Genomic DNA, 96074 nt, shown 5'->3' with positions numbered 1-96074 from the left:
GCAAGGGACGGGCCGTTCGCGTGTCCGGGGACGCCGTACCGGCCGAGTATCACCGGTGCGGCGGTTCGTGTCCTGGTGTCGCGGTGGCGTTGTCGTCGAGCAGGCGGCCGTCCGCGAGTCGCAGCCGGCGGCTCACCCGCACCTCGGCGAGGAACCGTTCGTCGTGACTGACGACCACGATCGCGCCCCGATAGGACTCCAGGGCGCCGACCAGCTGTCCCACGCTCACCAGATCGAGGTTGTTGGTGGGTTCGTCGAGCAGCAACAGCTGCGGCGCGGGCTCGGCGAACAGGACACAGGTCAGGGTGGCCCGCAGTCGCTCCCCGCCGGAGAGGACACCGACCGGCAGGTGGGCGCGGGAGCCGCGGAACAGGAAGCGCGCCAACAGGTTCATCCGCTGCGCGGCGGGCAGATGCGGCGCGGCGGCGGCCAGATTCTCCGCCACGGTCCGGTCGGGGTCGAGCATGTCCAGCCGCTGGGACAGATAGGCGATGCGACCGTCGGCGCGGGTGACGCTCCCGCTGTCGGGGGTGAGGTCGCCGTGCACGATGCGCAGCAGTGTGGATTTGCCCGCGCCGTTGGGACCGGTCAGGGCGATGCGCTCGGGTCCGCGGATGGCCAGATCGGCGCCTTCGCCGGCGAACAATTCGCGGTCGCCGAAACGGAACCGGATGTGCTCGGCGGCGAACAGGGTGCGCCCGGCCGGGACCTCGGTATCGGGCAGGTTCAGCACGATGCGCTGTTCCTCACGCAACGCCCGGCCGGCTTCGTCGAGGCGGTTCTTCGCGGCGTCGAGACGGGCGCCGTGGGTTTCGTTCGCGCGTCCCGCCGACTGCTGGGCGTTGCGTTTCATGGTGCCGGCGAAGATCTTCGGCAGTCCGGCGTTGCCGAGATTACGTTGCGCGTTGCTCGCCCGGCGCGCGGCGCGTTCGCGGGCCTGCTGCAATTCCCGCTTCTCGCGCTTGACCTCCTGTTCGGCGGTGCGGATGTTCTTTTCCGCCACCGCCTGCTCGGCCTGCACCGCCTGTTCGTAGTCGGTGAAACTGCCTCCGTAATAACGAATTTCGCCGTCGTGGAGTTCGGCGATGCGATCGGTGCGGTCGAGCAGGGCGCGGTCGTGGCTGACCAGCAGCAGGCAGCCGTTCCAGTCGGTGAGCACGTCGTAGAGCTGGTGACGGGCCTCCAGGTCGAGATTGTTGGTCGGTTCGTCGAGCAGCAGCACGTCCGGTCGCCGCAGCAGCTGGGCGGCCAGTCCGAGTGAGACGATCTGCCCGCCGCTGAGGGCGTGCAGCCGCCGGTCGAACGGCAACTCGCCCAGTCCGAGCCGGTCGAGTTGGGCGCGCGTGCGTTCCTCGATGTCCCAGTCGGCGCCGATGGTGGTGAAGTGCCGCTCGTCGGTGTCGCCGGATTCGACGGCGGCCAGCGCGGCCAGCACCGGTGCGATGCCGAGGACTTCGGCGACGGTCAGCTCTCCGGTCAGCGGCAGATTCTGCGGCAGGTATCCGAGGACGCCGTCGACGGTGATGCTGCCCGCCGAGGGGGTCAGCTCGCCGGCGATCAGCCGCAGCAGGGTGGTCTTTCCGGCGCCGTTGGGTGCGACCAGGCCGGTCCGCCCGCCCGGCACGCTGAAGGACAGATCCTGGAACACCGGAGTGTCGTCGGGCCAGGTGAACGACAGATTCGAACAGACGATGAAGGCATCGGACATGAGTGAGACCTCGAAAGTCGTTGTGGCACGGCGCGACCGCGCCACGAGGTGATCGGGTGAACGACGACATGGCCACGTCGGCGGCGCCGCGTGCGCCTACCGGTGGCCGTGACTTCCGGGTCTATCCGGAGATGTCGAGTTCACCAACCATGTCTGGTCTCCTTGATCTACCGACTCCGCCCCGACGATAACAGCCGGACGGTATCTCGCGGAAAAGGTGAGGTCGGATCGGTCCCTGGTCCGTTGACAGGTCGCCGCGACAGCTTTAATCTTGACAGTGTCAAGATGAACCGATCCGGAGGGTGTCCCATGGCCCCGCTCGTCGTACTCGCCGTCGTCACCGCGCTGGCCCGGCTCGCCGGTGCGATCGACCTCGCCGACTGGCTCGATTCGTGGCCGCACGCCCTGCGCGTCGGACTGGCCGCGATGTTCCTGCTGACCGCGTCGGCGCACTTCCAGCAGCCGCGGCGCGACGCGCTGATCGCGATGGTCCCGCCCGGGCTGCCGTCGGCCGCCGGGCTGGTGACGCTGACCGGTGTCCTGGAGGCGGCGGGCGCGGTCGGACTCCTGATACCGCCGGTCGCGCCCGTCGCGGCCGCGGGTCTGGTCGTGCTGCTGATCGCGATGTTCCCGGCGAATGTGCGGGCCGCCCGAGCCGATCTGGGGATCAAGACCATGCCGCTGCCGTTGCGCACGGCCGTGCAGGTGGTGTTCATCGCCGCTGCCATCGCGGCGGCGTTCTGATCTGTTTCCCGGCCGGTGCTCGCGCCCGGAGTCCGCTCGGCCATCCGGAGAACCGATAGTGTCGACAGTGTGCCGAGGTCACTCGGCGTGTTGCTATCGCCCCGCGGTGACCGGCGTCGCCGGGCGCCGGGACCGGACAGGAGTGTTCACGGATGTCGCTGGTCGGCCGGGAATCGGAACTCAAATATCTGGACGAAGCGATCGCCGGCATCGAGGAGCGTGGCGGCGTCGTCGTCATCGCGGGCGAAGCGGGGATCGGTAAAACCGCACTGCTGCAGGCAGTTACGACGATGGCCACGCTGGCCGGTGTCCGGACCGTGGCCGTGACCGCGACCGAGGCCGAACAGCAACTGCCGTATGCGGGATTGCACCAGATCGTCTTCCCGCTGCGGTCCGGTCTCGATGCGCTGCCACCCACCCACGCCGCGGCGCTGAACGCCGCGCTCGGATTCGTGGACGCGGCCGCGCCGAACGAATATCTGATCGGTTCGGCGCTGCTGACCCTGCTGAGCGATCGGGCGGCCGAACAACCCTTGCTGCTGGTGGTGGAGGACCTGCACTGGCTCGATGCCGCCACCGCCGGGGTGCTCGCCTTCCTCGCGCGCCGACTGGAATCCGAGCCGATTCTGCTGATCGCCTCCACCCGGGACGCGGATACGGCGCTGACGCCGGCCGGACATGCGACGCTGGCGCTGTCGCGGCTGGCCGAGGAGGAGGCGCGGCAGCTGCTCGACAGCGTCGCGCCCGGCCTCGACGATCAGCGGCGGGAACGGGTACTGGCGGCAGCGGCCGGAAACCCGTTGGCGCTGAGGGAATTACCGTCGGCCGCTGACCGGCCGGACGCGCCGCTGCCGCTCACCGAGCGACTGGAACGCGCCTTCGGTCTGCGGGCCGATCAGCTGCCCGAGACGACCCGCGCCGCCCTCCTGCTCGCCGCTCTCGACGAACTCTCGGTGGCCGAAACCCTGGCGGCCGCCGCAGTGCTGACCGACGGCCCGGTCGAGGACGCGGAGCTGACCCCCGCCGTCGCCGCCGGGCTGATCGAGATCGATTCCGGCGCAGTGCGATTCCGGCATCCGCTGATGCGTTCCGCGATCCCCGCCGCGGCGCAACCGGCCGCCCGGCGCGCCGCCCACCGAGCCCTGGCCTCGACCCTGCGCGAGCAGCCGGATCGCGCCGCGCGCCATCACGCGGCCGCCGTCGTCGGACCGGACGACACCGCCGCCGCGGAACTCGAGGCCGCAGCCGAGCGGGCGCTGCGCCGGGGCGGGGTCGCGGCGGCGATCACGACCCTGGAACACGCCGCGCGCCTGACCGAAACACCGGCGGTGCGGGTGGGGCGACTGTTGCGCGCGGCCGAACTGGCGGTGGAATCCGGTGGGCGCGAAACGGTCGATCGGCTGCTGCGAGAAGCGGGACGCCAGGATCTCGACTCGCGCGGGCGCGCCTTGGCGACATGGCTGGTGAGCGGATTCGACGACGGCGTCGGCGAGGATCCGGCCCGCACCACCGAACTCGCGACACTGGCCGAAACCGTTGCGGCGGAAGGTGATCGGGGCCTCGCGATGCGCATTCTGTGGGGAACCGCCATGCGCTGCTTCTGGTCCGAGCCCGGTCCGGACGCGCGCCGCGCGTTGCTGGCGGTCGCCGACGGCATGGGCCTGCCCGCCGGCGATCCACGGATCGTGGCGATCACCGCCTACGTGGCCCCTTTCGAGCGCGGGGCGACGGTCTTCGACGAACTGCGCGCACTGGCCGGGCGAACCGGCGCCGATCCGGAGGTCGACCGCTACCTCGGCAGCGCGGCGCTGCAGATCGGCGCCTTCGCGCTGGCGGGCCGCTTCTCCGCCACGGCGATCACCGGCCTGCGGGAACAGGGCAGGCTCGGCCTGCTGACCAGGGCGCTGGCGGTGCGGGCCTGGAGTTGTGCGCGCACCGGCGATCTGGCGGGCGGTGCGGCGGCCGCGGCCGAGGCCGGGCGCCTCGGACCGGAAACCGGACAGCACTTCATGTACGGCCTCGCCGTCGCCGTCGCGGCCGAAATCGCCGCGCTGCGAGGCGATTTCGACGAGGCGGTGCAACGCGCGGAGGAGGCCGAACGGATCGGCGCGGCCGCCGGCGCGCGACCGGTGCTGGCGACCGTACAACGGGCCCGCGCCCTCGTGGCGCTCGGACAGGGCCGCTACGACGACGCGCTCGCCGATCTGCGCCGGATTCTCGACCCCGCCGACCCGGCCTACCAGCTCGCCCTGCGCGCCTACATCGTCGGCGATCTGGTCGAAGCCGCGGTGCGCGCCGGGCGCGCCGAGGAGGCGGAGGAGATCGTGCGCGAATTCGAGCAACAGGCGCCGCGCACTCCGTCGCCGGCCCTGCACGTCGGCCTGCGCTATGCCCGCGCTCTGCTCGCCTCCGCCGAGTCCGCGGAGGGATTGTTCGCCGCCGCACTCGACGCCGATCCGGACGGGTGGCCGCTCGAACGCGCCCGCGCCCAGCTCGCGTTCGGGGAGTGGTTGCGCCGGCAGCGGCGCATCGTCGAGTCGCGCGCACATCTGCGCACGGCCCGCGACACCTTCGACGCCCTGGGCGCGCGGCCGTGGGGTGACCGGGCGCGCCGCGAACTGCGGGGTGCGGGGGAGACCAGCCCGCGCCGCGACCCCGACGCGCGCGACAGCCTGACCCCGCACGAACTGGGTATCGCGCAGTTGGCCGCCGAAGGGCTCACCAATCGCGAGATCGGGCAGCGACTGTATCTGTCGCATCGCACCGTCAGCACCCACCTGCACCGCATCTTCCCGAAACTCGGCGTCACCTCCCGCGCCGAACTGGCAGACGCGCTGCGCACCACGGCGGATCCGGTGACGTAGTCCGGGTGCGATGACGTACGCACATACCGTCATCCGACGGGCGCGACCGCACACCCGTGCCGCCTACCGTTCGTTTCATCGAAGCCGTGGCAGCGGGCGCGGCGGACGAGGACACGGGAGACGAGCAGATGTTCACCAAGAAGCGGTTCGCGCAGATCATCGCGGCGGCGGCGGTAGTTGCGTCACTGGCGGCGTGCTCGCCGGGGACGGATGCGCAGGCTCCCGACGCTCCGGCGAGCGCCGCGGGTGAACACACCGCCCTCGGCCCGATCAAGCACATCGACGCCGGTGTCCTCGACACCGCCTACGTCGAATACGGTCCGGAGAACGGGCCGGCGGTGGTGCTGATCCACGGCTGGCCCTACGATCCGGCGAGCTATATCGACGTCGGCCCGCGGCTGGCCGCCCAGGGTTACCGGGTGATCGTGCCGTATCTGCGCGGCTACGGTCCGACGCGATTCCTGTCCCCGGACACCGCACGCAACGGCGAGCAGGCGGCGGTGGCGCACGACGTCATCGCGCTCATGGACGCCCTGCACATCGACAAGGCGGTCTTCGGTGGATACGACTGGGGCGCAAGGACTGCCGACGTGATCGCGGCGCTGTGGCCGCAACGGGTGAAGGCGCTGGTGGCCGTGAGCGGATATCTGATCACCGATGTCGCGGCCAATCAGCAGCCGCTCGCGCCGGCCGCGGAGGCCGGCTGGTGGTACCAGTACTACTTCGCCACCGACCGCGGCGTGCTCGGCTACCGCCGCAACGTCCACGACTTCGACAAGTACATCTGGAAGACCGCCTCGCCGAAGTGGAACTTCGACGACGCCACCTACGACCGCAGCGCCGCCTCGTTCGACAATCCCGACCATGTCGGCGTCGTGATCTCCAACTACCGCTGGCGCCTGGGCCTGGTCCCGGGTGAACCGCAGTACGCCGCGGAGGAGACCACCCTCGCTCAGGGCCCGGCGATCACCGTCCCGACCGTCACGATCGGCAGCGATTTCGACGGCGCCAATGCCGACGGCAAGAGCTACCGCGCGAAGTTCACCGGCAAGTACGAGCACCGCATGCTGCCCGGGGTCGGCCATGACGTCCCGCAGGAAGCGCCCGCGGCCTTCGCGCAGGCCGTGATCGACGCCGATCATCTCTGAAATCCGCTCGCAGACAGCAGAACACCCGCGCCGCGATGATGCGGCGCGGGTGTTCGGGCGTGGTGTCAGGGCATTCGGCACATTCCGTTCGGGTGCGCACCGATCCTGTGCGGTGCGGATGTGTGCGCCCGCGGTCCGGCCTGTGCGGCGGCTATGACTGTGCCGCGATGGGCCGCAGACGGGTGAGCACCTCACGGTCGCCGCGTGTGGTGAGGCCGATCCGCTGTGCCACCTCGAGATCGATGACGCCGGTGAGCAGGCCGAGGACCGCATTGGCAGGTCCGTCGAGGACCAGATCGGCGGCGCCGGTGCTGCCGACGCGGGTCTCGACGCGGCCCGCGCCGATGTCGACGACGGCGTGTACGTCGTCGACGACCAGCTGAATCACCACCGGTGCGGCCGCGGGGTGGGCGTCGGCGGTGAACCAGGTGGGTACGTAGGCCAGCCACTGCGGGAGGAATGTGTCCGTCGGGGCGACCGTATCCATGTACCTCAGCCCCCAGCGCCCGAGTGCGCGCAGTGCGGTTTCCAGTTCCCGCCCGGTCTCGGTGAGCCGGTAGAGCGCCGTCGCGACGGGCGGCGGCGCATCCTCGCGGTCGATCAGCCCGGCGTCCTCCAGTTCGCGGAGGCGGGTGGACAGCAGATTCGCGGCGATGCCGGGCAGCCCGTTCTTCAGGTCGGTGAATCGGCACGGCCCCTGGATCAGCAGTTCGCGCACGATCAGCAGGGTCCAGCGATCGCCGACCACATCCAGGGCGCGAGCGATCGAACAGTACTGGCCGTAGCTTCGCATGCGTCCACTGTATCGGTTCAAGTAGAGTTTTTGAATTTGTTAGTTGAAAAATTCTACTTCGCGGTTCTAGCATGAAAAAGGCAAGGTCGGTCGCCGAGTGGCCGGGAAGTCCTCTGTATCGGAGTAAGCGCATGACTCGCACCCAGATCCCCGCCCAGTACGCCACCGGCGCGGCCCGAACCGATATCGAACGGGCGCTGCTCGCCGCCGGCAAGGATCTCGACCACCTGCGGCTCGGTGATCTGGCGATGCTCGAGGACTTTCACACCAGCGGCCGCATCGCCACCGGCGAGCTGGCCGACCTTGTCGAAATAACCTCTGCCACAGAGGTTCTCGACGCCGGGACGGGCATCGGCGGCACCGCCCGATATCTGGCGGACCGATTCGGATGCCGGGTCACCGGCGTCGACATGGTGGAGGAGTACTGCGAGATCGCCGGCTGGCTCGACCGGCTCGTCGGCCTGGACGATCACATCGCCGTGCGGTGCGCCGATGTCACCGCATTGCCGTTCCCGGACGGCGCCTTCCAGGTCGTCTTCAGCCAGCACGTTCAGATGAATATCGCCGACAAGGACGGCCTCTACCGCGAAATGCGCCGGGTGCTGGGGCGTGGGGGACAGCTCGCACTCTGGGATATCACCACCTCCGGCGCCGGTGAACCCGACTATCCGCTCCCGTGGGCCGACAGTCCCGGCTTCGGGCATCTCGTCACCCCCGCCGCCCTGCGCGCGACGATCGAGGCGACCGGATTCGCCGTCGAGCGGTGGGACGACCGCACCGGCGAGGCCGTGGCCGTGATGCGCATGGTGCGGGAGCTGCCGCCGAGCCCGCTCGGCCTGCATGCCTTCGTACCGGACTTCGCCACGCGCGCAGCGCATCTCACCGACGCGCTGGCCGACGGGCGACTGCGGGCCATACGGGCGGTGGCACGGTCGCGGTGACCGGTCAACGCGTCAGCGCTGCACTGCGGGCGGCCAGGTAGTCGCGTTCGCGCTGGTTGTCGGTGAGGCGGGCGGCGGTCCCGAAGCTGCGTCGCGCCTCGTTCGCCCGGCCCAGGCGGGCGAGCAGATCCGCGCGGACGGCATGGAACAGGTAGTGCTCGGTCAGGTTCAGGCCGTCGACGAGAGTCAGCGCCGCCCCCGGTCCGTCGACCTCGGCTACCGCCACCGCTCGATGAAGGGCCACAACCGGATTCGGGTCGAGGCGCGTCAACCGGTCGTAGAGCGCGAGGATCTGCGTCCAGTCGGTGACCGCATCGGTGTGCGCGGCATTGATCGCGGCGAGCAACTGGTAGCGGCCGGGCCGGTTGCGGCGCAGGCAGGCGCGGACGATGGCCCGGCCCTCCGCGACCAGAGCGGCATCCCAGCGGCCGCGGTCCTGGTCGCCGAGCCGGACGAAAGCGCCGGACGCATCGGTGCGCGCGTCGCGGCGAGCGTGGGTGAGCAGCATGAGGGCGAGCAGGCCCGCAGCCTCCGGTTCGTCGGGCATCGACGCGATCAACGCGCGGGTGAGCCGGACGGCCTCCTCACACAGGTCCGCGCGCAGCAGCTCCGCGCCCGACGAGGCGACATATCCCTCGTTGAAGATGAGAAACAGGGTGGCGAGAACGGAGTCGAGCCGTTCGGGCAGATCGGCCTCGCCGGGGACTCGGTAGGGGATCCGGGCGTCGCGAATCTTGGCCTTCGCGCGGGCCAGCCGCTGCGCCATCGTCGTCTCCCGGACCAGGAACGCGCGAGCGATTTCGGGGGTCGTCAGCCCGCCCAGCAGCCGCAAAGTGAGCGCGACCTGCGCGGGCCGGTTCAGCGCCGGATGGCAGCAGGTGAAGATCAGCCGGAGTCGCTCGTCGGGCACGGCGCTCTCCTCGATGTCGTCGGGCGGGGCGTGCACGATCGCCGCCTCGGCGTACTTGCCGGCCCTCGCCGATTCGCGGCGCAACTGGTCGATGGCTCGGCGCCGAGCGGTGGTGATGATCCAGCCGGCCGGACTCGGCGGCGGCCCGTCCTGTGGCCAGCGGTGCAGCGCGACGGCGAAGGCGTCGGCGACCGCGTCCTCGGCCAGGTCGATATCGCCGAGCACGCGAATCAGCACGGCGACGGCCCGGCCGTATTCGGCACGGAAGACGGCGGCGATCTGCTCCGGTGTCATCGCGTCAGAACGGCGGAACGTCCTGGAACGGGCGGATTTCGATCGGCAACGTGGTGGCCGCCGCGGCCTTGCGTCCCCATGCCAGCGCCGCATCCAGATCGGGCGCGGTGATCACCCAGATCCCGCCGATATGTTCCTTGCCCTCCAGATAGGGCCCGTCGGTGATCAACCCGTCGGCTCGCACCACGGTCGCGCTGCCGGGCCCGTGCAGGCCGCCGGTGAACACCCACGACCCGCTGTCGCGCAGTTCCTCGTTGAGCCGGTGCAGGTCGGCCATGATCCGGTCCATGGTCTCGGCATCGGGCGCACCGGTGTCGGGTTGGTAGATCGAGAGCAGATACTCGGGCACGGCCCTCTCCTCAGCGCCGGGCGTAGCGAGCGATGATCACGCCCGTGGTGGTCGCGACGCTACCGAGGAGGCGAAATTCGGTCAACGGCGCGGCACCCTCGAACAACCTGGTTCCCGCACCGAGGGTGAGCGGGTGGATCACCAGCGTGTACCGATCGATCAACCCGGCGGCGTGCAGGCTGCGCACCAGGGCCGCGCTGCCGATGATCGACAGATTCTTCCCGGGACGCGATTTCACGTCGCGCACGGTCCGAGTCGCGTCGCCGCGCAACAGGATCGAGTTCTGCCACGCGTCGACGTCCTGGAGGCCGGTCGATGCGACATACTTCGTCGCCGCGTTCATATGCGTGCTGTACGGATTGTCGTCGGCCCGCCCCCACACGGTGGCGAAATCCTCCCAGGTGCGACGCCCGAACAGCATGTCGCCGGGCTCGGCCATATCTTTGCTCATCTCCCGAGTGAGCACGTCGTCGTGAAATCGCTGCCCCCAGCCGCCGAACGGGAACCCGCCTCGGGTGTCCTCGTCCGCGCGGCCCAGCCCCTGGACGACACCGTCGAGCGTGACATTCATCGTCACCGTAATCGTTCGCATCGCGCTGCTCCTCTCGATTCCGGGGACGCGCACGATCGCGACCCTCACCTCCCATACGAACGGCCGTCGCCGAAATCGACATCGGGCGAAGAATTGTCGAACCGGTGGCGACCACACGATCTGAGCACCGTCGGCGCGGTCACGGTGCCGGATTCGATGCGGGCGTGGACTGTCGCGGTCGAGTGGCGAGCGCTGAGCGTTCCGCCGAGATCTGGACGTGCAGGGCGTGGCATCGGCGCAGGACGTCGGCGCGGTCGGGTTCCTCCGGTATGAGCGGGACCGCATGCTCGATCATCGTCGCCTGTTCGAGGATCACCCGGAGCCGATCGGGATCGGTGACCCGGTCGGCGATCTGTGCCAGCGCGTCGAGCTGGCGGATCATCACGGCCGGTTGCCCGGCGCCGGCCTGGCGGATCTTCTCGAAGGCGCGCTGGACCAGTCGCTCGTAGCTGACCTGTGCGGCGAGCACCCGAATGTGACCGTCCTTGTCGCGGCGCACCGGATTCGGTTCCCAGGTGACCGCGATCCGCGACAGGCAGTCGCCGAGCCAGTCGATACACGTCAGTACCGTGAACGTGTCGTTGGTCGCGGAGGCGAGCGCGCGCAGTGCGATCTCGACGATCTGATCGACACCGAAGGACACGTCCTGCACCAGGCTGCGCATCGAGCCGGTGACGTGGCCGCGGGAGAACTTCTTCTCGATCCCCTTCGCGGCCTGCGCCGGCCACACTCGCGCGATCACCTGCCCCTCGGTCACGAAATGGCCTGGGCGATAAGGCAAATGGATGACCGCATCCGCCTCGGCGGCCAGCCGGACCAGCCGCTCGTAGCGGATGTACTGGAGATATCCGCTGTTGGAGGTGCGCACCTCGCCGCCGGACCGGGCCAGCAGATCGCGAAGTTCACGCGCCGACGGACCGTGTTTCGTCCCGCTCGCGGTGGTGTCGGCGTTGGCGTCGACCGCGGTGCGCACTTCGCGTGCGATGTCGGCGACCACATTCGGCAATTGGATCTGCCCGCCGATGTGATTGATGAAGTAGATGAGCACCGCCAGATCGACCACCAGCGAACCGATCGACACCGTGGCGCTGATGTGCGGGACGAAATCCTCGCCGACCGACACCAGCGCCGCGATCGCGTAGACGAAGGTCGCGACGAAGGTGCCGAGGGTCAGCTGGGTGCCGCGGTCGCGGATGAAATTGCGCAGCATGCGCGGCCCGAACTGGGTGGAGGCCAGCGTCAGCGCCAGGATCGTGATCGAGAAGACGACACCGACCACGGTGATGATCGCGGCGGCGATGGAGGTCAGTACCTGGCGTGCCGCATCGGGCGTACCGCCCAGCACCCAGGTGGGCAGGTTCGTTCCGCTGTGGTAGGCCGCGCGGTCGAGGGTGAAGGTCAGTGCGAACAGCGCGACGGCGGCCAGAACTTCCAGCGTCGGGACGAACCAGAGATTGGTGCGTAGCCGTTCCCGCCACCGGTCCGCCTCGAGCGAGATCCCGTGCACGCTGGACCTCCTTGCGCTCTCGCCGATGGCGACTCTCCGGCCTGTCGTCCCGAACCTACCTCCAGTTCTCGGCGGAGATCGAATTGTGGCGCGGCGCCATCGAACGGGAGGAGACAATAGGTTCGCAATTGCGCACCTATTGTCCTAAACTGGCGGTGTTCGATGCGTACCGCGGATTCCGGAGGTCCCGAAGTGCTGGAGGTCTTGCGGCACGACCGTTTCCGGCGCTTGTTCACCGCGCAGGTGGTAGCGCTGGTCGGGACCGGTCTGCTGACGGTCGCGCTGGGTTTGGCGGCCTACGATCTGGCCGGAACCGATGCCGGTGCGGTGCTGGGCACGGCACTGGCGATCAAGATGGTCGCCTATGTCTTCGTGGCGCCGGTGATCTCGGCGCTGACCGACCGGGTGCCGCGGCGGGTGCTGCTGGTGTCGGCCGATGTGGTCCGGCTGGTCGTCGCATTGCTGTTGCCGCTGGTCACGCACGTCTGGCAGATCTATGTCCTGATCTTCGTGCTGCAGGCGGCCTCGGCCACGTTCACTCCGGCCTTCCAGGCGGTCATCCCGTCGATCCTGCCGGACGAGGAGGACTACACCCGCGGGCTGTCGCTCTCACGGCTGGCCTACGACCTGGAATCGCTGCTCAGTCCCGTCGTGGCGGCGGCACTGCTGACCGTGGTCGGCTACCACCTGCTGTTCGTCGGCACCGCAGCGGGTTTCGCGACCTCGGCGATCATGGTCGTGCGCACCACGCTGCCTCGATCGGTGCCGGCCGATCGGACCAGTTCGCTGCCCGCCCGGATCACCTCGGGCGCACGCCTGATGGCGGCGAGTCCGGTGCTGCGCGGGCTGCTGGCGATGAACGTCGCCGTCGCCGCGGCGACCGCGCTGGTCGTCGTCAACACTGTGGTCTACGTTCGCGGCCTGCTACACGGGCCAACGCCCGCGGTCGCGGTGGCGCTGGGCTGCTTCGGCGGTGGTTCGATGATCGTCGCGCTGGCGATTCCGCGGCTGCTCACCGGCATTCCCGATCGCCGCCTCATGCTGACCGGCTGCGCGATCCTGCCCGTGGGCCTGGCCGGCGCCGCGCTGCTTGCCGCGCTCGAGCCCGGACCGCGGGCGGGCTGGATGCTGCTGGTGGTGGCGTGGTCGATCATGGGCGCGGGCACCTCGCTGATCAACACGCCCTCGGCGCGGCTGTTGCGCGCCCAATCCGACAGCAGCAACCGCACGGCCGTGTTCACCGCGCAATTCTCGCTCTCGCACGCCTGTTTCCTGGTGACCTATCCGATCGCCGGCTGGCTGGGCGCCGCCGCCGGACAAGCCTGGGCGGCGGTGACTTCGACGGTCCTGACCGCGGTCGCCGCCGTGGTTGCCGCGCGGATGTGGCCGGTCCACGTATCGTCGGGTGCGCAGATGGCCCCAGCAGGAAGTCGGTGAACCAGCCCATGACCGGTGAGGAAACCCCCGCAGTCGACGCCCTGCCGCCCAGCCTGGTGCACCTCGTCGCACCCGACCCGGCCCGTCTCGAGGCCGCCACCTCGGTGTTCCGGATGCTCGCCGATCCGACTCGGCTGCACATCCTCTGGGTCCTCGCCGACGGCGAGGCCGATGTCACCGCCCTCACCGAGGCCTGCGGCGGCTCCCGCACCGCGGTCAGCCAGCACCTGGCGAAACTGCGCTTCACCGGCATGGTCGAGACCCGCCGCGAAGGACGCCGCATCATCTACCGCATCCGCGACGGCCACCTCGCCCGCCTCGCCCGCGAAGGTCTCAACCTCGCCGACCACATCGTCACCGGCGAACTGCCGCACGAATAGCAGCGCCCGGGCGTAGCGGACAACGATCGGTCACGGAGCGGGATCGATCCGGGGACGGCGGTGAATGCGTTGTCCTTTCGAGGGCAACGGCGCCGAATCAGTTCTGGGCCGTGCCGATCGGCCCGGAAGGGTATGAGCCGTCATGTCCGCCGATGATCCAGATGCCCGCCCACCGGAGTCGAACGCGGGACTGTCCTCCGACGATCGTGCCGAACTCGAGCGATTGCGCGCCTATGTCGCGGCGCATCCACCGCATCCGTCTCGCCGGCACGCGTGGCGCTGGACCGGAGTCGTGCTGCTGCTGATCCTGACCGCGGTGCTGATCATCGGGTCGGTGACGACGCGGTTCGTGCGCAGCCAGATCTTCGATACCGACCGCTACGTCACCACCGTCGCACCGCTGGCGACCGATCCGGCGATCCAGAACGAGTTGGCCGACAAGATCACCGATGCGATCGTCACTCGCGTCGACATCAAGGCGTACACGGCCGACGCGGTCGACGCGCTCACTCGCAACGCCGGGCAATTGTCGGATCGCCCCCGCGCGGTCGCGGCGCTCAACAGCCTGCCCGCGCTGGTTGCCGACCAGGCCGAGAACTACATCCACCAGGCCGCGACGGCCGTGGTGACCAGCGATCAATTCGTCGAGGCATGGGATACCGCCAACCGCCGCGCGCACGACGCGCTGGTTCACGTGCTCAAGGGGGAGACCCGGCCCGGGATCGAGGTCAGCGACGACGGCACCGTGAGCATCTCCCTGAAGCCGATCCTGGCGACGGTGCGCGAGCGCCTGGATGCCCGCGGAGTCAGCCTCGCCGACCGGATCCCGGACGTAGACGCGCAATTCGTCCTCTTCCACGCGACCGAGCTGCCCAAGTACCAGTCGTGGATGCGCACGCTCGATCGGTCGGCGAACATCCTGCCGTGGGTGGCATTGGCCACCGCGGCGGGCGCGGTGTGGCTGGCTCCCCGCGGGCGGCGGCTGCGGACGCTCGCGCTGGTCGGCGTCGCCGGCGCGGTCGCGATGGTGCTGCTGGCCATCGGGGTCGTGATCGCTCGCAGCATCTACCTCGATTCCGTTCCGCCCGATGCCTTGTCACCACCGGCCGCCAGCGCACTGTTCGACACCGTGATCCACCCGCTGCGGGTGTCGCTGCGCGCGGTCGCGGTCGTGAGCCTGGTCGTGGCCGCGGTGGGATATCTGGCCGGGTCGTCGCACTCGGCGCAGTCGGTGCGCTCCGGTTTCGGCCGGCTCATGGTCGCCGCCCGCGGCCGGCGTCGGCGCCCGCCCAACGTGGTCGAGACGTTCGTCGCGCACTATCGGACACCGCTGCGCCTCGCGGTACTGGCCGGCGCTGTGCTCGTCCTGGTGTTGTGGCCCTACGCCACCGGCCTGGTCGTGATCGGCATCGCGCTGGTCGCGGGCGCGCTGCTGCTGATCATCGAAATTCTCGCGCGACCCGCGGCACCGGAAACCACTGCCGGTCCGGAAACCACTGCCTCACCGGAAACCACTGCGGGTCCGGAGCACTCGTCGACTGCCGGGTGACGCCGGAACCGGCAATTCGGTTACGTTTCGGGGTCGATCGACCGGTCCACCGGTTCGCGATTATCCGCGACGTTTTCCGCGACGAATCGTTAGATGCCCGGTTGGCTCGCCGAATTCGTCCATCGAGGGATGTACCAGGTCGGTGAGCGAACCGGGGCCATCATCCGCCGCGGCGGCTGGTCAGGAGGCAGCGCAGGGCCGCATGTCACAACCCACCAGGCCCGACGCATGTCGGTGCACGCCGGCGGATGGCCCGCCGGCGAGGTTCACGAAAAGGGGTGAGCCGTCGTGACGGCTACGGAACACGGAACACGGAACGGGCGATCCGACACCCGGCACGCGGTAGCGGCCGGTACATCGCTGGCCGCGGCGGCCCTGTTGGCCGTCACCGGAGTGGTGTCCATCCTGCAAGGCATCTCGGCCATCGCGAAGGACGACGTCTACGTCTCCGGACCGGAATACATCTACAAGTTCGACATCAGCGGATGGGGCTGGATCCACCTCATCCTGGGCATCCTGATGGTGGCGGCGGCCGCCGGGCTGTTCACCCGTTCGACGTGGGGACAGATGCTGGCGATCGCGCTACTGGGTTTGTCCATCATCGCCAATTTCCTGTGGCTGCCGCACTATCCGTGGTGGTCGATACTGGTCATCGCCCTCGACATCGTGGTGATCTGGGCGATCGCCACGTGGGATCCGCACCGAATCTGACATCTCGCGCCGGCCGGACCGCGTCTCGGGGACGCGGTCCGGCCGCCGCGCCGTCATCTGCAGCCACCGCATCGGCGCGTCGAATTCGTCGCTTCCGTATCGGCCGCGTAGCGCCTCGGCCGCGATCGCGGTCGCTGTTCGAAGCCGGCTTCGACGAGCTCACCGCGAATCCGATCGGTGTCGAAGTATCCGTGGGGCGTGCGGCGGAAGAATTCGACGCGCGCCCGCCCCGCTGCCGGGCGAGATCACCGCAGCGCCGGTACCTTTCGGCTCGGCGATCACATGGCGCGGGCGTACGCGAGGGCGTCGGGCGTCTGCTCGAAGATCCGCGTCTCTCCGCCCGCGGGCAGGGCCCCGAGCATCGCGAGCCGGCGGCGGTGGTCGTCGCGCAGGCCCGACATCAGGACCGTGATGTGGCGGTGCTGCAGTTTCGTGACGGCGTCCTTGAGCACCAGTGCGCCGGTGGTGTCGAGTGCGGTGACATGCGACATGCGCAGCACCACCACGTGGACGTCGGCGACCTCGGACAACTCCAGCAGGAAGCGGTGCGCGGCCGCGAAGAACAACGGCCCGTCGATGCGGTAGGCGACGATGCGGTCGTGGAGGAGGCCGTGTTCCTCGGTGAGGTGATCGGTCTCGTCGAGCGGAACCTGGTGCAGCCGAGCCTCTTTCGCTACCGAACGCAGCGCGAGCACGACGGCGATCGCGACGCCGGCACCGACCGCGGTCACCAGGTCCAGGGCGACCGTCACCAGGAATGTCGCGGCCATGACGAGTGCGTCGCCGCGGGAGGCGCGTGCGATGGCGGTCAGGGACGCGGTTTCGACCATGCGAACCGTCGTGGCCAGCAGCACACCGGCCAGCGCGGCGACCGGAATATCGGCGACCAGTGGTGCGGCCGGATAGATGATCGCGGCCAGGACCACCGCATGCGTCAGCGCGGCCAGCCGGGTGCGGGCGCCGGAGCGGACATTGACGGCGGTGCGAGCGATCGCGCCGGTTGCGGGCACCCCGCCGAACAGCGGTGCGGCGATATTGGCCAAACCCTGTCCGAACAGTTCGCGGTCGGGATCGTGGCGCGTGCCGACGGCCATGGCGTCCGCGGCGGTCGCCGACAGCAGTGATTCGAGGGCACCCAGTGCGGCGACCGCCAGCGCCGGCGCCACCAGCGATCCGAGGCTGCCCCAATCGAGGAAGTCCAGGGTCGGTGCGCTCAGCCCCGCAGGCAGGGCGCCGATGGCCGCGGTGTGGATATCGAAGACCGCGACCACGACGGTCGCGCCGGCGACGGCCAGCAACGCGAAGGGCAGCTTCGGCAGGAACCGACCGCCCACCAGCATCACCGCGGCCACCGCCACGGCGATCGCGACCGGCGCGAGATGCGGATGCGAAATATATTGGCACACAGCATCATAGGCCGACTGCCACACCTTGTCCCCGTGCGCGTGCGCGATTCCCAGGGCGTTGGGGAACTGCTGCAACGCGATCACCACGGCGATGCCGGCGATGAAGCCCTCGATCACCGGGGCCGGCATGTATCGCACCGCACGCCCGGCCCCGGCGACCGCGAGCGCCACCAGCACGATGCCGGCCATCAGGCCCACGGCCAGCACCCCGCCCCCGCCGTGCTGGTGGACGATCGGAACCAGCACGACGGTCATCGCCCCGGTCGGTCCCGACACCTGGAAACGGGAGCCGCCGAATATCGCGGCCACGATGCCCGCGACGACCGCGGTGGTCAATCCGGCCGCGGCGCCGAGTCCCGAGCTGATGCCGAAGCCCAGTGCCAGCGGCAGCGCCACCAGAGCGACGATCAGCCCCGACAACAGATCCGCGCCCGGGGCGACCACCGCCGGCCGCCAATCGGACCAGCGGGGGCGCAGTGCGGCGATATTCACAACCGTGCCGCCAGACGCAGTTTCAGCGCGGCGAGCTGTTCCCGCAACGATTCGGGCAGTCGATTGCCGCCGATGGTGGCGTACCAGTGGTCGATGTCGGCCACCTCGGCCACCCACTCGTCGATGTCGACCGCGAGCGAGGCCGCAGCCCGGGCGCGCTGCCTGTCGTCGAGACCGGTGAGATCGAGCGCCGCGGCGTCCGGCACGTAGCCGATCGGCGTCTCGATGGCCTCGGCGGTGCCGTCGAGACGGTCCAGTGCCCACTTCAGCACGCGCGCGTTGTCGCCGAACCCGGGCCACAGGAATTCGCCTTCCGGACTGCGGCGAAACCAGTTGACCTGGAAGATCTTCGGCAATTTCGCCGGGTCGGCGGCGGCGCCGAGCCGGAGCCAGTGGGCGAAGTAGTCACCGACGTGATAGCCGAGGAACGGCAGCATCGCCATCGGATCGCGCCGCACGACACCGACCGTCCCGGCCGCGGCGGCGGTGGTCTCCGAGGACAGCACCGAGGCGGTGAATACGCCGTGCGCCCAGTCGAAGGTTTCGGTGACCAGGGGGACGGTGGTCGCGCGGCGGCCGCCGAAGAAGATCGCCGAAATGGGCACGCCGTTCGGATCGTCCCATTCCGGAGCCACCGACGGACACTGCCGAATAGGCGTGCAGTACCGCGAATTCGGATGCGCGGCGGGCGTTCCCGATGCTGGCGTCCAGTCCTTGCCGTGCCAGTCGACGAGATGGGCGGGCGCCTCGGCGGTCAATCCCTCCCACCACACGTCCCCGTCGTCGGTGCGGGCGGTGTTGGTGAAGATCGAATTGCCCTTCGCGATGGTGGCGATCGCGTTGGGGTTGGTCGTGGCGCCGGTGCCGGGGGCGACACCGAAGAATCCGGCCTCGGGATTGACCGCGTAGAGCCGGCCGTCGGCGCCGAAGCGCAGCCAGGCGATATCGTCGCCGACCGTCTCGGCGGTCCAGCCGTCGAGCGCGGGTTCGAGCATGGCCAGGTTCGTCTTGCCGCACGACGACGGGAACGCGGCGGCGACGTAGTGCGTCTTCCCTTGTGGGGAAGTCAGTTTCAGGATCAGCATGTGTTCGGCCAGCCAACCTTCGTCCCGGCCGAGCACCGAGGCGATGCGCAGTGCGAAACACTTCTTGCCCAGCAGAGCGTTGCCGCCGTAGCCGGATCCGTAGCTCCAGATCTCGCGCCGCTCGGGAAAGTGCGAGATGTATTTGGTGGTATCGCACGGCCACGCGGCATCCGGCTCGCCGGCGCCCAGCGGTGCCCCGACCGAATGCAGGCACTTGACGAAGTCCGGTGCGGCAGTGAGCTTTTCCCATACGGCGTCGCCGGACCGTGTCATGATCTGCATCGACACCGCCACGTATTCCGAATCGGTGATCTGCACACCGAATTTGGGATCATCCGCATCCAGCGGCCCCATGCAGAACGCGATGACATACATGGTTCGACCGGCCATCGCGCCGCGATAGTGCTCGGTCATCACCGTGCGCATATCCACCGGGTCGACCCAGTTGTTGGTCGGGCCGGCGTCGGTCTCGCGTTCGGAGCAGATGAACGTGCGATCCTCCACCCGTGCGACGTCCTCGGGATCGGAGACGCACCAGAACGAGTTCGGCTTCCCGGTCAGCGGAACGAAGGTGCCCTTCTCGACCAATCGTCCGGTCAGCCGATCCCACTCCGCGCGGGAGCCGTCGCACAGGACGATGTGCTCGGGGGCCGTCAGCTCGGCCACCTCGGCGATCCACGCCAGAACGCTCTCGTGAGCCACCGGAACTTCGTCGAGCCATGCGATGACACGTGAACTGTCGGACACGAGACCTGCCTCCTTGATAAAGCTGCAATGTAGTTAGTTTAGAAAACCTGCAATCAGTGCCGGTATCCGGGGTCGGCGTCGATGTTCCGGCTGCTACTGCTGGATCGTCAGGCGGGCTCTTCCAGCGCCTCGGCTTGGCCCGCGACCACGCCGGTCAGGATCGCTCGTGCGACCGCCAGCAATTCCGCGACCTGCGGTGAGGTGAGTTCGTAGGTGACCGACAGTCCCTCGCGCCGGGCCACGACCAGGCCGGCTCGGCGCAGAATCGCGAGCTGCTGCGACAGATTCGCCGGTTCGATACCGATTTCGGCCAGCATCTCGGAGACCGCGTGTTCGCGCTCGCTGAGCAGTTCGAGCACGCGAATCCGGATCGGATGTCCCAGTGTTTTGAAGAACTCCGCTTTCATCTGATAGAGGGGCCTGCTGAGTCCGGGCACGCAATCACTCCCTATGGTCCGCGGCCGCACGGCCTGCCCCGTCGCTCTTGGTTGCAAAGTTTAGCAAGCAAGGAAAGTGCCGAGTTGCTTGCGCCCACCGATCAGCCGGGCAGCCGCCACGGCGGATTGCGCCTGTTCCCGGCGGCGTGGAACAAGCACAGCCGGTGGCCGTCGGGGTCACGTAATCGGGCCTCGCGCCACAGCCACGGCATATCGGCGGGGGGTTGATCGAATGCGATGCCGGCGTCGGACAGGCGCCGATATTCGCCGTCGAGGTCGTCGGTCTCGAAATACAGGGTGATCTCCTCGCCGGCCGGGACGGCGTCGACGCGGTCGACCGAGAAGGTGCTCTCACCGGCGGGACATTCGAACCGCAGATAGTGATCGTTCTCGACGATCAGTCGCAGGCCGAGCAGCCGGTAGAAACGCTCGGAGCGATCGAGGTTCGTGCTGCCGACGGTGACCTGGTTCAAGCGCATACCGTCCAGTGTCGCCGCTTGGTCGCCGGATCGGCCAGCCCTGCTCGGGAGAGCGGCGGTGGGCGAGTGCGGGTAGGTCTGCACTGGACCGCGGCCGTACCGGCGTACTCCACGAGTGCCGCCGGGGCGGTCACTCCGTGCCCCCCGATCGACTGCTCGAAACGGTTTGTCATGCAAACATTTCCGGCTCGACGTGGAAGTGGTTGTTTCCGAGCGGTTTTGTCGGCTACCGTCCCGGGCCCTCGGCGGTCGATGGGGATGCTGGTGATCGAATGTCCAACTGCCGTCCGGTCGTTTCCGCGATGCGGCGTGAAACCTGCCCTGACCGGCGAGGGGCAGAAGATGTTAATTCCCGGATCTGCCGGGTATGACGAAATACGCAGTCCGCAAGTGTTACCGAAAGGAGGAACCCGATGATTATCGGTGATTTGTCTCAGGTCGTGAACATGGTCGTGGACTGGTTCGATCAGATGCGCGGCGTGATCGGCATCTGACTCCGGTCCCTCACCCACCCGCCGAACCGCACGGGATGCGGTTGGGCGGGTGGTTCTATCTGAAAGCTTTCCAGCACATCACCCTTTTCGGATTCTGCGACGTTTTCCTGACGGTCTTAACACCTTTCGCTCATCGCAGAGGGGCGGCGTTCATCACAGATGTGCAACAGCGAGGTCCGCCGCCTCGCCCGCCTTGGCGGTGTAGCTGGTCCGGTGCACTTTCCAACTCGTGCCCTTCGGGTCGCAGACCGGGTCGTTCGCGGTGCAGGTGTCGTAGGTGCGGCTCGCGTAGGGGCCGGTGACGCTGTGACCGATGCCGCGAATGGGATTGCCGAACAACAGGATCGCGGCGATCTTCGAAGCCACCGACGCGGGCAGGGTGGCAACGATCGGCCCGCCGACCTTCGCGCCCACACTGCTGACGCCGATCGAATTGTCGACCACGTTCGCGCCTTGCGAGTACCCGACCAGGACGAAGCGCTGACTCGGGCAGGCCTTCGCCGCGTCGGTCACATGTTTCACCAGGTCGCGATTGCCCTGCTGCACCGACCACGGTTCGACCAGGCTCGCCGGGTACTCGACGCGATAGGCGCTGTGCGAGCTCGACAAGCGCTGTGCGAGTGCGTGATACACCGGGTTGCCGACGACCGCGCCGAGACCGGGATCGGCGCCGAGCGGTTCGCCGGTGCCGCGAGCGACGACGACGTCGACATCGGCGCAGGCCGTCTGCGCCGCCGCGGGGGTGGCCGCCGAGATCCCGGCCACGGCGAAGGTAGCGGCGATCGACGCGACCGCGGAGGCCGCAGCTATCTCGCGGACGTGGCGCGGCCTCTTCCCGTCGAACAGTGCCATCTGCAAGTCTCCTCTGCTGATCGACCGGGTACCCGAGCGGTACCGATGCTGGTCAGACGCTAGAACCGCGAACGAGGTCAGGAGAGCCGAGGAGACGGTCTCCGTGATTGTCACCAAGGCCCTCCGGCATCGCTGGTCGGGTGCACAGGGGGCCGCAACTACCGAGCAGCCGGGCCCGCACGGCCGTGGCGCCGGCGACGTCTCAGTCTCGGTGCGGCCGGACGCTGTGCACGACCAGCGCGGACCGCAGGTACCACAGGTCCGGATAGCGGTGCGCGTGGAAGCCGGTGAGTTCGGCGATGCGTCGCAGCCGGTAGTCGACGGTGTTGGGGTGCAGGTTCAGCGTCTTCCCGGTGCGGCGCCGGTTGAGGCCGGCGGCGATATGGCAGCGCAACGTCGCCAGCAGGTCGGGGTGCCCGTCGAGCGGTGCGAGCAGAGCCCGCAGATGCGCCAGCGCCGGTCCGGGACGGGTGAGCTGGTATTCCAGTGCGAGCTCGTCGAATCCGTACAGCCCGCAGGGCAGCTCCAGCCGCTGCACGATATCCAGAAGTTCGTGTGCCCGCTCGGCGGCGTCGGCGATGTCGGTGATCGATGCCTCCACCACCGTGGCGGCGATCGAAAGATGTGCTGCCCGACCGATTTCGGCGACCAGGTGCTCGACACCGGTGGCGGCCACCTCCGCTGCCGGAAACAGAACCGTGCCGCCGGTCGCCGACAACGTCGACAGCGTCGCGCCGCCGGCCCGTTCCGCCAGTGCGTGCCGAAGTCGTTGCACCCGAAGGTCTTTGCCGATGACGTCGTCGCCGTCGCAGTGCCGGTCCGGCTGCGTTGCCAGCGCGAGGACTCGATAGCGCTCGGCGATCGTCACGCCGTACCGAGCCCCGATCTCGGACACCGATCGTCCCTCCAGCAGAGCCGAGAGCGCGGCCTCGTGGCCGTCTTCGGCTCGGTCGAACTGCCGGACGCAGGCACCGATGATTGTGGTGCTCATGGTGTCCAACAGATCCCCGACCAGCGTGGCGGCGGCGACAACGACGTCGTAGTGCCGGTGGCCCGATGTCGCATCGCCCTGGCCGATCCGGTGCAGCACCTCCTGCACCGCGGCGTGCAGAGCGTTCACGACGTCTGTCGACAGCCCGTCGCGTGCCCAGGTCCGCGCGGCATCCTCGAGTCGCGTGGTGCAGTCGCGGGAAGAGGGTGCGTGCAGGATCTCGACCGCGAGCCGCAGACAGTCCCGCTCGGCATCGCCGGCTCGCGTCGCGTCTGCCGCGACGCGCGCGAGGAGTCGGCCGATCATCGCCCGCGCTGTGTCACGAGCGCCGGCGGGTGCGGCCGGAGCCGGACGGTCCTCGACGGCGAGGACGCCCTGGAGCCGTCGGGCCGGGTGGTCGGTGGTCGGTTCGGACATAGGTTCACTCCCATCTGCCGGGAGTGCCAGCGTGCCCGGCGTCCAGGGTCGCCCACATCGGCGAAACGACGTATATCCGCGCCTTACGGGTGTGTTCGGGCGGCCATCCACGCGGCGATCTGCGCGCGTTTGCCGAAGCCGAGCTTGGTGAGGATATGGCGAACGTGGGTATCGGCGGTGCGTGGAGCGATGACCAGCCGAACAGCGATCTCGCGGTTGGTCAGACCGTCGGCGACCAGCCGGGCGACTTGCAGTTCGCGCGCCGTCAACGGTGACTGCGGCTCCCGGACCGCGGAGTCCTCGGTCTCTTCACGCAGGGCGTACCGACGCGCCCGCTCGCGGGGCAAGGCGCGCCCGGCGGCATGGGCGCTGTCGAACGCGTCGGCGCCCAGCGCGGTGGCGGCCAGATCCCGGAATCTGCCGTGCGGCCGCGGCATGATCGCCGCCGGGTCGGAGCCCAGCAGGTCCCACGCTGTCGCCGCGGCACCGAACAATGTCGCCGCCCGTTCGCATTCGCCGCGCCGGGCCGCACACCAGGCCAGCGTCTCGAGATGGTAGGCGTCACCGAAACGGCTGTCGCGCAATCGAGTCGAGGCCAGCGCGGTACGGGCAGCGGCTTCGGCGGCGTCCAGGCTGCCGGCCATCACCTCGATCATGGCGATACCGAACAGCGCCATATCGCGGTAGTAGGTATCGCCCAGTTCGTCACTGCGCGCCGTCATATCCCGCAGGAGGCGAAGACCTTCCGCGGGCGAGCTCGCGGTGTTGGCGATCCCGTGATGCAACCGGGCGCGTAGTTCGTTGCGTCGATCGCCATGGGCGCGGAAAACCGGCACCGCCGCGCCGGCCAGCCCGGCCGAGAGCCGGTCCTCGAGGCGGATCTTCGCCACTTGCGCGCGCACCACATCGGACAACGCCGCGGCCACCCGATCGCCGCGGTCCGCGGCGATCTTGTCGGCCTCGTCCAGCCTGGTGAGCGTGCCGGGAATGTCCGACAGCCACACCGAGAACTGGGCACTGGTCGCCAGGCCGTAGGCACGGGCGGGATGGTCCGGCGAGGTGGCGGCGAGGGCGCGGTCGAGCCGGGTGCGCGCCTCGCGGTTCGTGCCCCGCAACGTCCAGTATTCGACGATCCGCTGCGCCATCGGCAGGGCGATATCCGCCTCGCCGGGCTCGGTGAGCGAATACTCCAGTGCCGCACGCAGATTCGCGTGGTCGCGCCGCAACCGCCACACCCACGACGACTGCGAGGGACCGATCCACTCGGCATCCGCCCGCGCCGTCAGCCGGTCGAACCAGTCGCGATGTCTGCGGGCGATCCGATTGTCGTCGCCGGCCGCGTGGAGTTCTTCCTGCCCGAATTCCCGCAGGGTTGCCAGCATGCGGTACCGGGCGTCGTCCGTGCCGTCTCGCTCCAGCACGGACTTGTCGACCAGCGCGTCGATCATGTCGAGCACGGCCGCAGGATCCACTCCGTCACCGCCGCAGACGAATTCCGCGGCCTCGAGGTCGAAGGATCCGGTGAACACCGACGCCCGGCACCAGACGAGTTGTTCGGCGCGCGAACACAACTCGTAACTCCACACGATGGTGGCGCGCAGCGTCTGCTGCCGTTCGGGCGAGATCGGCGAACCGGTGGTCAGCAGCGTCAGCCTCCGGTCCAGCCGCCGGCAGATCTGGTGCAGTGGCAGCGAACGCATGCGCGCCGCGGCCAACTCGATCGCCAGCGGGACTCCGTCCAACTGCCGGCACAGGCGTGCCACGTCGGCGGCGTTGTGCGGGGTGATGTCGAAATCGGTCTGCGCGGCGGCGGCCCGGTCGGCGAACAGGCGACTGCTGTCGTAACGCAGCAGTTCCGACGGCCCGGCGGTGTCCGGTGGGATCGGCAGCGGCGGCACCCGGAACGTCCTCTCCCCGGGAACCGCCAGCGATTGCCTGCTCGTTGTCAGAACCGTGACCTTGCCGCACTGGGTGAGCAGCGCCGCAACGAATTCCGCGCACGCGCCGAGGATGTGCTCGCAGTTGTCCAGCACGAGCAGGACCTCGCGCTCGCGCAGATACTCCAGCACCCGGCCGATCGCCGGCTGTTCGGAGCGGATCTGAAGATCGAGCCGGTCGGCGACGACGTCGGCCAGAAGCGCCGGCTCGCGCAGCTCGGCCAGTTCGACGAAGTACACCCCGTCGCGATACGCGCGCGCGGTGTCCGAGGCGACCCGGAACGCCAGCCGCGTCTTGCCCACCCCGCCGGGCCCGGTCAGCGAGACCAAGCGCGCCGACCCGAGCAATCGGCGGACATCCGCGGACTCGCCGCGCCGGCCGACATAGCTGGTCAGCTCCGACACCAGCCCGGTACGCACCATCCGGTCGTCCACTTTCGTCCACGCACCCGCATTGTCAGGTCTCGGCAATCCTACTGAGCACCTTTGTCACCGTGCCCATGATTGCGCGAGGACCGAGCGAAGCGCCGACCGAACCGGCCGCATTGGCAGTTAGAGGCAACTCGCCCAGCCCACGCCGAAGAAGACGAGGGCGACGAACCAGTAGCCCACGGCAGACTCCATGCCGCGCATGGAACGACTGCAAGACTGCCATAGGGCGAGTTCGAAAGGACCGCAGATTGATTCGGCTCGTCGTCGTGCTCGCGGAGCGGCGAAGGCGCTCCCGCCGTCGCCGCCTCGTGGTCGACGTCCGCCCGGCAGCCGTCGATCAGATGAGCCGCGTCACGGACTCTCACTCCGCCTGTGCCTCCGGGACGAGATTGCCGCACGCAGCCGATTTGGTCCAACAAGGGGGTAGTGAGGTAATCTCTTCGAGCACCCGCAAGCGGGAGCCACGGGCTGTGGCGCAGCTTGGTAGCGCACTTGACTGGGGGTCAAGTGGTCGCAGGTTCAAATCCTGTCAGCCCGACCGAGAAAACCCCCTCCGACCAGGGTCGGAGGGGATTTTTCGTTTCGGTAAGCGGCCCCGGCTGACGGCCAGTGTGCCAAGAGTGTGCCAACGCGCAGAATGCTGCCCGCGAACTGCGCGAGGGCGGCACCGTCCCGTCGCTGGTGGTTCGGCTCACGGTTCCTTCGGTGCGTCGAACCTCTTTCACGCGGACCTCTCGGGGTCACTACAGGCGTCCTCGGCCACGGTGCTGACCGCTCGGCGGAACGTTTGGCTGTCACCCAGGTGTAAATCTCGCCTCGCGCGGTCTGGCGCACCGAGCGGTGGCGGCATTCGACGTCCCGTTGCTGGTTCGGTCTCCGAATTGTGCTGCTGCACAGGGAAGTTGAGTTGTGGGGCGAACTGTCGGAGTTCGCTGTTTCTGCGGCTCGGGATCGCTGCCGTAGTTGTCGCGTGTCAGCGCCGATCCGTGTCGGGCACGGCGGGATATGGTGCTCGGGATCGAGGAAAACCGTTGGTGCGCCACCGCTGGCGCTGTCGCTTCCTATAGCCGCCGATATTGTCCGGGGAGCGGAGCGGGCTCGGGCGAAGGAGGCGGCGGTGGTAGTGACGGCGGAAGCGGGTGTCGCGGCGCCGGGATGGTTTACCCAAGCCATTGCGGAACTGCCCGAACATCGCGAGGTCGACGTCGCGGGTGGTGTCGTTCATCTGCGGTGCTGGGGCCGGGTGGGGACGGCCGGTGTGGTGCTGGTGCACGGCGGATCGGCGCATTCGGGCTGGTGGGACCACATCGGTCCGCTGTTGGCGGGTACGTATCGTGTGGTGGCGCTGGATTTGTCCGGTCACGGTGACAGCGCTGTGCGATCTCGGTATCCGATCGAGGGCTGGGCGGACGAGGTGATGGCCGCTGCCGAGGCCGGCGGGATAGCCGGCCGGCCGTATGTCGTCGGGCACAGCATGGGTGGGCGAGTGAGCGCTGTGGCGGCTGCTCGGCATCGGGAATCGTTGGCGGGTCTGGTCGTCGTCGATTCTCCGTTTCAGGAGCCGTCGGAAGAGTCCATCGTCGGGCAGTTGCTGCGCCGGCCGAAGACGTACCCGACGCGGGCTGAGATCTGTGGCCGGTTTCGAACGGTCCCGGACCAGGAGGTTCTGCTTCCTTACGTCGCGCGGCACGTGGCGGAGGAATCGGTGCGGGACACCGGTGCGGGGTGGGGCTGGAAGTTCGATCCCGAGATGTTGCGCAAGCGCCTCGAGGACGGGCGTATCCCACCGCTGGGCTCGCTGCGGGCCGTGGACGCGTCCGTGCTCTACATTCGGTGCGAACGTGGTTTGGTGGCTCGGGAGCGGGCGTTGGAGATCGCGAGCTTGTTCGGGCGAGCGGCGACGGTGGTCGACTTGGCCGAGGCCGGTCATCACCCGATGATGGATCAGCCGCTTGCGCTGGTGGCCACCTTGCGGACCGTCCTTGCCCAGTGGGATTCGCGCGTTCGACCGGAATAACGGCGCAACCCGCTCCGTTCGACGTCTTATGCCGAAACCTTTCTCGGAAGCCGAGCGTCAAGAGTTCCTGGCGGGCAAGCACATCGGAGTGCTGTCGGTCGCGGCTGGCGACGGGCGTCCGCCCGCCACCGCGCCGATCTGGTACGACTACACCCCGGGCGGCAACATCCGTATCAACACCGGCGCGGCACGCCGCAAGGCCAGGCTGATGCGGGAAGCCGGCGTGGTGACATTGACGGTGCAGCGCGAAGAGTTGCCCTATCAGTACGTCATCGTCGAGGGCACGGTCGTCGAGGCCGCCACTCCCTCGCCCCGGGAGGCGCGGGTGAGCATCGCCAGCCGCTATCTCGGTCCGGAGGAGGGCCGCGCCTTCGCGGACCGGATGGACGGCAACGACTCCGTACTGTTCACCATCCGCCCCGACCGCTGGATCAGCCAGGACTACTCGGGCGATCTCTGACAGCACTGTTCGGGCGTCCGGTCGGCGAAGTAGTGCTCGACATGAGCAGGCCCAGTCGGGGGCGGTCGCCCGGTCGTTTTCGATCCGCCATGTCGGTCTGAAGATCGACTCGGGCGGTCGCTGGCTGGCGAGCAAAGTCGAGTTGCCATAGGCCGGGCCGATGACCAGCCGCATCCCGTCGGCCGGCTTCGGGCGACGACCTCCGCCGCCGCGCCGGGTGCTGACGTGGCAGTTCCTGCGGAATACAATCCCGATGCTCGCCGAGTACATCGGTGCCACCAAAGCGGCGGTGTACCACCAGTTCAAATCCGATTGGCCGGCCGTCGACCGAAGACGAGCAGACATCACAGGGCGAGGGCTCCATCGCCTTCATCTTTTGCCATGCGTGTGGAATCACCCGGTTAACGACCGGGCGAACCCACTCAGCCGGATCGAATCCACTTCTCCACATCGGGTCAAGCCGTCATGGCAAATGGAACAGTCCGGCACCTGGCATACGCTCTCTCAAGCCGCGTGAGCCTCCAGTGCGGTTTCGAGCACGGTTTTGGTGAGTTGGTCGAGCGGCTCGCCCGGCCTGACCAGGTCGATGCCTTGTTATTTGGCCTGGGCCAGCAGCTGCTCGGCCAGCTTCCTAGTGTCCGCCGCATCCTTCGCCAGCGTTCACCACCGCCTCCATCGACTACACCCGCTGACCTTCCATCCCGGCGGCGTCGCACCCGCCAGCGACGCCTTGCGGGTCGGCGCCACCGCCGTCCGAAAAGTTGACCGCAGCGGCCTCCACACGGATCAGCACCTGCCCTGGACCAGGTTCCGGGTCGGGCAGGAATTGATCCACTTCAACAAAGATATCGGGCTCGCCGGCGCGTCCCTGATGCTGTTCGCCTTCTTCTCCCACGTCGGTAGTGACCTCGGCCTGACTCTCACGGGACCGCTGTTCCACATCTGAATCGCTCCGCCGGTCGTCGCTTCCCCGGGCTCTCGCGTGCCAGGGGGCCGGGCCGAATCGTATTGGCTCGGTTCAGGTTCCGTGTACTGGTCCGGGTTGCTCGGTGAGGTCCGCTCGACGCCTTCGGCCGGTCGACTGACCGCAGCGGTGTCGTTACTCTGCGGCGCCACATGGCTGTGGTTTCATTCAGCCGGTGCGCTCGCGGCATGGGTTGCGTACCACCCCGTTCGTCGAACCGACCCGGACGCGTGCCTCAGCCCCTCGCGCCCTTCGCTGTTCCTGTGTTCGAAAGGATCTGCTGTGACTGTTTCACCGGCTGAACTCATGCGGCGCAATCTGCTCGAGGTGTTCAACGAGCCGGACCCGGCTCGCCGCGCCACCGTGATCGCCGACAGCTATGCCGAGAATGTGGTGTGGCACGAACCCGACCGGAAAATCCTCGGACGCAAGGACTTCGAACGTCGAGCCGCGGAACTGCGTGCCGAGAATCCGGACTGGGTATTCCGCGCCGCCGGTCCCGCGGTGGAACTCGACGACATCGGCCAGCTCGCCTTCGAGTACGGGCCCGCCGGTGCGCCGCCCGTGGTCAGCGGCATGGACATCGCCCGCACCGCCGCCGGCATGATCATCGAGCTGTACACCATCGTCACCGAGATTCGTCAGCCGTCGTAGGGTGCCCAACCTCCCGCCCGGCGCGTCACACACGAATTTCCTGGAGAACCCAGCCATCCGTGGCTGAGATGGCTGTATCTTCATGGAAATAGGTTGCCAAATGGAAACCGTCCGACATATGGTCGGTCGATGTACGACGCGCAGACGCCACAGCAGGCATTGGATCTGGCTACCGCTACCACGCGGCAGGCGCACGAGGCCGCCGCGCTGCCCAGGTGGCAACCTGTCGCCGCCGCGGTGACGGGAGCCCTCGCGGTCCTGCTGCTGTGCACGGCGATTGCCGACGGTGTCGGCGGACCATTCGGATGGATCGTGCTGATCGGCGGAATCGGCTCGGGCTGCGCGTTCGCCGTACTCCTGCAGAAACAGCGCCGAACTCAGCGTGCCCGCGGGGTGGTCCCCCGGCCGCCTGCGGAGTGGAAGCAGAACGTGGCACTGCTGGTCGTGCTCCTGGTGGTGCCGCTGGCCGGTTACGCGATGTCCGGTTCGGACGGATGGATTCGGGTCGCGGCCGGCGTCGTCATGGGCGGATGGATCTGGTTCACGCAGGCACGGCCGCGCATCCTGTCGCGGGAGACGCGACCGTGGAAGCGCTGAACGAGCTGTTCGCCTCCCTGCCGCGTCTCAAACTCGTCGCCTTCCTCGACGGCTGCGGCGAAGCGGAATTCCTCGTCGTGGCCGAGATGTGCGACCTCAGCAAACCCACCCTGTCCAAAGCGGTGACGACGTTGGAGAGCGCGGGATATCTCGACGTCACCAAGGGCTACGTAGGCCGCAGACCGAGAACCTGGCTCGCCCTCAACGCGCGGGGCCGCGCGGCCTACCACGACCACCTCTCGGCCCTCGCCGCGCTCACCCGAAAGAGCAGGGAGATCACCGGCGAATCGTGACCTGATCCTGTTGACCCTGCCACGGTGTCAGGGCCGACACTCGAGGAGTCATGTTCACCATCGGAGACTTCGCCAGGCACGGACGTGTTTCCGTCCGCATGCTCAGGCACTACGACGCCCTCGGCCTACTGCGCCCGGCGCATGTGGACCGGTCCAGCGGTTACCGCTTCTATGAGGCGGCGCAGCTGTCGCGGCTCAACCGGGTCGTCGCGCTGAAGGATCTCGGCTTCACGTTGCAGCAGGTGCAGACGATTCTCGACGAGGACGTCAGCACCGAACAGTTACGTGGGATGTTGCGTCTGCGGCGCGCGGAGTTGGAAGCGGCTCTGGCGGACGCGGCGTCGAGGCTGGCGCAGGTCGAGGCGAGGCTCCGGTCGATCGAAGACGAGGGTTGCATGCCTCAGGAAGACGTCGTTGTCAAGCGACTGCCCGCGGTCCGTGTGGCCGAGCTGAACGCGACGGCCACGAGTTTCAGCCCCGACGAGACCGGCCCGCTGATCGCGCGGCTCTTCGACGAGCTGCGTCGGCGGCTCGACTCGGTCGGGGTCACCGCGACCGGCCCCCGCACCATCTACTTCGAGACTCCTGAGGAAGGCGACGTCGGGATCGTCGTGCACGTCGGTGTCCCGGTGCCCGCGCAAGTCACCGAAGGCGCAGATTTTCGAGTCGTCTCGCTGCCCGCCGTGGAATGCGCCGCTACGGTCGTGCATCGCGGCATGGAACACGGTTTTCTGAGCACCAGCCAGCTGCTCGTCCGGTGGGTCGAGGCGCACGGTTACCGGTTCGACGGCCATGCGCGGGAGATCACGCTCAATGTCTCGCAGAATCCGGACGAGTCCGTGGCCGAGCTGCAGGCGCCCATCGCCACGACCTGATCCCGGGTCGGCGCGGTCAGCCTGTCCACCTGCCCGCACGGTCAGGCGGCTTCTGGCTCCTACTGCTCGAATATCAGCAGCGGTTTGCCCCCGTGTTCGGGAGCTTCTGCCAAGTAGACGGCTTCGCCGAACTGCTCGAAGGGGATCGGCCGACCCTCGGGCACACGCAGCACACCGCTGTCGGCGAGCTCGAGCGTCCGGTCGATCGCTGCGGCCATTCGATCCCTCGGAGTCTCGGTGAGCCGGCGAAAGAGCCAGAACCCGCGGACCGTCTTGGTTTCGTAGATCAGTGAGCGCGCGAAGATCGGGATAGCGAGTTTGCCGGGCTCGGTGTGGCGGTGCGTCGACAGCGCACCGTAGACGACGAGCTCACCATGCGGTGCGAGCGCACGCGAGACATCGGCGCCCACCTGGCCGGCGACACAGTCGATCGCCTTGGACACGCCGGTGTCGCCCGTGATGTCCGCGACCCGTTCGCGCAGGTCCTCGTCCTCGGTGCAGATCGCCGCGGTGCCGCCCAGCGCGAGGATCTCGTCGACGGCCGAGCGGCGGCGCACGACGTTGAGGGTCTTGAAACCGATGTGGGCGCCGAGTTGGATGACCAACTGGCCCACGGTGGAACCGGCAGCGGTCTGCAGGAGCCATTCACCCGGTCGGACGTCGAGTTCATCACCGGTCAGGACCACGGCAGTGAGCGGATTGGTGAGGATCTGGGCCGCCGTGAAATCGCTCATGCCGGCGGGCACGGGCAGTACCCGAGCGGCTTCGGCGACGACGAACTCCTGCCAGGTGCCCGTGACTCCGATCGTGACGACGCGTTGCCCGACGCGCAGACCGGTTGTGCCACTTCCGAGTTCGTCGATCACCCCCACCGATTCGATACCGGGTACCGCGGGAAACTCCGGCGTGAATCCATATCGGCCGCGGATGGTGTGCAGATCGCTGGCATGGACCGGCGCGGCCATCACCCGGATCCGGACCTCGCCGGGACCGGGCTCCGGAATCGGGCGTACCCGCAGGTTCAGAACCGCGGATGGTTCGCCCACCGTCTCGGCGACGACAGACCGCATGGTTGTCATCTTTCCGGCTCTCCTTCCGTCGGATGGAGAATCAGCGGGGCCAATTCCTGGCTTACCAGCCGATCGCCATTGGCGCACCGGCGCCGATGCGGAAAATTAGCTGTACCATCATAGCTCTAGCTGCAATTCCTGAAACTGCCTGACAACGGCCGGATCAGCGCCGTGGCTTTGAGGTTTGCCAGGTGAATTACCGGCCGTACCCGTGATCCGATCACGACGAGGTGTCCTCGAATCACTACTCCGGGCTATGGGCCCGATGCTCCGCACGTGGCGGGCGTCCGGCGGCGAGCGGTCGCGAGGCTCGCACTCGGTGGAGTCGACGTTCGAGACGGTGATGTCAGCGTGAAACGATGCGGAGGCGTTCACGATGTCCAGGCGCGAGACCCAGCGAATGACAATCGGCGACTTTCTGCTCCGACGTCTGGAAGAGGCTGGAATCAGCCACCTCTTCGGTGTCCCCGGTGACTACAACCTCGAGTTGCTGCACCAACTCGACGACCACAGCTCGTTGGAGTGGGTGGGTAATTGCGGTGAGTTGAATGCGTCGTATGCGGCGGACGGTTATGCGCGGCTGAAGGGTATGGGCGCGCTGCTGGTGACCAATGCGGTCGGCGCCTTGAGTGCGATCAACGGAGTTGCCGGTAGCTACGCCGAGCACGTTCCGGTGGTCTGTATCTGCGGGTCGATTCCGTTGCGGTCCATCGACCGTGGCCTGGGGATGCACCACACGATGGCCGACGGAACCTGGGACCGATTTCTCGGTGCGTTCGCGCAGGTGACCGCCGCGCAGGCCAGGCTGACCCCGTGCAACGCGAGCATCGAGATCGATAGGCTGATCCTCACCGCGTGGCGGGAGAAGCTGCCGGTGTACATGGAGCTGCCCTCCGACATCGCCTACCTCGACATCGAGGTTCCGGCCGAGTCGCTGGTACTCGAGCAGCCGTCCAGCGACCCCGAACGGTTGGAGTCGTGTATCAACGCGATCGTGGGGCGCCTGTCCGCAGCCTCGTCGCCGGCCATTCTGGTGGATCTGGACGCGGACCGATTCGGTGTCGCCGGCGAGGTCATGGAACTGGCCGGGAAGCTGCGGATTCCGGTGGCGGTGAGCAGTACGGCGAAGGCTGTGATCGACGAGACGTTCCCTCATTACGTGGGCGTCTACAACGGCAAGGCGAGTGCGCCGTCGACGCTCGACGCGATACAGGGCAGCGACTGCCTGCTCTGTATCGGCTACCGGCCGATCGAAGTGACCACAGGCGACTTCACGGCTGCGCTGCCCGCCGACGCGATCCACCTGCGCGGACACTCGGCCGATGTCGGCGATTTCAACTATCAGGCAGTGGCCCTCGCGGAAGTTCTCCGCGGTGTCATCGCCGCACTGCCCTACGCCACCGGTCACGCGCAGGTCGCACGCCAGCCCGCGGACGCCGCCCCGCGCGCTCATCTCGACCATGAAGTGGAGCTGACCCAGGCCGCGTACTGGCAGGCCATCCAAAGCTACATCCGGCCCGGGGATGTGCTTCTGGTCGACAACGGAACCTCGTACGCCCTGTTCGGATTGCAGCTTCCGCCGGGATGCACCTTCGTCGGCTCGGTGAATTGGGGGTCGATCGGCTACTCGGTCGCGGCCCTGCTCGGCACGCTCACGGCGGCACCGGAACGGCGTCATCTGCTGTTCGTGGGCGACGGCTCTTTCCAGCTGACCGCCCAGGAACTCTCGACGATCCTGCGCCACGACCACAAGCCGGTGATCTTCCTGATCAACAACGGGGGATACACCATCGAGCGTGGATACCTCGGCAAGACCGAGAGCTACAACGACATCGCCACCTGGGCCTACGCGGCCTTGCCCAAGGTCCTGCGCCCCGACACCACGGCACGCTCGTTCGTCGCCGAGACGCCCGCGGACCTGCACAACGCCCTGGCGGCACCCAACGACAGATTGATCTTCGTCGAATCGATCATGGATCGCTTCGATTCCCCCGCCGCGGTCACCTCCAGCAGCAACAGAGGCGCCGAACTCGACTACGGGCCCCGCGGCCCTCATCACCAGGAAGGCGCCCAGCTGCGGCCCGCGTGATGATGGCTTCGCCGCCGGCCTGATCTGACGCCCGCGCACTCGGCCTGATCGACATCGACGGCGACGAGGCCGGCATCGGCGCCGCCTGAAGGCGGGCGACCACGCTCACCCGGGATTGGTGATCCGGGCCAGGATGATTCCGCCGATGATCATGGACAGTGCCAGCATCCGGCCCGCGCTCACCGGGTCCTTCTGCACGACGATGCCGAGGGCGATCGCGCCGGCCGCGCCGATGCCGGTGAAGATGGCGTACGCAGTGCCCACCGGCAGTGTCTGCATGGCGTGGGACAGCAGGTACACCGCGATCGCCGCGAGTACGAAGCACAGCAGGGTGGGCAGCGGCTTGGTGAAATTCTGGGTCGGTTTGATGGACTGGGACCACGCGATCTCCACCACACCGGCCAAACTCAGGACGAGCCAGTTCATTTCAGTACTCCTTGCCCAGGGTGCGGGCGGTGACGAGCGCGGCGGCGTAGGAGGCGTCGTGCTTGTCGCGTAGGTGGGCAAGTGCCGGGTCCTGGCGCGAGTTCACCAGTTCGGAATTGACGAAAACTGTGTCCTCGACGGCGAAATGGCCGGCGAAGAAGTCGCGCAGATAGCGCTCCTGATAGTCGTAGATCGCCTTCGGCGCGCCCGGTGAGCACGCGCCGCCGCGCGCGGTGACGACCACGAATCGGGTGGGGGCCAGCGACATTCGCGGAAAGGTGATCTGGTCCAGCCATGCCTTGAGGCCGGCCGGAATCGAGTAGTTGTACATCGGCGTGCCGATCAGCACGACATCGGCGGCTCGGAGCTCGGCCAGCAGCGGCTCGACGATCTCCCAGGCCCGCTGCTGGGCGGGGGAATCGACCAGCTCGCCCAGTCGATCGAGGTCGGTGGCGCCGTGGGCCAGCACGCGGTCGCACAGTTCGGTCCAGCCCTCGTCGATGAATGGGATCGGATCGGCGGCCAGGTCGCGGTGGGTGTAGGTGGCGTCGGGGTGTTCGGCACGCCAGGCGGCGGCGAAGGCGGCGCTCAGTTCGCGGCTGATCGAGGTGCGGCGGGCGCTGGCGTCGAGGTGCAGCAGGGTGGTCATTGTCGAGTCTCCGATCAACTGGACAGCATGTCCGTTTACTCCGTCGATGCTAGAACCTAACTGGACAGATTGTCCAGTTGATCCCTCGGGGCTACAGTGAGCTGCATGGACAGCTCCGGCCTCCCACTGCTCAACGACCCGCCCGCGCCCGCCGAGCGCGCCGACGCCGCTCGTAATCGGGCCAAGGTGCTGGCCGCCGCAGCGGCGTTGTTCGCCGGGAGCGACCCGCGCACGGTCACCATGGACGACATCGCCAAGGCTGCCGGGGTCGGGCGGGGCACGCTGTATCGGCGCTATCCGGACGTGAGATCCATTGCCGTCGCCCTGCTCGACGAGCATGAGCGGGCACTGCAGGAGCAGTTGCTGCGCGGCGAACCACCGCTCGGGCCGGGCGCACCGCCCGGTGAACGGCTGGCCGCGTTCTACGCCGCGATGGTCGAATTGCTGGACACCCACGCCCATCTGGTCCTCGGCGCGGAGACCGGCGGCGCGCGGTTCCGCACCGGGGCCTATCAATTCTGGGCGCTGCACGTACGCGCGCTGCTCGCCGAAGCCGGTGTGGCCGAACCTGATTCGCTCGTGGACGCGCTGCTCGCACCGCTCGCCGCCGAGGTGTATCGGCATCAGCGTGAGCGCGGGCTCGGCTCCGAGCAGATCGCCGCGGGGCTGGCACAACTCGCGCGCGGCATCCTGGAGGTGCGGGTGCCGTAGGTCGGTGCGGAGGGAAAATTCACTGCCCGAAGCTCACTCGATGACGGTGACCCCGGCGTCTCGCAACTCGGCCAGTGCTGCCCGGTCGCCCTCGGGATGAGCGTGTACGAAGGCACTGGCTCGGACGAGCACCGTCGCCTCGTAGCCGAGGCGTACCGCATCGCGCGCCGTTGCCGCCACGCACACGTCGGTGGCGATACCGACGACGGTCACCGAGCCGGCCCCGCTGTCGCGGAGCAACCCGGCCAGCGGTCCCAGGCTGCCGCCTCCGTAGGGTTGCTGCGGTTCCAGGACCGGCCCGAGCACGAAGCCGGAGAAACCACCGCGTTTCCCGGGTCCCTTGTCGACGATGGTGCCTCGGACATCCAGGTCGGGATGTAGCGCGGTCCGACGCTGCGGATCACCGTCCGGAAGATCGATCGGGGCGAAGTCTCGGGTGTAGAAGACCGGACGGCCACGCTCGACCGCCTGCGCCACCTGTTGGTTCACGGCTGCGACGACTCGGGGCCCGTCTGGTCCCACCACATCGACGAACAGATTTTGCATATCGACCACGATCAGCGCATCGCTCATGGAACCGACCGTAGAAGCTGAACTATGGTTCAGGTCAAGAGGGTAGTTCGTCGTCGGTGCGACCCATCCGAGCAGGACGACCGGCGGCTACAGGTCCGGCGGGTGACCGACGTGTGTTGCGGGACTTCGGAGTCGTCACGAACGGCAACGTGAGGCTTTGTGACGAACCGTAGTCGCTGCGTCGAAAGCCCTTGTCTGCCATAGGATTTACTTCACCGGGCGGCGAATGCGCGCCCGTCGTGTCTGCACTGTCGGAGGGTCGCCCGTGAGCGCCGCCATTGATGCCACCGGTTCCCGCATCTCGGAAACCCTGCCCCCGTTCGCATTACGTGAACTGACCATCCTCGCCGGCGGCCTGCTCGTGCTGTCGACCGCGCGATTGGGGCGGTACCCGTTGTGGGGGGACGAGTTGTACATGGTCCCGGCGGGGCGGCGGCCGGCGTGGAGTTATGCCGATCAGGGACCGTTGGTGCCGTTGCAGGCTTATCTGTCGGATCTGGTGGCTCCCGGCTCGGCGATGGTGTTGCGACTGCCGGTGGTGGTGTTGACGGTTGCGACGGTTGTGCTCGCGGCGGTGATCGCTCGGGAACTGGGTGGAGGACGGGCCGCGCAGGTGACGGCGGCGCTCGGTTATACGTGCACGCCGTTCGCGGTGCAGCAGTCGGCCGCGCTGAGCACATTCGCCTATGACGCCGCGTTGACGACGCTCGTCTGCTGGCTGGTGATCCGGTGGGTGCGCGCGCGCCGGGATGCGTTGCTGATCGCGGCCGCGCTCGCTTCCGCGGTCGATTTCCAAGTCAAATGGCTGATCCTGGCGGTCTGGGCGTTGCTCGGGCTGGGGGTGCTGGCGTGGGGACCGCGGCAGGTGTTGCGTCGTCCCGCTCTCTGGATCGGCGTTGCGATCCTCGTGGTGTCCATGGTGCCGGCGCTGGTGTGGCAGGCGCGGCACGGCTGGCCGCAGCTCGCCATGGGGGCGGCGATCGAGGGGAGCAGACGACGATGGTCGACGGGCGATTCGCCTCCGCGGTGCGTGAACTCGTGCTGACCACGGGGCCGGGCGGGATTCTGCTGCTGATCGGGATCTGGGCGGTCTTCCGGGCACCGGACCTGCGGTGGGTGCGGTTTCTCCTGCCCCTGGGACTAGTGCCGTTGGCGGCGGTGCTCGTGGCCGGACTGCGTCCGTACTACCTGGGCGACGGGTTCGCGCTCTTCTTCGCCACGGCCGCGGTCCATCTCGTCGGAGACGGGCTGCGGGGCCGGGTCGGCAAGGCGCTCGCGGGCTATTGCGCGGCCGGAATGGTGGTCGTGGTGGCGGCGGTATGTATTCTTCCGCTCCCGCAGTCCTGGCTGCACGGGCCCGCGATCCGCAACGGCGACATGGCGATTCGCGCGCAGTTCTTCGGATTGCGGGGATGGCCGCAACTCGTCGACACCGTCTCCCACGCGGTCGACGCCGTACCGGAGGCGGCGCGGGCCCGCGTGGTGATCGTGACCCAGAACTATTGGCAGGCCAGTGCTCTGGCGGTGCTCGGGTCCGCGGATCTCCCGTCGGTGTACAGCGCGAGCCGGGGTTACGGCTACTTCGGGCCGCCACCGGATTCCGCGACCGTGGTGCTGTACGTCGGCGGTGCAGATCTGCAGCGGGAGTTGCCGGCTCGCTTCACGACCGTCGTCCCGGTGGCTCGTCTCGACGATCCGAGCGGATTCCAAGGGGTGAACTACGGCATCCGGGTGTCGTTGTGTGCCAACCCGATTCGTCCCTGGTCGCAGATCTGGCCCGAAATGATGACGCTGCGCATCGACCACGGCGCCTGAGCCGCGCGTCGCGGCTCAGGCGGAGCGGCGTGACTGTCCCGCCCGATCCAGGGACGTCGATGGGGCCGTCGACGAGGTGCCGCCGCGAGCGATGAGTGCGGAGCGCAGATACCACAGCCCCTGGCTTCGGGAAGGGTCGAAGCCGGTCAATTGCCCGATGCGCCGGAGCCGGTAATCGATGGTATTCGGGTGGATATTCAATTGCCGTGCGGTACGCCGGCGATTCATATCGGTGTGGAAGAAGATATGCAGCGTTCGCAGCAGTTCGGGGTGATCGTCGAGCGGCGCGATACGCGTTTCCAATATTCGGCGGCCGATTCCCGGGCGGGTCAATTGGTATTGCAGCGCGAGGTCGTCGAATTTGTGTAATCCGGGGCCGATTCCGATCGATTCGGTGGTGTCGAGAAGTTCGTGGGTTCGTCGGGCGGCCGCGGGGACGGCGCCGGTGGCGCACCGGGTCATGACCGCGGTGACCGCAGCCGCGGCGTAGTCGGCCACCACCTCGACCGCGCGGTCGAGTTCGGGCTCGCCGCAGACCTCGGCGGGCAGCAGGATCGTTCCGCCGTCGACCGACAGCATCGCCAGTGCGCGGTCCTGGAATTGGCGGGTCAGCGCCGATTGGATGCGGCGCAGCTTGCGTCCGGCGACCACGTGCCGATCGAGACCGGGACGGTTCTCGTCGGGATGCGCGCCCACGTGGACGGCGAGCACGTAGTACTCGTCGGCGATCGGAATGCCGCATTCGCGAGCCACTTTCGAGCTGGCCTGCCCGGCGAGCAGCGCCGAGGTGAGGGTGTGGACTGCGGTGTGGTGGTCGCCGGAGGTGGCCTTCAGTTCGCGCACGTACGCCCTGCTGATGGCGCCGGTGCACAGGTCCGACAGCTCCACCGCGGCGCTCGTCCACGCGATGAGGCGGTCGCAACTCGGCTCGCCCGCGCGTGCGACGACGACCTCGAGGGCTTCGCCGAATCCGACGTGCATCGCGTGTAGCACCTTCTCGATCGGCAGGTCGGCGCGAGCCCATCGAGCGGCCGCGACCTGCAGGAACGCCGCGGGATCGGCGGTGGCGGCCGCGGTTCCACGCTCGCTCGCCCACCGCATGCACACGCGGATCATGGCTTTCACGTCGCCGTCGAGCAGGGGGCGCGGCAGTGCGGTGAAGGGGTGGATTTTCGTGCGCAGATGCGACAGGAGGAGCTCGGCCAGGCGGTCGGCGTCGCCGGCGGTCAGGGCCCCGGGACTCGGGGTGGGCGCGATCGGGGCTCGCGGCGCTGATCGGGTCGTCACAGGTGACCTCCTCGTCACGACTGCGGGGTGGTGTCCGGCCGCCGGCATGCTGCCGTCGTCCAGGATTCGAAGATAATGCGAGTTCTGGCTCACCTTCTACTCGGATTCGCAGACTTTCCTGCTGGTATCTGTTACTGCTCTGAACTGCGTAAACAGCTGCACTGGACGCAGTATCCAGAGCGGTGAACGCACATAACTGTCCGACCGCTCACTTTTGCGCGCGGTTCGATGGACCCTCGCGACCCCGTGGCCGGCGACGCAAGCCCGTGCCGCTCCGAAGCCTGGGGCCGCGCCGGGATCCGCCCGTCCGAAGCGCGGCCGAATCCCGCGCCCGATTGCGACTCGTCGGGCGTAACCGCGCGGGCGACAATGCGTGTCGCGCAGGTAAGCGATGAATTGTCCGTCCGGTCGTCCCGGGATATCGGCACAGTGAAAGAACCGACTGTGTGGAGTCATGGCGCCCCCGGAATTGTTTCGTGAACCCGTGAAGACATCGTCGTAACGGTCGCCGCGCGCTCGATCGTCTCCGTAGCGTTTGCTCGCGAATTCCGGAAACGTCGATCGGCGACTTTCCGGGCAGCGAATTCGACGATGTCAGGAACACCATGAAAAAAAGTCTTCGCCGCAGTTGTACGAGTGCGGCCATTGTCGCGGCGGCCGCCGCACTCACGGTAGGGCTCACCGGCGTCGGCGCCGGCGCCGATCCCGTCGGCGATCAGCAGCAGGAGCAGCAGCTCGCGGAGATGATCACGCACGGGTTGAAGAATCCCTCCGCGCACGCGATCGCCGATTCCGGGAGCTCCGGCACCGGTTCGGCCTGCACCTCGGGCAGCGGCGCCGGATCGGGCAACGGGTCCGGTGACTGTTACGGCGGTTCGGGTTCGAGTTCGGGCTCCTCCGGTGGAACCTCCAGTGACACAGTGGGTTACGGTCCGGCGCAGAGTTCGTTCCTGGCCGCCTTCGGGTACGGGCTGCTGAATCCGGATGTCGCGCCGCCGGGGACCAACGACTGGAATTGCAAACCCACCGCGGCGCATCCGGAGCCGGTGGTGCTGGTGCACGGCACGTGGGAGAACGCCTATGACAACTTCTCCTACATCAGCCAGCCGATCCACGACGCCGGTTACTGCGTGTTCACCTTCAACTACGGCAAGTCGAACCTGATCCAGGGCGGCGGCCTGGGGTCGGTGCTGCCGGGGACCAACGGCACCGGGTACATCCAGGACTCGTCGAAACAGTTGGCGCAGTTCGTCGATCGGGTGCTGGCGGCGACCGGGTCGCAGAAGGTGAATCTGGTCGGCCATTCGCAGGGTGGCGCGATGTCGCGGTGGTATCTGAAGTTCGACGGTGGTGCGGCGAAGGTGCATCACATGATGACCTTCGGCGCCACCAACCACGGCACCTCACTGGACGGCATCGGCGCGCTGGGACGGATGATCAACAATCTCGGCATCGACGTGCTGGGGCTGGTGGAGATCTTCGTCGGCCACGCGGGCATTCAGCAGACGATCGGCTCGGATTTCGTGAACCAGCTCAACGCCGGCGGGGACACGATGCCGGGTGTGGACTACACGGTGGTCGGCAGTCGCTACGACGAGATCACCAACCCCTACGATCTGACGTTCCTGAAGCCCGGCCCGGGTGCGACGGTCGACAACATCACCCTGCAGGACGGATGTGAGCAGGACGTGTCGGATCACCTGACGATGATGTATTCGCCGCGGGTGCTCTCGATCATCCTGCATGCCCTCGATCCTGCTCAGACCCCGGCGCTGACCTGCAGCTTCAACCCGTGGCTGGTGGGTGGCGGCGGCAAGCTCTGACCCCGTGATGCTTGCTCGCCGGTGCGCGGGAGGAGTCGTGGACCTCCCGGCGCACCGGCGGGCATCCTCCGCCGCGGGACCGCGGTGGGTGTTACCGACACTCCCCATCGCAGCCGTCCCATCGCGGCGGCCGTGCCCACCGGGTGGATCGACCACCACCCGGTGGGCATCTCGGCTCTCGATGCCCGCCACCGCGCGGCCGAGGCGTTCGGTGTCGACGACGAACCCGGAGGTACCCATGCGCGACTTGCACTGCTACGCCATCGATCCCACGGTCGGCCGGTTGTTCGGCCGCCACTTCCACGGCGTCCGGCTGCAACCGCTCGAGGACGGATACGGCTGGGTCGTCTACGGGCATCCTCCGGCCAGGAGGATCGTCGCCGCACTCGTCTGCGCGGCGCGGCAACGCGGTTCGTTCGCGGAGTTGCGCGACTGCTGCACCTATATGGATCTGTGCGACGGGATGGAACGCTGGTGGGTGACCGACCTGGCGGCCGACAGCGACGGCTTCCTGTGCTGGTATGCCCGCGACCGGGGCTATCCCGGCGCGGTACCGATCACGACGATCGTGCCGTGAGCCGCCAGCGTGCGATGTCGGCGCCGATGTCGGTGGCCGGGGGTTCGTGGTAGAGCCATTCGCGGGCGAGGCGGTGCCAGTTGTTGGTGGTGTGCAGTTGGCCGAGGACGGCGTAGGTGAACAGGTCGGCGCGGCGGGAGAACACGTGCTCGGGTGGCAGGCGCTGGTGACGCATGCCGCTGAATTCCGCGGCGCGGGGGTCGACGGCGAGTACCACTGCGCTGGTGGCCAATTCGGGTGTGACGGTGATGTCCTCGTCGATCAGATGCCAGCCGGTCGCGGCCCAGATGTAGCCGAGGCATTCGTCGGGTGTGACTCCGGCGTCGGGATCGACGATGCCCTGTGCCACCCAGGCGTGGTAGATATCCTCGGCGCGGTATTCGCCTGCGGCGCAGATGATGTCGCGTTCGAGTTCGACGTCGGCGGGACTCATCGCGGTGTAGAGCCCGAAGTCGACGAAGGCGAGCCGCCCGTCGGAGGCGAGCATGATGTTGCCCGGATGCGGGTCGCCGCAGAACTCGTGGTCGGTGAACAGGGAGGTGATGTAGAAGCGGTAGATCAGCTCCCCGAGGCGGGTGCGGTCGGCGTCGGGCAGGGCGCGCATGTGCCCGAACGGCTCGCCGTCGACCAGTTCGGTGACCAGAACGTTGGGGCCGCAGCAGGATTCGATGCTGTCGGGCACGCTGATATAGGGATGGCCGCGGTAGCGGGTGGCCACGTGGTGCTGGGTGCGGGCCTCGCGGGGGTAGTCGAGTTCGCTGCCGATGTTGCGGGCGATCTCGGCGAGCACCTCTTCGTCGGCGGCGCTGGGCAGGACCGCCTTCCAGAGGCGGCTGATCAACATCAGATTGCGCATATCGGCTTCGACCGCGCGGTCGACACCGGGATATTTGACCTTGACCGCGACCGCTCGTCCGTCGCGCAGCCGGGCGCGGTAGACCTGCCCGATGGAGGCGGCGGCGATCGGGGTCTCGTCGAAGTCGGCGAAGATGCGCGCCATCGGGCCGAGGTCGTTCTCGATCACCGTGCGCATGGCGGAGAACGGGAACGCCGGCGCCTGATCGCGCAGTTGCGCGAGTTTGGTGCGGAACATCTCGCGTTGTTCTTCCGGCAGCAGATCGAGATCGAGCACCGACAACATCTGCCCGAGCTTCATCGCGGCGCCCTTCATGCCGCCGAGCACGGTGACCAGTTGCTGGGCGGCCTGCATCGCCGAGCGTTCACTCAAGCGCCGGCGGGCCTCTTCGGTGCGGCCCACCATCGACAGCCGGGAGCCGACCCCGCGCAGCGCCTGTCCCGCGGCGAGCCGGCCCATCTTGCTGCCGCGCGAGATGCGGCCGTGGGGGACCCGATTGCTCACTGCTCGACCTCCATCGCTTCGGACCTGGCGCGTGCCGCTCACCGCACCGGACCGATGTGGGGGCGAGGCGAGGCCAAGCTACCGGCCCGCCCGCGAGTGTTCGGCCGTCCGGCTCCACTCGCGTGAATATCACGAAAATCCGGCGCCGAAGTCGGAACAGCACACAGACCGCGGACGAGTGCTGCGAAAAAAAGAGGTTTGGGCTCGCGTGAGGGGGGTTGTATACGAGTGTGAGGTACGGCGGTGACGAGGAGATGAGTGTCTTGGTGGATGACAGCGGCTTGAGCGTCGAGGTCGACCGGACCGGCGGCGCGCTCGTCATATCGGCGCACGGTGATGTCGACGCGATGACGGCCGATCAACTGCAGAGTGTGCTGGACCGGATGAGCGAGGCATTCGAGGACGCCGATCAGGCCGCGCCGGTGATCGATCTGTCCGGGGTGGGTTTCCTGGGATCGGCCGGGCTGAGTGTGCTGCACGCGGCGGCGACCACGGTGACTCCCCGCCGGTTGCGCGTGGTCGCATCGGGTGCGGCCAAACGCGTCATCCAGGTCACCGGTCTGGATCGGATGGTCTCGGTGTACGACGATCTGCCCAGCGCAGGTGTGGTCGCTGGGTGATCTGACACCGGGTGAGCCGACAGCAGAACGCCGCCGGGTGGCATTCCCGGCGGCGTCCGTATCTGGTCGACGTCCCACAAGCGCCTCTCGGCGAGTGGTCGCTCGTAGCGACTGAAGGGTGCGGCCCGGGGCTGTTCGGACGTCGACAGGGGGTTCAACCGCGATACCCGGCGCGCTATTTCCGTCCCGGCCTGTGACGTGGCCCACCAGTGTCGACGGGCCGTTCGGCGAGGTCGTTCCCGGACTCGCGCGCTGCCTCGACTCGTTGTTCGCGGGCGGCCGCGCGATCGTGTGCCGCCGCCGCGCGATGGAAGTCGGCGTCCCGGCGGGACCGGTCGGCGCGATCGGCGGACGTCGAGTCCTTGCCGGGCGCCGAGTTCTTGCCGAATGCCGAGCGGTGGCCGTACGCAGAAGCCTTGTCCGCAGCGGCCTTGTCGTAGGCGGCGGCTGCGCGATCGTGGGCACGTGCCGCGGCCTCGTGCCGATCCGCGGCCGCGCGATGCGCGCTTTCCGCATGCTCGAGTGCCTGTCGAGCTCGTTCGGCCGCCCTGTCCACGTCCTTGCGGGTGATCGGTCGTCCGGCGCTCAGCTCCGCCTGCCGCGCGGCCAGCTCCTCGGCCCGCTCGGCCGCCTGCGCGGCACGCTCGCCCGCGCGCCGGGCGGCAGACTCGCTCATGCACCACACCTTATTCCTGCGTGGCGACCTTGTACCGGCAACGTTGCGCGGGTCCGCCGCGAGGACCACTCTGGATGCCATGCGCGCCCGTGACGTGGAGATCGGGCATACCTATGTGGTGCTGGTCCCGCATCGACTGCCGGTCGCCCGCTATCCCGATCGCGAGCGACTGGGGACCTCGATGTGGGTGGCGAGCCTGTTGACGGGTGCGCGTTTCCGGCTCACGGCCTCCAACGTCGACTACGACACCGATCCGGTGACGGTCGAGGGACTGCGACTCATCGAACGCTCGCACACCGAGGTCACGCTCACCGACGACCAAGCCGCCGCTCTGGGCTTGGCCCCGAAGCAGGGATATCGCGTCGTGGGGTCGCTTGTCGACCGCACCGGACACGTCGCGTGCCTGCCCTCGATCGAACCGATCCGGGTGCCGGTGCGGTGGCTGCGTCCCGCCGACGACCCCCGCTTGGCGCGGAGCACTCACCGCGACGCGGACCTGTGGCCCTTCATGTGAGCAGCATCGCGAAACGACGCGCGGTTTTCGGCACTGCCGTCCCGGACTCCGCTACCCGCACGGTCTCCACCGGCCATAATCGTTTCGTGCGGCGCAACGGCATGGACAACGAACACGATCACACGGCAGGGGAGACGGCACCGGCTGAGCCGATCGGCGTGCCGCGGGTCGGATCCTTCCGGTTCTGGTTCGCGACGCGACGCTGGGAATGGTCGGAAGAGGTGTACCGGATGCACGGCTACACCCCCGGCAGCGTCGTGCCGACCACCGAACTGCTGCTGTCGCACAAACATCCCGACGACCGCGACGATGTGGCCGCGCGCATCGCCCGCGCGGTCGACTTGGGGGAATCGTTCTCCAGCCGGCATCGGTTCATCGATACCGCTGGCACTGTGCACAACGTGATGGTGGTCGCCGACCGTCTCTACGACGAGGCCGGTGCCGTCACCGGCACCGCCGGCTTCTACATCGACCTGACCGAGACCCTCGCCGAGAGCGAACGCGAGACGCTGTCGGCGGCTCTGCCCGACGTCATCGAGCATCGCGCGGTGATCGAACAGGCCAAGGGGGTGCTGATGCGGATGTATCGGGTCAGTGCCGAGCAGGCGTTCAAAATCCTGTCCTGGCGCTCCCAGGAGACCAACACCAAACTCCGCGACCTGGCCGCCCAGCTGATCGCCGAACTGCCGACCCTTCCGGACGCGGAGCCGCAGACACTCACCGCCTTCGACCATCTGCTGCTCACCGTCCACACCCGCATACCGGGCCGTCCCCGCTGAATCAGGCGCGGGCGCGCTCGCGGGCCAGGGCTCGGTCGCGGTGTTCCTCGAAGCGGGGAATCTGCACCAGTTCCATATTCTCGAGGAAGGCGCCCAGTCGTTCCCGGGCCTGTTCGCCGCGGGGCCCGAAGTCGGTGCGGCCGAAGATGTTCCATCGCCGGATCACCGGTTCGAGCACGTCCTCGTAGTGCTGGCGCAGATCGTAGACACCGTGTTTGGCCATCAGCACCCCGTTGCGGCGGAAGTCGGGCATTCCGGCGCCGGGCATCCTGAAGTTCTCGACGATGAGGTCGATGGCCGTCATCGCCTGATCGGGAACGAGATCCAACGCGGCCGCGCACAGGGTGCGGTAGAAGATCATGTGCAGGTTCTCGTCGAGTGCGACGCGCTGCAGCATGCGGTCGGCGATCGGATCGTCGCATACCTTGGCGGTGTTGCGGTGGCTGACGCGGGTGGCGAGTTCCTGAAAGCTCACGTACGCAACCGAATACAGGAAACCCGCTTCGCCGTCGAGGAGCCGGGCCACCCCCGGGGTGAAGCCGTTGGTCATATGGGTCATGCGGGTGTTCTCGAGCGCGACCGGGTCGACGCCGCGGGTGACCACGAGATAGTCGCGCAGCACGACGGAGTGGCGGTTCTCCTCGGCGGTCCAGCGGCCCACCCACGTTCCCCAGGCGCCGTCCTGGGAGAAGTTCTCGGCGATCTCGCGGTGGTAGGAGGGCAGGTTGTCCTCGGTGAGCAGATTGGTCACCAGCGCCGCCTTCGCCACCTCGCTGAGCGTGGTTTGCCCGGGCTCCCAATCGGTTCCGCCGAGCATCGCGAAGTTGCGCCCGGCGTCCCAGGGGACGTAGTCGTGCGGATGCCACTCCTTGACCATCGACAGATGCCGGTTCAGCGCCGTAGCGGCGACCGGTTCGAGTTCGGTGAGAATTTCCCGTTGCGTCAACTCTCGTGCCACGCTGGTGATCTACCTTTCCGTGTCGAATTCGACCTCGGCACAGGGTGTGACGAGGGTGAGGTCCGCGTCGTAGCGGCGATACAGCAGATGTCCGCGCCCGGTGAAGGCGTCGAGGTAGAACAGGAACGGCAGGCCGTGCTCGCACAGCCGCTCCACCGCGCCGGGCTCGGTGAGGACCGGGGTCGGGCGCGAGTGCACCGTGAACATCCGGCCGCCGGTATCGGACGGGGGATGCATTCGCGACCGGCGCGCCAGCCGCAGCCCCGACGGACCGGCCCGGTAGACGACGGCATCCTCACCGGTTTCGGCGTCGACGAACAGGTGAACGTCGAAGTCGAGCGCGTCCATCACCGCCACGGCCGACTTCGGGCGGAGGGTGTCGAGCGCGAACACCTTGCGGCGCACGATCTTTCCGACGGCGGCTTCCGCCAGCGCCGGTCGTGCCGGATCCGGCCAGTCCCGGACGGTTCCGCCGGTGAGCTGGCGTTCGAGCCGGACCACCACCGACAGCACCTCGTTGGGCCCGCGGGTGCGCACCTGCATCCGGACCGGGCGATCGTGCCGGGCGAGATTCACCTGCACCAGAAGAGGTTCGGCATCGCCGGCAGCGGCGGTGATCCGAACCCGGGCGCCGCCGGTGATGCAGTGGCGCGCCAGCAGCCGGCCCACCGCGCCGGCCACGCGTTCGGCCTCGAGTGCGGGCACCGGCCCGCGGGCGAAGATGACGATGTCCGGGAACGCTGTCGACGACCATCCCTGAGATTCCCGCACCACCCGATCGACCTCTCTCGCTCACCCGACCCGTTTCGACGCACGACAACTGTGCCGGGGCGCGGGGCGGCGCCCAAGAGGCGAAAGTCCCTTCGATGACGCACGAAATGCCCGATCGGACATTCCGATCGGGCTTCGGGCGGGCGCGGGTCAGACGGTCGTGACGACCTCGTCGTATTCCAGCCGCGGTGAGCGCGGGTACCAGGCGTCGGGGCCCGGCTTGCCGATGTTGACCACGACCAGCGCGCTGTGCGTGCCCTCGGGGAAGAATTCCTTGTCGACACCGGCGGCGTCGAACCCGTTCATCGGGCCCGCGGCCAGGCCCGCGGCGCGGATGCCGAGGATGAAGTAGCCGATCTGGATCAGTGCGTTGAACCGCGCCGATTCGGCCCGGTAGTCGTCGTCGGTGAAGTACTCCTTGGCGTCGGGGGCGTGCGGGAAAAGCTTGGGCAGGTGATCGTGGAAATTGAGGTCAGCGGCCAGAATCGCTGTCAGTGGCGCCTTTTCGGTCTTGGGCTTGTTGTTGTCGAGCATATGCTCGACGAGGGCGGCGCGGGCCTCGGCGCCGCGAACCAGCACGATCCGCAGCGGCTGCTGATTCATCGCGGTCGGCGCGTATTTGACCAGCTCGTAGATCTCGCGGATCTGCTCGTCGCTCACCGGCTCGTCGGTGAAGGTGTTGGCGGTGCGGGCCGTGCGGAACAACAGGTCCTGGGCTTCGGCCGCGAGGGTCGGGTGCGTAGTGGGCTGAGCGGTGCTCACAGCGTAACTCCTTGTGGGGGTGAAGTTTTCGTTCAGTCGTGGGTGACGCGGCGGGAAAGGGTGCGTAGTTCACCGTCGACGCGGACGAGCACGTCGTGGACCACACAGCTCGGCGCGATCTCCGGCGCCGCGCCGGGCCGGATCTTGACCACCAGGCAGTACATCGTGGCGCCGATGCTGCCGTCGTCGCGCGGGGAGAGGTTGATCATGTTGAACCAGTGCCGGCGCTGCATCGGATCGCTGTCGAAGCGCTTGTGGAACTCCACCAGATCCGACACGATCCCGGCTCGGGTGCGCGCGGGCGGGCGGCCCGGAGTGTGCTCGAATTCGGCGTCCTCGGTGAAGGTTTCGGCGTATCCGGTGATGTCGCGGTTGTCCAGGCGCTGCATCTGATCGGCGTAGAACTGCTGGACCTCGGCGTACAGCTCGGCACGGCTGGCGACAGTGGTCATGGACGGCTCCTCGGAAGACGGTGTGGCCGCCGGTGTTCCGGGCGGACCTCGATCGCGCTCCACGGTCGCCGACGGCACTCGAGATTCGGTCGAGCCCGCGCCGATTTGACCGGTCTTATAGGGCCTTTCGCGACGCTGGTGGCCGGACGGGCCGGCGTAACCGGATCCAGCACCGATGGAGGAGATATGGCGGACAGTCAGCGTGTGGCGCTGGTCAGCGGAGCGACCAGCGGAATGGGCTTGCAGATCACGAAAAACCTGGCGGCACAGGGTGTTGCGGTGTTCATCTGTGCTCGCGACGAGCAGCGGGTGGCCGATACGGCCAAGCAGTTGCAGGACGACGGGTTCGCGGTCGACGGGGTGGGCTGCGACGTTCGCGACGCCGCGCAGATCCGGGAGTACGTCGATGCCGGGGTCCGGCGGTTCGGCCCCGTCGACATCCTGGTCAACAATGCCGGTCGCAGCGGCGGCGGCGTGACCGCGCAGATCGAGGACCAGTTGTGGCTCGACGTGATCGAGACGAACCTGCACAGCGTCTTCTACGCCACCAAGGCCGCGCTCACCGCCGGCGGCATGCTCGAGCGCGGTAGCGGCCGGATCGTCAACATCGCCTCGACCGGCGGTAAGCAGGGTGTGCTCCACGGCGCGCCGTATTCGGCCTCCAAGCACGGGGTCGTCGGCTTCACCAAGGCGCTGGGGCTGGAGCTGGCCAAGACCGGGATCACGGTCAACGCGGTCTGCCCCGGATTCGTGGAAACGCCGATGGCCGAACGGGTTCGCGAGGTGTATTCGGGTCTGTGGGGTGTCGATACCGACGAGGTGCACGCGCGCGTGAGCGCCCGGGTGCCGATCGGCCGCTACGTCCAGGTCGACGAGGTGGCCGCGATGGTCGACTACCTGATCTCGCCGGCCGCCGCCGCCGTGACCGCACAGGCATTGAATGTCTGTGGCGGCCTGGGCAACTACTGACCGGAGCGTGCCGTCATGACAGCAATGGACGAAAACGTCACCCCCGCAGCGGAACTCGATGCCGCCCAGCACGACTATCTGCAGATACTCGACGCCATCCAGTCGGGCGCGTTGCGGCTGCTGGCAGGCTTCCCGGCACAGCCCAGCGGCCTGCGGATCCAGGTCGGTGAGGTGACCGTGGAGGCGCAGTGGCCGCAAGGCCCGGGGGAGGCTGCGGTGAGTGCCGGCGCCGCACCGGCACCGGCACCGGCAACCGACATCGCGACCGAGGTGCCGGTGACCGATCCGGTGATCCGCGCACCCAGTGTGGGCGTGTTCTACCGGAGCCCGCAGCCCGGTGCCGAGCCGTTCGTGGCGGTCGGCGACCGGGTGTCGCCGGGGCGTCAGGTCGGCATCGTCGAGGCGATGAAGCTGATGATCCCGGTGACGGCCGAAGCGGGCGGGGTCGTCACCGCGATCCTCAAACAGGACGGTGATTCGGTGCAATTCGACGAACCTCTGTTCTCGTACTCGCCGGAGTGATCACGGGCGGGCGGACCTGCGCCAGGTGAGAATGCGGCGCTGGGTCCGCCCGTCCACCTGCGCGGCGCCGATGAGCGTCAGCACGTCACCGTCGAGGGACATCTGGCGTACCTGCTCGGTGCCGGCCCAGGCCGGATTCGAGCACACGCTGATGGCGTGCACCACCGCCATTCCCGCGGTGCGCCAGGTTCCGGCGTAGCCCATGAACGGGGGCGCCGCGGTGGTGTCGCCGGTGCGCATCATGCTCACCGAGACCGAGCCCTGTGCGGTGTAGATCAGCAGACCGCGCGGCGCCGGGCCGAGCGGCCCCTCGCTGCGCACGTCCGCGTCGTCGATGTCGTAGTAGGACACCAGTTCCCAGGTGCCGACGAGATCAGTCGCAGTCATGGGCCTCACGATGCGTGCCGTCGCTCGAATCATGCTCGAGCGTTCCCGCGGGCGTAGTCGTAGGAGGCGCGTACCAGCTGCCAGACCTGTTCCAGTTCGTCGGCGTCGCGGGGGCCGTAGACCATCAGCAGTGTCGCCGGCAGGACGCCGGCGCGGGCCATCGGATGCTGTTCGGCCCAGCAAGCCGAAACGGCTTCGGCGGCAGCGGTTTCCGGTAGGCGCAGATGGAGGCTGCCGTCGGCGTGCCCGTGCAGGTGCACGAATTCGGTGCCGGCCAGGAAGGCGTCCTCGGGTCCGTGCGCGAGATCGGGATGCAGATGCAGGGCACGGGTGTCGGGCAGCGAGACCGCGCTGCGGGCGGCCAGCACACCGTCGAGTGTGATCATGCGCGCCCACAGCGCTTCCTGCAGCCGGACGTCCGGATTCTGGGTGAGCTGCTGATGCGGATTGTGGGGCCGGGTGAGCGGGCGTTCGCCGCGCCGCCTCGGCAGGCGAAGGTTTCCGTGTGGTGCGGTCGCAGTCATCACTGTGCTCCTCTCGCGCCGGTAAAGGCTTCTGGTCACACAGTAGTTTCCAAAGTATAGTAGTTACCAAATGGAAAGTGCCTAGGAGTGATCATGACGCCCGTCACGCCGCCCCCTGTCGCCGATCCCTGTCCGATCTCGCCGGTGGTCGATTTGTTCTTCGGCCGCTGGTCCACCCAGGTGCTGTGGGTGCTGATCCACGACGGCCGGATGCGGTTCAACGAAGTGCAGCAACGCATTCCGGGCGTCACGCCCAAGGTGCTGACCCAGCGGCTGCGTCAGCTCGAACGCGACGGTCTGGTGCAGCGCACCTACCATCCCGAGGTCCCCCCACGCGTCGAGTACGCGGCCACCGCGCTGGCCGCCACCCTGACTCCGTTGTTCGACGGTCTCGCGCGGTGGTCGAACGAGCACTTGGCGCAGGTGCTGGCGGCCCGCGCCGCCTACGACGCGGGCGAACGCTGAGCCGCCGATTGCAGTAGCAGTTCGGCGAATTCACGCGGCATGGTGATCATGCAGTCGTGCCCGGTCGGCAGAATCTTCAGCCGTTCGCTGGGCAGGTCCGCAGGAGGAAGGGTCCGCGGCATCGCCGCGCGCATCGCCTTGAAGGCCTCGCCGCCCTCGCTGCAGTGGATGTGGGTGACGGGAACGAGAGCCAGATCGTCCGGATTGCGCAGGGTCAGCGGCTGGTGAAAAGTCCTCAGCGACTGGGCCGTCAGCATCGAGGCCACCCAGCTCAGGTCGGGTTCCTCGGTGACGCCGTTGATGCCGCTGTCGCCCATCGGCTCGGTGGGTGGCGGCACCCGCCAGCCGTCCCCGACGGCCGCGGCCGCGGTGGTGAACGCCTCGACCATCTCCGGCATGATGTCGGCGACGGCTTCGCCGTCTCGCGGCACGAAGGTATCCACGTAGATCAGCTCGGCGATGCGGTCCGGGAACCGGTCCGCGAGCGCGGTGACCACGATTCCGGCGTAGCTGTGGCCCACCAGGATCAGCTCCCGCAGATCCTCGGCGAGGATCAGTTCGGCGAGATCGTCGACGTGGGTGTCGAGTCCCACGTCGGGGGTGAGTTCGTCGGCGCGTTCGCCCATGCCGACGAGTGAGGGCGCGAAGACACGGTGGCCGGCCGCGGTGAGCAGCGGGGTCACCCGCTGCCAGGCCCAGCCGCCGTGAAACGCGCCGTGAACGAGGAGATAGGTCGACACGACAGGTCCTCCTGGGTGCTGAAATCAGGTTCTGGGAATTCAGGTACTGGAAACGATGAGATGGTCGCCGTGTGCCGGCGGGACGTGCTCGGGCCGGATCCCGAGGCCGATCACCCGTGCCACCACGTGCGAGAGGCCGGGGAAGCGACGCAGCAACCGGGCCAGCAACGGCTTGTCGGTGCTCGGGCGCCCCGCGTTCGGATACAGATCGGCGAGCAGACGCAACTGCGCGAATTGCACCACGCGCATAGGGAATTCGCGGCGGCGCTGCACCGCGCGCAACTGCGCGAGACTCGGCACACCGCCCGCGGCCAGGGTCGGCGCCAGCAGTCGCGCGGCGGCGACCGCGTCCTGGACCGCCAGATTGATACCGACGCCGCCCGCCGGCGACATCGCGTGCGCGGCATCGCCGATGGCCAGCAGGCCGGGGCGCCACCAGTGCCGCAGCCGGTCCACCCGCACGTCGAGCGGTTTCACATCGTCCCACTCGCGGATCGCGGTCTCGAGCCCCGGCGCCAGTGCCGGATAGATCACCGCGAGCTGCGCCCGGAACCCGGGCAGGCCGGCCGCGCGGATCGTCTCGAAACCGCCCTTGGGGATCATGTAGGCGACCTGCAGATAGTCGCCGCGATCGATGCAGACGATGAAGAAACCCTTGCCGCTGCGCACGGTCGGCAGGCTTTCGCCCTCGGGTTTGCCCACCCGGAACCACAACACGTCCATCGGCGCCCGGCTCGCCGCCACCGCGAGCGCGCCACTGGTGCGCACCAACGAATTCCGTCCGTCGGCGGCGATCACGAGACGGGCCCGCACCTCGACCGGACCGTCCGGGGTGGCGGCACGCACGCCGTCGACGACGCCGCCGGACTCGAGCAGTGCGGTGACCTCCGCCCGCTGCAGCAGACGAAATCCCGGATACCGGCGGCCGGTTTCGGCGAGGAAGTTCAGCACGTCCCACTGCGGCATGAACGCCACGAACGGGAACCGGCCGGGCAGCCGGGCGAAGTCGGCGAACACGACCGGCCCCAGCGCGGTCGCCATCGGCAGCCGCGGAGCCCGCACATGCGGCAGCCGGAGAAATTCGTCGGCGAGCCCGAGTTCGTCCATCACCGTCAGCGTCGACGGGTGGACCGTGTCACCGCGGAAGTCGCGCAGGAAGTCCGGATGCTTCTCCAGCACCAGAACTTTCGCCCCGGACCGGGCCAGCAATACACCGGCGACCAGTCCCGCCGGTCCGCCGCCGATCACGCACACATCGACGGTCTCGGCTGTGGCCGTCTCTCGCTCGCTCAGGCCAGGCACGTCGGTACCCGGCCGTCGTTGTAGCCGACCATCTCGTCGAAGATGGCGAGCACATCCAGCGGCGCGCCCGGTGCCGCGCCGTCCGCCTCGGCATAGGCGCGATGAAGATTGCCGACCACCCGCTCGGCATCCACCAGATCCGCGAACTCGCCGGGATCGGCCTCGAGTGCGATGCCGAGCGGAGTCAGCCCCAACGCCCGGCCGTCGAGCGCCAACCTGTCGATCCATTCCAGATACCGGGTCGTCTGATCGAAGATCTCCGGTCCGGTGACCGGGCCGTGGCCTGCCACAACGGTTTCCGCGCCCAGCTCGGACAGTGTCCGGATCGCGGCGAGGGTGCCGGCGACCGAACCGAACAAGCAGAACGGCGCCGCGCCCGACATCACCAGATCCCCGGCGAACAGCACCTTCTCCGCGGGCAGCCACGCCACCACATCGTTGGTGGTGTGCGCCGCCGGACCCAGATGGATCAGCTCCACGCGTCGCTCGCCGACGTGGAGGGTCAGCCGGTCGGAGAAGGTGACAGTCGGCGGCGTGACTCGCACGTCGCCCCACCGGACCTGCGGCCACAGCTGTGTCAGAGCCAGCCCGGTCTCGATCATCTCGGCGCGGATCCGATCGTGACCGACGAGGACCGCGGCCGGCCCGAACAGATGGTTGCCGAAATTGTGGTCGCCGTGGTGATGGGTGTTGACCACGGTGCGCGCCGGTCCGCCGGCGACCCGATCGACGTGTGCGATCAGGCCGCGGGTGCGGTCCTCGGTGGCGAGGGTGTCGATCACCAGCGCACCGTCGGGTCCGGCGACGACGCCGGCGTTGCTGACGCACCAGCCGCCGTGGCCATGGGTGTAGGCGAAGACACCGTCGGCGACCTCGTGCACCACCGGCTCGGCGAGCTGCGCACTTCCGGTCGCTGTCATGACGGTGATTTCGCGGATTCGGCGCGGCGGGCCGCGACGTACTGCGCCGCGCACAGCAGGGTGTTGCGGCTGTTGGTGCCCAGGGCCTCACCGAGATAGGCGCGGGCTTCGGCGAGTCCGGTATCGGGGCCGAGGATTTCGCGCGCGGCGGCAGGGTTGATCGCCACCGTGTGCCGGGCGAGGACCACCACACCGGCGGGGCCGTCGGCGAATTCCCATGCGCCACTGTGCCCGAACAGCATCGCGGGCGGCAGCTGCTGTTTGTAGTCGATACGTTCGGCCGCGACGCAGATCCGGATCGACCGGGTGGTGTGCGGGATACCGCCCTCGGTGACGGTGTCCATCTCCATCAGCTGCACCCCGTCCGCGTCTTCGGTGAGATCCACCCGGCCGACGTGCGGAACGTGGTCGGGCCAGCGGTCGCTGTGGTAGACGAAGTCATAGAGTTCGGCTGCCGTCGCATCCAGCGTCACACGGTCTTCGAAGGTGACGATGATGTCGTCGACCGGATGCCCCAGCTCGGCGATCCGTGCCAGCGCCGCCAGTTCGGTGACGCTGTTGCGGTCGACCGCGCCGGTGATCACGTCCGGATCCGCACCGTCGGCCACGGTGAAGTGGTGATCGAGTGTGACAGTCGTTGTGCGCGGGCCGGTTTCGTCGAATCGCCACTGCCCGCCCATGGAGGCGATCGGCGCCCGGCTGCGTTCCTGCTCGAAGGTGATGCGCCGCCCGGCCGGGTCCAGGGTCCGGCGCGAGGTCCAGTCCGTGACCTGACCGTTCACCGTCGCCCACAGCCGGAACCGCTCCTCGTCGGCGCCGCGGTGCAGATGCCGCACCAGCACGGACGGTTCGAAGATCACCGGCCAGCGACCGACGTCGGCGACCAGCCCGTAGACCTCGTCCGCGGGCGCCTCGACGACCCGGGTGTGCGTTGTGCGGATCGTCATGCCACACCCGCCAGCTGCTGGTTGACGATGTCGATCAGCTCCTGCGGGGTCTTGACGTCGATGAGCTGTTCCTCGGGGACCGTCACCCCGAACTCGCGCTGGATGCGCGAGGCGGTTTCGATCAGGGCCAGCGAGTCGTAGCCGAGTTCCTCGAACTCGACCTCGGCGATGTCACCGGCGAGTTCGGGGGCGTCCTCGTCGCCGCCGGCGCAGGCCACCAGGATTCGGCGCAGGGTGTCGATGGTGATGGTCATGGTGTGCTCCTGAGTGCGTTCGAAGGGATACTGCGATTGCTGTGCGGGGTCAGCGCGGGTGCGCGCGAACGACCACCGCGGAGTTGAAGCCCCATCGCCCGCGGGCGAGGACGAGCCCGGCGCCGAGGTCGGCCGAGCGCGGTTCGCCGCGGACCAGGTCGATCCGGCATCCTTCGGCGAGTTCGGTGGTGGCCACGGTCGGCGGGATCACCGCGTCGCGCATGGCCAGCAGGCAGGTGACGATGTCGAGCGGGCCCGCACCGGAGAACAGCCGCCCGGTGAGCGGTTTCGTGGCGGTCACCGGGACTCCGCCGGGACCGAAGACGGCGTCGAGGGCGGCCGCCTCGGCACGGTCGGCCTCGGGCACGCCGGCGGCATCGGCGAAGACCACATCGATGTCGTCGCTGCGCAGTCCGGCATCGGCGAGCGCCAGCTCGATCGCCCGCTGTAGTCCCGGCGGGCGCGGCGAACCCGGCGGCGGATCGAAAGTCTGCGCGTACCCGGCGATTTCGCCGTAACAGTCGGGCACGCCCCGGGCTTGGGCCGCCGCGGCGTCCTCGAGCACCAGCATGGCCCCGCCCTCGCCGGGCACGTTACCCGCCGCGTGCGCGTCGAACGGCAGATAGGCGCGCGCGGGATCGGTTGCGGTGCTGACGGTTCCGGCCGCGATGTGGGAGACCCAGCCCCACGGATCGAGCGCCGAATCGACACCACCGGTGACCACCAGGGGAGTGCCGCGGCGCACGGTGCGCCGGGCGTGCCCGACCGCGTCGAGGCCCCCGGCCTGATCGGCGACCAGCGCGCTGCTCGGTCCGCGCATGCCGTGGCGGATCGAGATCTGGCCGGTGTTCACCGCGTAGAACCAGGCGAACGATTCGTACACGCTCACGTGCTCGGAGCCGCGCGACCACAGCTTGTTGAATTCGCGGTGGGTGAATTCGAAACCGCCGGAAGCGTTTCCGGTGACCACACCCATGCCGTAGTCGGTGAGTGCGGTGGTGTCGACCTTCGCGTCGTCGAGGGCCCACTGCGCGGCCACCAGTGCCATCCGGGTGGAGACGTCGGTCTGCGGCAGCAGCCGGCTCGGCAGGTACTTACCGGCGTCGAACTCGGCCACCTGGCCGGCCAGCGTCGCGCCGAATCCGGTGGTGTCGAAGCGGGTCAGCGGTGCGATGGCGCCGCGTCCCGCCAGCACCGCATCCCAGAAGTGGTCCAGGCCCAGCCCGTTGGGCGCCACCACGCCCATTCCCGTCACGACGCTCATGCCGGCACCCCCTGCGGCCGGCGCAGCACCATGGCGCTCTGGAAGCCGCCGAATCCGCTGCCGACGCTCAGTACGGTGTCGATGCGGTGGTCGCGCGCGGTGAGCGGGACGTAGTCGAGATCGCATTCCGGATCCGGCTCGTGCAGATTCGCCGTCGGCGGCACCACCTGGTGCTGCAGCGCGAGCAGGCAGGCCGCGATCTCCACCGAACCGATGGCGCCCAGTGAATGACCCACCATCGATTTGATCGAGCTCATGGGCGTGCGGTAGGCGTGCTCGCCGAGACTGCGCTTCACCGCGGCGGTTTCGTGGCGGTCGTTCTGGCGGGTGCCCGACCCGTGGGCGTTGACGTAGTCCACGGCGGTGGGATCGACCCGCGATTCGTCGAGGGCCACCCGGATCGCCTCGGCCATTTCGCGTCCGTCGGCCTTGAGGCCGGTCATGTGGTAGGCGTTGCAGCGGGTCGCGTAGCCGGTGATCTCGGCGTAGATGTGCGCGCCGCGGCGGCGGGCGTTCTCGTACTCCTCGAGCACGAACATCGCCGCCCCTTCGGCGAGGACGAAACCGTTGCGCGAGTTGTCGAACGGCCGCGAGGCGTGCTCGGCGTCGTCGTTGCGCGGCGTGGTCGCCTTGATCGCGTCGAAGCAGGCCACCACGATCGGCGTGATCGGGGTATCGGCGGCGCCCGCCAGCACCACGTCGGCGGAGCCCTCGCGGATCAACTGCACCGCGTGCCCGACCGAGTCCAGTCCCGACGTGCACCCGTTGGACACCATGGCCACCGGCCCCTCGGCGCCCACGCTCCATGCCACCTCGGCCGGCATCACACTCGGCACCATGTAGTCGAACATGTAGGGCGAGACGTGTTTCTCGTCGAGTACCCAGTCGCGGCCGGAGTCCGACAGCACCAGATATTCCTGCTCCAGACTCGTCGCCGCGGCCACGGCACTGCCGAGGCTGACACCGATACGCTGCGGATCGAGCGTGTCGACGCCGAGACCGCTGTCGGCCACCGCTTCGCGGGCACACACCACCGCGAACTGGGCGGCACGATCCATGCGCCGAATCTCCCTGGGCGACAGCCCTTCCCGGACCGCGTCGAAATCTGCCTCGCCCGCCACCTGGGACCGGTAGGGGGAGGCGTCGAAGAAGCTGATCCGGCGGGTAGCGGTGCGCCCGTCCGACAGCAACTTCCAGAATTCGTCCTTGCCGTTGCCGCCGGGCGCACGCACCCCGAGCCCGGTCACGACGACGCGACGGTTCATAACGAACCTCCGAATGCATTGGCGTACACAGCTGTTGTCCCTTCTCGCCGAAGAGTCCCGAAAGTCCCCGAGATCACGATCAGGGTGAAGCGGGCCGCTCTAGCCCCGCTCGAGCACCGCGATCGAGCTGTCCTCGAGCGCGCGGGGCGAACCTGAGCACACCGGACGCTGCGGTCCGGCTGACCGTGGCCGATCGAGCACAGGAGACACCCCGTGAAGACGCCGCCAAGCTCCCACACCGCGGACTGGGTACTGTGCCCGGGCTGCCGGATTCCCCTGTATCGCAAGCGTTTCGACCGTGACCTGGGCGTCTGCGGTGAATGCGGCCGGCACACCCCCCTGTCCGCCGAGCAGCGATTGCGCCAGTTGGCCGATGAGGGCCGGTTCGAGCCGCTGCCGATCGCCGGCACCGAGGACGACCCGCTGAACTTCCACGATGTCGTGCCGTATGCCGACCGGCTGTCCGGTGCGCGGGCGCGCACCGGGCTGCGGGATGCGGTGGTGTGCGCGACCGCGCGCATCGAGGGCGCCGCGGTCGTCGTCGTCGCCATGGACTTCCGCTTCCTCGGCGGCAGCCTGGGCACCGCGGTCGGGGAGATGATCACCGTGGCGGCGGAATACGCTCTGGCCGAGCGTATTCCGCTGCTTCTGATCACCGCGTCCGGCGGCGCCCGCATGCAGGAGGGGCCGCTGTCGCTGATGCAGATGGCCAAGACCAGTGCCGCGCTCGAGCAGCTCGATCGCGCGGGCATCCTCACCGTCAGCCTGATCACCGATCCGACCTACGGCGGTGTCGCCGCGTCGTTCGCGACGCTGACCGACGTGCTGATCGCCGAACCGGGCGCCCGGCTCGGCTTCGCCGGGCGCCGGGTCATCGAGCAGACGATCCGCCAGGAACTGCCCCCGCGGTTCCAGACCGCGGAATTCCTGCTCGAGCACGGCCTCATCGATATGATCGTGCCCCGCTCGGGCCTGCGCGCGACGCTGGGTGCGCTGCTGCGCATCGCGGGGCCGGTCGACCCCACCGGCGAACCGGGTGCGGCGGCCGAGATCGTCACCGATCCGCATTCGCTGCCCGAGGCCGAGGCCTGGGAACAGGTCCGCCGGGCGCGCGAGATCAGCCGGCCCACCGCCCTGGACTATGTGGCTCTCGCGTTCGACGGATTCCTCGAACTGCGCGGCGACCGCATCGGCGCCGACTGTCCCGCCGTCGTCGGCGGTCCGGCCTGGCTCGGCGACCGGCCGGTGATGGTGATCGGCCAGCAGAAGGGGCACGATCCCAAGGAGCTCATGGTCCGCAACTTCGGCATGCCCACGCCGCCGGGATATCGCAAGGCCGCTCGGCTCATGCGCCTGGCCGAAAAGCTCGGTCTGCCGGTCGTCACGCTCATCGACACCCCGGGCGCCTATCCGGGAGCGACCGCCGAGGAGCAGGGCCAAGCCGTCGCCATCGCCGAGAACATCCGCCTGATGTCGGCCTTGCGCGTTCCGGTGATCAGTGTGGTGATCGGCGAGGGCGGCAGCGGCGGCGCGCTGGCGCTCGCGGTCGCCAACCGTGTGCTGATGCTGGCCGACTCGGTCTACTCGGTGATCAGCCCCGAAGGATGTGCGGCCATCGTGTGGAACGATCCGAGCGCCGCGGCCGAAGCCGCTGCGGCACTGCATATCACCGCTCGCGAGCTGCTGCGGCTGGGCATCGTCGACGGTGTCCTGCCCGGCCACGACGGTGCCGTGCCGCGCGTGGCGGCCGAGCGGCTGCACCGCGCCCTGGCCGAGACGTTGCGGGCCTTGATCGGGCGCAGCGGCGAGGAGTTGGCGGCCGAACGGCGAGCCCGGTTCCGTCGCTTCGGTGTTCCGGTGGCTGCCCGCTCGGCGGCGTGAGGGAGGCGCGATGTTCGACAAGATTCTGATCGCCAACCGGGGTGAGATCGCGCTGCGTGTGGCTCGTACCTGCCGTGAGATGGGGGTGCCCACGGTGGCGGTCTATTCGGCGGCCGACCACGATTCGGCGGTCGTGGATTTCGCCGACGAGGCGGTGCGGATCGGTCCGGCCGCGGCGAAACGCAGTTATCTCGACGCGGCCGCAATCCTGACAGCCGCCGAGATCACCGGCGCCGATGCCATTCATCCCGGCTACGGATTCCTTTCGGAGTCACCAGATTTCGCCGACGCGTGCCGTGCCGCCGGAGTCACCCTCATCGGGCCGCCCGCGGATGTCATGGCCGAGCTGGGCGACAAGCAGTCGGCACGCACGCTGATGGCCAAGGCCGGGCTGCCGCTGCTGCCGGGCAGTCTCGACGCTCTGGAATTCGATGAGGCGCAGGCGCTCGCGGACCGGATCGGGTATCCGGTGATCATCAAGGCCGTCGCCGGCGGCGGCGGGCGCGGGATGGCGGTGGTGCACGACGGCGCCGATTTCGCCCGGGCCTACCGGGACACCCGGGCCACGGCCCGCATGCTCTTCGGCGACAGCCGGGTGTATGTCGAAAGGTATCTCGACCGCGCCCGGCACGTGGAGGTGCAGGTGCTGTGCGACACCTTCGGCGCGGGTGTCCATCTCGGCGAGCGGGACTGCTCGGTGCAGCGCAGGCATCAGAAGCTGGTGGAGGAGTCGCCGGCGCCGCGGCTGCCCGACGGGCTGGCCGCCCGGATCGGCCGCTCCGCGGTCGACGGGGTCCTCGCCGCCGGCTTCACCGGAGCCGGCACCGTCGAATTCCTGCTCGACTCGGATGGCAGCTACTACTTCATGGAAGTGAATTGCCGAATCCAGGTCGAGCATCCGGTCACCGAAATGGTCACCGGTATCGATCTGGTCGCCGAGCAGATCCGGATCGCCGCCGGCGAACCGCTGGCATGGACGCAGGACCGCATTCAGCCGAAGGGCGCCGCGATCGAATGCCGGATCAATGCCGAGAATCCGGCGGCCGGATTCGCGCCGACGCCCGCGAGGATTTCCGAATTCACCGCGCCCGGTGGTCCGTTCACGCGAGTCGACACCCATATCCGGGCGGGTTATTCGGTTCCGCCGGACTACGATTCGCTGCTCGCGAAGGTCATCGTGTGGGCGCCCGATCGTGATGCCGCGATAGCGCGGATGAACCGGGCGCTGGCCGAATTCCGGGTGGGCGGCGAAAGATTGTGCACCACGCGCGAATTCCTGCTGGACGTCCTCGATCAGCCGAAATTCCGGGCCGGTACCCATACGACCGCTCTGGTGGAGGAAATGTTCGAGGGTACCGCCCCGGAATGAGGGGGCCGGATCAGGCGGGCGTGGCCGAGCGTTCCGCGCCCGCCTGCCAGCCGATCAGATATCCGGCGTGCCGGCGTTCGAGCATCAGGGTCACCGATTCGTCGGAGGCGTTGAGGATGTCGCTGTGTAATCGGCGCAATTTGACGCACGGATCCAGGCCGAGCTCCCGCTGCAGGGAACGGGCGAATTCATGGTAGGACTCGAGGGCGCGATGACGGCGGCCGGAACGGCACAGCGCGTACATGTAGTACGCCTGCAGTCGTTCGTGCAGGGGCTGTTCCGCGGTCAGTCGCGCCAGGTCGGGGCAGACTTCCCGGTAGCGGCCCAGCCGCAGCTGGGCTTCGATGCGCAGTTCGAGGTCGGTCAGCCGCACCTGTTCCAGATGCGACAACTCCGCCGACAAGGGCAGGCCACACTCGACGTCCAGCAGCGCCGGACCGGTCCACAGTGCTTCGGCCGCGGTGAACAGATCCACCGCGCGCAGATCGTCACCGGCATTCAACGCGCAGCGGGCGGCATCGGTCATCGTGCGGTAGTCGCGCACATCCAGTACACAATCCTGGGCGTCGAACATATAACCCTTGCTCCAGGTGCGGAGATATCTGTCCGCGATTTCGCCCTGATCGACCTCCAGATACTGCGCCATCTTCTTGCGGATTCCCAGGACATAGGTCTGCACGACCGTTATCGCGCTGCGGGGCGGATCGTCGTTCCACAGCTCTTCGATGAGTGTCGTGACCGGAACCACCGTCGAATGCCGAATCAACAACAACGCCAGCAATTGCCGTTGTTTCTGGGCGGTCGGCGTCGCATTGCGATTGTCGAGGGCGAGGGTCAAAGGGCCCAGAACGCGGGCATACACAGGATTCGACACGTAACGTCCCCTTGTAGCATGAATTGCTGTGCGGTGAGCGTGAAATCGTACGTCGCTGTAGACCGTTTCAGAGTACCGAGGCCGTTGTGGCGAGACCGTAAACCCACTGTGATCATACCGTTAACGCCGTACGGCCGTCTTGCTCTCGCATATGTTTTCGCAGGTGAAGAATATTTTGGACGCTCGACTATGTGATTGTGCGGCCGGCCCCTCGCCGGAACCGGTTGCCGCCGAGCGCAATCCGGGCGTTGCGGCGGATCGCCGGTTCCTTCAGGCTCCGGCCAGGGGCACGGCGAGGTGTGCGGCGAAGGCCGCCGCGGCGGCGGCCGGATAGTCGGTGGTGCCCTCGAAATAGTCACCGGTCCAGCTGGTGGCGAGTTGCTGCAGAGCTGCCACGTTCCCCGGTTCTGGTGTCCCGCACAGCAATTCGCCCAGCGGATCGCTCGAGGGCCCTTCGGCGTCGGTGTGTTCGCCGGTGGTGAGGCGCACGCCGAGGAACCGGCGATGGAGATGTGCCCGCAGGGCGGCGGTTCCGCTGCCGAAGTTGTTGCACAGCGCGGGCGGACCGGAGACGGTGAGGACGGGAAGGTCGGTGGCGGCGAGGTCGGCGAGTGCGACATCGGTGTTGTCGCCGAGGAAGGATTTCACCGGATCCAGCAGGACGAGCCCGCGCAGGTTCGCCCACGCGGCCGGATCGGAGTCGTGCAGGCGGTGGGCGACGTATTCGACGGCCTCGGCGCCGGCGGAATGGCCGATGAACACCACCCGGCGCGGCAGCGCGGGCAGGCCGACTCCGGCGCGGGCCGCGGAGGTGGCCAGCGGGCCGGTGGGATCGGCGGCGGTGGCGAACAGCCGGGCCACCTGATCCAGGAACGCGGTGTTGTCGCCGAGATTCTGCAGGGTGCAGCCGTCGAGGTTCAGGAACGGCAGGCTGGGGGAGAAGACGAGATATCCTGCGGCCGACAGTGTTTCGGCGAGCGCGGCGACGTTGCCCTCCGTGCGGGCGAAGCCGTGCTGCAGCCAGACCAGGCCGCGTGGCGTGTCCGCGGGCCGATACCACGCGGCGTCCTGGTGCAGGGTCGTCGTCGCACAGGGCAGATCCACCGTGCCCGGCAGCGGTGGCCCCGCGGCGGCGGGAGCGAATGCGGCGGCCGCGATGCCCACGGCGGCGAGGACGGTCAGGGTCGAAACTCGCAGCCTCATCGCAACTCCACATGCAGCACAATCGGTGTCCCGGTGATGACGCCACCGGGACACCGATCAGTATTCGCCCCGGAGACACGTGGCGGAGGCGCTTCGGGCCGTTACCTGTCGGCGGGCGCGGACCCGCCAGGTCTGCGGCAGTGGCATCGGTCGGAAAACTGCTGGCGGCCAAGGGGTTCGCGGCGTGACGACGATAGATATGTGGTGCGGGTATCCCTCGGCCTGAACTCGCCAGGTGGCCGATTCCTACTGGGTTGCCGAAAGGCCTAGCGATATCGTCAAGCTCCGGCCCGCCGGTAGCTGGGCGATCACCGGCGTGGGGACATGCGGCCCGGTCTTTCCAGGCGGGGACGCGCCTGCACCCGGCATTCGCCCCCGGACGGCGACTCTGTGATCGGCGGCTGGTCGACCGGATCCGACGGTGGCACAAGCTTAATCCGGTCGCGGGGCGTGTGCGGCAGGGTGCCGTCGGCCCGGCGATCGACCGGCGCGAGCTTGATCGAATCGCATTTCGTGTCCGCCATGCGGGTTTCGCTGGATGATTGCCGGGTACCTGCCGAGGTGTAGCCGAACATGCTGGGCTGCCGGGGGCGACAGCCGGCCCACGCCGGCGTATTCCCCGATGAATCCATCTCATCCGATCGAGAGGAGAGCAACCATGACCGGACAGCTCGACACTCTGATGGACAGCACCGTGTACGACTCGCACGACGACAAGATCGGCAAGGTCAAGAACATCTACGTCAACAACGAAACCGGTTCGCCGACCTGGGCATCGGTGTCCACGGGACTGTTCCGCCACGATTCGCTGGTCCCGCTGGTCGGGGCGCAGCACAATCCGCAGTCCGACGCGTTGCGGGTGAATGTGGACAAGGAAATGGTCAAATCGGCGCCCGCCGTCGAACAGGACGGGCATATCAGCCGGGAGGGCGAGGAACAGCTGTTCCGCCACTATCACGTCGACCCGAATCACTCGGGCTGGGACGCCTACGGCCGGGCGATGCGCGACGGGCAGGGGACCGCGCGTCCCGATGCCGCCCCGACCGGCCGCCACGCCGCCACCGATCCCACCGGCGACAAGGGCCTGATCCGCTCCGAGGAACGCTTGAACGTCGATACGCAGCGTGAGGAGGTCGGCACCGCGCGCCTGCGCAAGTACGTCGTCACCGAGGATCAGACCGTGACGGTGCCCACCAGCCACGAAGAGGTCCGGGTGGAACGCGAACCGGTCACCGACGCCGGCGCGTACGGCCGGACCTCTCTGGGTGACGAGGAACGGGAAGTCACCCTGCACCGCGACCGGGTGACCGTGGACAAGGAGACGGTGCCGGTGGAGCGGGTGCGCTTGGCCGTCGACGAGGTCGAGGAACAGGAGACCGTCGGCGACACCGTGCGCAAGGAGCGCATCGACACCGAGGGCACCGATCCGGGACGCTACGACGATCGCCGCTACCCGGACGAACGCTGAGCACTGATGGTGTGAGCCGGGCCCGGACCGGGCCCGGCCCTATCGGGTTGCGCAGCCGCAGGTTTCGCCGATCGCCAGATGGGTCACGATCGGTTCCGGCGGGCCGAGTGGCTGCGTCTGCTCCGAATCCAGGACGCGGGACAGCGCCAGGCGTGCGATGAGGTCGATCGGCTGCCGAACGGCGGTGAGTGTGACCGCCGCGTAGGTGTCGGCGGTATCGGTGTCGTAGCCCACCACGGACAGGTCTCGGGGGACGACCAGCCCCGCGTCGGCGACCGCGCGCAGGGTCGCGGCGGCCTGCGCGTAGGTGCCGATGACCAGTCCGTCGGGGGCCGGGTGGTCGGCCAGATAACGCCCCACGGCGTGATAGGCGCCGGCGGGGGTGAGATCGGTGGCGATCCGCCGCGCCCGCTCGGAGCCGACGACCGACCGGTATCCCTCGTATCGTTGCGCGACCGTCTCCCGGTCGCCGTGTGCCACCTCGCCGGCGGTGAAGCCGCCGACGAACACGACATCGCCGCGGCGATGGGTGTCGGTCAGATGCCGGGTGGCCGACGCGCCGGCCCGGACGTGGTCGGCGCCCACGACGTCGGGCTCGACCTCGTCACGGTTGTTGTGGACCCACACGATCGGAATCCGCGCGTGGCGGCACAGTTCTGCGGTGGCACGGCCGTTGGCACCGCCCACCACGATGAGCCCCTCGATACCGGAATCGGTGAAGGCGGAGGCGAATTCGATCTCCCGCTCCGGGTCGTAACCGGTATTGCCGATCAGGGTCAGATGGTCGCGTCGGCGCGCCTCGGCCTCGATGTGCCCGACCAGAGTGGCGAACAGCGGCATCCGCACATCCGGCACGAGCAATCCGAGATGCCGCCACCGTCGGGGCCGGCGCAGCGCTCGTGCGGCCCGATCCGGCCGGTAGTTGAGCGCGTCCAGCGCGGCCACCACCCGGGCACGGGTCGACTCGGAGACCGGCCGCGGGCCGTCGTTGAGTACGTAACTGACCACAGCGGTGGAGGTGCCGGCCCGGCGGGCCACATCGGCGAGAGTCGCGCGTTTGACAGTCACGTTCGCTCCATTCTCAGCGGTTCACCCTCGCTCGGCCAGACTTGAAATCATCCGGATCATTACAGTCTCCGGACGGCTGATCTGCGGCGCAAATCGATTAGATTCGTAACATCGGCGACACGCTCGCTCAACCTGTGACTGATGGAGTGAACTGCATGGCCTTCGTACGACTCACCGGCGTCACCTACCACGACCCGGAGCCTGCGCACGACAGTTACATCCTCTTCACCGGCGCCGACGGTGTCACGCGGCTCATCGATCTCCAGGGCGACGTGCATCGGGAGTGGCCGTTCGCCGGGGTGCCGCCGCGCATTCTCGACCCCGCACTCAACGACGGCCGACTCGGCGATGTCGGGGTGCAACTCGAGCCGGGCGACGACCCACGCGGCGGCATCTACGCCAATCGCACTGTGGGACAACTGAGCTGGTCGGGAGAGCGAGTGTGGGAATGGGGGCGGGAGGCGCCCGGCGGCGCCGCCCGGCAGAACCACGATTGGGAGTTGCTGCCGAACGGCAACCGGCTGCTGCTGGTCACCATCCCACGGGTCGTGCCCGGTCTGGGCCCCGACCCGGTCGGCGATCAAGGACTCTACGAGGTGGATCCCGGCGGGGCGATCGTGTGGGAGTGGCGCGCCGGCGACCACCTGCGCGAACTGGGGTTCTCCGAGGCGGGCTGGGATGCGCTGCGCGACACGGTACTTCGCGATCCCGACGATCCATGGGGCTACCTGGAGATCAACAGCGCGAAATCGCTGGGCCCCAATCACTGGCACCGCGCGGACCCGCACACGGTCTTCCACCCGGACAACATCCTCATCAGCTGCCGCAAGGCCAATGTCATCGCCCTGATCGACAAGACCACGAAAGCCGTTGTGTGGCGGCTGGGCCCGTACTTCGATGCCGAGGCCGGGGCGCAACATCAGCGGATCAACGCGCACAAGGTGCCGCGGCCGCTGGATCAGATCTCCGGGCAGCACAATCCGCACCTCATCGCCGACGGCCTGCCGGGCGCCGGGAACATTCTGATCTTCGACAACCAGGGCGGGGCCGGTTATCCGCCGGCACCGCTGGGTATCTACGCGGGATCCCGTGTGCTGGAGGTGGATCCGTCGACGCGCCAGATCGTCTGGCAGTACACCGCCGAGGATTCCGGTCTGCCGTCGTGGACGTTCTTCAGCTCGTTCGTCAGCAACGCGCAGCGGCTGCCCAACGGCAACACCTTGATCACCGAGGGCATGCAGGGGCGCATATTCCAGGTGACGCCGCAGGGCCAGGTGGTCTGGGAGTACGTCTCGCCCTACGAGGGGCTCGGCGTCGCGGGCGAACCGGAGGTCCGGGAGCCGCGCGTGCCCGGCGTGGACCGCCTCAGCAGAACGCCGATGGTCTATCGGGCGCAGGCCGTTCCGTTCGACTGGGTGCCGATCGGCGCGCCGCGATCCGCCCCGGTCGCCGTCGACCTGCGCGGCACTGTTCCGCCGGGCGCCTAGCCCGGTTCTCACCGGCCGGGCCGCCGGTCATCGACGCGAGGAAGTTCGACCCATGACATCGAGTCTGCGAACCACACCGGACACCGCCGGGCCACCCGCCCCGGCATCGCCGCGCCGCGATCGCATCCGTCTCGTACGGCTGCCGCGGCACTGGCGGACCGTCGGCGGCACGGCGGCCGGGCTGGTGCTGGCCGCACTCGTGTGGTCGCTGGTGGCCGCCTCGGGAAGCTTTCCGCGCCAGCTGTTTCCGACCGTGCCGCAGATCGCGCGCGCGGGGCAGGCGCTGTGGAGCGACGGTCTGCTGCTGCCCGATATCGCCGCGAGTCTGCAGCGCGCACTGCTCGGTCTCGTGGTCGGCGTGGCCGCGGGCGTGCTCGCCGCGATCGTCACCTCGACCACCCGAACGGGACGCGCGGTGTTGCAGCCCGTGCTGCGACTGCTTTCACCGATCCCGACCATCGGCCTGGTTCCGCTGGCCATTCTGTGGTTCGGGCTCGGTGAGAACAGCAAGGTGCTGGTCATCGCGTTGGGGGTGTTCGTTCCGGTATGGATCAACAGCCACTCCGGATTCGCCGGCACGCCGGAGCACTATCTGCAGGCCGCGCGCTGTCTCGGTGCGAGCCGATGGCACACGCTCACTCGGATCGTGCTGCCGGAGGCGACGCCGGACGTGGTGGGCGGGATCCGGGTCGGTGCCGCCATGGCGTTCGTGCTGATCGTCGTTGCCGAAATGACCGGAACCACAGCGGGAATCGGTTATCGGATCTATCAGGCGCAGCTGTTCTCCCAGGCCGATCGGCTGATCTTCTGCCTGATCGTGCTCGGCGTCCTCGGGGCGGCCTGCGATCTGGCGATCGCGGCGCTGACCGCTCCGGTGGTGCGCTGGGCGAAGGAGGTGAACTGAGATGGCGATCGCCGCACATGAACTGGTGGTGCGTTTCCCGGATACGGAGCGACCCACGCTGCGCGGTATCGATCTGACGGTGCCCGACGGCTCGTTCACCGTCCTCGTCGGCGCCTCCGGCAGCGGTAAATCCACTCTGCTGCACTGCCTCGCGGGCCTGCTGTCACCCACCTCCGGCACCGTCACCGACGCGGGGCAGCGGGTGACCGGTCCCGATCCGCGTCGGGGTGTGGCCTTCCAGCGTGACGTGCTGTTCCCGTGGATGAGCGTCGCGGCGAATATCGAATTCGCTTTGCGCGCACACCGAGTCGCCGCGCGGGAGCGGCGGGACCGCATCGCGGAGCTGCTCGACCTCGTCGGTCTGCCCGCTGATGTCGGCGGACAGCGGCCGAGTCGGTTGTCGGGCGGTATGCGCCAGCGTGTCGGCATCGCCCGCATGCTCGCGGGAGAACCGGACATCATGCTGATGGACGAACCGTTCGCCGCCCTCGACGCACTCACCCGGCTCAACATGCAGGACCTGCTGATCGATGTGTGGACCCGGCTGCAACGCACCGTCGTCTTCGTGACCCACGACGTGGACGAGGCCATCAGGCTGGCCGACACCATCGGTGTGTTGCGCGACGGGCAGATCGTCGATCTGATCACGAATCCGCTGGCTCGCCCGCGGCCCGCCGATACGCTCGCCGACCAGCCCGGGTACAGCGGTCTGCGCCGCACCCTGCACCACGAACTCGGAATCGTGCGCACGGTGCCCTGACACGTTCTCGAACTCCCTGTACCGCAATGACTTCCACTACCCGCAGATGAAGAGAAGCCCGTGAAATCACTGATGTCCCGTGCCCTGATCGCACTCCTCGCGTTCGTCGCGCTGATCGTCCCGCTGGCCGCGTGCTCCGGCGCCGACGACTCCGATCCACACACCCTCACCGTCGGCTTCGTCGTCGATCCCTCCTGGGCGCAGGTGCCGGTGGCGCAACAGGCCGGCTATTTCGACCGGCACGGGGTGAAGGTGAAGGTCGTCAACTTCTCCACCGGGGTCGAGGCGCTGCAGGCGCTCGCCGCCGGCCAACTCGACGTCGCCACCGCCGCGGATGTCCCGGCCGCGGCGGCGCTGACCCGTTCGCCCGCACTGCGCATCGTCGGCGACGGATCGCGCTGGGAGGGTTCGCGAATCGTCGCCCGGCGCAGCGCGGGAATCGCCTCGCTGGCGGATCTCGGCGGCCGATCCGTGGGGACACCGCTGGGTACCAGTGCGGCGTACTTCGCGTCGAACGCGTTGTCGCACAGCAATATCGGCGCCAAACTGGTGCAGGTGGCACCGCAGGCGATGGTGACCGCTGCCGGGCAGCGCAATGTGGACGCGGTCGCGATCTTCCAGCCGTACCAGGCCCAGGTGATCGACGCACTCGGCGGTGACGCGGTCGAACTCGCGGGCGGCAGCTACAGTCAGCACAGCTTGTACCTGGCCACCGACAACGCCGTCACCCGCAAGCCCGATGCGCTGACCGCCTTCTTCGCGGCCCTCGGCGAGGCGGGAACCGAGCTGACCTCCGGAGCCGAGCCGGCGATCACCGCGGTTGCCGCCTCGACTCAGCTGTCGGCGGACCTCATCCGAAAGATCCTGCCCGAGTTCGACTTCCGCCTCCAGCTGCGACCCGAGCTCGCCGGCACCCTGACGACCCTGGCCGACTGGGCGAAATCGCAGGGTTCCCTCGACAAAGCGGCCCAACTGCCGGACTACCAGGCCCGCGCCGAATCGAAGTTCGTGCCGCAGGGCGGATAAGCCGGCAGTCTCGTGCGGACCGCGCGAACACCGGTCAGGCCACAGCCAGGTGGGCCTGCAGCAACCAGGCGGGAACCGAACTGCGGCCGCCGGGCTCGTCGCGCACGTCCTCGAAGTGGACCGGTGATCGATCGTCGCGGGGGAGATCGTTGCCGTGGATGCGGGCCGGGCGGATGTCGTCGATGACCCAGTATTTCGAAACCAGCTCGCGCAGTTCGTCTTCGGTCACCGGATTGGGGCCGAACCCCTCGGGTGAGGACGGTAACGCCTTGCGGTCGAAGACGAGCACGAAGTAGGACGCGCCCGGGGCCGCCGCGCGGACGATGGAGCGCTGATATCCGTCGCGCTGGTCGACCGGAATCGAGTGGAACAGGGTGCTGTCGATGATGGTGCCGAATCTGCCGTCGTACCCGGTGAACGAGGTGATGTCGGCGACCTCGTAGGTGGCGGTGGTCAGTCCGCGCCGCGCGGCCTCGGCGCGGGCCAGTTCGATGGCGGTCGGGGCGGAGTCCAGCCCGACCGTCGTGAAACCGCGCTCGGCCAGATACAGCGAGATCGCGGCCTCACCGCAGCCGACGTCGAGGACGTCGCCGTGGAATTTCCCTTGTTCGGCAAGCGCTTTCAGCTCCGGCTGCGGCTCGCCGATACTCCAGGGCGGTTTGGCGCCGGAGAACGGGCCGGCATCGCCCTGGTACGCATCCTCGAACGTGAAATCGCCCGGTGTGGTCATGATGTCCTCCGGATCGGTCGGGGCTATCAGACATGGATGGAGCTCATTCGATGCTACGGCTGCGCCTCGTGCGGGGGTGCGGGCGGTAGGGGTTGTCACGGGACGTGACTCGATATCCGGCGTGCGGTGCCGGTTCGTCGGAATCCCTGCGCCTGGAGCAGACCACCCCGGTGCGGGGTCTGTTCCTCGCCGGTGACTGGACGCGCACCGCACTGCCCTCCACCATGGAATCCGCCGCCGAGAGCTACAGATAAGGGGCGGCGCCTACACTGTGCGCGAGGCGTTGACAGCGGGGGTACTGGACGAACTGCAGATTCATGTGATTCCGGTGTTGCTCGGTCGTGGACGTCGCTTGTTCGACATGTTGCCGGCGGAGATCGAACTCGACATCGTCGAGGTGATCAATACGCCTGCGGCTACGCATATTCGCTATCGCGTCCGACGCTGAATCCGACCCCGATGCGGGCGACAACTTCAGCTGAGCCCTCCGATGGGGTGGCACCGCTCAGCCGGTACGCCGACCATTGCGGGAAGTTCCGGGGTGCGGGGCGGATGCCCGAAACCAGGCTGCGCGCAGCATGATCGGTGAGTCACGCATTCCAGCTGCGGTCGATCACGGCGCCGGCAAACTGAGTCGTTTTGCGCCGCAACCTCAATGGGCAGCCCGTGATGGTCGTTGTATGAAGCCCTCTGCGCGGCCTCCGCGTCGATGGCGAGCCATCGCCGTGAAGGGTGCGCGTGCGCGTGGAGGAGGGAGACGTTTGGTCGCCCGGGGCGAGGGTAGGCCGGGCCTATGGCAGGGGAACAGTCGTCAATTCTGCTGATCGCCGACCCCGGAGCGCCGGCGGCGATCGCCGAGCATCTGTCCGCTTCGCTGTCGAATGAGCGGACCGACGGGTCCGCGCCCGAGGGCCGGGATGTGTCGGTGCGATGTCACGCCTACCCCATCGACGAGCACACCCGGTTCTCGGAGGTGGTCGACACCATCGACCCGGGTGGTCAGATCCAGGACGTCGTCATCTACCTCACCGATCTGCCTCGCCGCGAGGGAACGACGCCGGTCCTGGCCGACATCAGTGTGCCGGACCGGTTCGCAGTGATCTCCATCCCCGGTCTGGGTGGTGCGTTCATTCAGCGCCGGGTGCGGGACTTGGCGCGAGCGGTCGTGGCCGAGATGACGAGCCGGTCGGGCCCACAGAAAGCTGCGACCGAGGGACTGAACCGGGTGCAGGACGGCGATGTCGTCCACTATCTCGGCCCGTCGGTCCTGTCCCGGCTGCGGCTGCTCGCGGGCATGGTCTACGCCAATCGACCATGGCGGTTGGTGACCGGCATGTCGAAGGTGATGATGGCGGCCTTCGCCACCGGGGCTGTCAGCCTCGCTTATGGGACGATGTGGCGACTGTCGGCCACGATGGGTCCATGGCGATTGAGCGCGGCAACGGCCCTCGCGAGCGCGGCGCTGATCGCCTGGCTCATCATCGAACACAATCTATGGGAACGCCCGCACTCGAGGAGCGAACGAGAGCGCGTGGCGCTGTACAACGCATCGACCGTCATCACCCTGACGATCGGCGTCGTCGTCTTCCACGCCGCGCTGTTCATCCTGCTGATGCTGACCGCCTGGTGGACCATACCGCCGCAGATGGTCACCGAAAACACCGGCGGGCCTGCGGGATTGGCGACGCTGCTGCTGATGGCCTGGCTGGTCGCCGCCGTGGCTACCCTGGGCGGTGCGCTGGGATCGGGCATGGAGGACGACGAGGCCGTGAAGGCGGCGACCTACGGGGTTCGGCAACGCCGGCGATTCGACCACACGGACTGACGACGGGCGGTGGTCAGAGCAGGAGATGGAAGATGTCGAAGGCGACGTTCCATTCGGCGGTACCGGGGTTCTTACGGTCCGGCTCGATCGTGACGAATGTCTGCGCCAGCGCCACGCTCAAGCCTCCGGCGATCAGCGGCAATCGCTGCTCGGTCGCCTCGGAGAGGGCCATGTCCAATGGCGGCCGGGCAGTCAGTTGATCGAGCAGAGCCTGTAGTTCGATTTCCTGGTCGAGTTTTTCGAACCGGTGGATGCTCTCCTGCAGCCCCTTGGTGATCGGCAGGTCCCACGGTTCGATCACGTCCCTCAGGTTCGCCTTGGCCGAGGCCTTGCCGATGAGGATCAGATCGTAGATCTTGTCGTCGATGAAATCCGTATAGCGCTTGAGGTCGTTCCGGTCGACTTGCAGGCCGGCCGCTGCCCGGAAGAGTTGCTGGAATTTCACGGTACCCATCACTGGCATGTCGTCAGCTCCTGTCGAAGTATTCATGGATTTGGCGAACCGCCATCGCTCCCTCACCGACAGCGGAGGCGACCCGTTTCACGGAATCGCTGCGGACGTCGCCGACAGCGAACAGGCCGGGCAGGCTCGTTTCGAGCGTCCTCGACGGCCGGTCGCCGATCCACTGGTTGCCGTCCGCACGGGCGCGGACCGCGTCCATGCCCGTGCGGACGAAGCCGTGGTCGTCGAGTGCGATCGTGTCGGCCAGCCACCCGGTGTGCGGCACCGCCCCGATGAAGACGAACAGCGCGCGCACCCGAAGGGTGTCGCGCGCGCCCGTGTGATTGTTCTCGACCACGATCTCGTCGAGGTACTTCTCACCGTGGACCTCGCGAATCTCGGTACCGCGGTGAACGGTCACGCGGGGATGGCGCTCGATCTGGTCGGCGAGGTAGCGGGACATGCTCTTTCCGAGGTCACCGCCGCGGATGAGCAGGTCCACGTGGGAAACACGGTCCGCGAGAAAGACGGTGGCCTGCCCGGCGGAGTTTCCGCCGCCGACGATGGCCACCGGGTCGGTGCCGCACATCCGCGCTTCCTGATGAGTTGCGGCGTAGTACACGCTCGTCCCCTCCAGTACCTCGATTCCCGGAACCGACAACTTGCGATATCGCACCCCGGTGGCCAGCACGACGGCCCGGCCGCGAACCGTGCCGCCGTCCGCCAGCCGAAGCACGTGGTCCCCGCCCTCGGACTCCAAACCGGTCACCTCCGCCGACACCAGGATGCGGGCACCGAACTTGCCGGCCTGGATCACGGCCCGCTCCGCCAATTCGGCGCCGGAAATCCCTGCCGGGAAGCCCAGGTAGTTCTCGATCCGGGAGGAGGTGCTCGCCTGGCCACCCGCGGCGAACGACTCGAGTGTCACCGTGTTCAACCCGTCCGAAGCGCCGTACACGGACGCGGCCAGACCGGCCGGTCCCGCACCCACCACGATGAGGTCGCTTACGTCGTGGGCCGCATCCGGGACCGGAAGCCCGACGACGCGGGCGAGTTCCGCATTCGTCGGATTGCGCAGCACCTTCTCGCCGTGCCAGATCACCACGGGAGTGTCCTCGGGGGAGACGTCCAGGCTGCGCAGCAGCTGCTCCGCCCGTTCGTCGCGCTCCAGATCGATCCACCTGTGGGGCAACCGGTTTCGCATGGCGAACTCACGAAGCCGCAACGTATCCGGTGAATAACAGGAGCCGATGATCCGGAACCCCGAACCGAGCCCGATCAGCAGATGCCGCCGCACCAGGTAGGCGCGCAGGATCAGATCGCTGAGGACGGGATCGTGGGAAACCAGCTCGCGCACCCGCTCGGCCGGGACGACGAGTATCTCGCCGTCCTCGATCGTCTCGGCGGTGAAGAACGCCACCTGGCCTTCCAGCAGCCCGAGCTCGCCCAGAAATCGGCCGGGACCGTGCACGCGCAGTATCCGGCGTTCGCCGTCTCCGTCGCCCTCGTCGATGATCGCCACCTTGCCCGAGAGGATGACGAAGAAGTCGTTGCTGGGTTCGCCCTCGCGGACCAGCACCTCACCGGCGCCAACCGATCGACGCGCGCCACCGACCTCGAGCGTCGCGACCTGCTCGTCGGTCAGGCGCGGGTAGGCTCCCAGCTCGTCCGGAGTCTCGGCGTCGACAGCCGGAATGTCGCGTACGGGAGCGCCGTTCTCAGACGAAGTTCTGGTCGACATGACACCACCGCCAATCTTCACCCGGCTCCATCGACTGGACGATCGGATGGCCGACAGTGTGAGCGTGCGCGCTCGCATGCCGGGGTGCGACGGGCCGGATCGCGGTCACGTGTGGGTCGACAGGGACAGAAGTCATGACGTCCGTTCGGATATATCGCGGAGGTTCCAGGCTGGACTCGGCCATCACGCCTCCTCGGCGTCGATGATTCGGTGTTCGCCGAGCCGGCGCATACCGCTTCGGCGTTCGGCTGGTCGGTCCAACCGCTCGAACTCACGGCTCAACCGCCTGACAGTTCCTCATTCGCCCAGTGGGCGTCGAAAGAACGGGAGACGGTGGCGTCCAGAACCCAGCCGGAACACAGATGTCTGCCGGAACCCGCTCGAGGTGGCCGGTGCGCACACTCCGGCATCAGCCACCACTCCCGGTGGCTACCACGAGTCGGACGCCCGAAACCAAAATCTTTGCCGCCGAGCGATGTGCCTCAGCAAGCTCGCAGCGGGGTCACCAATCCTGAGACAGCAGGCCCGCCGCGCGCCGATCGGCGCTCATGCGGTCGTCCCGCTGCCATCGAATACCAGAGGTCACACGGCTGTGCGGCCACTCGTGTGGCAGAGGCGCTCGATGAGGCGCTAGTCAGCGGACTTGTGCGCCACGGCGAAGACCCGCCGGAACGGCAACCAGGTCGTCCCGTCCGCGCGCTGGGGATAGGCGGCGCGCAGGAGTGGGGCGAGTTGCGCGGTGAACTCCGTCCACGCTTGGTCGTCGAGCGCACTCCGGACCGGCCGCAGCGCGGTTCCGGTCACCCATTCGAGGACCGGATCGTTGCCGGTCAGCCGCTGCAGATAGGTGGTCTCCCAGGCGTCGACCGTGCATCCGGCCGCGGTGAGCAGCGTCGCGTAGCCGCTCGGATCGAGGACGTCGCGCGGTTGCAGGATGCCGCTCGATTCCAGGCGCGGTCGCCACTCGTCGCGCGCGGCGAGTTCGCGGATGGCGACATGGGAGGGTGCGTCGAAGTTGCCCGGCACCTGCAATGCCAGCCAGGCTCCGGACGGCAGGGCCGCGACCCACCGCGGTAGCAGCGCGGTATGCGTCGGCACCCACTGCAGCACCGCATTGGTCACCACGACATCGGTATCGGGTGCCGGCTGCCACTCCTCGGCGGAGCGCACTTCGGCATCGATACCGGATTCTCTTGCTGCCGAGACCATTTCGGGTGAGGAATCGAACGCGTCGATGCGCGCCTGCGGCCACCGCTGAGCCAGCACGCCGGTGAGCTGTCCGGGACCGCACCCCAGGTCGACCACCCGGCGCGGTTTCTCGGCGTCGATGCGGGCCACCAGTTCGAAGAACGGTCGCGAGCGATGGTCGCCGAAGCTGCGGTATTTCTCGGGATCCCACATGGCTGCTCCCACTCGCCGGAGGTGCTAAACCGTATAAGCGTTATGTTAGCGCGTGGTGGTGCTTCCGCTGCGATGGCGGTGCGGCAACGAGTCGGAGATCAACTCCGCGGCGAGACTCCGGCCCGTCCGCAGCGGCTGCAGCCCGTGCTCGAATTTCGACCCCGACAGCGCGCCGTCGTAGACGAGTTGAATGCGCCGAGCGAGTCCCTCCGGATCGGTGCTGCCGCATTCGCGAAGCAGTCCCGTCAGCGTGTCGAGCATCCAGCTGCGGTGGGCGACAACCGGTTCCAACGCGCGATCGGGAAATTCGGTGGCCGCGTTGGCGTATTGGCATCCTCGGAAACCCTTGGTGGGCGCCGATGCCAGAGCCAGGTCGAAGAACGTCAGCACCTTGTCGGCCGGCTCCGGCACGTCCGCGACCGCCTCGTCCCAGCGGGTGCGGTCACGGTGGTCGAGATGTTCCAGATAGGCCTGTACCAGTGCGTCTTTGGACCCGTAACTCTGATACAGACTCGCCCGTGCCACCCCGGCCTCCGCGAGTACCCGATCGATGCCGACCGCGCGGATTCCGTAGCGCGAGAACAGCGCCGTCGCGGTATCCAGGAGGCGCTGTGCCGGGGTTGGTTTGTCGCCGCGCGGCGACCGCTGCCGCGCGGCGGGCTCCGTTGTTGTGGCCACGTCTTCCACCATAGCCACAAGTTGGAGTAGACAGAACGTTCTGTCTCTGTTTAGTCTGAATGCGTGACCCGCAGCAACCTCACCCGCCGACTGCACGTAGATCTCGTGCGTGTGGCGGGCGCCGCCTGTCGTCACCAGCGCTGAAACGCCTTTGCCCGCAGACTTCTGCGTCTGCGGGGGGCGTCGTTCGTCTCGCGCATCTCCGGTCGCGCTGTGCGCGCGGCCGTCGAGCCCACCACAGAGCCAGTTCCGAAAGGCGGCTGTCCATGTCCCTGTATCTGTACGAACTCGTCCCCACCGGGGCCCCCGGTCGCACCCTGGACGAATTCGGCGCCCTGGCCGACAAGGCCGGGGGTGAACTCATCGAGGCGCAGGTCACCAGCGGTTCCACGCGTATCTTCGCGATCGCGGAATTCGACGGGTGCGCAGCCTCCGCACCGGCTGCGGCGGAGGTGTTCGCGGCCTCCGTCGACGGGCCGCACGAGGTGCGTCTCGTCGGCGCCGCCCTCGAGACCCTCAAGGCGGCCCGCCCCGCCGCCGGGTATCTGGTCGAGTGGGATATCCCCGCCGAGATCGATATGGACACCTACCTCGCGCGCAAGAAAGCCAATGCGCCGAAGTACGCGGACGTCCCCGAGGTTGACTTCCTGCGCACCTATGTGCGCGAGGACACGGCCAAATGCCTCTGCTTCTACGATGCGCCTGACGAGGCCGCCGTGCGCCGGGCCCGGGCCGCGGTCAGCACGCCGATCGACCGGCTGCACGCCCTCTCGGATCCGCGGACATGACCGTGCCCGCGCCGGCCCGCCAGGCGGTGGCGGCCTTCGTGCGCGACCGCGCCGCCGCTCTCGACGCCGCGGCAACCGACACCCGGGCCGATCTCGCCGAGCTCGGCGGACACGATCTGCTCGCAACGGCACTGGGCGACACCGATATTCGCGAATTCGCCCGCCTGATCGAGGACGTCGCGGCCGAAAGCCTCGCGGCCGGCTTCTCGCTGTGGGCCCAGCGGATGACACTCGAATACGTCTGGCGCGCACCGGATCCGGTGCGGAGCCAGTACCTGGGCGAGCTCGCTTCCGGCCGCACGGCAGGTGTCACGGCGATGGCCGCGGCGCTCAAACATCTCGCCGGGCTCGGCGAATTGCCGCTGCGGGCCGAGGCCGATGACGGCCGGGCGGTCTCCGGCCCGATCGCGTGGGCCTCCAACGTCTTCGACGACGCCCTGATCGTGTTCCCGTATCGGGGCCACGACGGTTCCGGTCGGGTCGCGGTGGTCGCCGCTGCCGCCGACGGAGTGCGGGTGCGGCCCGCGCCGGAGCTGCTCGCACTGGGCGCCACCGGTTCGACCGCGCTGACATTCGACCGGGTCGAGGTGCCCGACGACCACCTGATCACCACGGACCTGCCGGTCTTCGCAGCCGCGGTGCGGCCGATATTCCTGCTCCTGCAGACCGCGTTCTGCAGCGGTATCGCCGGCAGATCGGTGGCCGAGGCGGGCGCGCTGCTCGACGGCCTGGGGGCCCAATTCCGCGGCGAGTACACCGATCTCGCGGCCCGGCACGGTTCGGTGCGGCAGCGGCTGTACGAGTTCGCCGCCGATACCGGCCGGGTCCCGCCGGCCGATCTGATCCGGGTGCGGCTCGACGCGTCGCGGACCGCGGTGGCGGCGACCCGGCTGGAATCGACGCTGCGCGGCGGCGCCGGATTCGCCCGCGGCTGCGATACCAACCGGCGGTTCCGCGAGGCCGCCTTCCTGCCCGTTCAATCTCCCTCGGAAGGCCAGTTGCGATGGGAACTGTCGCAGTACGACTAGCGGGCGCGCGCAAGAGCTACGCCCACCACGGCACACCGGTCCTCGACGGCGTCGATCTGGAGATCGCGGCGGGTGAGTTGCTGGTGATCCTCGGCCCCAGCGGCAGCGGCAAATCGACGCTGCTGCGCATCATCGCCGGGCTGGACCGGCTCGACGGCGGCAGCATCGGCTGGGGCGAGGGGCAGCCGAACCCGGCGACCGGGATGGTATTCCAGCAGCCGCTGCTGATGCCGTGGCTGACCGTGCGCGACAACGTGCGGTTCGGCGGCCGGTTCGCCCGCCACCGCGCCGATTTCGATTCCGCGGGGACGGATGCGCTGCTGGAGCGGTTCGGCCTGGCCGGACTGGCCGGACGGATGCCCGATCAGCTCTCCGGAGGGCAGGCGCAACGGGTCGCGGTGATGCGTGCCGTCGCGGTCCGGCCACAGTTGTTGCTGCTCGACGAACCGTTCAGTGCCCTGGATCCGGCGGTGCGCGCCGACCTGCAGGACTGGCTCGCCGCGCTGGTCGCAGACCTCGGTTGCACCACCGTTCTGGTCACCCACGATGTCGACGAGGCGCTGCGACTGGGCGACCGGATCGTCCTGATCGGCCACGGCGGCGCCGTGCGGGCGCAGTACCCGCGTCCTGGCTCCGACGACGAGCGGAACACGCTGCGGCACAGCATTATCGACCGCTATCGCGATGTGTCGGTGACGGTATGAGGCGTCCCTCGATCTCGCGGCGTGGCCTGCTGTGCGGCTGCGCCGGACTAGTCGCCGCCGGTGGGCTGGCCGGATTGGCCGATCTGGGCGTGGCCGCGGCCGACCGCCGCGGCATCGGCGGTGACCGGCTGCGCATCGGATACCTGCCGATCACCGACGCGGCCCCGCTGCTGATCGCCCAGCGCGGTACCGAATTCGCCCAGCCCGTCTTGTTTCGCAGCTGGTCCGCCCTCGCCGAGGCGTTCCTCACCCGCCAGGTCGATATCGTGCACCTGCTGATGCCGATGGCCATTCAACTGCGGTTCGGTCTGGGTGCCCCCGCTCGGATTCTCGGCTGGAACCACACCAACGGTTCCGCCCTGACCGTCGCTCCTGGCATCACGGAGCCGGGCGAGCTGGCGGGGACGCAGGTTGCGATCCCGTTCTGGTGGTCGATCCACAACATCGTGATCCAGCAGTGGTTGCGCGCCAACGGTTTACGGCCGGTGATCCGCGGTTCGGCGTCGCGCTCGGCGGGCACCGTGGAGCTGATCGTGATGAGTCCCTCGGATATGATTCCGGCCCTGGCCAACGGGTCGATCAGCGCGTTCACCGTCGCCGACCCGTTCAACGCGGGAGCCGAACTGCGCGGCGTGGGTCGCATTCATCGCTTTCTCGGCGACCTGTGGCGTGACCACGCCTGCTGCGCGCTGGTGGTGCATCAGGACCTGCTGGACAGCCGGCCGGCGGTGGCGCAGGCGTTGGCGGACGCGGTGGTCGCCGCGCAGCTGCGGATCGGCGCCGACCGTCCCGCCGCGGCGAAACAGCTCGCGGAAAGGTATCTTCCGCAGCCGCTGCCCGCGATCACGAAGGCACTGACTTATTCCGATCGCATCCCGGTCCGGCATCCCGACTGGCAACCGCAGCGAATCGGCTTCCAGCCCTTCCCCTTTCCGAGTTTCACCGCCGCACTCGCCACGGCGATGCACGACACCGTCGTCGACGGTGACACCCGTTTCCTGTCCCGCCTGGATCCGGCGAGCGCGCACGGCGAACTCGTCGACGACCGCTTCGTCCGGGCCGCACTGGACCGCGCGGGCGGGCCCGCCGCCTTCGGACTGCCGCCGGGGCTCACTCGCATCGAGGAGATCGATCCATCGTGACTATCGTCGCCGCCCGCCCACGTCGCCGCACCGCGGCCTGGTTACCGCGCCTGGGTGCCGTCGTCGCCGCGGTGCTGCTGTGGTGGGTGCTCACCGACCTGGTGGCGGCGCCGCAGTCGCTGCTGCGCGAATTCGGGCCGCAACATGTGCCCGGGGCCATCGCCGGATTGCTGGATCGCGGTGTGCTGCTCCCCGATATCGCGGTGAGTATGTGGCGGTTGCTGGTGGGATTGCTGATCGCGGTCACCGTCGGCATTCCGCTGGGCCTGCTGCTCGGACTGCATGCCGCCACCGAATCCGCGGTCGCGCCCGTGGTGCAGTTCCTGCGGATGATCTCGCCGCTGTCGTGGGCGCCGATCGCGGTGGCGCTGTTCGGAATCGGGCACCAGCCGGTGGTCTTCCTGGTGGCCGCCGCCTCGGTGTGGCCCATCGTGCTGAACACCGCCGCGGGCGTGCGATCCATCGACCCGGGTCTGCTGTTGGTGGCACGGTCGTTCGGTGCGACCCGGCGCGAGCAGGTGAGCGCGGTGATTCTGCCCGCGATCCGCGGGCCGGTGCAGACCGGGTTCCGCGTCGGGCTCGGCATCGCCTGGGTGGTGCTGGTCCCGGCCGAAATGCTCGGCGTGCGGTCCGGCCTGGGCTACCAGATCCTCAATGCTCGCGACCAGCTCGCCTACGACCAGGTGATGGCGGTGATCGTGGTGATCGGCCTGATCGGGTTCGCGCTGGACTCGCTCGCCCGGGCGGTGCTGGACCGGCCCTGACGGGCGGCTGTCGCGCCGGTGTCAGAAGTAGGTGCCGGCGAAGGGAGCCGAGGTGGTGGTGAACAGGTTGTCGGCGTCTTCGATTGCGCCGCTGCGCTTTTCGCTAACCCGACCGGCGAGGGCAAGCTGCTGCCAGGTGGATCCCCCAAGGTATACGGCGGCGAGAGCGGCCACGTCGGTGACGAGGTCGGCGGGGGCGTCGACGCGGGTGACGGTGTCGGCGGCGATCCGGTAGGAGCCCGTGTTGGCGGGCAGGATGTCGTCGGTCACCGCGAGGACCACGGCCGGTGCCTCTCGGTAGCTGCGGCGTGCCAGTGCCGTCGGGACATCGATGAGCCGCAGCCAGGTCTCGTCGTGCACGCCGGCTACGGAGACCACCCGCTCGTCGGTGAACAGGTGCCGCAGTGGACTGTCGACCGGTGCGAAAGTGATCACGATCCGGTCCACGATGTCATGGGTGAGCAGATGCCGCAGCAGTGCGCGGTAGGCCGCGGGCGTGGTGGCCACCCAATCGTCGACGACGACCGTGCGCTGCGGATTGCGCGGCCAGCCGGCGCCCTCGGCCGGACGGTAGCGCAGGAATCCGTCTTCGGCGCCGGGTTCGCCGTGTACCACGGTCCAGCCGCCGTCCCCGGCGACCAACTCCTGGAACCGCCACCAATGCGGCGGCCGGTCGATCGCACCGTGCCACGAAATATCAGCGGCCGCATAGATTTTCGCCAACGTTTCCCAGCGGTTCTCGGGATCGAGATAGCGGACCGGCCCGCCCGGGGGAACGGTGCCGCGCAGCGTCGCGCGGCGGCGATCCAGCTCGAGCGTGGCGTAGGAGCCGGCCACACCGTAGCCGAACCGTTCGTAGATTCCGCCCTGGGTTGCGCGCAGACTCGCGACCACTTCACCGCGCGCGGCGATATCGGCGAGCTGGCGGCGCAGCAGCGCGCTCACCACCCCGCGCCGGGTATGGGTAGGAAGGACTCCGACATGTGTCACCGCCGCGTGGGGCACGCGCTCCCCACCGGGAACGACGAGCCAACTGGTGTAGGAGTCGGCGGCCCCGACCAGCCGGCCGTCGAGGCGCGCGCCCAGCGTGCGTCCGGGCTCTACCAGCCCGTCGGCCTCCTACGGCAGCGGCGGCAGCCCCACCATCGCGGCGCGGAAGATGTCTCCGGCCGCGCGCACCTCGCCGGCGTCGGTCAACGTCTCCAGCTCGATCGCGGATGTGCGGCTGGTCATCGGTCACCTCCGAGATAGTGGGCGGGTACTTCGCGGGCGACACGTCCCGGACCACGGTAGCGGGCCACTGCCGCAGCCCGCCGTCGCGGGCACGATCCCGCGTTCCGGCGCGGAGCGGACCGTGTCACAGCAGTGTGGGCGCTGACGACGGGTGGTGGGTGAACGCATCGCGGTAGGCCGCGCCGGGGTGATCGGCCGGCACGCGAGGATCGTCCGTGCCGAATATCCGCTCCCGCAGCGTCTGCCCCGGAACCGGGTCGCGGACCGGACCGAGGGCGCGCAGCCCGGCCGCCTCCCGAAATCGGTGCACCGGTGTGCGCGGGTCATTTCCGAATGCCTCACAGGTGCTCGGCGATGAACTCCACCACGACCCGGTAGACCTGATCGCGGTCGATCTCGTTGAGAATGTTGTGCCGGTCCTCGGGGAAAACCACCGCCCGCGCGTCGGGGAGTTGAGCCACCGCCCGCTGCACCCCGGCGACCGGAGCCATATCGTCCTCGGCGCCGTGCACGAACAGCACCGGCTGCGTGAGTTTGTTCAGTGCTGCGGGAATGCGCGGCGCGACCGCGCCCAGTGCGCCGAGAGTTTCCAGCCGCAGCCCGCCCTGCCAGGTGAGTGGGTCCTCGCGAATCTGCTGGGCGTATGCGGTGTCGCGGGTCATTTCGCTCGGATCGCGGCGCAGCTCCCAGGGGTCGACACCGTCGGCCAGCACCCGCAGCACCCAGCTCTCGCCCTCGACCAGCAGCGACGAACCCGCCAGGACGACAGCGGCCGCGGGCACATCGCGTTCGGCGACCAGCAGCGCCGAGACCAGTGCGCCCAGGGAATGGCCCGCCACGATCAGCGGAACGTCCGGATGCGCGGCGCGGGCGAGACCGACCAGAGTCTCGGCGTCGTCGATGAGGATGTCCACCGAAGAGATCAGCACGCGCTCACCGTCGCTGCGGCCGTGTCCGGCATGATCGTTGGCCCACACCGCTATTCCGGCGCTATTGAGCGCCGCGGCGAACGGGTGATAGCTGCCGACGTGTTCGCCGAGGCCATGGAAGAACGCCAGCACCGCGCGTGGCCGGGGTGGTACCCAGCGCCGGTAGTGGACGCTTCCCGTGGCGCCACGAAAGTCCGCCACGGAGAAGTCGGCCGTACTGATTTCACTCATCGAGTCCCTCTTCCAGATCCGCGATCAGATCCGCGCTGCCCTCCAGGCCCACCGACAGCCGCACCAGACCGGGTGTCACACCGCTGTCGCGTTGTCGACGCGGGTCCAACTGGGCGTGCGTCGTGGACGCCGGATGGATGACGAGGCTGCGCACATCCCCGATATTGGCCAGGTGACTGAACAGGTGCAGGCGGTCGACCAGGCGGCGACCGGCTGCCGCGCCGCCGGTCAGTTCGAACGCCAGCACGCCGCCGGCGCCGAGTGGCAGATAGCGCCGGGCCGCGTCGTGCCAGCGGCTGCCGGGCAGCCCGGCGTAGTGCACGCGCTCGACTTCGGTTCGCGCGGAAAGCCATTCGGCGATCGCGGCGGCATTGTCGCTGTGCCGGGCCACCCGCAGCGACAGGGTTTCCAGGCCGTGCAGCAGCAGGAAGCTGTTGAAGGGGGAGACCGCGGGACCGAGGTCGCGCAGCAGCTTCGTGCGCAGCCGGGTCAGGTAGCCGAGTTCACCGAACTCCGCGGCGAACACCAGGCCGTGATAGCTGGGATCGGGGGAGTTGAGCTGCGGCCACCGGTGCGGGTCGGCCCGGAAGTCGAACCGCCCGGCATCGACGACGGCGCCGCCGATCGTCGTGCCGTGGCCGGAGAGGAACTTCGTGGTCGAATGAACGACGATGTCGGCGCCGTGCTCGATCGGGCGCAGCAGGTACGGGGTGGGGACGGTGTTGTCCACCACCAGCGGTATCCCGGCGGTATGCGCGATGTCGGCTACCGTGGCGATGTCGAGCACGTTGCCGAGGGGATTGCCGATCGTCTCGGCGAACAGCGCCTTGGTGTTCGGACGGATCGCGCGCTGCCACTGTGCCGCGTCGTCGGGGTCGGCGATGAACTCGACGGTGATCCCGAGGTCGGCGAAGGTGTGGGCGAGCAGATTGTAGGTGCCCCCATAGAGCGTCGCGGCGGCGACGATGTGGTCACCGGCCCGGGCGATCGTCAGCAGCGCCAGCGTCACCGCGGCCTGACCACTCGCGACCGCCACCGCGCCGAGGCCGCCTTCCAGATCCGCCAGGCGCTGTTCGGCGACCGCAGTCGTCGGATTCGAGACCCGCGTGTAGGCGTGGGTTTCCGGGTCGCGCAGCGCGAAGGTCTCCGCGGCGTGGTCGGTGTCGCGGAAGACGTAGGACGTCGTCTGATGAATCGGGGTCGCCCGGGAACCGGTCCCCGAATCCGGTTGTGCGCCACTGTGGATCTGGCGGGTCTCGAACGACCACCGGCGTCCCGGGGGTGGTTCGCTCATGAACCCACCGCCGAATTCCACTGTTCGGCAGGCGCATTGCGGACACTCATGCTCCGGATGGTAGGCGCGCCGGCAGCCGGGCAATCCCCATTGATTCAGCGTGATCCGATTCGCTGGAAGGTAGCTTTTCAGTTCCCGTTGATCGCAACCGGTGACCGTGCCACCCGGGCGGCCGAAGCTGGGGCTCATGTCTCGCGCATTGCATCTGGCCGGATTCCTGATCGCTTCGCACGTCACGCATTCGCATGCGGCGTGGCGGCATCCCGGCTCGGAGACGGACTATCTGGGGCCCGGCTACTACCGCCGGGTGGCGCAGACGCTGGAGCGCGGAAAATTCGACTTCCTGTTCTTCGCCGATCTGCTGGCGACGCCGGTCCGCTACGGCGACGACATCCGGGTGCCGTTGCGCAGCGGCACTCAGGCGTCGGCCACGATCGATCCGGCGCTGGTGGCGGCCGGGCTGGCGAATGTGACCGACCGGATCGGGCTCGCGATCACCAAGTCCACCACCTACTTTCATCCGTACGAGGTGGCGCGGATCTTCGCCACACTGGATCACCTCTCGGGTGGACGCGCGGCCTGGAATGTGGTCACCTCGCTCAATCAGGCGGAGGCGCAGAACTTCGGTCTCGACAACCATCTGGGTCACGACGAACGCTACGATCGGGCGCAGGAATTCCTCGAGGTGGCCTATCGCCTGTGGGGTAGCTGGGAGCCCGATGCGCTCGTGCGGGACAAGGCGTCCGGGGTCTTCGCCGACCCCGACAAGGTGCACGTGGTCGACCATGCCGGAACCTGGTTCAAGACGCGCGGGCCGCTGACCGTGCCGCATTCGCCGCAGAGCCGGCCGGTGATCATCCAGGCCGGATCCTCGCCTGTCGGTAAGGATTTCGCCGCCCGCTGGGCCGAGGCGGTCTTCGAGATCGATCCGACTCCGGAGGGCCGGCGCGCCTACTACGACGATCTGAAATCGCGTGCCTCCGACTTCGGCCGCAACCCGGACGACCTGAAGATCTTCCCGTCGTTCGTGCCGTTCGTGGGCGAGACCGAGTCGATCGCCCGGGAGAAGCAGGCCTTCCACAACGAACTCGCCGATCCGGTCTCCGGGCTCATCACGCTGTCGGTGCACACCGACCACGACTTCTCGCGCTACGACCTCGACGCACCGATCGAAGACGTGGTGGTCCCGGGCACGCAAGGCTTGTTCGATGTGGCCCGCCGGCTCAGCGTCCGCGACAATCTGACCCTGCGCGATATCGGCCGGCTGTACGCGCAGGGCGTACTGCTGCCGCAGTTCGTCGGCACGCCCGAACAGATCGCCGATCAGATCGAGGAGGGCTTCCACGGCGGCGAGGCCGACGGTTACATCCTGTCCGCCGCGCAGGCGCCGGGCACCTTCAACGATTTCGTCGACCTGGTCGTGCCGGAACTACAGCGCCGCGGCCTGTTCCGCACCGACTACACCGGGACGACGCTGCGCGATCATCTCGGTTTGGGGCCGGCGAGTCTGAAACCGGCGGCGCGTGGGGGAGTTGTGCGTACCGGGGCCTGAGCCACCCGACTCGGTCTCAGCCCGCTGCCGCCATCGCCCGCCACGCCTTTCTGGCGCGGGAGCGGGCTCGCGGGGCGGCGTATTCGATTCGCCGACGAGCTTCGGAGGCGCTGATCCGCAGTAGATCGCTCAAGAGCTCCGCTGTGTCCCGGTAGCCGGTGTCGGCGGCGAGGCCGCGGCGCTCTGCCTCGGCGACGGCCGCGACCATGGCCGCACCCAATCGGCGCCGGCGGCGCTCGGTTTCGACGAGGGTGCGCAGCAAGTCGACATCGGCCAGTTCCGACCATCCCCGTGCCGGAGCATTCGATGCCAATGCGGTCGAATGTGTGTTCACGCGAGGCAGCCTACCGCAGTCTCGAACATTTGTTCGATGAAAGCCTGGTCTGGCGCGTCGAACTTCTCGGCAGGGTTGCTCGGTTTACGCTCCGGGCGCGCCTGCGTAATGGTGACCCAAATGCCGTCCGTGGGCGATCGCCGAAGGTCAGGCGATCGACCACCGAGTGCCCGGCATGGCCTCCACTGATCGCGAACAGGGGAAAAGCGCTCGATCAGCGGGATTACAGGATGCGCCGGGTGGGGCGGGATTACGCGCTGGGTGTTTCGGTGCGGCTGATGGCGCGCGGGATGTCGAGGGCGGCCAGTTTGTCGGGGTTGCGGATACCGTAGCCGCTGACAATCCGGTCCTCGGCGATGTCGAATACGAGGACGGCTTCCAGTTCGTCGCCGATGTAGCACGCGAGTGCCGGTTGACCGTTGCAGTTCACTGTCTCGATGCGTACCTCCGGTCGCCGCTGCGCGTATCTGAAGACGGCCATGAGAATCGCGCCCACTCGTTCGGCGCCGACCATGACCAGCTCCGGCAGTGCGGTCACCTTGCCGCCGCTGTCGGTGGTCCAGGTAATGTCCGGTGCGAGCAGCGACAGCAAACCTTCCATGTCGCCGGTGGTCGCGGCCGTGATGAAGCGTTCGGTGACCGCGGCGGTTCGGGCGGTGTCGACGGGGCCGGAGCGCTTGCGCCGGGCATGGACATGGTTGCGGGCGCGGCGCGCGGTCTGATGTACAGCGCCGACGGATTTTCCTGTTGCGGAAGCGATTTCGTCATAGCCGAAACCGAAGACCTCACGCAACACGAAAACTGCCCGCTCGATGGGGGTGAGCGTTTCCAGCACGATCAGCATCCCCATCGAGACCGATTCGGTGAGTACCACATCGCTCGAGGCGTCGCCGTCGGTGAGCAGCAGCGGCTCGGGCAGCCACGGGCCGACGTACTCCTCGCGGCGACTGACGCCGGCCCGTAACGCATTCAGTGCCTGCCGCGTGACGAGCTGGGCCAGATAGGATTTCGTATCCCGGACCGTGGCCAGGTCCACCCGTCGCCACCGTAGATAGCCGTCCTGCAGCACGTCGTCGGCTTCGGTTGCCGAGCCCAGGATTTCGTAGGCGATGGTGAACAGCAGCGGCCTCAGGTGGACGAAACGCTCGGTGTGCTCGTCGGTGGAGGTCATGGCTTCGAAACTCCCTGCGGCTCGGCCGCGCTCAGATCCTTACGCCTGCCCAAGCCCAGGAAGGTCGGGATCGCGCCTGGTTTGCGGGCTTCCTTGCGAATGGTTCCGATCGGGCCCGCGAGGCCCACCCGTTCCTTGATCCACCCGGCCGTACGCCCGCCGAGGTACATCGGCACGGGTGTGTCGTCACGCCGGCTGAATTGCATCGCACCCGCGCGGCTACCCAGACCCACGGTGCAGGCGGTGAAGGCCACGTCCAGCACGGCGGGCTCGTCCCCGGCGATGCGGGCCAAAACACTATCGGCGGCCTGCGCACCCAAGGGCTGGGCGGCATAGCAGCTCATCCGCAGCGGGCGGCCCGAGGGAGCGACCGCGTCCCCGGCGGCGACGACGCGTTCGTCATCGATACTGGTCAATGTCTCGTCGGTCAGCAGCCGACCGAGCTCGTCGGTGCGCAGTCCACTGCGTGCCGCCAGTTCGGGCACCCCGAACCCGGCGGTCCAGATCGTGATCGCACTGGGCACCCATTCTCCGTCGGTCAGGACGACCCCGTCGCGCCGAACCTCACCCACCCGCGCTTGCTCACGCACCTCGACTCCGTTCTCGGACAACCACTTCGCCACCGACCGCCGGGCCGGATTCGAGAAGTTCGCCGCCAACTTACCGCCACTCACCAAGGTCACGACAAGGCCCTGCTCCACGAGTTCGGCGGCGGTCTCGATGCCGGTGAGCCCACCTCCGACGACGACAATCGGCGCCTGGGCCGGCGCGTCCGCCAGCGCCGCGCGCAGCCGCTGAGCGTGTTCGAATTCGGCGATCGGATAGGCGAATTCGGTGGCACCGGGCACCGACGCCGGCACTGCGGCGGTGCTGCCGACCGCGTAGACCACGTAGTCGTAGTCGAGCGCGCGCCCCGAACCCAATTCCACCCGCCGGGCGGCAGTATCGATGCGGACGGCACGATCGACGATCAGCCGCACCCCGGCGCCGAGCAGCGTGTCGTAGTCGATCGCAGCCTCATGGGTACCGGCCACGAACTGATGCAACCGCATGCGCTCGACGAACTGCGGACGCGGATTGACCAGCGTGATCTCGACATCGCGGCGCAGCCGCAGCCGATTGGCCGCCACGGCACCGGCGTAACCGCCGCCGATCACAACCACTTTGGTGATGGCATTGAAATCAGTCATGCCCTCCAGACACGCCACACCCCCCAGATCTGACACAAAGTGACAACCGTCACATTCGCAGCCCGTCGACAGCCCACCGAGATCGTCGGCTCGCCTACAAGCGGACTGCACGAAAGTTGCCATGTTGGTGCGTTCGCCGGCGGGTGTCGCGTCTGTCCCCGGCCGAGTGGTCAGCGGCAGAAGAGGACGTTCGACTGCCATCCCCGCCCGAATCCCTCGCGAACCTATGCATCGAAACTGGTCGTCATCCAGGACAGCGGCTACTTGCAGTCTCGGTGAGGACGCCGCTGATGTAGCGGACGTTGCCCATGCACAGGTCGTCGTCGTTCAGTGACAGGTGGTTGGCGGCCGGCAGGTCCCGGATGGTCGCTCCGTCCAGCGTCCAGCCGAGGTCGGCGAGGTAGGGAGTCGCTTCGTTGCGCTCACCGACCGCGGCCAGTCGGCGCTGGAGTCGCCGGGCCTCGAATGTCGGTGACCGCCACCCGATTTCCGGCCCGTCCAGTGAAGTGGTCCACATCATATTCCAGGCTGGATCCCGGTCGGACGCGAGCCGGGTGGGTCTGAGAGGGTCGCCACATGAAAATCGGTGTCGCACTTCCGCAGATGGCTCCCGGCTACGGACCGGGTACGACGCTCGACTGGGCCCGGCGAATCGACGCGGGCCCTTTTTCGAGCGTTTCCGTCGGTGAGCGGGTGACGTTTTCGAATCCGGAGATGGTCGCGACGCTGGGTGCCTGCGCCGCGGTCACCGAGCGAGTGCAGGTTCTGGCGAACCTCTGGGTGCTTCCACAGCATCCGATGGCGATGGTGGCCCAGCAGATCGGCACCCTCGATCAGCTCGCGAACGGCCGCCTCGAGGTAGCTGTCGGTGTCGGCGGTCGTGAGCACGACTACCGCGCTCTCGGCGCTGATTTCACGCGACGGCACCAGCAGCTCGATGACAAGGTCGCCGAGCTGAAGTCACTGCTCGCCGGCGAGCCGCCGTTCGAGGGCGCGGACCCGGTGGGGCCGGCGTGTGTGCAGCCGGGTGGGCCGATCATCCTCGCCGGTGCGATGGGGCCGAAGGCGATGCGTCGGGCGGCGCGGTGGGCCGACGGCGTCTCCGGCTTCAGCATCGCAGGTGACGCCGGGGAGATCGCCAAGGTGAGCGATCGCGCCGACCGCTGCTGGGCCGAGGCCGGTCGTACGACGAAGCCACGCAAGGTCAGCGGCTGCTTCACCGCGCTGGGCGTCCCCGATGCGTCCGAGGCGTTGCGCTCCTTCACTGCTCGCTACCTCGGCTTCCTCGGGCCCGAGTTGGCCGGCATGGTCGCCGCGTCGGCGCGCGCGTCGAATCCCGACGTGCTCGCCGACATTCTCGACGGCGCGGAGCGGGCCGGCTGCGACGAGTTCATCCTGGTCCCGGCCGTCACCGACCTGAAATTCCTCGAGGTTGCGTCCGAGGTGGTGGCCGCACGGCAGTGACACTCGGTGCGCGGTGACCCGCGGTGGGGTGCTCGCCGGGACCGCGTTCACCGCGATCCTCGGCGTGCTCGGCGTCGCCGTTGCAGGCCGGGGTGTACGCCGGCGGGCAGGCCCGCGTGGGCGGCGATGCGTTGCAGCAGCGGCAGTAGCTCAGCTCGTTCGGTCTCGTCCAGCGGTGCGAGAACCTCCGATTCCAGTGCGTCGGCTTCGGATTGCATCGACTCGAGCACCTGGCGTGCGTTGTCGGTGAGATGGACCGCGTGCGCGCGCCGGTCGGCCGGATGTGGCCGCCGGGTCACCAGTGCGCGTTCTTCCAGCTCGTCGACCAGTCCGACCATCGCGTTGCGGTGGACTCGCAGCAGATCCGCGAGTTCCTGCTGACTGCGGCCGTCCGCGACGGCCAGCTGGGTGAGGACCGCGAAGTGGGCCGGGTCCAGATCCAATCGCGCCAGCTGCTCGGTGAGCTGGTACGACACGTGGAAACCGATCTGCGACAACAGGAATGCCGCGCGAGAGTCCAGCGGCCGGTTCGTCATGACCTCCACACTAGCAATCCAACATGATTGCCATCTAAGGGTATTGACATAAATTGTGATTGTCACTTAACGTGACAATATGACGAATTCCAGCACCCCCTCCGTTCCCGACACCGACGCGCCGGTCACGGTGATCAACACGATGTCGGTACCCGCCGCCCAGCGGGACCTGTTCCTGCAGCGCTGGCGTGACAGCGCCCAGTACATGGCGGCCGCCGCCGGTTTCCGCCGAACCCGGATGTTCCAGGCTGCCGGTGAGGCGGCCGAGGCGGTCTTCGTCAACGTCGGAGATTGGGACAGCGGCGCCGCCCTGCGCAACGCGCTCGGCACGGCGGAATGGCGGGAATTGACGCTGCGGATGCAGAACGATCTCGACCTCACCGCGCGGCCGATGATCTTCCATCCCACCCTCGAACTGGGACCCGGCGACATGCTGTCGCAGTGAGCCGGATGCCTTGTCGGACAACAATTCACGTCTGAATGTCAGGAGTACACCAATGTCACGCCGGACCCTCGGCACCGTCCTGGCGGCCGCTGTCGTTCTGTTCACCCTCTACCTCGGGATTTCGTTCGTCCTGACTCCCGAGACCGCGGCCCAGGGCTTCGGTCTGCCGAATGTGCCCGCCGGCGACGGCGGCGGCTTCCTCATCGTGAAAGGCTGCCGCGAACTCGCGATGGGCCTGGGCACGGGCATCCTGCTGATGACCGGCCGCCGCCGCGCCCTGGGGTGGGTCCTGCTGATGACGGCCGTCGCCCCGTTCGGCGACATGATCAACGTCCTGGCGCATCACGGCTCCGCGGCCACCGCGTTCGGCGTCCACGGCCTGACCTCCGCGCTGATCGCGGTCACGGGTCTGCTGATCCTCCGCGAAACCGGCAAGGCGCCCGAGGCCCGGCAGGCTGCCGCGCCAGCGCCCACCGCACAGCTGTCGGCCTGACCTCCACACCCGAACGACCGCACCATCATTCGAACGAGGACTCGATGAAACAGCTCTACTGGGCCGCCGTCGGCTATACCGCACTGGGATTGCCGTCGGGGTTGGTCTACCGCGAACTCACCAAGGCCCACGAGTTCACCGGCAAGACCGAACTCGCCGTGGTCCACACGCACCTGCTGGCGTTGGGAACACTGTTCTTCCTGATCGTCCTGGTGCTCGAACACCAACTCGCCCTGTCGAACACCCGCGCCTATCGTTGGTTCTTCACCGTCTACAACATCGCGGTCCTCTGGACGGTGGCCTGCATGACGATCATCGGCACCCGGACCGTCCTCGGATACGGCGAATCGACGCCACTGGCGGAGCTGGCCGGCATCGGTCACGTCCTGCTGACCATCGGATTCGTGCTGTTCTTCCGCACCGTGCACCAGGCCATCACGGCCCGCCGCGAGGAGGCGGTTCCCGCCTGATCCGGCCGAATCGGTGACGGCGGAGCCGGATGCTCGGGCCGTTGCGCGCAGACGCCAACGGCCCGAGATGATCTCGGGCCGTTGGTCTTCGGACTGTCGTATCCGCGGCCATACGAAGACGCCGCTACCTGATCGAGCTGGCCAGCCGGTCGGCGTAAGGGGCGATGAATTTTCCGACGATGGGAAGCGTCGCGCGGACACCGCCGGTGTTGTTCGCCTGGACCATGGCCATGATCCAGACGACGACCGTGAAGACCGCAACGACGAGTCCGGCGAGGCTGAAGATGATCCCCAGGGCCCCGAGGAGCGAGCCGACGATACTCAGCACGATATTGAGCACCGAGACCGCCCCGAAGAAGACGATCGATTGCGCGGCATGGAATTTCACATCGGGATCGTGCTTCCCCACGAAGAGGAAGATGATTCCGGTGAGCCAGCCCAGCGCGTACGACAGGATCGCGCTGGTCTTCTTGTCCAAGCCGGCGGACTGCGGTTGGTTCGCGGGAGGTTGAGAAAATGTCATGAGGTGAGTAGACGCCGCGCGCGCCCCCTACCGATCCCAACTTTCCCCGCGAACCCTGTAGGGCTTCAGGCCGATCCGTTGTCGGCGAAGGCATCGCGAGCTATCACCGCGTCGTCAACTGATAGTTGACGCGAACACGATCGTCAACCTATGTTTGACGGGTCGAATCGCGGCGGACAGGAGGAACCGAGATGTCGGATGCGCCCATCGTCACCGGCGCTGCGGCCAGCCGTGGTGTTGTCGCCGGTCCGGTTCGGCTGGTGCACAGCGTCGACGACTTCGACGCGGTTCGGCCGGGCGATGTCATCGTCTGTCGCGCTACCGATCCGGCGTGGACGGCACTTTTCGGCGTTGCCGCCGCGGTGGTGACCGAAACCGGGGGAATTCTGTCCCATGCGGCAATCGTCGCCCGCGAGTTCGGGATTCCGGCCGTGGTGGCGGCCGAGGGAGCGATGCAGACCCTGGCGAATCATCGGATCATCTCGGTCGACGGAACCAAGGGACACGTTCATGCCGTTCGCTCGACCCACCGTTGACCTCGCTTCACCAGGCACGACCGCTCGACACGAAAAGGAAGTCCGCGATGACGCACGTTTCACGCAGTTCGCTGCTCGCGTTGCACGCAATTCGCCTGGGCGGGTTCGTCGATACGCACGCGGTCGCCGGCAGATACCGAATGCCCGTCGACCTCGCCGAGTCGCACGTGCGGGACTTCCGAGAGCGCGGTTGGATCAGCCGCTTCCGATTCGGGGCGGACGCGGGGTGGTCGCTCACCGAGAGCGGACGTGCGCAGAACGAGCGGCAACTCGCCGGCGAGCTGTCCGAGTGTGGGGCGAAAGCGTTCGTGGAGGACCTCTATCGCATGTTTCTGCCGCTCAACGCACGGTTGGTGCAGGCGTGCACCGCCTGGCAACTGACCATCCTTCCCGATGGCAGCATGCAGGACAACGACCACCAGGACGCGCAGCGGGACCGGCAGATCCTGGACGAACTGGAAAGCCTCGCAAAGGAATTGGTTCCGCTGACGAATACTCTCACCGAACGACTCGCCCGGTTCGCCGGTTACGACACCCGCTTCGCCGCGGCCCTCGCCCTGGCCGCCGATAATCCCGAGATGGTCACCGGCACCGAACACGACTCGGCCCACCGAGTGTGGTTCGAACTGCACGAAGATCTGATCGCCACCCTCGGTATCGACAGGGCGCACCCGTCCTAGACGAGTAAGTCCGAAGCATCCGTCGGTGGTCGAACGCGATCGGCGAGCGGGTGACTGGTTGCCCTGTGCCGTACTCGGTGAGCGGCTGCTCGAACTCCGTGCTGCTACGCCGGTCGCTGGAACTTGCCGTTCTGAATGCCGGTGGTGAAGGCGTCCCATTCGGCGGGGGTGAAGAGAAGCGCTGGGCCGTCGGGGTTCTTCGAGTCGCGCACTCCGACAGTGCCTCCCGCGAGATGTGCAACCACGACGCAATCCTTACCGGCTCCGCTGTGACTGCTCTTGAGCCACTGGGCGGTGGAAAGGTCAACGCTGATGCGGCGTTCCCCTCTGGCTTTCGGTTCGCTGGTCCTGGTAATCCGGGCTTGTTCGCTATGCGGGGGCATTGAATCGGCCACTCTGTAGACCGACGGTGAAAGCATCCCACTCGTCGGGCGTGAATACGAGTGCTGGGCCGGTGGGGTTTTTGGAGTCGCGTACGCCCACCGTGCCGTCGCTGAGGTGCGCAACCTCCACGCACGCATCTTTACCGTGGCTTCGCCGGCTCTTGTACCACTGGGCAGTGGACAGGTCGACACTCACGCTCTGTACTCCTCTAAAACCGCTTGCAGCAACGCCCTGGATTCCGTCTCGCTCAGTGCAGCGCTTCGGATGCTTGAAACCGCTGCTCGGTACTGCTCGATCTC

Annotated in this window: 105 protein-coding genes and 1 tRNA gene (1 of these 106 only partly in view); 52 read left to right on the top strand and 54 right to left on the bottom strand. The window is 68.2% G+C overall.

Going from position 1 to position 96074, the window contains the following annotated elements; genetic code table 11:
• Positions 1-49: 49 nt before the first annotated feature.
• Entirely contained in the window at positions 50-1708 is a 1659-nt protein-coding gene (gene abc-f, locus AC5592_RS25270) for a ribosomal protection-like ABC-F family protein (RefSeq protein WP_063065618.1), read from the bottom strand.
• Positions 1709-2017: 309 nt separating this feature from the next.
• Here abc-f and AC5592_RS25265 point away from each other — a divergent pair, with 309 nt between their 5' ends.
• The 3 genes from AC5592_RS25265 to AC5592_RS25255 all read left to right on the top strand — a co-directional run bounded on the left by AC5592_RS25265 (position 2018) and on the right by AC5592_RS25255 (position 6464).
• Positions 2018-2452, top strand: coding sequence for a DoxX family protein (locus AC5592_RS25265; protein ID WP_063065617.1), 435 nt, complete (start codon positions 2018-2020; stop codon positions 2450-2452).
• Positions 2453-2604: 152 nt separating this feature from the next.
• Positions 2605-5316 (top strand): ATP-binding protein, encoded by a 2712-nt coding sequence (locus AC5592_RS25260; RefSeq protein WP_063065616.1) that lies wholly within the window; start codon positions 2605-2607, stop codon positions 5314-5316.
• Positions 5317-5444: 128 nt separating this feature from the next.
• A complete protein-coding gene (locus tag AC5592_RS25255; protein WP_063065636.1) occupies positions 5445-6464 on the top strand; it encodes an alpha/beta fold hydrolase in 1020 nt (339 codons plus the stop codon).
• A 151-nt stretch (positions 6465-6615) separates the two neighbouring features.
• Here AC5592_RS25255 and AC5592_RS25250 read toward each other — a convergent pair whose 3' ends face one another.
• On the bottom strand, positions 6616-7257 hold the full coding sequence (locus AC5592_RS25250) for a winged helix-turn-helix transcriptional regulator (protein ID WP_063065615.1): 642 nt from the start codon (positions 7255-7257) through the stop codon (positions 6616-6618).
• 131 nt (positions 7258-7388) lie between these two features.
• Between AC5592_RS25250 and AC5592_RS25245 the strand changes: the two genes are divergently transcribed.
• A complete protein-coding gene (locus tag AC5592_RS25245; RefSeq protein WP_063065614.1) occupies positions 7389-8198 on the top strand; it encodes a class I SAM-dependent methyltransferase in 810 nt (269 codons plus the stop codon).
• A 4-nt stretch (positions 8199-8202) separates the two neighbouring features.
• Here AC5592_RS25245 and AC5592_RS25240 read toward each other — a convergent pair whose 3' ends face one another.
• The 4 genes from AC5592_RS25240 to AC5592_RS25225 all read right to left on the bottom strand — a co-directional run bounded on the left by AC5592_RS25240 (position 8203) and on the right by AC5592_RS25225 (position 11850).
• Positions 8203-9402 carry an RNA polymerase sigma factor gene (locus AC5592_RS25240; RefSeq protein WP_063065613.1) on the bottom strand — a complete coding sequence of 400 codons (1200 nt, stop codon included), beginning with the start codon at positions 9400-9402 and terminating at the stop codon, positions 8203-8205.
• A gap of 4 nt (positions 9403-9406) precedes the next feature.
• Positions 9407-9751 (bottom strand): YciI family protein, encoded by a 345-nt coding sequence (locus tag AC5592_RS25235; RefSeq protein WP_036508358.1) that lies wholly within the window; start codon positions 9749-9751, stop codon positions 9407-9409.
• 10 nt (positions 9752-9761) lie between these two features.
• Positions 9762-10343, bottom strand: coding sequence for a dihydrofolate reductase family protein (locus AC5592_RS25230; RefSeq protein ID WP_063065635.1), 582 nt, complete (start codon positions 10341-10343; stop codon positions 9762-9764).
• Between the two features lie 139 nt (positions 10344-10482).
• Positions 10483-11850 (bottom strand): DUF2254 domain-containing protein, encoded by a 1368-nt coding sequence (locus AC5592_RS25225; RefSeq protein ID WP_084507116.1) that lies wholly within the window; start codon positions 11848-11850, stop codon positions 10483-10485.
• A gap of 162 nt (positions 11851-12012) precedes the next feature.
• Here AC5592_RS25225 and AC5592_RS25220 point away from each other — a divergent pair, with 162 nt between their 5' ends.
• The 4 genes from AC5592_RS25220 (at position 12013) to AC5592_RS25205 (ending at position 15927) form a co-directional block, all read left to right on the top strand.
• Positions 12013-13287 (top strand): MFS transporter, encoded by a 1275-nt coding sequence (locus tag AC5592_RS25220; protein WP_232329540.1) that lies wholly within the window; start codon positions 12013-12015, stop codon positions 13285-13287.
• An 8-nt stretch (positions 13288-13295) separates the two neighbouring features.
• On the top strand, positions 13296-13667 hold the full coding sequence (locus tag AC5592_RS25215; RefSeq protein ID WP_036508374.1) for an ArsR/SmtB family transcription factor: 372 nt from the start codon (positions 13296-13298) through the stop codon (positions 13665-13667).
• Positions 13668-13809: 142 nt separating this feature from the next.
• Positions 13810-15216 (top strand): hypothetical protein, encoded by a 1407-nt coding sequence (locus tag AC5592_RS25210; RefSeq protein WP_063065611.1) that lies wholly within the window; start codon positions 13810-13812, stop codon positions 15214-15216.
• 288 nt (positions 15217-15504) lie between these two features.
• On the top strand, positions 15505-15927 hold the full coding sequence (locus AC5592_RS25205; protein WP_063065610.1) for a DUF7144 family membrane protein: 423 nt from the start codon (positions 15505-15507) through the stop codon (positions 15925-15927).
• A 278-nt stretch (positions 15928-16205) separates the two neighbouring features.
• On the opposite strand, the gene AC5592_RS25200 is transcribed toward AC5592_RS25205, so the two are convergent.
• The 7 genes from AC5592_RS25200 to AC5592_RS25170 form a co-directional block, all read right to left on the bottom strand.
• Positions 16206-17819, bottom strand: a complete 1614-nt coding sequence (locus tag AC5592_RS25200) for a SulP family inorganic anion transporter (protein WP_084507123.1) — start codon at positions 17817-17819, stop codon at positions 16206-16208.
• A 2-nt stretch (positions 17820-17821) separates the two neighbouring features.
• Positions 17822-19657: a phosphoenolpyruvate carboxykinase (GTP) gene (locus AC5592_RS25195; protein WP_063065609.1), complete on the bottom strand. Its 1836-nt coding sequence runs from the start codon at positions 19655-19657 to the stop codon at positions 17822-17824.
• A 107-nt stretch (positions 19658-19764) separates the two neighbouring features.
• Positions 19765-20064 carry an ArsR/SmtB family transcription factor gene (locus AC5592_RS25190; protein ID WP_036508345.1) on the bottom strand — a complete coding sequence of 100 codons (300 nt, stop codon included), beginning with the start codon at positions 20062-20064 and terminating at the stop codon, positions 19765-19767.
• A gap of 131 nt (positions 20065-20195) precedes the next feature.
• Positions 20196-20573: a VOC family protein gene (locus AC5592_RS25185; protein ID WP_036508342.1), complete on the bottom strand. Its 378-nt coding sequence runs from the start codon at positions 20571-20573 to the stop codon at positions 20196-20198.
• Positions 20574-21220: 647 nt separating this feature from the next.
• Positions 21221-21919 carry a cutinase family protein gene (locus AC5592_RS25180; protein ID WP_084507113.1) on the bottom strand — a complete coding sequence of 233 codons (699 nt, stop codon included), beginning with the start codon at positions 21917-21919 and terminating at the stop codon, positions 21221-21223.
• 202 nt (positions 21920-22121) lie between these two features.
• Positions 22122-23327 (bottom strand): PucR family transcriptional regulator, encoded by a 1206-nt coding sequence (locus tag AC5592_RS25175; protein ID WP_063065608.1) that lies wholly within the window; start codon positions 23325-23327, stop codon positions 22122-22124.
• Positions 23328-23410: 83 nt separating this feature from the next.
• Positions 23411-25735 carry an ATP-binding protein gene (locus AC5592_RS25170; protein ID WP_198163931.1) on the bottom strand — a complete coding sequence of 775 codons (2325 nt, stop codon included), beginning with the start codon at positions 25733-25735 and terminating at the stop codon, positions 23411-23413.
• 425 nt (positions 25736-26160) lie between these two features.
• Between AC5592_RS25170 and AC5592_RS25165 the strand changes: the two genes are divergently transcribed.
• From AC5592_RS25165 to AC5592_RS25125, 9 genes are all read left to right on the top strand, one after another.
• Positions 26161-26234, top strand: a tRNA-Pro gene (locus AC5592_RS25165).
• 579 nt (positions 26235-26813) lie between these two features.
• Positions 26814-27713, top strand: a complete 900-nt coding sequence (locus AC5592_RS25160; RefSeq protein WP_063920380.1) for an alpha/beta fold hydrolase — start codon at positions 26814-26816, stop codon at positions 27711-27713.
• Positions 27714-27741: 28 nt separating this feature from the next.
• Entirely contained in the window at positions 27742-28173 is a 432-nt protein-coding gene (locus tag AC5592_RS25155) for a pyridoxamine 5'-phosphate oxidase family protein (protein ID WP_036511562.1), read from the top strand.
• Positions 28174-28333: 160 nt separating this feature from the next.
• Entirely contained in the window at positions 28334-28690 is a 357-nt protein-coding gene (locus AC5592_RS25150; RefSeq protein WP_157122176.1) for a hypothetical protein, read from the top strand.
• A 117-nt stretch (positions 28691-28807) separates the two neighbouring features.
• Complete coding sequence (locus AC5592_RS25145; RefSeq protein ID WP_198163930.1) at positions 28808-29119, top strand: hypothetical protein; 312 nt, start codon at positions 28808-28810, stop codon at positions 29117-29119.
• Positions 29120-29419: 300 nt separating this feature from the next.
• Entirely contained in the window at positions 29420-29791 is a 372-nt protein-coding gene (locus AC5592_RS25140) for a nuclear transport factor 2 family protein (protein ID WP_157122173.1), read from the top strand.
• A 129-nt stretch (positions 29792-29920) separates the two neighbouring features.
• The gene (locus tag AC5592_RS25135; RefSeq protein ID WP_063065604.1) at positions 29921-30388 is read left to right on the top strand and encodes a hypothetical protein; all 468 of its coding nucleotides are present in this window, start codon (positions 29921-29923) and stop codon (positions 30386-30388) included.
• On the top strand, positions 30376-30681 hold the full coding sequence (locus tag AC5592_RS25130; RefSeq protein ID WP_063920379.1) for a transcriptional regulator: 306 nt from the start codon (positions 30376-30378) through the stop codon (positions 30679-30681). The genes AC5592_RS25135 and AC5592_RS25130 overlap by 13 nt, the downstream gene beginning before the upstream one ends.
• A gap of 50 nt (positions 30682-30731) precedes the next feature.
• Positions 30732-31556, top strand: a complete 825-nt coding sequence (locus AC5592_RS25125) for a MerR family transcriptional regulator (protein ID WP_063065602.1) — start codon at positions 30732-30734, stop codon at positions 31554-31556.
• Positions 31557-31615: 59 nt separating this feature from the next.
• Here the strand turns inward: AC5592_RS25125 and AC5592_RS25120 are convergent, their stop codons facing one another.
• Positions 31616-32635, bottom strand: a complete 1020-nt coding sequence (locus tag AC5592_RS25120) for a zinc-dependent alcohol dehydrogenase family protein (RefSeq protein WP_063065601.1) — start codon at positions 32633-32635, stop codon at positions 31616-31618.
• 367 nt (positions 32636-33002) lie between these two features.
• Here AC5592_RS25120 and AC5592_RS25115 point away from each other — a divergent pair, with 367 nt between their 5' ends.
• Positions 33003-34715 (top strand): alpha-keto acid decarboxylase family protein, encoded by a 1713-nt coding sequence (locus tag AC5592_RS25115; protein ID WP_063920378.1) that lies wholly within the window; start codon positions 33003-33005, stop codon positions 34713-34715.
• 105 nt (positions 34716-34820) lie between these two features.
• Here AC5592_RS25115 and AC5592_RS25110 read toward each other — a convergent pair whose 3' ends face one another.
• On the bottom strand, positions 34821-35141 hold the full coding sequence (locus tag AC5592_RS25110; RefSeq protein ID WP_063065599.1) for a DMT family transporter: 321 nt from the start codon (positions 35139-35141) through the stop codon (positions 34821-34823).
• Position 35142: 1 nt separating this feature from the next.
• Positions 35143-35790 carry an FMN-dependent NADH-azoreductase gene (locus AC5592_RS25105; RefSeq protein WP_063065598.1) on the bottom strand — a complete coding sequence of 216 codons (648 nt, stop codon included), beginning with the start codon at positions 35788-35790 and terminating at the stop codon, positions 35143-35145.
• A gap of 105 nt (positions 35791-35895) precedes the next feature.
• Here AC5592_RS25105 and AC5592_RS25100 point away from each other — a divergent pair, with 105 nt between their 5' ends.
• Positions 35896-36501: a TetR/AcrR family transcriptional regulator gene (locus AC5592_RS25100; RefSeq protein WP_063065597.1), complete on the top strand. Its 606-nt coding sequence runs from the start codon at positions 35896-35898 to the stop codon at positions 36499-36501.
• Positions 36502-36534: 33 nt separating this feature from the next.
• Here the strand turns inward: AC5592_RS25100 and AC5592_RS25095 are convergent, their stop codons facing one another.
• Positions 36535-37074, bottom strand: a complete 540-nt coding sequence (locus AC5592_RS25095; RefSeq protein ID WP_063065596.1) for a cysteine hydrolase family protein — start codon at positions 37072-37074, stop codon at positions 36535-36537.
• 265 nt (positions 37075-37339) lie between these two features.
• Between AC5592_RS25095 and AC5592_RS25090 the strand changes: the two genes are divergently transcribed.
• The gene (locus AC5592_RS25090; protein WP_063065595.1) at positions 37340-38119 is read left to right on the top strand and encodes a glycosyltransferase family 39 protein; all 780 of its coding nucleotides are present in this window, start codon (positions 37340-37342) and stop codon (positions 38117-38119) included.
• Positions 38074-38889, top strand: coding sequence for a hypothetical protein (locus tag AC5592_RS25085; protein ID WP_063065594.1), 816 nt, complete (start codon positions 38074-38076; stop codon positions 38887-38889). The genes AC5592_RS25090 and AC5592_RS25085 overlap by 46 nt, the downstream gene beginning before the upstream one ends.
• Before the next feature lie 15 nt (positions 38890-38904).
• On the opposite strand, the gene AC5592_RS25080 is transcribed toward AC5592_RS25085, so the two are convergent.
• The gene (locus AC5592_RS25080; protein ID WP_232329538.1) at positions 38905-40176 is read right to left on the bottom strand and encodes a PucR family transcriptional regulator; all 1272 of its coding nucleotides are present in this window, start codon (positions 40174-40176) and stop codon (positions 38905-38907) included.
• A 605-nt stretch (positions 40177-40781) separates the two neighbouring features.
• Here AC5592_RS25080 and AC5592_RS25075 point away from each other — a divergent pair.
• Together AC5592_RS25075 and AC5592_RS25070 are read left to right on the top strand one after the other, a co-directional pair.
• On the top strand, positions 40782-41999 hold the full coding sequence (locus AC5592_RS25075; RefSeq protein WP_036511346.1) for an esterase/lipase family protein: 1218 nt from the start codon (positions 40782-40784) through the stop codon (positions 41997-41999).
• 238 nt (positions 42000-42237) lie between these two features.
• A complete protein-coding gene (locus AC5592_RS25070) occupies positions 42238-42576 on the top strand; it encodes a hypothetical protein (protein ID WP_157122171.1) in 339 nt (112 codons plus the stop codon).
• Here AC5592_RS25070 and AC5592_RS25065 read toward each other — a convergent pair.
• On the bottom strand, positions 42557-43936 hold the full coding sequence (locus AC5592_RS25065) for an ABC1 kinase family protein (protein WP_036511340.1): 1380 nt from the start codon (positions 43934-43936) through the stop codon (positions 42557-42559). The genes AC5592_RS25070 and AC5592_RS25065 overlap by 20 nt on opposite strands.
• A 254-nt stretch (positions 43937-44190) precedes the next feature.
• Here AC5592_RS25065 and AC5592_RS25060 point away from each other — a divergent pair, with 254 nt between their 5' ends.
• Positions 44191-44556, top strand: coding sequence for an STAS domain-containing protein (locus AC5592_RS25060; RefSeq protein WP_036511337.1), 366 nt, complete (start codon positions 44191-44193; stop codon positions 44554-44556).
• Positions 44557-44731: 175 nt separating this feature from the next.
• Here AC5592_RS25060 and AC5592_RS25055 read toward each other — a convergent pair whose 3' ends face one another.
• Entirely contained in the window at positions 44732-45232 is a 501-nt protein-coding gene (locus AC5592_RS25055) for a hypothetical protein (protein ID WP_063065592.1), read from the bottom strand.
• 79 nt (positions 45233-45311) lie between these two features.
• Here AC5592_RS25055 and AC5592_RS25050 point away from each other — a divergent pair, with 79 nt between their 5' ends.
• Together AC5592_RS25050 and AC5592_RS25045 are read left to right on the top strand one after the other, a co-directional pair.
• On the top strand, positions 45312-45746 hold the full coding sequence (locus AC5592_RS25050) for a hypothetical protein (RefSeq protein WP_063065591.1): 435 nt from the start codon (positions 45312-45314) through the stop codon (positions 45744-45746).
• Positions 45743-46525, top strand: coding sequence for a PAS and ANTAR domain-containing protein (locus AC5592_RS25045; RefSeq protein ID WP_232329537.1), 783 nt, complete (start codon positions 45743-45745; stop codon positions 46523-46525). The genes AC5592_RS25050 and AC5592_RS25045 overlap by 4 nt, the downstream gene beginning before the upstream one ends.
• 1 nt (position 46526) lies before the next feature.
• Here AC5592_RS25045 and AC5592_RS25040 read toward each other — a convergent pair whose 3' ends face one another.
• From AC5592_RS25040 to AC5592_RS25025, 4 genes are all read right to left on the bottom strand, one after another.
• Positions 46527-47483 carry an acyl-ACP desaturase gene (locus AC5592_RS25040; RefSeq protein WP_063065590.1) on the bottom strand — a complete coding sequence of 319 codons (957 nt, stop codon included), beginning with the start codon at positions 47481-47483 and terminating at the stop codon, positions 46527-46529.
• A 9-nt stretch (positions 47484-47492) separates the two neighbouring features.
• Positions 47493-48257 (bottom strand): sigma 54 modulation/S30EA ribosomal C-terminal domain-containing protein, encoded by a 765-nt coding sequence (locus tag AC5592_RS25035; RefSeq protein WP_063065589.1) that lies wholly within the window; start codon positions 48255-48257, stop codon positions 47493-47495.
• 147 nt (positions 48258-48404) lie between these two features.
• Positions 48405-49016, bottom strand: a complete 612-nt coding sequence (locus tag AC5592_RS25030; protein ID WP_063065588.1) for a malonic semialdehyde reductase — start codon at positions 49014-49016, stop codon at positions 48405-48407.
• Positions 49017-49048: 32 nt separating this feature from the next.
• Positions 49049-49468, bottom strand: a complete 420-nt coding sequence (locus AC5592_RS25025) for a nuclear transport factor 2 family protein (protein ID WP_036511328.1) — start codon at positions 49466-49468, stop codon at positions 49049-49051.
• A 186-nt stretch (positions 49469-49654) separates the two neighbouring features.
• On the opposite strand from AC5592_RS25025, the gene AC5592_RS25020 reads away from it, so the two are divergent.
• Positions 49655-50437, top strand: coding sequence for an SDR family NAD(P)-dependent oxidoreductase (locus tag AC5592_RS25020; RefSeq protein ID WP_036511325.1), 783 nt, complete (start codon positions 49655-49657; stop codon positions 50435-50437).
• Positions 50438-50452: 15 nt separating this feature from the next.
• The gene (locus tag AC5592_RS25015; RefSeq protein WP_084507108.1) at positions 50453-50959 is read left to right on the top strand and encodes an acetyl-CoA carboxylase biotin carboxyl carrier protein; all 507 of its coding nucleotides are present in this window, start codon (positions 50453-50455) and stop codon (positions 50957-50959) included.
• On the opposite strand, the gene AC5592_RS25010 is transcribed toward AC5592_RS25015, so the two are convergent.
• Together AC5592_RS25010 and AC5592_RS25005 are read right to left on the bottom strand one after the other, a co-directional pair.
• Positions 50960-51346: a lipocalin-like domain-containing protein gene (locus tag AC5592_RS25010; RefSeq protein WP_084507105.1), complete on the bottom strand. Its 387-nt coding sequence runs from the start codon at positions 51344-51346 to the stop codon at positions 50960-50962. It abuts the gene before it with no gap.
• Between the two features lie 29 nt (positions 51347-51375).
• Positions 51376-51870 (bottom strand): luciferase domain-containing protein, encoded by a 495-nt coding sequence (locus AC5592_RS25005; RefSeq protein ID WP_063065586.1) that lies wholly within the window; start codon positions 51868-51870, stop codon positions 51376-51378.
• A 93-nt stretch (positions 51871-51963) separates the two neighbouring features.
• On the opposite strand from AC5592_RS25005, the gene AC5592_RS25000 reads away from it, so the two are divergent.
• Entirely contained in the window at positions 51964-52335 is a 372-nt protein-coding gene (locus AC5592_RS25000) for a winged helix-turn-helix transcriptional regulator (protein ID WP_036508201.1), read from the top strand.
• Here AC5592_RS25000 and AC5592_RS24995 read toward each other — a convergent pair.
• From AC5592_RS24995 to AC5592_RS24965, 7 genes are read right to left on the bottom strand one after another with little or no spacing between them, the layout of a single operon-like run.
• Complete coding sequence (locus AC5592_RS24995) at positions 52314-53075, bottom strand: alpha/beta fold hydrolase (protein ID WP_063065585.1); 762 nt, start codon at positions 53073-53075, stop codon at positions 52314-52316. The genes AC5592_RS25000 and AC5592_RS24995 overlap by 22 nt on opposite strands.
• A 39-nt stretch (positions 53076-53114) precedes the next feature.
• Positions 53115-54377 carry an FAD-dependent oxidoreductase gene (locus AC5592_RS24990; RefSeq protein WP_232329536.1) on the bottom strand — a complete coding sequence of 421 codons (1263 nt, stop codon included), beginning with the start codon at positions 54375-54377 and terminating at the stop codon, positions 53115-53117.
• Positions 54365-55297, bottom strand: a complete 933-nt coding sequence (locus tag AC5592_RS24985) for an MBL fold metallo-hydrolase (RefSeq protein ID WP_063065584.1) — start codon at positions 55295-55297, stop codon at positions 54365-54367. The genes AC5592_RS24990 and AC5592_RS24985 overlap by 13 nt, the downstream gene beginning before the upstream one ends.
• On the bottom strand, positions 55294-56244 hold the full coding sequence (locus AC5592_RS24980; RefSeq protein WP_063065583.1) for an aromatase/cyclase: 951 nt from the start codon (positions 56242-56244) through the stop codon (positions 55294-55296). Before AC5592_RS24980 ends, AC5592_RS24985 begins: the two co-directional genes overlap by 4 nt.
• The gene (locus AC5592_RS24975; protein WP_030515841.1) at positions 56241-56498 is read right to left on the bottom strand and encodes an acyl carrier protein; all 258 of its coding nucleotides are present in this window, start codon (positions 56496-56498) and stop codon (positions 56241-56243) included. Before AC5592_RS24975 ends, AC5592_RS24980 begins: the two co-directional genes overlap by 4 nt.
• 49 nt (positions 56499-56547) lie before the next feature.
• Entirely contained in the window at positions 56548-57762 is a 1215-nt protein-coding gene (locus AC5592_RS24970) for a ketosynthase chain-length factor (RefSeq protein WP_036508180.1), read from the bottom strand.
• Entirely contained in the window at positions 57759-59027 is a 1269-nt protein-coding gene (locus AC5592_RS24965) for a beta-ketoacyl-[acyl-carrier-protein] synthase family protein (protein ID WP_036508177.1), read from the bottom strand. The genes AC5592_RS24970 and AC5592_RS24965 overlap by 4 nt, the downstream gene beginning before the upstream one ends.
• 213 nt (positions 59028-59240) lie before the next feature.
• Between AC5592_RS24965 and accD the strand changes: the two genes are divergently transcribed.
• Both accD and AC5592_RS24955 read left to right on the top strand, forming a co-directional pair.
• Positions 59241-60908 carry an acetyl-CoA carboxylase, carboxyltransferase subunit beta gene (gene accD, locus AC5592_RS24960; protein WP_198163928.1) on the top strand — a complete coding sequence of 556 codons (1668 nt, stop codon included), beginning with the start codon at positions 59241-59243 and terminating at the stop codon, positions 60906-60908.
• A gap of 10 nt (positions 60909-60918) precedes the next feature.
• Positions 60919-62277, top strand: coding sequence for an acetyl-CoA carboxylase biotin carboxylase subunit (locus tag AC5592_RS24955; RefSeq protein ID WP_063065629.1), 1359 nt, complete (start codon positions 60919-60921; stop codon positions 62275-62277).
• Between the two features lie 10 nt (positions 62278-62287).
• On the opposite strand, the gene AC5592_RS24950 is transcribed toward AC5592_RS24955, so the two are convergent.
• Both AC5592_RS24950 and AC5592_RS24945 read right to left on the bottom strand, forming a co-directional pair.
• Positions 62288-63151 (bottom strand): AfsR/SARP family transcriptional regulator, encoded by an 864-nt coding sequence (locus tag AC5592_RS24950; RefSeq protein ID WP_083871389.1) that lies wholly within the window; start codon positions 63149-63151, stop codon positions 62288-62290.
• 270 nt (positions 63152-63421) lie between these two features.
• The gene (locus AC5592_RS24945; protein WP_063065581.1) at positions 63422-64354 is read right to left on the bottom strand and encodes an alpha/beta fold hydrolase; all 933 of its coding nucleotides are present in this window, start codon (positions 64352-64354) and stop codon (positions 63422-63424) included.
• A 658-nt stretch (positions 64355-65012) separates the two neighbouring features.
• On the opposite strand from AC5592_RS24945, the gene AC5592_RS24940 reads away from it, so the two are divergent.
• Complete coding sequence (locus tag AC5592_RS24940) at positions 65013-65822, top strand: PRC and DUF2382 domain-containing protein (protein WP_063065579.1); 810 nt, start codon at positions 65013-65015, stop codon at positions 65820-65822.
• Between the two features lie 39 nt (positions 65823-65861).
• On the opposite strand, the gene AC5592_RS24935 is transcribed toward AC5592_RS24940, so the two are convergent.
• Positions 65862-66890, bottom strand: coding sequence for a LacI family DNA-binding transcriptional regulator (locus AC5592_RS24935; protein ID WP_232329535.1), 1029 nt, complete (start codon positions 66888-66890; stop codon positions 65862-65864).
• Between the two features lie 155 nt (positions 66891-67045).
• Here AC5592_RS24935 and AC5592_RS24930 point away from each other — a divergent pair, with 155 nt between their 5' ends.
• The 4 genes from AC5592_RS24930 to AC5592_RS24915 are packed head-to-tail and all read left to right on the top strand — an operon-like array spanning position 67046 to position 71067.
• On the top strand, positions 67046-68377 hold the full coding sequence (locus tag AC5592_RS24930; RefSeq protein WP_063065627.1) for an aryl-sulfate sulfotransferase: 1332 nt from the start codon (positions 67046-67048) through the stop codon (positions 68375-68377).
• 52 nt (positions 68378-68429) lie between these two features.
• Complete coding sequence (locus AC5592_RS24925) at positions 68430-69281, top strand: ABC transporter permease (RefSeq protein ID WP_063065578.1); 852 nt, start codon at positions 68430-68432, stop codon at positions 69279-69281.
• A gap of 1 nt (position 69282) precedes the next feature.
• Positions 69283-70041, top strand: coding sequence for an ABC transporter ATP-binding protein (locus tag AC5592_RS24920; RefSeq protein ID WP_063065577.1), 759 nt, complete (start codon positions 69283-69285; stop codon positions 70039-70041).
• Between the two features lie 60 nt (positions 70042-70101).
• On the top strand, positions 70102-71067 hold the full coding sequence (locus AC5592_RS24915; protein WP_063065576.1) for an ABC transporter substrate-binding protein: 966 nt from the start codon (positions 70102-70104) through the stop codon (positions 71065-71067).
• A 34-nt stretch (positions 71068-71101) separates the two neighbouring features.
• Here the strand turns inward: AC5592_RS24915 and AC5592_RS24910 are convergent, their stop codons facing one another.
• Entirely contained in the window at positions 71102-71797 is a 696-nt protein-coding gene (locus tag AC5592_RS24910; protein ID WP_063065575.1) for a class I SAM-dependent methyltransferase, read from the bottom strand.
• Positions 71798-71901: 104 nt separating this feature from the next.
• On the opposite strand from AC5592_RS24910, the gene AC5592_RS24905 reads away from it, so the two are divergent.
• The 3 genes from AC5592_RS24905 (at position 71902) to AC5592_RS24895 (ending at position 73622) form a co-directional block, all read left to right on the top strand.
• Positions 71902-72051: an FAD-dependent oxidoreductase gene (locus AC5592_RS24905; protein WP_232329534.1), complete on the top strand. Its 150-nt coding sequence runs from the start codon at positions 71902-71904 to the stop codon at positions 72049-72051.
• A 29-nt stretch (positions 72052-72080) separates the two neighbouring features.
• A complete protein-coding gene (locus tag AC5592_RS24900) occupies positions 72081-72245 on the top strand; it encodes a dihydrofolate reductase family protein (protein WP_232329533.1) in 165 nt (54 codons plus the stop codon).
• Positions 72246-72590: 345 nt separating this feature from the next.
• Complete coding sequence (locus tag AC5592_RS24895; protein WP_063065574.1) at positions 72591-73622, top strand: hypothetical protein; 1032 nt, start codon at positions 72591-72593, stop codon at positions 73620-73622.
• Positions 73623-73635: 13 nt separating this feature from the next.
• Here AC5592_RS24895 and AC5592_RS24890 read toward each other — a convergent pair whose 3' ends face one another.
• The 4 genes from AC5592_RS24890 to AC5592_RS24875 all read right to left on the bottom strand — a co-directional run bounded on the left by AC5592_RS24890 (position 73636) and on the right by AC5592_RS24875 (position 77884).
• Positions 73636-74076: a DUF1931 family protein gene (locus AC5592_RS24890; protein WP_174555033.1), complete on the bottom strand. Its 441-nt coding sequence runs from the start codon at positions 74074-74076 to the stop codon at positions 73636-73638.
• 13 nt (positions 74077-74089) lie between these two features.
• Positions 74090-75805, bottom strand: coding sequence for an FAD-dependent oxidoreductase (locus AC5592_RS24885; protein WP_063065573.1), 1716 nt, complete (start codon positions 75803-75805; stop codon positions 74090-74092).
• 630 nt (positions 75806-76435) lie between these two features.
• The gene (locus tag AC5592_RS24880; RefSeq protein WP_063065572.1) at positions 76436-77206 is read right to left on the bottom strand and encodes a trans-aconitate 2-methyltransferase; all 771 of its coding nucleotides are present in this window, start codon (positions 77204-77206) and stop codon (positions 76436-76438) included.
• A gap of 45 nt (positions 77207-77251) precedes the next feature.
• The gene (locus AC5592_RS24875; RefSeq protein ID WP_232329532.1) at positions 77252-77884 is read right to left on the bottom strand and encodes a TetR/AcrR family transcriptional regulator; all 633 of its coding nucleotides are present in this window, start codon (positions 77882-77884) and stop codon (positions 77252-77254) included.
• A gap of 63 nt (positions 77885-77947) precedes the next feature.
• On the opposite strand from AC5592_RS24875, the gene AC5592_RS24870 reads away from it, so the two are divergent.
• The 6 genes from AC5592_RS24870 to AC5592_RS24845 all read left to right on the top strand — a co-directional run bounded on the left by AC5592_RS24870 (position 77948) and on the right by AC5592_RS24845 (position 82310).
• Positions 77948-78028, top strand: coding sequence for a putative leader peptide (locus AC5592_RS24870; RefSeq protein WP_371507465.1), 81 nt, complete (start codon positions 77948-77950; stop codon positions 78026-78028).
• A 122-nt stretch (positions 78029-78150) separates the two neighbouring features.
• Positions 78151-78672, top strand: a complete 522-nt coding sequence (locus tag AC5592_RS24865; RefSeq protein WP_063065570.1) for a DUF4242 domain-containing protein — start codon at positions 78151-78153, stop codon at positions 78670-78672.
• Complete coding sequence (locus AC5592_RS24860; protein WP_063065569.1) at positions 78669-79700, top strand: acyl-CoA dehydrogenase family protein; 1032 nt, start codon at positions 78669-78671, stop codon at positions 79698-79700. Before AC5592_RS24865 ends, AC5592_RS24860 begins: the two co-directional genes overlap by 4 nt.
• The gene (locus AC5592_RS24855) at positions 79676-80404 is read left to right on the top strand and encodes an ABC transporter ATP-binding protein (RefSeq protein ID WP_063065568.1); all 729 of its coding nucleotides are present in this window, start codon (positions 79676-79678) and stop codon (positions 80402-80404) included. Before AC5592_RS24860 ends, AC5592_RS24855 begins: the two co-directional genes overlap by 25 nt.
• Positions 80401-81546, top strand: coding sequence for an ABC transporter substrate-binding protein (locus AC5592_RS24850; RefSeq protein WP_063065567.1), 1146 nt, complete (start codon positions 80401-80403; stop codon positions 81544-81546). The genes AC5592_RS24855 and AC5592_RS24850 overlap by 4 nt, the downstream gene beginning before the upstream one ends.
• On the top strand, positions 81543-82310 hold the full coding sequence (locus tag AC5592_RS24845; RefSeq protein WP_371507461.1) for an ABC transporter permease: 768 nt from the start codon (positions 81543-81545) through the stop codon (positions 82308-82310). Before AC5592_RS24850 ends, AC5592_RS24845 begins: the two co-directional genes overlap by 4 nt.
• Before the next feature lie 21 nt (positions 82311-82331).
• Here AC5592_RS24845 and AC5592_RS24840 read toward each other — a convergent pair whose 3' ends face one another.
• The 4 genes from AC5592_RS24840 to AC5592_RS24825 all read right to left on the bottom strand — a co-directional run bounded on the left by AC5592_RS24840 (position 82332) and on the right by AC5592_RS24825 (position 85997).
• Positions 82332-83417, bottom strand: coding sequence for a GNAT family N-acetyltransferase (locus AC5592_RS24840; protein WP_269750209.1), 1086 nt, complete (start codon positions 83415-83417; stop codon positions 82332-82334).
• A gap of 250 nt (positions 83418-83667) precedes the next feature.
• Positions 83668-83853: a hypothetical protein gene (locus tag AC5592_RS24835; protein WP_063065566.1), complete on the bottom strand. Its 186-nt coding sequence runs from the start codon at positions 83851-83853 to the stop codon at positions 83668-83670.
• A 28-nt stretch (positions 83854-83881) separates the two neighbouring features.
• Positions 83882-84703 carry an alpha/beta fold hydrolase gene (locus tag AC5592_RS24830; RefSeq protein WP_063920377.1) on the bottom strand — a complete coding sequence of 274 codons (822 nt, stop codon included), beginning with the start codon at positions 84701-84703 and terminating at the stop codon, positions 83882-83884.
• Positions 84696-85997: an O-acetylhomoserine aminocarboxypropyltransferase/cysteine synthase family protein gene (locus AC5592_RS24825; protein WP_063065624.1), complete on the bottom strand. Its 1302-nt coding sequence runs from the start codon at positions 85995-85997 to the stop codon at positions 84696-84698. The genes AC5592_RS24830 and AC5592_RS24825 overlap by 8 nt, the downstream gene beginning before the upstream one ends.
• Positions 85998-86184: 187 nt before the next feature.
• Here AC5592_RS24825 and AC5592_RS24820 point away from each other — a divergent pair, with 187 nt between their 5' ends.
• On the top strand, positions 86185-87549 hold the full coding sequence (locus AC5592_RS24820) for an LLM class flavin-dependent oxidoreductase (protein WP_063065565.1): 1365 nt from the start codon (positions 86185-86187) through the stop codon (positions 87547-87549).
• A 16-nt stretch (positions 87550-87565) separates the two neighbouring features.
• Here the strand turns inward: AC5592_RS24820 and AC5592_RS24815 are convergent, their stop codons facing one another.
• From AC5592_RS24815 to AC5592_RS24800, 4 genes are all read right to left on the bottom strand, one after another.
• Entirely contained in the window at positions 87566-87883 is a 318-nt protein-coding gene (locus AC5592_RS24815; protein ID WP_232329531.1) for a DUF222 domain-containing protein, read from the bottom strand.
• Positions 87884-88133: 250 nt separating this feature from the next.
• Positions 88134-89054, bottom strand: coding sequence for an RNA polymerase sigma factor SigJ (sigJ, locus tag AC5592_RS24810; protein ID WP_063065563.1), 921 nt, complete (start codon positions 89052-89054; stop codon positions 88134-88136).
• Positions 89051-90244, bottom strand: a complete 1194-nt coding sequence (locus tag AC5592_RS24805; RefSeq protein ID WP_063065623.1) for an NAD(P)/FAD-dependent oxidoreductase — start codon at positions 90242-90244, stop codon at positions 89051-89053. Before AC5592_RS24805 ends, sigJ begins: the two co-directional genes overlap by 4 nt.
• A gap of 244 nt (positions 90245-90488) precedes the next feature.
• Positions 90489-90764: a hypothetical protein gene (locus AC5592_RS24800; protein WP_063065562.1), complete on the bottom strand. Its 276-nt coding sequence runs from the start codon at positions 90762-90764 to the stop codon at positions 90489-90491.
• 56 nt (positions 90765-90820) lie between these two features.
• Between AC5592_RS24800 and AC5592_RS24795 the strand changes: the two genes are divergently transcribed.
• A complete protein-coding gene (locus AC5592_RS24795; protein WP_063065561.1) occupies positions 90821-91708 on the top strand; it encodes an LLM class flavin-dependent oxidoreductase in 888 nt (295 codons plus the stop codon).
• 47 nt (positions 91709-91755) lie between these two features.
• Here the strand turns inward: AC5592_RS24795 and AC5592_RS24790 are convergent, their stop codons facing one another.
• The gene (locus AC5592_RS24790) at positions 91756-92244 is read right to left on the bottom strand and encodes a MarR family winged helix-turn-helix transcriptional regulator (protein ID WP_063065560.1); all 489 of its coding nucleotides are present in this window, start codon (positions 92242-92244) and stop codon (positions 91756-91758) included.
• 79 nt (positions 92245-92323) lie between these two features.
• Here AC5592_RS24790 and AC5592_RS24785 point away from each other — a divergent pair, with 79 nt between their 5' ends.
• The 3 genes from AC5592_RS24785 to AC5592_RS24775 are packed head-to-tail and all read left to right on the top strand — an operon-like array spanning position 92324 to position 93652.
• Positions 92324-92689, top strand: coding sequence for an antibiotic biosynthesis monooxygenase family protein (locus AC5592_RS24785; protein ID WP_063065559.1), 366 nt, complete (start codon positions 92324-92326; stop codon positions 92687-92689).
• 52 nt (positions 92690-92741) lie between these two features.
• Positions 92742-93182 carry a DUF4267 domain-containing protein gene (locus AC5592_RS24780; RefSeq protein ID WP_036500904.1) on the top strand — a complete coding sequence of 147 codons (441 nt, stop codon included), beginning with the start codon at positions 92742-92744 and terminating at the stop codon, positions 93180-93182.
• A gap of 44 nt (positions 93183-93226) precedes the next feature.
• Complete coding sequence (locus tag AC5592_RS24775; RefSeq protein WP_063065558.1) at positions 93227-93652, top strand: DUF2871 domain-containing protein; 426 nt, start codon at positions 93227-93229, stop codon at positions 93650-93652.
• 124 nt (positions 93653-93776) lie between these two features.
• Here AC5592_RS24775 and AC5592_RS24770 read toward each other — a convergent pair whose 3' ends face one another.
• A complete protein-coding gene (locus AC5592_RS24770; RefSeq protein ID WP_063065557.1) occupies positions 93777-94175 on the bottom strand; it encodes a DUF4870 domain-containing protein in 399 nt (132 codons plus the stop codon).
• 191 nt (positions 94176-94366) lie between these two features.
• Here AC5592_RS24770 and AC5592_RS24765 point away from each other — a divergent pair, with 191 nt between their 5' ends.
• A complete protein-coding gene (locus tag AC5592_RS24765) occupies positions 94367-94711 on the top strand; it encodes a PEP-utilizing enzyme (protein ID WP_063065556.1) in 345 nt (114 codons plus the stop codon).
• A gap of 47 nt (positions 94712-94758) precedes the next feature.
• Positions 94759-95391 (top strand): hypothetical protein, encoded by a 633-nt coding sequence (locus tag AC5592_RS24760; protein ID WP_036500900.1) that lies wholly within the window; start codon positions 94759-94761, stop codon positions 95389-95391.
• A gap of 104 nt (positions 95392-95495) precedes the next feature.
• Here the strand turns inward: AC5592_RS24760 and AC5592_RS24755 are convergent, their stop codons facing one another.
• The 3 genes in view from AC5592_RS24755 to AC5592_RS24745 are tightly spaced (each overlapping or abutting the next) and all read right to left on the bottom strand, a layout consistent with a single transcriptional unit that may run on beyond the window.
• On the bottom strand, positions 95496-95774 hold the full coding sequence (locus tag AC5592_RS24755) for a DUF397 domain-containing protein (RefSeq protein ID WP_371507459.1): 279 nt from the start codon (positions 95772-95774) through the stop codon (positions 95496-95498).
• A complete protein-coding gene (locus AC5592_RS24750; protein ID WP_084507096.1) occupies positions 95761-95970 on the bottom strand; it encodes a DUF397 domain-containing protein in 210 nt (69 codons plus the stop codon). Before AC5592_RS24750 ends, AC5592_RS24755 begins: the two co-directional genes overlap by 14 nt.
• A protein-coding gene (locus tag AC5592_RS24745) for a helix-turn-helix domain-containing protein (protein ID WP_063920376.1) crosses the window boundary here: on the bottom strand, positions 95967-96074 show its final stretch. It continues 774 nt past the right edge of the window; the window shows 108 of its 882 coding nt (coding positions 775-882); the start codon falls outside the window, past its right edge; it ends in the stop codon at positions 95967-95969. Before AC5592_RS24745 ends, AC5592_RS24750 begins: the two co-directional genes overlap by 4 nt.

It is taken from the genome of Nocardia violaceofusca NBRC 14427 (genome assembly GCF_963869435.1).
GTDB lineage: Bacteria > Actinomycetota > Actinomycetes > Mycobacteriales > Mycobacteriaceae > Nocardia > Nocardia aobensis.
This window is presented reverse-complemented; position numbering and strand designations above follow the sequence as displayed.

What these genes read in the sequence shown, in the direction of transcription:
- abc-f (WP_063065618.1), bottom strand. Translation starts at nt 1,708, where the DNA reads ATGTCCGATGCCTTCATCGTCTGTTCGAATCTGTCGTTCACCTGGCCC.
- AC5592_RS25265 (WP_063065617.1), top strand. Translation starts at nt 2,018, where the DNA reads ATGGCCCCGCTCGTCGTACTCGCCGTCGTCACCGCGCTGGCCCGGCTC.
- AC5592_RS25260 (WP_063065616.1), top strand. Translation starts at nt 2,605, where the DNA reads ATGTCGCTGGTCGGCCGGGAATCGGAACTCAAATATCTGGACGAAGCG.
- AC5592_RS25255 (WP_063065636.1), top strand. Translation starts at nt 5,445, where the DNA reads ATGTTCACCAAGAAGCGGTTCGCGCAGATCATCGCGGCGGCGGCGGTA.
- AC5592_RS25250 (WP_063065615.1), bottom strand. Translation starts at nt 7,257, where the DNA reads ATGCGAAGCTACGGCCAGTACTGTTCGATCGCTCGCGCCCTGGATGTG.
- AC5592_RS25245 (WP_063065614.1), top strand. Translation starts at nt 7,389, where the DNA reads ATGACTCGCACCCAGATCCCCGCCCAGTACGCCACCGGCGCGGCCCGA.
- AC5592_RS25240 (WP_063065613.1), bottom strand. Translation starts at nt 9,402, where the DNA reads ATGACACCGGAGCAGATCGCCGCCGTCTTCCGTGCCGAATACGGCCGG.
- AC5592_RS25230 (WP_063065635.1), bottom strand. Translation starts at nt 10,343, where the DNA reads ATGCGAACGATTACGGTGACGATGAATGTCACGCTCGACGGTGTCGTC.
- AC5592_RS25220 (WP_232329540.1), top strand. Translation starts at nt 12,013, where the DNA reads ATGCGTACCGCGGATTCCGGAGGTCCCGAAGTGCTGGAGGTCTTGCGG.
- AC5592_RS25215 (WP_036508374.1), top strand. Translation starts at nt 13,296, where the DNA reads ATGACCGGTGAGGAAACCCCCGCAGTCGACGCCCTGCCGCCCAGCCTG.
- AC5592_RS25210 (WP_063065611.1), top strand. Translation starts at nt 13,810, where the DNA reads ATGTCCGCCGATGATCCAGATGCCCGCCCACCGGAGTCGAACGCGGGA.
- AC5592_RS25190 (WP_036508345.1), bottom strand. Translation starts at nt 20,064, where the DNA reads ATGAAAGCGGAGTTCTTCAAAACACTGGGACATCCGATCCGGATTCGC.
- AC5592_RS25185 (WP_036508342.1), bottom strand. Translation starts at nt 20,573, where the DNA reads ATGCGCTTGAACCAGGTCACCGTCGGCAGCACGAACCTCGATCGCTCC.
- AC5592_RS25180 (WP_084507113.1), bottom strand. Translation starts at nt 21,919, where the DNA reads ATGGCACTGTTCGACGGGAAGAGGCCGCGCCACGTCCGCGAGATAGCT.
- AC5592_RS25175 (WP_063065608.1), bottom strand. Translation starts at nt 23,327, where the DNA reads ATGTCCGAACCGACCACCGACCACCCGGCCCGACGGCTCCAGGGCGTC.
- AC5592_RS25155 (WP_036511562.1), top strand. Translation starts at nt 27,742, where the DNA reads ATGCCGAAACCTTTCTCGGAAGCCGAGCGTCAAGAGTTCCTGGCGGGC.
- AC5592_RS25150 (WP_157122176.1), top strand. Translation starts at nt 28,334, where the DNA reads ATGACCAGCCGCATCCCGTCGGCCGGCTTCGGGCGACGACCTCCGCCG.
- AC5592_RS25135 (WP_063065604.1), top strand. Translation starts at nt 29,921, where the DNA reads ATGTACGACGCGCAGACGCCACAGCAGGCATTGGATCTGGCTACCGCT.
- AC5592_RS25125 (WP_063065602.1), top strand. Translation starts at nt 30,732, where the DNA reads ATGTTCACCATCGGAGACTTCGCCAGGCACGGACGTGTTTCCGTCCGC.
- AC5592_RS25120 (WP_063065601.1), bottom strand. Translation starts at nt 32,635, where the DNA reads ATGACAACCATGCGGTCTGTCGTCGCCGAGACGGTGGGCGAACCATCC.
- AC5592_RS25115 (WP_063920378.1), top strand. Translation starts at nt 33,003, where the DNA reads ATGTCCAGGCGCGAGACCCAGCGAATGACAATCGGCGACTTTCTGCTC.
- AC5592_RS25110 (WP_063065599.1), bottom strand. Translation starts at nt 35,141, where the DNA reads ATGAACTGGCTCGTCCTGAGTTTGGCCGGTGTGGTGGAGATCGCGTGG.
- AC5592_RS25105 (WP_063065598.1), bottom strand. Translation starts at nt 35,790, where the DNA reads ATGACCACCCTGCTGCACCTCGACGCCAGCGCCCGCCGCACCTCGATC.
- AC5592_RS25100 (WP_063065597.1), top strand. Translation starts at nt 35,896, where the DNA reads ATGGACAGCTCCGGCCTCCCACTGCTCAACGACCCGCCCGCGCCCGCC.
- AC5592_RS25095 (WP_063065596.1), bottom strand. Translation starts at nt 37,074, where the DNA reads ATGAGCGATGCGCTGATCGTGGTCGATATGCAAAATCTGTTCGTCGAT.
- AC5592_RS25085 (WP_063065594.1), top strand. Translation starts at nt 38,074, where the DNA reads ATGGTCGACGGGCGATTCGCCTCCGCGGTGCGTGAACTCGTGCTGACC.
- AC5592_RS25075 (WP_036511346.1), top strand. Translation starts at nt 40,782, where the DNA reads ATGAAAAAAAGTCTTCGCCGCAGTTGTACGAGTGCGGCCATTGTCGCG.
- AC5592_RS25070 (WP_157122171.1), top strand. Translation starts at nt 42,238, where the DNA reads ATGCGCGACTTGCACTGCTACGCCATCGATCCCACGGTCGGCCGGTTG.
- AC5592_RS25060 (WP_036511337.1), top strand. Translation starts at nt 44,191, where the DNA reads ATGAGTGTCTTGGTGGATGACAGCGGCTTGAGCGTCGAGGTCGACCGG.
- AC5592_RS25055 (WP_063065592.1), bottom strand. Translation starts at nt 45,232, where the DNA reads ATGAGCGAGTCTGCCGCCCGGCGCGCGGGCGAGCGTGCCGCGCAGGCG.
- AC5592_RS25050 (WP_063065591.1), top strand. Translation starts at nt 45,312, where the DNA reads ATGCGCGCCCGTGACGTGGAGATCGGGCATACCTATGTGGTGCTGGTC.
- AC5592_RS25025 (WP_036511328.1), bottom strand. Translation starts at nt 49,468, where the DNA reads ATGACCACTGTCGCCAGCCGTGCCGAGCTGTACGCCGAGGTCCAGCAG.
- AC5592_RS25020 (WP_036511325.1), top strand. Translation starts at nt 49,655, where the DNA reads ATGGCGGACAGTCAGCGTGTGGCGCTGGTCAGCGGAGCGACCAGCGGA.
- AC5592_RS25015 (WP_084507108.1), top strand. Translation starts at nt 50,453, where the DNA reads ATGACAGCAATGGACGAAAACGTCACCCCCGCAGCGGAACTCGATGCC.
- AC5592_RS25010 (WP_084507105.1), bottom strand. Translation starts at nt 51,346, where the DNA reads ATGACTGCGACTGATCTCGTCGGCACCTGGGAACTGGTGTCCTACTAC.
- AC5592_RS25005 (WP_063065586.1), bottom strand. Translation starts at nt 51,870, where the DNA reads ATGACTGCGACCGCACCACACGGAAACCTTCGCCTGCCGAGGCGGCGC.
- AC5592_RS25000 (WP_036508201.1), top strand. Translation starts at nt 51,964, where the DNA reads ATGACGCCCGTCACGCCGCCCCCTGTCGCCGATCCCTGTCCGATCTCG.
- AC5592_RS24985 (WP_063065584.1), bottom strand. Translation starts at nt 55,297, where the DNA reads ATGACAGCGACCGGAAGTGCGCAGCTCGCCGAGCCGGTGGTGCACGAG.
- AC5592_RS24980 (WP_063065583.1), bottom strand. Translation starts at nt 56,244, where the DNA reads ATGACGATCCGCACAACGCACACCCGGGTCGTCGAGGCGCCCGCGGAC.
- AC5592_RS24975 (WP_030515841.1), bottom strand. Translation starts at nt 56,498, where the DNA reads ATGACCATCACCATCGACACCCTGCGCCGAATCCTGGTGGCCTGCGCC.
- AC5592_RS24970 (WP_036508180.1), bottom strand. Translation starts at nt 57,762, where the DNA reads ATGAGCGTCGTGACGGGAATGGGCGTGGTGGCGCCCAACGGGCTGGGC.
- AC5592_RS24965 (WP_036508177.1), bottom strand. Translation starts at nt 59,027, where the DNA reads ATGAACCGTCGCGTCGTCGTGACCGGGCTCGGGGTGCGTGCGCCCGGC.
- AC5592_RS24955 (WP_063065629.1), top strand. Translation starts at nt 60,919, where the DNA reads ATGTTCGACAAGATTCTGATCGCCAACCGGGGTGAGATCGCGCTGCGT.
- AC5592_RS24945 (WP_063065581.1), bottom strand. Translation starts at nt 64,354, where the DNA reads ATGAGGCTGCGAGTTTCGACCCTGACCGTCCTCGCCGCCGTGGGCATC.
- AC5592_RS24940 (WP_063065579.1), top strand. Translation starts at nt 65,013, where the DNA reads ATGACCGGACAGCTCGACACTCTGATGGACAGCACCGTGTACGACTCG.
- AC5592_RS24930 (WP_063065627.1), top strand. Translation starts at nt 67,046, where the DNA reads ATGGCCTTCGTACGACTCACCGGCGTCACCTACCACGACCCGGAGCCT.
- AC5592_RS24925 (WP_063065578.1), top strand. Translation starts at nt 68,430, where the DNA reads ATGACATCGAGTCTGCGAACCACACCGGACACCGCCGGGCCACCCGCC.
- AC5592_RS24920 (WP_063065577.1), top strand. Translation starts at nt 69,283, where the DNA reads ATGGCGATCGCCGCACATGAACTGGTGGTGCGTTTCCCGGATACGGAG.
- AC5592_RS24910 (WP_063065575.1), bottom strand. Translation starts at nt 71,797, where the DNA reads ATGACCACACCGGGCGATTTCACGTTCGAGGATGCGTACCAGGGCGAT.
- AC5592_RS24895 (WP_063065574.1), top strand. Translation starts at nt 72,591, where the DNA reads ATGGCAGGGGAACAGTCGTCAATTCTGCTGATCGCCGACCCCGGAGCG.
- AC5592_RS24890 (WP_174555033.1), bottom strand. Translation starts at nt 74,076, where the DNA reads ATGGGTACCGTGAAATTCCAGCAACTCTTCCGGGCAGCGGCCGGCCTG.
- AC5592_RS24885 (WP_063065573.1), bottom strand. Translation starts at nt 75,805, where the DNA reads ATGTCGACCAGAACTTCGTCTGAGAACGGCGCTCCCGTACGCGACATT.
- AC5592_RS24880 (WP_063065572.1), bottom strand. Translation starts at nt 77,206, where the DNA reads ATGTGGGATCCCGAGAAATACCGCAGCTTCGGCGACCATCGCTCGCGA.
- AC5592_RS24865 (WP_063065570.1), top strand. Translation starts at nt 78,151, where the DNA reads ATGTCCCTGTATCTGTACGAACTCGTCCCCACCGGGGCCCCCGGTCGC.
- AC5592_RS24860 (WP_063065569.1), top strand. Translation starts at nt 78,669, where the DNA reads ATGACCGTGCCCGCGCCGGCCCGCCAGGCGGTGGCGGCCTTCGTGCGC.
- AC5592_RS24855 (WP_063065568.1), top strand. Translation starts at nt 79,676, where the DNA reads ATGGGAACTGTCGCAGTACGACTAGCGGGCGCGCGCAAGAGCTACGCC.
- AC5592_RS24850 (WP_063065567.1), top strand. Translation starts at nt 80,401, where the DNA reads ATGAGGCGTCCCTCGATCTCGCGGCGTGGCCTGCTGTGCGGCTGCGCC.
- AC5592_RS24830 (WP_063920377.1), bottom strand. Translation starts at nt 84,703, where the DNA reads ATGAGTGAAATCAGTACGGCCGACTTCTCCGTGGCGGACTTTCGTGGC.
- AC5592_RS24825 (WP_063065624.1), bottom strand. Translation starts at nt 85,997, where the DNA reads ATGAGCGAACCACCCCCGGGACGCCGGTGGTCGTTCGAGACCCGCCAG.
- AC5592_RS24820 (WP_063065565.1), top strand. Translation starts at nt 86,185, where the DNA reads ATGTCTCGCGCATTGCATCTGGCCGGATTCCTGATCGCTTCGCACGTC.
- sigJ (WP_063065563.1), bottom strand. Translation starts at nt 89,054, where the DNA reads ATGACCTCCACCGACGAGCACACCGAGCGTTTCGTCCACCTGAGGCCG.
- AC5592_RS24805 (WP_063065623.1), bottom strand. Translation starts at nt 90,244, where the DNA reads ATGACTGATTTCAATGCCATCACCAAAGTGGTTGTGATCGGCGGCGGT.
- AC5592_RS24800 (WP_063065562.1), bottom strand. Translation starts at nt 90,764, where the DNA reads ATGATGTGGACCACTTCACTGGACGGGCCGGAAATCGGGTGGCGGTCA.
- AC5592_RS24795 (WP_063065561.1), top strand. Translation starts at nt 90,821, where the DNA reads ATGAAAATCGGTGTCGCACTTCCGCAGATGGCTCCCGGCTACGGACCG.
- AC5592_RS24790 (WP_063065560.1), bottom strand. Translation starts at nt 92,244, where the DNA reads ATGACGAACCGGCCGCTGGACTCTCGCGCGGCATTCCTGTTGTCGCAG.
- AC5592_RS24785 (WP_063065559.1), top strand. Translation starts at nt 92,324, where the DNA reads ATGACGAATTCCAGCACCCCCTCCGTTCCCGACACCGACGCGCCGGTC.
- AC5592_RS24780 (WP_036500904.1), top strand. Translation starts at nt 92,742, where the DNA reads ATGTCACGCCGGACCCTCGGCACCGTCCTGGCGGCCGCTGTCGTTCTG.
- AC5592_RS24775 (WP_063065558.1), top strand. Translation starts at nt 93,227, where the DNA reads ATGAAACAGCTCTACTGGGCCGCCGTCGGCTATACCGCACTGGGATTG.
- AC5592_RS24770 (WP_063065557.1), bottom strand. Translation starts at nt 94,175, where the DNA reads ATGACATTTTCTCAACCTCCCGCGAACCAACCGCAGTCCGCCGGCTTG.
- AC5592_RS24765 (WP_063065556.1), top strand. Translation starts at nt 94,367, where the DNA reads ATGTCGGATGCGCCCATCGTCACCGGCGCTGCGGCCAGCCGTGGTGTT.
- AC5592_RS24760 (WP_036500900.1), top strand. Translation starts at nt 94,759, where the DNA reads ATGACGCACGTTTCACGCAGTTCGCTGCTCGCGTTGCACGCAATTCGC.
- AC5592_RS24755 (WP_371507459.1), bottom strand. Translation starts at nt 95,774, where the DNA reads ATGCCCCCGCATAGCGAACAAGCCCGGATTACCAGGACCAGCGAACCG.